Origin of the sequence: Azospirillum tabaci (assembly GCF_014596085.1) — a bacterium.
GTDB lineage: Bacteria > Pseudomonadota > Alphaproteobacteria > Azospirillales > Azospirillaceae > Azospirillum > Azospirillum tabaci.
Window position 1 is genome coordinate 1 of record NZ_JACCJY010000029.1, and the last position, 83,306, is coordinate 83,306.

Annotated in this window: 85 protein-coding genes, 1 tRNA gene and 1 pseudogene; 59 read left to right on the forward strand and 28 right to left on the reverse strand. The window is 67.2% G+C overall.

All coding sequences use genetic code 11. The features are described 5' to 3' along the window. A pseudogene (locus H0B54_RS22635) lies at positions 1–261 on the forward strand (hypothetical protein); the annotation flags it as partial. A 17-nt stretch (positions 262–278) separates the two neighbouring features. Here the strand turns inward: H0B54_RS22635 and H0B54_RS22640 are convergent. Both H0B54_RS22640 and H0B54_RS22645 read right to left on the reverse strand, forming a co-directional pair. Next, positions 279–776 (reverse strand): hypothetical protein, encoded by a 498-nt coding sequence (locus H0B54_RS22640; RefSeq protein WP_188262196.1) that lies wholly within the window; start codon positions 774–776, stop codon positions 279–281. Between the two features lies 1 nt (position 777). Next, positions 778–1,281: a hypothetical protein gene (locus tag H0B54_RS22645; RefSeq protein ID WP_188262197.1), complete on the reverse strand. Its 504-nt coding sequence runs from the start codon at positions 1,279–1,281 to the stop codon at positions 778–780. 189 nt (positions 1,282–1,470) lie between these two features. Here H0B54_RS22645 and H0B54_RS22650 point away from each other — a divergent pair, with 189 nt between their 5' ends. After that, complete coding sequence (locus H0B54_RS22650; protein ID WP_188262198.1) at positions 1,471–1,734, forward strand: helix-turn-helix domain-containing protein; 264 nt, start codon at positions 1,471–1,473, stop codon at positions 1,732–1,734. 159 nt (positions 1,735–1,893) lie between these two features. Here the strand turns inward: H0B54_RS22650 and H0B54_RS22655 are convergent, their stop codons facing one another. The 3 genes from H0B54_RS22655 to H0B54_RS22665 form a co-directional block, all read right to left on the reverse strand. Next, positions 1,894–2,328 carry a hypothetical protein gene (locus tag H0B54_RS22655; protein WP_188262199.1) on the reverse strand — a complete coding sequence of 145 codons (435 nt, stop codon included), beginning with the start codon at positions 2,326–2,328 and terminating at the stop codon, positions 1,894–1,896. 11 nt (positions 2,329–2,339) lie between these two features. Then, on the reverse strand, positions 2,340–3,353 hold the full coding sequence (locus tag H0B54_RS22660) for a helix-turn-helix transcriptional regulator (RefSeq protein WP_188262200.1): 1,014 nt from the start codon (positions 3,351–3,353) through the stop codon (positions 2,340–2,342). A 296-nt stretch (positions 3,354–3,649) separates the two neighbouring features. Then, positions 3,650–5,656, reverse strand: coding sequence for a DUF3560 domain-containing protein (locus H0B54_RS22665; protein WP_211109503.1), 2,007 nt, complete (start codon positions 5,654–5,656; stop codon positions 3,650–3,652). Positions 5,657–5,725: 69 nt separating this feature from the next. Between H0B54_RS22665 and H0B54_RS22670 the strand changes: the two genes are divergently transcribed. Together H0B54_RS22670 and H0B54_RS22675 are read left to right on the forward strand one after the other, a co-directional pair. After that, positions 5,726–6,220, forward strand: coding sequence for a helix-turn-helix transcriptional regulator (locus tag H0B54_RS22670; RefSeq protein WP_188262201.1), 495 nt, complete (start codon positions 5,726–5,728; stop codon positions 6,218–6,220). Positions 6,221–6,427: 207 nt separating this feature from the next. Continuing rightward, positions 6,428–6,937 (forward strand): hypothetical protein, encoded by a 510-nt coding sequence (locus H0B54_RS22675; protein ID WP_188262202.1) that lies wholly within the window; start codon positions 6,428–6,430, stop codon positions 6,935–6,937. 16 nt (positions 6,938–6,953) lie between these two features. Here H0B54_RS22675 and H0B54_RS22680 read toward each other — a convergent pair whose 3' ends face one another. Beyond that, positions 6,954–8,240: a tyrosine-type recombinase/integrase gene (locus H0B54_RS22680; protein ID WP_188262203.1), complete on the reverse strand. Its 1,287-nt coding sequence runs from the start codon at positions 8,238–8,240 to the stop codon at positions 6,954–6,956. A gap of 385 nt (positions 8,241–8,625) precedes the next feature. Between H0B54_RS22680 and H0B54_RS22685 the strand changes: the two genes are divergently transcribed. The 27 genes from H0B54_RS22685 to H0B54_RS22815 all read left to right on the forward strand — a co-directional run bounded on the left by H0B54_RS22685 (position 8,626) and on the right by H0B54_RS22815 (position 34,323). Next, positions 8,626–8,702: transfer RNA gene (locus H0B54_RS22685), tRNA-Asp, on the forward strand. A 344-nt stretch (positions 8,703–9,046) separates the two neighbouring features. After that, positions 9,047–9,415: an NADH-quinone oxidoreductase subunit A gene (locus tag H0B54_RS22690; RefSeq protein ID WP_014240120.1), complete on the forward strand. Its 369-nt coding sequence runs from the start codon at positions 9,047–9,049 to the stop codon at positions 9,413–9,415. Further along, on the forward strand, positions 9,406–9,948 hold the full coding sequence (locus tag H0B54_RS22695; protein WP_014240121.1) for a NuoB/complex I 20 kDa subunit family protein: 543 nt from the start codon (positions 9,406–9,408) through the stop codon (positions 9,946–9,948). Before H0B54_RS22690 ends, H0B54_RS22695 begins: the two co-directional genes overlap by 10 nt. A 24-nt stretch (positions 9,949–9,972) precedes the next feature. Continuing rightward, a complete protein-coding gene (locus tag H0B54_RS22700; RefSeq protein ID WP_094306024.1) occupies positions 9,973–10,602 on the forward strand; it encodes an NADH-quinone oxidoreductase subunit C in 630 nt (209 codons plus the stop codon). Positions 10,603–10,670: 68 nt separating this feature from the next. Continuing rightward, positions 10,671–11,819 carry an NADH-quinone oxidoreductase subunit D gene (locus H0B54_RS22705; RefSeq protein WP_211109505.1) on the forward strand — a complete coding sequence of 383 codons (1,149 nt, stop codon included), beginning with the start codon at positions 10,671–10,673 and terminating at the stop codon, positions 11,817–11,819. Then, positions 11,816–12,433 (forward strand): NADH-quinone oxidoreductase subunit NuoE, encoded by a 618-nt coding sequence (nuoE, locus tag H0B54_RS22710; RefSeq protein WP_094306023.1) that lies wholly within the window; start codon positions 11,816–11,818, stop codon positions 12,431–12,433. Before H0B54_RS22705 ends, nuoE begins: the two co-directional genes overlap by 4 nt. Positions 12,434–12,443: 10 nt before the next feature. Further along, a complete protein-coding gene (gene nuoF, locus H0B54_RS22715) occupies positions 12,444–13,736 on the forward strand; it encodes an NADH-quinone oxidoreductase subunit NuoF (protein WP_014240125.1) in 1,293 nt (430 codons plus the stop codon). Positions 13,737–13,751: 15 nt separating this feature from the next. Next, positions 13,752–15,824 carry an NADH-quinone oxidoreductase subunit NuoG gene (nuoG, locus tag H0B54_RS22720; protein WP_188262204.1) on the forward strand — a complete coding sequence of 691 codons (2,073 nt, stop codon included), beginning with the start codon at positions 13,752–13,754 and terminating at the stop codon, positions 15,822–15,824. Then, the gene (gene nuoH, locus H0B54_RS22725; protein WP_014240127.1) at positions 15,817–16,827 is read left to right on the forward strand and encodes an NADH-quinone oxidoreductase subunit NuoH; all 1,011 of its coding nucleotides are present in this window, start codon (positions 15,817–15,819) and stop codon (positions 16,825–16,827) included. Before nuoG ends, nuoH begins: the two co-directional genes overlap by 8 nt. A 94-nt stretch (positions 16,828–16,921) precedes the next feature. Then, on the forward strand, positions 16,922–17,410 hold the full coding sequence (gene nuoI / locus H0B54_RS22730) for an NADH-quinone oxidoreductase subunit NuoI (protein WP_014240128.1): 489 nt from the start codon (positions 16,922–16,924) through the stop codon (positions 17,408–17,410). A 36-nt stretch (positions 17,411–17,446) separates the two neighbouring features. Beyond that, complete coding sequence (locus H0B54_RS22735; RefSeq protein WP_094306020.1) at positions 17,447–18,061, forward strand: NADH-quinone oxidoreductase subunit J; 615 nt, start codon at positions 17,447–17,449, stop codon at positions 18,059–18,061. Positions 18,062–18,063: 2 nt separating this feature from the next. After that, positions 18,064–18,372 (forward strand): NADH-quinone oxidoreductase subunit NuoK, encoded by a 309-nt coding sequence (gene nuoK, locus H0B54_RS22740; RefSeq protein WP_014240130.1) that lies wholly within the window; start codon positions 18,064–18,066, stop codon positions 18,370–18,372. A 9-nt stretch (positions 18,373–18,381) separates the two neighbouring features. Next, positions 18,382–20,463, forward strand: a complete 2,082-nt coding sequence (gene nuoL / locus H0B54_RS22745) for an NADH-quinone oxidoreductase subunit L (protein WP_188262205.1) — start codon at positions 18,382–18,384, stop codon at positions 20,461–20,463. Between the two features lie 24 nt (positions 20,464–20,487). After that, positions 20,488–22,014: an NADH-quinone oxidoreductase subunit M gene (locus H0B54_RS22750; RefSeq protein WP_174437589.1), complete on the forward strand. Its 1,527-nt coding sequence runs from the start codon at positions 20,488–20,490 to the stop codon at positions 22,012–22,014. A 10-nt stretch (positions 22,015–22,024) separates the two neighbouring features. After that, positions 22,025–23,473, forward strand: coding sequence for an NADH-quinone oxidoreductase subunit NuoN (gene nuoN, locus H0B54_RS22755; RefSeq protein ID WP_094306017.1), 1,449 nt, complete (start codon positions 22,025–22,027; stop codon positions 23,471–23,473). Next, on the forward strand, positions 23,470–24,264 hold the full coding sequence (locus H0B54_RS22760; protein ID WP_188262206.1) for a biotin--[acetyl-CoA-carboxylase] ligase: 795 nt from the start codon (positions 23,470–23,472) through the stop codon (positions 24,262–24,264). The genes nuoN and H0B54_RS22760 overlap by 4 nt, the downstream gene beginning before the upstream one ends. Positions 24,265–24,267: 3 nt before the next feature. Then, the gene (locus H0B54_RS22765) at positions 24,268–25,041 is read left to right on the forward strand and encodes a type III pantothenate kinase (protein WP_188262207.1); all 774 of its coding nucleotides are present in this window, start codon (positions 24,268–24,270) and stop codon (positions 25,039–25,041) included. Further along, positions 25,038–26,756: a ribonuclease J gene (locus H0B54_RS22770; protein ID WP_188262208.1), complete on the forward strand. Its 1,719-nt coding sequence runs from the start codon at positions 25,038–25,040 to the stop codon at positions 26,754–26,756. Before H0B54_RS22765 ends, H0B54_RS22770 begins: the two co-directional genes overlap by 4 nt. A 33-nt stretch (positions 26,757–26,789) precedes the next feature. Then, positions 26,790–27,194 (forward strand): methylmalonyl-CoA epimerase, encoded by a 405-nt coding sequence (gene mce / locus H0B54_RS22775; protein ID WP_094306013.1) that lies wholly within the window; start codon positions 26,790–26,792, stop codon positions 27,192–27,194. A gap of 30 nt (positions 27,195–27,224) precedes the next feature. Further along, complete coding sequence (locus tag H0B54_RS22780) at positions 27,225–27,473, forward strand: DUF1467 family protein (RefSeq protein ID WP_149166412.1); 249 nt, start codon at positions 27,225–27,227, stop codon at positions 27,471–27,473. Between the two features lie 22 nt (positions 27,474–27,495). After that, positions 27,496–28,095, forward strand: coding sequence for a DNA-3-methyladenine glycosylase I (locus H0B54_RS22785; RefSeq protein WP_188262209.1), 600 nt, complete (start codon positions 27,496–27,498; stop codon positions 28,093–28,095). Positions 28,096–28,508: 413 nt separating this feature from the next. Continuing rightward, positions 28,509–29,393 carry a hypothetical protein gene (locus H0B54_RS22790; RefSeq protein WP_188262210.1) on the forward strand — a complete coding sequence of 295 codons (885 nt, stop codon included), beginning with the start codon at positions 28,509–28,511 and terminating at the stop codon, positions 29,391–29,393. Between the two features lie 8 nt (positions 29,394–29,401). Continuing rightward, positions 29,402–29,803, forward strand: coding sequence for a hypothetical protein (locus H0B54_RS22795; protein WP_188262211.1), 402 nt, complete (start codon positions 29,402–29,404; stop codon positions 29,801–29,803). A gap of 124 nt (positions 29,804–29,927) precedes the next feature. Next, positions 29,928–31,241, forward strand: a complete 1,314-nt coding sequence (gene proS, locus H0B54_RS22800) for a proline--tRNA ligase (protein ID WP_188262212.1) — start codon at positions 29,928–29,930, stop codon at positions 31,239–31,241. A gap of 151 nt (positions 31,242–31,392) precedes the next feature. Further along, positions 31,393–32,640 (forward strand): lipoprotein-releasing ABC transporter permease subunit, encoded by a 1,248-nt coding sequence (locus H0B54_RS22805; RefSeq protein ID WP_188262213.1) that lies wholly within the window; start codon positions 31,393–31,395, stop codon positions 32,638–32,640. Next, complete coding sequence (locus H0B54_RS22810) at positions 32,633–33,322, forward strand: ABC transporter ATP-binding protein (RefSeq protein ID WP_188262214.1); 690 nt, start codon at positions 32,633–32,635, stop codon at positions 33,320–33,322. The genes H0B54_RS22805 and H0B54_RS22810 overlap by 8 nt, the downstream gene beginning before the upstream one ends. A 143-nt stretch (positions 33,323–33,465) precedes the next feature. Continuing rightward, positions 33,466–34,323, forward strand: a complete 858-nt coding sequence (locus H0B54_RS22815; RefSeq protein ID WP_188262215.1) for a dienelactone hydrolase family protein — start codon at positions 33,466–33,468, stop codon at positions 34,321–34,323. A gap of 4 nt (positions 34,324–34,327) precedes the next feature. Here H0B54_RS22815 and H0B54_RS22820 read toward each other — a convergent pair whose 3' ends face one another. Next, the gene (locus tag H0B54_RS22820; protein WP_188262216.1) at positions 34,328–35,215 is read right to left on the reverse strand and encodes an EamA family transporter; all 888 of its coding nucleotides are present in this window, start codon (positions 35,213–35,215) and stop codon (positions 34,328–34,330) included. A gap of 82 nt (positions 35,216–35,297) precedes the next feature. Further along, on the reverse strand, positions 35,298–35,900 hold the full coding sequence (locus tag H0B54_RS22825; protein WP_188262217.1) for a hypothetical protein: 603 nt from the start codon (positions 35,898–35,900) through the stop codon (positions 35,298–35,300). Positions 35,901–36,090: 190 nt separating this feature from the next. Between H0B54_RS22825 and dnaE the strand changes: the two genes are divergently transcribed. The 16 genes from dnaE (at position 36,091) to gloA (ending at position 53,845) form a co-directional block, all read left to right on the forward strand. After that, positions 36,091–39,573, forward strand: coding sequence for a DNA polymerase III subunit alpha (dnaE, locus tag H0B54_RS22830; RefSeq protein ID WP_188262253.1), 3,483 nt, complete (start codon positions 36,091–36,093; stop codon positions 39,571–39,573). Positions 39,574–39,795: 222 nt separating this feature from the next. Further along, positions 39,796–40,581: a 30S ribosomal protein S2 gene (gene rpsB / locus H0B54_RS22835; protein WP_094306003.1), complete on the forward strand. Its 786-nt coding sequence runs from the start codon at positions 39,796–39,798 to the stop codon at positions 40,579–40,581. A gap of 115 nt (positions 40,582–40,696) precedes the next feature. Continuing rightward, complete coding sequence (tsf, locus tag H0B54_RS22840; protein WP_188262218.1) at positions 40,697–41,626, forward strand: translation elongation factor Ts; 930 nt, start codon at positions 40,697–40,699, stop codon at positions 41,624–41,626. Between the two features lie 54 nt (positions 41,627–41,680). Further along, positions 41,681–42,436 (forward strand): UMP kinase, encoded by a 756-nt coding sequence (pyrH, locus tag H0B54_RS22845; protein WP_094306001.1) that lies wholly within the window; start codon positions 41,681–41,683, stop codon positions 42,434–42,436. Positions 42,437–42,440: 4 nt separating this feature from the next. Beyond that, positions 42,441–42,998, forward strand: a complete 558-nt coding sequence (gene frr / locus H0B54_RS22850) for a ribosome recycling factor (RefSeq protein WP_094306000.1) — start codon at positions 42,441–42,443, stop codon at positions 42,996–42,998. Positions 42,999–43,002: 4 nt separating this feature from the next. Next, positions 43,003–43,740, forward strand: coding sequence for an isoprenyl transferase (locus tag H0B54_RS22855; RefSeq protein WP_188262219.1), 738 nt, complete (start codon positions 43,003–43,005; stop codon positions 43,738–43,740). Further along, positions 43,685–44,533: a phosphatidate cytidylyltransferase gene (locus H0B54_RS22860; protein WP_188262220.1), complete on the forward strand. Its 849-nt coding sequence runs from the start codon at positions 43,685–43,687 to the stop codon at positions 44,531–44,533. The genes H0B54_RS22855 and H0B54_RS22860 overlap by 56 nt, the downstream gene beginning before the upstream one ends. Before the next feature lie 7 nt (positions 44,534–44,540). Next, positions 44,541–45,731 (forward strand): 1-deoxy-D-xylulose-5-phosphate reductoisomerase, encoded by a 1,191-nt coding sequence (locus H0B54_RS22865; protein WP_094305997.1) that lies wholly within the window; start codon positions 44,541–44,543, stop codon positions 45,729–45,731. A 54-nt stretch (positions 45,732–45,785) separates the two neighbouring features. After that, on the forward strand, positions 45,786–46,919 hold the full coding sequence (gene rseP, locus H0B54_RS22870) for an RIP metalloprotease RseP (protein ID WP_188262254.1): 1,134 nt from the start codon (positions 45,786–45,788) through the stop codon (positions 46,917–46,919). Between the two features lie 29 nt (positions 46,920–46,948). Then, entirely contained in the window at positions 46,949–49,318 is a 2,370-nt protein-coding gene (gene bamA, locus H0B54_RS22875) for an outer membrane protein assembly factor BamA (RefSeq protein ID WP_188262221.1), read from the forward strand. Between the two features lies 1 nt (position 49,319). After that, positions 49,320–49,898, forward strand: a complete 579-nt coding sequence (locus H0B54_RS22880; RefSeq protein WP_094305994.1) for an OmpH/Skp family outer membrane protein — start codon at positions 49,320–49,322, stop codon at positions 49,896–49,898. A gap of 203 nt (positions 49,899–50,101) precedes the next feature. Then, on the forward strand, positions 50,102–50,572 hold the full coding sequence (gene fabZ / locus H0B54_RS22885; protein ID WP_035673111.1) for a 3-hydroxyacyl-ACP dehydratase FabZ: 471 nt from the start codon (positions 50,102–50,104) through the stop codon (positions 50,570–50,572). Then, positions 50,569–51,357, forward strand: a complete 789-nt coding sequence (lpxA, locus tag H0B54_RS22890) for an acyl-ACP--UDP-N-acetylglucosamine O-acyltransferase (protein ID WP_188262222.1) — start codon at positions 50,569–50,571, stop codon at positions 51,355–51,357. Before fabZ ends, lpxA begins: the two co-directional genes overlap by 4 nt. A 51-nt stretch (positions 51,358–51,408) precedes the next feature. After that, positions 51,409–52,251: an LpxI family protein gene (locus H0B54_RS22895; protein ID WP_188262223.1), complete on the forward strand. Its 843-nt coding sequence runs from the start codon at positions 51,409–51,411 to the stop codon at positions 52,249–52,251. Next, entirely contained in the window at positions 52,248–53,453 is a 1,206-nt protein-coding gene (gene lpxB / locus H0B54_RS22900) for a lipid-A-disaccharide synthase (protein ID WP_188262224.1), read from the forward strand. The genes H0B54_RS22895 and lpxB overlap by 4 nt, the downstream gene beginning before the upstream one ends. Then, positions 53,450–53,845 carry a lactoylglutathione lyase gene (gene gloA, locus H0B54_RS22905; RefSeq protein WP_188262225.1) on the forward strand — a complete coding sequence of 132 codons (396 nt, stop codon included), beginning with the start codon at positions 53,450–53,452 and terminating at the stop codon, positions 53,843–53,845. The genes lpxB and gloA overlap by 4 nt, the downstream gene beginning before the upstream one ends. A 6-nt stretch (positions 53,846–53,851) precedes the next feature. On the opposite strand, the gene H0B54_RS22910 is transcribed toward gloA, so the two are convergent. Next, positions 53,852–54,373, reverse strand: coding sequence for a GNAT family N-acetyltransferase (locus tag H0B54_RS22910; RefSeq protein ID WP_188262226.1), 522 nt, complete (start codon positions 54,371–54,373; stop codon positions 53,852–53,854). 127 nt (positions 54,374–54,500) lie between these two features. Here H0B54_RS22910 and H0B54_RS22915 point away from each other — a divergent pair, with 127 nt between their 5' ends. Beyond that, positions 54,501–55,421, forward strand: coding sequence for a LysR substrate-binding domain-containing protein (locus tag H0B54_RS22915; protein ID WP_188262227.1), 921 nt, complete (start codon positions 54,501–54,503; stop codon positions 55,419–55,421). Between the two features lie 56 nt (positions 55,422–55,477). Further along, entirely contained in the window at positions 55,478–56,086 is a 609-nt protein-coding gene (locus H0B54_RS22920) for a glutathione S-transferase family protein (protein ID WP_188262228.1), read from the forward strand. Between the two features lie 4 nt (positions 56,087–56,090). On the opposite strand, the gene H0B54_RS22925 is transcribed toward H0B54_RS22920, so the two are convergent. From H0B54_RS22925 to gltX, 3 genes are all read right to left on the reverse strand, one after another. After that, positions 56,091–56,297 carry a hypothetical protein gene (locus H0B54_RS22925; RefSeq protein WP_188262229.1) on the reverse strand — a complete coding sequence of 69 codons (207 nt, stop codon included), beginning with the start codon at positions 56,295–56,297 and terminating at the stop codon, positions 56,091–56,093. After that, on the reverse strand, positions 56,290–57,603 hold the full coding sequence (gene gltA / locus H0B54_RS22930) for a citrate synthase (RefSeq protein ID WP_188262230.1): 1,314 nt from the start codon (positions 57,601–57,603) through the stop codon (positions 56,290–56,292). Before gltA ends, H0B54_RS22925 begins: the two co-directional genes overlap by 8 nt. Before the next feature lie 94 nt (positions 57,604–57,697). Continuing rightward, complete coding sequence (gene gltX / locus H0B54_RS22935) at positions 57,698–59,110, reverse strand: glutamate--tRNA ligase (RefSeq protein ID WP_188262231.1); 1,413 nt, start codon at positions 59,108–59,110, stop codon at positions 57,698–57,700. Positions 59,111–59,250: 140 nt separating this feature from the next. Between gltX and H0B54_RS22940 the strand changes: the two genes are divergently transcribed. Further along, on the forward strand, positions 59,251–61,452 hold the full coding sequence (locus tag H0B54_RS22940) for a ComEC/Rec2 family competence protein (protein ID WP_188262232.1): 2,202 nt from the start codon (positions 59,251–59,253) through the stop codon (positions 61,450–61,452). A 25-nt stretch (positions 61,453–61,477) separates the two neighbouring features. On the opposite strand, the gene lexA is transcribed toward H0B54_RS22940, so the two are convergent. From lexA to H0B54_RS22980, 8 genes are all read right to left on the reverse strand, one after another. Next, a complete protein-coding gene (gene lexA, locus H0B54_RS22945; protein WP_188262233.1) occupies positions 61,478–62,176 on the reverse strand; it encodes a transcriptional repressor LexA in 699 nt (232 codons plus the stop codon). Positions 62,177–62,368: 192 nt separating this feature from the next. Next, positions 62,369–63,586 (reverse strand): molybdopterin molybdotransferase MoeA, encoded by a 1,218-nt coding sequence (locus H0B54_RS22950; RefSeq protein ID WP_188262234.1) that lies wholly within the window; start codon positions 63,584–63,586, stop codon positions 62,369–62,371. Further along, positions 63,586–64,080: a cyclic pyranopterin monophosphate synthase MoaC gene (moaC, locus tag H0B54_RS22955; RefSeq protein ID WP_188262235.1), complete on the reverse strand. Its 495-nt coding sequence runs from the start codon at positions 64,078–64,080 to the stop codon at positions 63,586–63,588. Before moaC ends, H0B54_RS22950 begins: the two co-directional genes overlap by 1 nt. Beyond that, positions 64,077–64,538: a GNAT family N-acetyltransferase gene (locus tag H0B54_RS22960; protein WP_188262236.1), complete on the reverse strand. Its 462-nt coding sequence runs from the start codon at positions 64,536–64,538 to the stop codon at positions 64,077–64,079. The genes moaC and H0B54_RS22960 overlap by 4 nt, the downstream gene beginning before the upstream one ends. Positions 64,539–64,574: 36 nt before the next feature. Next, a complete protein-coding gene (trpC, locus tag H0B54_RS22965) occupies positions 64,575–65,363 on the reverse strand; it encodes an indole-3-glycerol phosphate synthase TrpC (RefSeq protein ID WP_188262237.1) in 789 nt (262 codons plus the stop codon). Then, positions 65,360–66,433, reverse strand: a complete 1,074-nt coding sequence (gene trpD / locus H0B54_RS22970) for an anthranilate phosphoribosyltransferase (protein WP_188262238.1) — start codon at positions 66,431–66,433, stop codon at positions 65,360–65,362. Before trpD ends, trpC begins: the two co-directional genes overlap by 4 nt. Continuing rightward, the gene (locus H0B54_RS22975; protein WP_188262239.1) at positions 66,430–67,020 is read right to left on the reverse strand and encodes an anthranilate synthase component II; all 591 of its coding nucleotides are present in this window, start codon (positions 67,018–67,020) and stop codon (positions 66,430–66,432) included. Before H0B54_RS22975 ends, trpD begins: the two co-directional genes overlap by 4 nt. Positions 67,021–67,174: 154 nt before the next feature. Then, positions 67,175–67,639, reverse strand: a complete 465-nt coding sequence (locus tag H0B54_RS22980; protein ID WP_188262240.1) for an STY0301 family protein — start codon at positions 67,637–67,639, stop codon at positions 67,175–67,177. A gap of 119 nt (positions 67,640–67,758) precedes the next feature. On the opposite strand from H0B54_RS22980, the gene H0B54_RS22985 reads away from it, so the two are divergent. Together H0B54_RS22985 and H0B54_RS22990 are read left to right on the forward strand one after the other, a co-directional pair. After that, positions 67,759–68,973, forward strand: coding sequence for a divergent polysaccharide deacetylase family protein (locus tag H0B54_RS22985; protein WP_246472698.1), 1,215 nt, complete (start codon positions 67,759–67,761; stop codon positions 68,971–68,973). Positions 68,974–69,000: 27 nt separating this feature from the next. Then, positions 69,001–69,204 (forward strand): heavy-metal-associated domain-containing protein, encoded by a 204-nt coding sequence (locus H0B54_RS22990; RefSeq protein WP_188262241.1) that lies wholly within the window; start codon positions 69,001–69,003, stop codon positions 69,202–69,204. A gap of 25 nt (positions 69,205–69,229) precedes the next feature. Here the strand turns inward: H0B54_RS22990 and H0B54_RS22995 are convergent, their stop codons facing one another. Genes H0B54_RS22995 through H0B54_RS23005 form a run of 3 tightly spaced genes read right to left on the reverse strand, consistent with a single transcriptional unit; the run spans position 69,230 to position 73,463 of the window. Next, entirely contained in the window at positions 69,230–70,033 is an 804-nt protein-coding gene (locus H0B54_RS22995) for a hypothetical protein (protein WP_188262242.1), read from the reverse strand. Between the two features lie 7 nt (positions 70,034–70,040). After that, complete coding sequence (gene trpE, locus H0B54_RS23000) at positions 70,041–71,552, reverse strand: anthranilate synthase component I (RefSeq protein WP_188262243.1); 1,512 nt, start codon at positions 71,550–71,552, stop codon at positions 70,041–70,043. A 24-nt stretch (positions 71,553–71,576) separates the two neighbouring features. After that, complete coding sequence (locus H0B54_RS23005; protein WP_188262244.1) at positions 71,577–73,463, reverse strand: SurA N-terminal domain-containing protein; 1,887 nt, start codon at positions 73,461–73,463, stop codon at positions 71,577–71,579. Positions 73,464–73,679: 216 nt separating this feature from the next. Here H0B54_RS23005 and tpiA point away from each other — a divergent pair, with 216 nt between their 5' ends. From tpiA to H0B54_RS23035, 6 genes are all read left to right on the forward strand, one after another. Next, positions 73,680–74,435 carry a triose-phosphate isomerase gene (tpiA, locus tag H0B54_RS23010; RefSeq protein ID WP_109138483.1) on the forward strand — a complete coding sequence of 252 codons (756 nt, stop codon included), beginning with the start codon at positions 73,680–73,682 and terminating at the stop codon, positions 74,433–74,435. 128 nt (positions 74,436–74,563) lie between these two features. Beyond that, entirely contained in the window at positions 74,564–74,896 is a 333-nt protein-coding gene (secG, locus tag H0B54_RS23015; protein WP_094305973.1) for a preprotein translocase subunit SecG, read from the forward strand. A 160-nt stretch (positions 74,897–75,056) separates the two neighbouring features. Continuing rightward, complete coding sequence (gene pyrG, locus H0B54_RS23020; protein WP_094305972.1) at positions 75,057–76,685, forward strand: CTP synthase; 1,629 nt, start codon at positions 75,057–75,059, stop codon at positions 76,683–76,685. A 159-nt stretch (positions 76,686–76,844) separates the two neighbouring features. Next, positions 76,845–77,543 (forward strand): dienelactone hydrolase family protein, encoded by a 699-nt coding sequence (locus H0B54_RS23025; protein WP_188262245.1) that lies wholly within the window; start codon positions 76,845–76,847, stop codon positions 77,541–77,543. Between the two features lie 103 nt (positions 77,544–77,646). Next, positions 77,647–78,474, forward strand: a complete 828-nt coding sequence (gene kdsA / locus H0B54_RS23030; RefSeq protein WP_188262246.1) for a 3-deoxy-8-phosphooctulonate synthase — start codon at positions 77,647–77,649, stop codon at positions 78,472–78,474. A 106-nt stretch (positions 78,475–78,580) separates the two neighbouring features. Then, positions 78,581–79,015, forward strand: coding sequence for a ComEA family DNA-binding protein (locus H0B54_RS23035; protein ID WP_188262247.1), 435 nt, complete (start codon positions 78,581–78,583; stop codon positions 79,013–79,015). A gap of 199 nt (positions 79,016–79,214) precedes the next feature. Here H0B54_RS23035 and pqqE read toward each other — a convergent pair whose 3' ends face one another. From pqqE to pqqA, 5 genes are read right to left on the reverse strand one after another with little or no spacing between them, the layout of a single operon-like run. Continuing rightward, positions 79,215–80,324, reverse strand: a complete 1,110-nt coding sequence (pqqE, locus tag H0B54_RS23040; RefSeq protein WP_188262248.1) for a pyrroloquinoline quinone biosynthesis protein PqqE — start codon at positions 80,322–80,324, stop codon at positions 79,215–79,217. Then, positions 80,321–80,623, reverse strand: coding sequence for a PqqD family peptide modification chaperone (locus tag H0B54_RS23045; RefSeq protein ID WP_188262249.1), 303 nt, complete (start codon positions 80,621–80,623; stop codon positions 80,321–80,323). The genes pqqE and H0B54_RS23045 overlap by 4 nt, the downstream gene beginning before the upstream one ends. Continuing rightward, entirely contained in the window at positions 80,620–81,396 is a 777-nt protein-coding gene (pqqC, locus tag H0B54_RS23050; protein ID WP_188262250.1) for a pyrroloquinoline-quinone synthase PqqC, read from the reverse strand. Before pqqC ends, H0B54_RS23045 begins: the two co-directional genes overlap by 4 nt. Then, a complete protein-coding gene (gene pqqB / locus H0B54_RS23055) occupies positions 81,393–82,322 on the reverse strand; it encodes a pyrroloquinoline quinone biosynthesis protein PqqB (protein WP_188262251.1) in 930 nt (309 codons plus the stop codon). The genes pqqC and pqqB overlap by 4 nt, the downstream gene beginning before the upstream one ends. A gap of 54 nt (positions 82,323–82,376) precedes the next feature. Beyond that, a complete protein-coding gene (gene pqqA, locus H0B54_RS30550; RefSeq protein WP_014240199.1) occupies positions 82,377–82,457 on the reverse strand; it encodes a pyrroloquinoline quinone precursor peptide PqqA in 81 nt (26 codons plus the stop codon). Between the two features lie 307 nt (positions 82,458–82,764). On the opposite strand from pqqA, the gene H0B54_RS23065 reads away from it, so the two are divergent. Further along, positions 82,765–83,306: phosphopyruvate hydratase family protein (locus H0B54_RS23065; RefSeq protein ID WP_484463096.1), on the forward strand; the 542-nt coding region annotated here is incomplete at its 3' end.

Genomic DNA, 83,306 nt, shown 5'->3' on the forward strand with positions numbered 1-83,306 from the left:
GCCGGGCTGTTCCATCGGCTCGGCGAGCTGGTGCGGCTGGTCGCCCTGGCCCGCTGGAACCCGAAATGGGTAGTGGGGCTGGTCGATCCGGAGACGGTCCCGGTTTGGAGCGGGCGGGGCGGCGGCCGGCGGCGGCTGGAAGAGCGACCCGGCATCCTCTATCACCAGAGCGGTGTCGGGCGGCTCCCGCTGCACCTCATGCGGTGGGGGCGCCACGCCGTGTATATGGATCTCGGTATCTGCGGCAGCCCGTCCTGGTGAACGAGGCCGCCGTCAGGTCAATGAAGCGTCTGGACGTCGACGGCGGACAGAACCGCACGGCGCCCGCCCTCCGCCCAGCCGTACAGGGCGTGGGTGTAGACCAGCGGCTTTCCCATACCGGTGACGCTGATCCGGTTGAACAGAGCTTCCCCGGCCCCGATGCTTTCCGCGTACTGCGCGCCCACGGAATGGGCGAACTCGGCATGCGGATCGACAGCCTCGCTCCGGCCGAGCATGGACCGTCCCCAACCACGTCCGAGGACGCGGAGCGTTGGGTCCCCGATGTAGAGGAAGCGTAGCTCTTCGCTGCCCACATCGGAGGCCAGAAACGTGCAGCGGTCGAGGAGGCGGTTGTCCTTCAGGAACGCGAACACGCTGGGCGTCAGCAGCCGTTGGCGACGGCACTCCTCAGCAATGGCCTTTTGCCAGTCGGTCGCATCGGCCAAGGTCAGGCGGGTGATGGACGTCACGACGGCGGACCGGGGTGCGGTGCTGGGAAAGCTCACGATGGACATGTCAGGCGGCCTCTAAGAGGAAAGCCGCCACAGCGGCCCGATAGCCGGCCCGGAACCGCTCCGGATCAACTCCGGCCTGTTCCGCGGCGGCGACCATGCAATCCGTCGGCTCCGCCGGCAGCTTGACGCGTCCGGCCTCGGCGAAGAGGGCGGCTGTCTCATTGAAGGTGGCGGCCGTGTCGGTGATGGTCTCGTTCGCGGCCATGGCCCGCAAGCCGGCCTCCAGGCTGCGCGCGGCAGTGAGGTGCAACTTGTCCTGCCCGATCTCCAGGCCGATTTCGGGATTCGTCAGGAGGCTGACGACGGCGATAGCATCGGCCGGGGTGACGGGGACGGTAGCTGCGATGGTCTGCGCAATTTCCCGGCGGATACCATAGGCGTCGCGGTCTCCCGCGGCGTTGAGGTCGGCGAGGGACGCGGCAAGCCGGGCGGAGAGGGCCGGCAGCGCGGCACTTTCTCCGGGCACAGCTCGGCCGTGGGTGATATGGTCAGAACCGATCAGCATGGGCTTGGAAGGCTCCTTCATGTTGGTCTGGGCCTTAGCTGTTGCTGCAGCTTGGGCAGTGGGCGCCCGGTCGTTGCTGCGACCGGGCGTTTTCTTTTGCCCGCGCCGGGCAGGAATGATCCTTGCGCAAATTTCTACCCATAACGTATAGTCTTGCCGATTTGGCGTCAACACACTTTGGGTAGAAATATGCATAATGTAACTTTATCACCTGAGCAGTGCAGGGCCGCGCGAGGCTTGCGTGGGTTGACCATTGAGCAGCTGGCGGAAGCTACCAAGCTGACGCGAAAGACGCTTTCGGATTTCGAGAATGGAAAGACCACGCCCCAGCCCCGCACCATCCGGGACATCGTGGTAGCGCTTGAGCAGTTCGGCGTGGAATTCATTGCCGCTGGCGAGCTTTCGCCCGGCGGCGGGGTTGGTGTGCGCCTTCGCTTGTCGACGAAGGAGTAGTCGCTCCGCAATTTTGACGCGCGCATCCCCTTGCGCTTCCTTCGCGGGAGGGGCACATTCTGTCGCATCACTCGCTCCAGAGGTGAGTGCTCGGGCCGGTGTGCGGGTGCTATGGTTGGCGCCAGACCCCGCACACCGGCTTCGTTTTTTGCCGACTAATTACGCGGCGAGCGGCTGAATGAGCAGCCAGCAACCATCATTCGCCGAGAGCAGGCCTTCCGCGATGGCCTCTTTGTGGTCGGGCAGATGATGGCCGGCGGCGGCGAAGGCCATGCGGGTGTTCTCCCACGCCGCCTCCGCTTCCGGGCCGCTGGTGGCCGGGAACGGGTCATGGATGATCGCATTGCCGGCGCCGTAGAGGTCGGCGCCGATCTTCAGCGCTCCGCGGGTGTCGAGAAGGATGGCATGTAGCGCCGCGTCGGCCAGCTTCGGAACGGCATACCTGCGGCCATGCTCATGGGTCTGGGCGTCGCTCAGGATGGCCTTGACCTGCAGGAACGCCTCGTCGCGGTCCGTCTCGGTGTGACCGAAGCGGCTCACCATCGCGGACTCATAACGGCTGAGGTCGATCTCGGTGACGTTCGTGTGACCCATTCTTTCAATCCTCATGATTTGCGCGTGATTGCGCGGGACATCGCTGCGATTTTCCCGACCAGCTTAGAAATTGCTGAGAGGTCATCAGCAGCGAATTCTTTCTGGCGTAGACGGGCTTTCATCCCGTCTTTACCGTTGATTTGATTGTAGACGGTCCTTGGAGAGCTTCCCCGAAGTGCGCCTATGGATTCCGGCGACAGGCCGGCACCTATCAGGGCGGCTACGTGCGCTTGGGCATCCGGTAAGCCGAAGGCTGCCCGGAGGCTCGCCGCGACCGATTCGGCGTCATCACCAAACCGGGCAACCACCAGGATCACCGTGCGCTCGAGCGCGCCAGGAGCAATCGCCATTAGCAATGGGTCGCCTTTGTGCCGCCGCAGGAAGATGGTCTGTGGTTGCCGGTTCGCCACGACCGCGGCCACCACCGTGCGCAGCTCCGGGCCGGCTTCCCGCATGACTGCCGTGACGTGCCCGGCCTCGTCCAGGCACACCCCATCTCCTACGACAACCGCCTCGTTGAAGCTGGCGTTGCCGTGGATCAGGACGCCGTCATCACGGCAAAGGGCGACGGCGAGATCGAGTGCATCAAGAGCCGAACTGAGCCCGACCAGGGCTCGACGTAGCTTAGCGATCTCGAACAGATCCTCGCCGCCGTCAGCCGTGGGCAGGTATTGCTCTACAGACAGGGATGGAAGACCGACGCGAACCTGGACGCATGTGCCATCGGGCAGGCAGAGATTGGAGACCGCCATGTGGCCGTGCTGGTAGGCTCCGACCCACTGCAAGCGCTCTTTGACTCTGCGCTCAATCGTCTTCCGAGCGAGGTACGAAACGGGATCCCGATTGATCTCCGCGCTAACCATCGCTCCAGAATTCAGCACGTTCCAGAATAGCGATGCGTAGGTTTCTTTCAGGTAATCAGAGCATGGAAAAGCCATTACTTGGGCATGATTCACCCATGAAACGGCGTCATCCGGTGAGTAGATCAATACAGCCCCGTCGAATTCTTCGGCGGTACTAATCATCGCCATAGCGGAAGGCGGAAGGCTGGGTGGAGGCGCGTCTCGCATTGCGGAGTGGTCTTTTGGCCGTCTGGTGCGACCGACGGTAGGCCTCATAAGCCGAAGGTGCATGGTCAAAATTACACATATTGGAGAGGGTCAATGCGATTATTTAGAGAAAAACCCTCAGTCCAATATATACCTGAGCATGCACCTGAGCGGCTCAGACCAACTTGGCGCCGTTCAGTGGAGGCTGATGTGTTCTATATTGGTTCCATCATGTGGGCGTCCTGCCCACATGATGGAACTTCCAACCTTAGTCACCGCCGCTTCCCGTCCATCCAAACCCGAATCGCCACCGTGCGGACCTGTGTGCCAGCAAAGGTCCCAGCTGGAAGGTCGCTCCACTCCGCCTTGAGCGCTTCCATCCGGTCGCGGAACGTCCTTGCCCTTGCCGAAGTATGGAACTTCACCCCAGCCGACATGATTGCGACCAAACAGCCGTCAGGCTTGAGGAAGTTCAGGGCTTGCACAACATGGTCCACATCGATTCCGTGATCGAAAGGCGGGTTCATGACGATCCGGTCATAGAGCGGTTCGGCGCCTAGCGTCAGGAAGTCGGCGGCAATCACCCGCCGGTAACGGCCAGCCGCTTCGAGTTGGGCGGAAAGGGCGGCGTTCACCTCGACGCAATCCACGGTGGCCCCGCGGTCGGCGGCGCGGCTGGCGAGCGCTCCGGTGCCGGCTTGTGGCTCCAGCACGAGGTGGCCGGGTCGAATCATGGCGTCGCCGATCACCTCATCGGCCAGCCAATCAGGAGTTACGAACAGGTGCGGAACGGCGACCACGTGAATACCAGCCTTCAATACGTCGCGCAGGTCGTCCGCCTCGGTGCGGGGCGGCGGTAGCTGGACCGCGCGAGACTTCACCACTGCGAGAGCAGCGAAGGCGATATCTGTTCCGCTGGACTTCGTTGGCGGTGCCGGCGGGCGCTTGGTCGGCATGTCGGTGATGTAGACCTGCACAGCCTTCCACCCTCCGGCCGGCATCTGCCGAACCCGGTGGGTGCCCGCCGTATCGGTCGCCTTGAGCGTGTGCACATAGGTGAAGTCAGACCACTGGTTCCGAGCACTCCAATCCGCCTTGGTCATCTCACGGAAGCCCTCACCTGGGTAATTGCAGAGCGGTGGGAGCTTGTTCGTTTCCTTCACCTTGTCCGAGTCGGCCTTGGTTGGGGCCGCATAGTCCTTGATCTTCTCGATGCCGTGCTTCCACTGGCTGGTCCAGGTGACGCCCCGCGGCGGGGTGGTGGTGACGCTGGACGCCGTTTCGCCAGTCTTGTTCACCCGCAGGATCACCAGCCATTCGCCTGCGATCAGCGCTCGGCCGCCGGGCTCCAGATCCCAGCGGGACGCCATGGCGTTTTCGGTTGCCTCGTCCAGGCCCAGCGCTGCGGCGAGCATGGCGCGCTCATAGGCCAGACGGTGATTGCAGTGGGCAATCCAGCGTTCGGCGCGGGCGATTGCGGCCGGGTAGGCGCGCTGCGCAACCTCCACCACTGCCTCGACGGTCCACCGTGGCGGGTCGTCGCGCAGGACATCGTAAGCCGTGGTCCCGTAGGGCTTGCCCGCCTCGCGCTCCACCGTCAGCCAGCATCGGCCGGCGATGGCGCGTGCTTGGTCAAGCGTCAGTTCGGCTGCACTCCAGAGCTTCAGCCAGCCGGCGGCCTCTTCCTTCTCCCGCTCGGCCCGACGCTGATCCGCCTCAATGGTCTTGATCCGGCGATGCCGCACGGCCGGCATTTCCTTGTATTTGGCAGCCCGAATCGCCCCGTCCGCGCGTCGCGTCCAGTAATCGGCGGTGTCCCACAGCTTAACCGCCCGGCGCATGCCGCCCTCGATCCGCTCGGCGTCCTTCCGTGCCCGGCGCTCGCTGTGGTGACCGACCAGGATCGGCTGGCCGAGCGGGATGTGCTCCATGATCGAGTCCACCGCGGCCTTGGCCTGCCGCGCCTCGCTGGCCCGGCGGTCGCTATAGCCCTCGAACCGGTCGGCCCGCTGCTCCGCCCGCTCGGTAAGGGTGGTGTCTTCGTCGCCGATGTCGCCGCACAGCTCCAGCAACAGATCCTCGCGCGCTGGGGTCCAGGCCGGCGCCACGATGCATCCCTGCTTCGGGGCGGAAACGAATCCCGCAGCACGCAGCCGGTCGTAGGTTTCGCGGTCCAACCGAAATGCCGTGTAGAGCCGGAGCTTATTGTCCTCGGGGGAGTAGGTGGCAGTGTGCGGCGTCACCACGTCCTCATCCGCCAGTAAGCCTTGATCGCACATTCATGTTGCCTTTCTGGTAGAACTACTGAAAAAGTGTAGCTATCAGAAAGCGACGCGGCGACATTAAAAATGAAGAATGACATAAAATCGGAACTTACGCCGCTGCTGTGTCGCCTTGGGCGCACGGCTGCCGAGCTGACGCAGGACCAGTTGGCTGCCGAGATCCGCGTGTCAACCAAGACAATCGCGCAGTTCGAGGCCGGCAACACGAACCCTCAGCGCCGGACGCGGGAGGACATTGCGGCAGCGTTGGCGCAGCGCGTGGTGTTCATTCCAGAAGGGCCAGACGGCGGGCCGGGTGTTCGCCTGCGCAAAGCGGGTCAACAGGTGCCCGCGTCGACCGCACCCCGGAGCCTGCCCGACATCATCGGCACGCTGCCGGAGCCAAGGCCCGACGAGCTGTCGGACGGTGCCGATCAGTCAGCGCGAGGCCGAGTGACCTACCTATTGGGCGGTATGCTTCCAAAGGTGCGCGAGATGGTTGACCTTCTGCGTGACCGTCACCCGACCCAGGCCGAGGAAGTCGCCGCCATCTTCGGTATTTCCTCAGACCCCGTGCCTTGAGTGACTTGACCAACCGAGGCATGTCTATGATGCCAACAACGTTGGCCCGCTGCTTAAGTGTCTGGGGCTTCGTGTGGGTGATGCTGAGGCGCTGAGAGATGATCGGCCGGGAACCCGAGGCGCTAGACGCGCAAAAATTGCTTCGCCATAAATGACACTGTCGCGCTGGGCACCTCTGCGCGCAAATCCACAAACTCAGGCTGTGACATGAAATCGATGAGGGGGCTGTGGGCCTCGCTGATCCTCACTTGCTCTTCAGCGTTGCCTTTGGCGAGCGAGGCTCTATCCGCCCAAGCCTTGATTGTTGGAACTACAAATGTCGGACAGTCTACGGTGTGCGGTGTTCCTATAAAAGTCGAGGCTGTCGAACATAAAGACCTAATGGCTCTGAAGTCGTCTTACTTTGTACGGGTCACGCCGCTTGACGGGAAGATCGGTGATGAGATTGACCTCAATGATGCCGATGTGAACATCATCAACACAGCAATTACGAATGCGCCGAAATTCGGCAAGGTTGACTACAAAACGGATTCCGGGGTCATGACGGTTGAACGCGCTGGCTTGTGGGTCGTGGCGCGATCTGGGCAAGCAAGCGAAACGCTCGTCCAGATATTCTACAAAGGACGGATCTCGAAGAATTGCGATGCCGGATCGCTGCAAGAGCTTCGACGCCTCCTGTTAGACGCCCTGTCTGCGGTCATATCGATGAGGAAGTAACGGGCGTCGGGGGGCATCATCCGGCGGATCGCTCCGGGTGAAGCTGGACAACGTTGCCAGCGGGCGGATTGACGATGCTGTTTACCCTGGCGGCCCAGCGCTCCAGGGCGTCACGCTTTTCGTCCAGGTAGGCGAATCGGTCGTAGACACCCCGCACCCCGCCGATGACGTGTCCAATGACTCGCTCGGCGATGTCGGAGCCGACCTTCAGTTCAGACATGCCGGTGCGCAGCGTTCGCCGAAGGTCATGCAGGGTCCAGCCGTCGATGTCGGGAAGTTCGGCCTTGATCCGCTGTGCTGCCACCTGGGCGTCGAGCCGCGCCTTGCACTTGCTGTATCCGCTGAAGTGGCTGTCCTTGTTGGTGGCGAATACGAAGTCGTCGGACAGCTTCGATACGCCGTTGATGATGTCCTTCACCGCCTGGGTGAGCGGCACGACGTGGACGATCCCCGTCTTGTAACGGCCGGCTGGGATCGTCCAGAGGCCAGCTTCCAAGTCGAGTTCGGCCCAGCGCATCGCGCCAACCTCTTCGCGGCGCTGTCCGGTCAGAAGCAGCACCTTCACGATGGCAGGGAAAGGGCCGGATAGCGCCTCGCACCCTGCCCACACAGCGGCCAGATCCTCCGCGGATAGAACACGGTCGCGTTTCTCACGCCGGAGAACCCCGCTTCGCTTCCGCCCGCGGCTCGGACTGACCAGCAGGTTCGCCTCAAGGTCGCCGCGGTCCACGGCCCAGTTGACGATCCTGACCACGATCTCGCGGACCTTGTGCGCCTTCTGGACGTGGCCGGCGGCGATCATCGGATCGAGGAGGGAGGTCAGGTCACGGCGGCGTAGGTCGGCAGCTGGTCGATCCTTCCAGGCCGGTTGCACCTCCCGTTTGATGATGCGTTCCAGCTCGGAGCCACGCCGCAGGCTGGGGCACTCTTGCTCTATATATATAGATGCCATCGCGCCGAAGCTGTCCGGGAGGAACCCGGTCGCTGTCTTGTGATCCTGGGCGGCGGCGGCGGCGGCTTTCGCAGAAGCCTTTTCCGCAGCAGGGTCTTCCCCCCGCTCGACCATCTGTAGGGCTTTCCCGGCTGCCTCGCGGGCTTGCCCTAACTGCATAGTAGGGAAGTGGCCCAGGGTGTGCCGCCTCTGTTTCCCACCGTGCCGGTAGATGATGAACCATGTCTTCCGGCGTTCCCCGACGCGGAGGCCGAAGGCAGGCATGCTTGCATCGAATAGGTCGGTCTGAATGCCCGGCACAGGTGTCTTGGCGTTCTCAACGGTCTTGGTGGTGAGCTTGACCTTAGGCATGGGCCGGGCGTCCTGGGCGGGTTGGTTGGGCGACTAGGTAACAGATTAGGTAACGGGAGGTGTGTCAACTTGGGTGAGGTTGTGTTACCTAGGATTACATCGCTCGCCAAAAAAATCAAGGATTACAACGTCATCAGGTGCTGTTGGGTTCGCTCGGGTTATCTTGGTGCCCTTCGTTTACACCGAGAGGGTCGGGGGTTCGAAACCCTCATCGCCCACCATCGCGCCCGATCCTTCCAGTCAGCGCTTTTCAAATTCGTGATTGACAGGCCATGCATCGGGCGGCTAGAAACCGCCCATCGGCGACGGGGCTTGGCCCCGGAAACTGCGCTGCGATCCTATGACACGGACGCTTGTTTGTGCGCGTTTCACTTCGCCGCGTTGCGCGGGTGTAGCTCAGTTGGTTAGAGCGCCGGCCTGTCACGCCGGAGGCCGCGGGTTCAAGTCCCGTCACTCGCGCCATCCTCTTCCTCCCCATTCTCCTTTTCGCTATGAAAACGAAGCCTTCGCGGCTTTACCGGCAGGCCCGTGATCCCTATATCCGATAAGCTCGACCCGCATATCCGATAAGCCGGATAGAGAACAGGGTCATTTAAAAAGTTTGGTAATACCAAGGACATCCGCTCATTTCCGCAGAGTGGATTCATTGGCTGAAAGCGATTCAAAGCGCTTTCCTTGATCACGCTCTCGTCATATATTCCGCCCCGTCTGATGGGCTAATCCAAGGCATTCCAGCCACGACACCGCGCGTCGGCCGATTACGGGCCGTACCGGCGATCGTGGCGTGGGCTTATGGGAGGACCGCGGTGACCAACCCGCTGATCATTGAGTACCTTCCGATCCTGGTGTTCCTGTTGATCGGTATCGCGCTGGCCGTGGTGATGGTTGGCGCGTCTTACGTCATCAGCCCGAAGAATCCGGATTCGGAGAAGCTCTCCCCCTACGAGTGCGGCTTCGAGCCGTTCGAGGACGCCCGCACGAAGTTCGATGTGCGGTTTTACCTGGTCTCCATCCTGTTCATCATCTTCGACCTCGAGGTCGCCTTCCTGTTCCCGTGGGCCGTGGCGCTCGGGGACATCGGCCTCTTCGGCTTCTGGTCGATGATCGTGTTCCTCGGGATTCTGACCATCGGCTTCATCTATGAGTGGAAGAAAGGAGCTCTGGAATGGGAGTAGAGGCTGCCAAGCTGGCGCCGATTCCGCCCGGACCGGAACAGGACGCCTATCTCCGCGCGGTCACCGAGGAAATCCAGGAAAAGGGTTTCATCACGGCGAAGTACGAGGATGTGCTCGCCTGGGCCCGCACCGGATCGCTGTGGCCGATGACCTTCGGCCTGGCCTGCTGTGCGGTGGAGATGATCCACGCCTACATGAGCCGGTACGACCTCGACCGTTTCGGCGTCATTCCGCGCCCCAGCCCGCGCCAGTCCGACTGCATGATCGTGGCCGGCACGCTGACCAACAAGATGGCCCCCGCGCTGCGCAAGGTCTATGACCAGATGCCGGAACCGCGCTGGGTGATCTCGATGGGCTCCTGCGCCAACGGCGGCGGCTACTATCACTATTCCTACTCGGTGGTGCGCGGCTGCGACCGGATCGTTCCGGTCGATATTTACGTGCCGGGCTGTCCTCCGACCGCGGAAGCGCTGGTTTACGGCATTCTGCAACTCCAGAAGAAGATCCGGCGCGGCAACCGCATCGCTCGCTGAATAAGAAAAAGGCAGGTCCTGGCCATGTCCGAACAGGCGTTGAAGGAACTTGGGGACCATATCGCCGCGACGCTCGGCGATGATGTCCTGAAGGTCGAGCTGAAGCTTGGCGAGCTGATGGTGACCGTCCGCCGGCCCTCGCTCATCAAGTCGCTCACCTTCCTGCGTGACGATCCGACCTGCTCGTTCGAGCAGCTGCTGGACGTCACCGCTGTGGATTGGCCGGAGCGGGAGGAACGCTTCGAAGTCGTCTACATCCTTTTGAGCTACAAGCACAATCGGCGCCTCCGCGTGAAGGTCACGACCGACGAGGACACGCCCGTGGCCTCCGCCGTGCCGGTGTACAGCGCGGCCGGCTGGTTCGAGCGTGAAACCTGGGACATGTACGGGGTCTTCTTCTCCGACCATCCGGACCTGCGCCGCATCCTGACCGACTATGGTTTCGAAGGTCATCCGTTGCGCAAAGACTTCCCGATGACGGGCTACGTCGAGTGCCGCTACGACGAGGACCAGAAACGAGTCGTCTACGAGCCCGTCCGCCTGACGCAGGATTTCCGCAGCTTCGACTTCCTGTCGCCCTGGGAAGGCATGACGAACGTGATGCTGCCCGGCGACGAGAAGGCCCAGGCCCCTGATACCGGGAGCAAGCCGTGACCATCGCCACGTCCGCACACCCCTCCGCCGGGCAATCCGGTGGCAAGACCCAGATCAAGCCCTACACCATGAACTTCGGGCCGCAGCACCCTGCGGCCCACGGCGTGTTGCGTCTGGTGATGGAGCTGAACGGCGAAGTCGTCGAGCGCTGCGACCCGCACATCGGCCTGCTGCACCGCGGCACCGAGAAGCTGATCGAGTACAAGACCTATCTGCAGGCCGTTCCGTACTTCGACCGCCTGGACTACGTCAGCCCGATGTGCATGGAGCACGCCTATGTGCTCGGCATCGAGAACCTGCTCCAGATCAAGGCACCGCTGCGCGCCCAGTACATCCGCGTTCTCTTCTCCGAGATCACGCGCATCCTGAACCACATCCTGTCGATCACCACCGGCGCGCTCGACGTCGGCGCGATCACGCCCGCGCTGTGGGGCTTCGAGGAACGCGAGATCCTCATGGAGTTCTACGAGCGTGCTTCGGGCGCGCGCCTGCATGCGAACTACTTCCGTCCGGGGGGCGTGGCCTGGGATCTGCCCGCGGGCCTGACCGACGACATCTGGGAGTTCACGGAGCGCTTCCCGAAGTTTGTTGACGATATCGACAATCTGCTGACGAACAATCGCATTTTCAAGCAGCGGACCGTCGACATCGGCATCGTTTCCAAGGAAGAGGCGTTCGATTGGGGCTTCACCGGCCCGATGCTGCGCGGTTCCGGCGTCGCCTGGGATCTGCGCAAGTCGCAGCCCTACGAAGTCTACGACCGCATGGATTTCGACGTTCCGGTCGGCCTGACGGGCGACTGCTGGGCGCGCTACCTCGTCCGCATGGAGGAGATGCGCCAGTCGAACCGCATGATCCGCCAATGCCTGAAGGAACTTCCCGACGGCCCGGTGCGCGTGGAGGACCGCAAGGTCGCGCCGCCGCCGCGCGGCGAGATGAAGCGGTCGATGGAAGCGCTGATCCATCACTTCAAGCTCTTCACCGAGGGCTTCCACGTCCCGGCGGGCGAAACCTACACCGCGATCGAGGCGCCGAAGGGCGAGTTCGGCGTGTATCTGGTGTCGGACGGCACGAACAAGCCGTACCGCTGCAAGATCCGCGCGCCGGGCTTCGCCCACCTGCAGGGCCTCGACTTCATGTCGAAGGGCCACATGCTGGCCGACGCGGTGGCCAACATCGCGTCCATGGACATCGTGTTCGGAGAAATTGACCGATGAGCGCCCCGGCTCACGACCCGGCCAAGGAGCCGGCCTCCTTCGCCTTCACTCCGGAAAATCTGGAACGGGCGAAGGCCATCATCGCGAAGTACCCGGCGGGCAAGCAGGCCAGCGCCTGCATGCCGCTGCTCGATCTGGCCCAGCGCCAGAGCGACGGCTGGCTGCCGCGCGTTGCCATGGACGCCGTCGCCGACCTGCTCGGCATGCCGCGCATCCGCGTGTACGAGGTCGCGACCTTCTACACGATGTACAACAAGACCCCGGTCGGTAAGCACGTCATCCAGGTCTGCACGACCACGCCGTGCTGGCTGCGCGGGTCCGACGACATCGTCCACACCTGCGAGCGCAAGCTGGGCATCGGCGTCGGCGAGACGACCGCGGACGGCCAGTTCACGCTGCGCGAGGTCGAGTGCTCGGGCGCCTGCGTCAACGCGCCGGTGGTCCAGATCGGCGACGACTACTATGAAGACGTCAGCCCGGAACACATGGAAAAGATCATCGACGCCCTGAAGGGCGGCGAGATCCCCAAGCATGGCTCGCAGATCGGCCGGCAGTCCTCCGAACCGGTGGGCGGCCCGACGACTCTGAAGGCCTTCACCACCACGGCCGATTGAGGGGGATGCGATGCTTCGCGACGAGGACCGCATTTTCACCAACCTGTACGGCTACCAGAGCTTCGGCCTGGACGCCGCCCGGAAGCGTGGTGACTGGGACAACACCAAGGCCCTGATCGCCCAGGGCAAGGAATGGATCATCGAGCAGGTCAAGGAATCCGGCCTGCGCGGGCGCGGCGGCGCCGGCTTCTCCACCGGCATGAAGTGGTCCTTCATGCCGAAGAACGTGACGGACAAGCCGGTCTACCTCGTCATCAACGCCGACGAGGGCGAGCCGGGCACCTGCAAGGACCGCGACATCCTGCGCCACGATCCGCACAAGCTGATCGAGGGCTGCCTGATCGCCGGTTTCGCCATCGGCGCCTCGGCCTGCTACATCTACATCCGCGGCGAATTCTACAACGAGGGCTCCAACGTCCAGCGCGCCATCGACGAGGCGTACGAGGCGGGGCTGATCGGCAAGAACGCCTGCGGCACCGGCTACGACTACGACATCTACATCCACCGCGGCGCCGGCGCGTACATCTGCGGCGAGGAAACCGCGCTCATCGAGTCCATCGAGGGCAAGAAGGGCCAGCCGCGCAACAAGCCGCCGTTCCCCGCCCAGGCCGGTCTCTATTCCTGCCCGACCACGGTGAACAACGTCGAATCCATCGCGGTGGTTCCGACCATCCTGCGCCGTGGCGCGGCGTGGTTCGCCGGTCTCGGCCGGCCGAAGAACACCGGCACCAAGCTCTTCTGCATCTCCGGGCACGTCAACAAGCCGTGCAACGTGGAAGAGGAGATGGGCATCCCGCTGAAGGAGCTGATCGAGAAGCACGCCGGCGGCGTGCGCGGCGGGTGGGACAACCTGCTGGCGATCATCCCCGGCGGCTCGTCGGTGCCGCTGCTGCCGAAGTCGATCTGCGACACGGTGCTGATGGACTTCGACAGCCTGCGCGACGTGCGGTCGGGTCTGGGCACCGCGGCGGTGATCGTGATGGACAAGTCCACCGACGTGGTGAAGGCCATCGCCCGCCTGTCCCAGTTCTATGCCCATGAAAGCTGCGGCCAGTGCACGCCGTGCCGCGAGGGCACCGGCTGGATGAACCGCATCATGCAGCGCATGGTGACCGGCAACGCGCGCGTCGAGGAAATCGACATGCTGCTGGAGGTCACCAAGCAGATCGAGGGGCACACCATCTGCGCGCTCGGCGATGCCGCGGCCTGGCCGATCCAGGGCCTGTTCCGGCATTTCCGGCCGGAGGTCGAGCGCCGCATCCTCGACTACCGCAACGCCGCCAAGTCCTTGGCGGCCGAGTAAGGAGCCCGGTTTCCAATGCCGAAACTCACCATCGACGGGATCGAGATCGAAGTCGAGCCGGGCACCTCGATCCTGCAGGCCTGCGAACAGCTGGGCATCGAGATCCCGCGCTTCTGCTACCATGAGCGGCTGAGCGTGCCGGCGAACTGCCGCATGTGCCTCGTGGAGATGGAGCGTGCGCCGAAGCCGGTGGCCGCCTGCGCCATGCCCTGCGGCGACGGGATGGTCGTCAAGACCAACACCGACCTCGTGCACAAGGCCCGCAAGGGCGTCATGGAATTCCTGCTGATCAACCACCCGCTGGACTGTCCGATCTGTGACCAGGGCGGCGAGTGCGATCTCCAGGACCAGGCGATGGCCTACGGCTTCGACCGTGGCCGCTACGGCGAGAACAAGCGCGCCGTCCAGGACAAGTACATGGGGCCGCTGATCCGGACCGAGATGACGCGCTGCATCCACTGCACGCGCTGCATCCGCTTCGTGAACGAGATCGCCGGCGTTCCCGACCTCGGCGCGGTGAACCGCGGCGAGCACATGGAGATCACCACCTTCGTCGAGAAGGCCATCGGGTCGGAGCTGTCGGGCAACCTCGCCGACGTCTGTCCGGTGGGCGCTCTGCTCTCCAAGCCCTACGCCTTCACGGCCCGTCCGTGGGAGCTGCGCAAGACCGAGACGGTCGACGTGCTGGACGCGGTCGGCTCGAACATCCGCGTCGACACCCGCGGCCCCGAGGTGATGCGCGTCCTGCCGCGCGTCAACGAGGACGTCAACGAGGAGTGGATCGCCGACAAGACCCGCTTCGCCTATGACGGGCTGAAGCGGCAGCGTCTCGACCGCCCCTACGTCCGCAAGGACGGCAAGCTCCAGCCGGCGACCTGGGCCGAGGCCTTCCAGGCCATTGCCGCCAAGGTCAAGGGTGTCCCGGGCAACCGCATCGCCGCCATCGCGGGCGATCTGGCCGACACCGAGTCCATGCTGGCGCTCAAGGAGCTGATGGCCGGCCTCGGCTCGGCCAACATCGACTGCCGCCAGGACGGCGCCCTGTTCGACACGTCGTCCCGCGCGGGCTACCTGTTCAACAGCGGCATCGCCGGGATCGAGCGGGCGGACGTCATCCTGCTGGTCGGCACCAACCCGCGCTGGGAAGCCACCATCGTCAACGCCCGCATCCGCAAGCGTTACCTGATGGGCGGCCTGAAGGTTGCGGTGATCGGCGAGGCCCGCGAGCTGACCTACCCGTACAGCCATCTCGGCACGGGAGCCGGCGCCCTGCAGCAACTCCTCGACGGCACGCACGCCTTTGCGGACGTGCTGCGCGGCGCCAAGAACCCGATGGTCATTCTCGGCGCCGGTGCCTTCCGCCGCAAGGACGGTGCCGCCGTCCAGGCTGCGGTGCGCAAGCTGGCCGAGACCTTCAACGTGGTTCAGGACGGCTGGAACGGCTTCAACGTGCTGCACACGGCGGCATCCCGCGTCGGCGGCCTCGACATCGGCTTCCTGCCGGGCGAGGGCGGTCGCGGCACCGCCGGCATCGTCGAGGGGGCAGGCAAGGGCGAGATCGACGTGGTGTACCTGCTGGGCGCCGACGAGATCGACACCGCCGCGCTCGGCAACGCCTTTGTGGTCTACCAGGGCCACCACGGCGACAAGGGCGCGCACCGCGCCGACGTCATCCTGCCGGGTGCCGCCTACACCGAGAAGAACGCCCTCTACGTCAACACCGAGGGCCGCCCGCAGCAGGCGCGTCTCGCCACCTTCCCGCCCGGCGAGGCGCGGGAGGACTGGAAGATCCTGCGCGCCCTGTCGGAACAGCTCGGCCACAAGCTGCCCTACGACAGCCTGACGCAGATCCGTCGCCGTCTGGCCGAGGTCAACCCGGTCTTCGCGGCGGTCGGCATGCTCACGCCGGCTCCCTGGGGGCCGTTCGGGGCGGAGGGGCTGGTTGACAACTCTCCGTTCTTCTCGCCGGTCGCGAACTACTACATGACCGACCCGATCAGCCGCGCCTCGGTGACCATGGCTCGTTGCGCCGAGACGTTCGTGAAGCCCGCCGAGAGCGCTCAGGAGAGGACCGGTACCCATGGCTGAGTTCTGGAGCGGCTTCCTGCTGCCGCTGATCATCATCGTCCTCAAGATCCTGGCGATCGTCGTGCCGCTCCTGGTGGCCGTGGCCTTCATGACCTACGCCGAGCGTAAGATCATGGGCGCCATGCAGCTCCGCCAGGGTCCGAACATCGTCGGCCCGTTCGGGCTTCTGCAGCCTTTCGCGGACGGGCTGAAGCTGTTCGCGAAGGAGCAGATCCTGCCGGTCGGCGCGAACCGCTTCGTGTTCTATCTGGCGCCGATGCTGACCTTCTTCCTGGCGCTGGTCGCCTGGGCGGTCATTCCCTTCGACTACGGCATGGTGCTGGCCGACATCAACGTCGGCATCCTGTACCTGTTCGCGATCTCGTCGCTGGGCGTGTACGGCATCGTGATGGCCGGCTGGGCGTCGAACTCCCGCTACGCCTTCCTCGGCGCGCTGCGCTCGGCGGCGCAGATGGTGTCCTACGAGGTCTCGATGGGCCTCGTCATCATCTCGGTGCTGCTCTGCGTCGGGTCGCTGAACCTGACGAAGATCGTCGAGGCGCAGGAGACGATCTGGTTCGCCATCCCGCTGCTGCCGATGTTCGTCATCTTCTTCATCTCGGCGCTTGCGGAAACCAACCGGTCTCCCTTCGACCTGCCGGAAGGCGAGTCGGAGCTGGTGGCCGGCTTCATGGTGGAATACAGCTCGGCCCCCTTCGCGCTCTTCTTCCTCGGCGAATACGCCAACATGATCCTGATGAGCGCGATGACCAGCATCCTGTTCCTGGGAGGCTGGCTGCCGCCGCTGCCGTTCGCGCCCTTCACCTGGATCCCCGGCCCGATCTGGTTCGCCCTGAAGATCGCCTTCTGCCTGTTCGTCTACGTGTGGGTTCGCGCGACCATGCCGCGCTACCGCTACGACCAGCTGATGCGTCTGGGGTGGAAGGTGTTCCTGCCCTTCTCGCTGCTGTGGGTCGTGCTGACGGCCGGCGTGCTGGTGACGTTCGGCTGGCTGCCGAAGTAACCGGCGCCTGAACGGACCACCGGATCGAGTTTCAAAGAGAAAGCGCGGGCGTCACCCGGAATGGGGCGCCCGCTAGGAAGGAGACGAAGAGGCCATGGCGTTCCTCGATCGTGCGGCGCGCAGCCTGTTCCTGACCGAACTGTTGGGCGGCCTCGGGCTCACCCTGCGCTACATGTTCAAGCCCAAGGTGACCCTGAACTACCCGTTCGAAAAGGGCCCCATCAGCCCCCGCTTCCGCGGCGAGCACGTCCTGCGCCGGTACCCCGGCGGCGAGGAACGCTGCATCGCCTGCAAGCTGTGCGAGGCGGTGTGTCCGGCCCTGGCCATCACCATCGAGGCCGAACCGCGTGAGGACGGCAGCCGCCGCACCACGCGCTACGACATCGACATGACGAAGTGTATCTACTGCGGCTATTGCCAGGAGGCTTGCCCGGTGGACGCCATCGTGATGGGTCCGAACTTCGAGTTCTCCACAGAGAACCGTGAAGAGCTTTTCTACAACAAGCAGAAGCTGCTGGCGAACGGCGACCGCTGGGAAGCGGAGATCGCCCAGAACCTCGCGGCCGAGGCGCCGTACCGGTAAGTCGTTGCAGTGCGGTAAGCGGAAACGGGGATAACGATGATTGTTCAAGGCATCGCCTTCTACGTCTTTGCCGCGCTGCTGGTGGCCTCCGGTGTGATGGTCATCTCGGCGCGGAATCCGGTTCATTCGGTCCTTTATCTGGTCCTGGCCTTTTTCCAGGCCGCCGGCCTGTGCGTGCTGCTCGGGGCCGAGTTCATCGCGATGATCCTGGTGATCGTCTATGTGGGCGCGGTCGCGGTGCTGTTCCTGTTCGTGGTGATGATGCTCGACATCAACTTCCGCGAGCTGCGGGCGGGCGCCTTGCAGTATCTGCCGATCGGCGGACTGATCGGCCTCATTCTGCTGGCGGAACTCGCCGCCGTTCTCGGCGGCTGGATCATCGCCCCGGCGGCTGAGAAGGCCGCCTCGGCGCCGGTCGCGGCGATGAGCGGGGCGACCAACACCGAGCAGCTCGGCCAGCTGATCTACACCCACTACGTCTATCTGTTCCAGGCGTCGGGCCTCGTGCTGCTGATCGCCATGATCGGCGCCATCGTCCTGACCCTGCGTCAGCGCGAGGGTGTCCGGAAGCAGAACATCGGCTCCCAGCTCGCCCGTCGGCGCGAGGACGTGGTCGCCATCCGCAAGGTGCCGACCGGGGAGGGCGTGTGATCATGGAAATCGGTCTCGGGCATTATCTGACGGTCTCGGCCATCATCTTCACGCTCGGTGTCCTCGGCATCTTCCTCAACCGGAAGAACGTCATCATCATCCTGATGTCGATCGAGATGATGCTGCTCGCCGTGAACCTGAATCTGGTGTCGTTCTCGGTCTTCCTGAACGATCTGGTCGGGCAGGTCTTCTCCATGATCATCCTGACCGTCGCCGCCGCCGAGGCGGCCATCGGTCTCGCCATCCTGGTGGTGTACTTCCGCAACCGCGGCTCCATCCGGGTCGAAGACATCAATCTGATGAGGGGCTAAGGCAGCGCCATGGAAGTCCTTGTCGTATTCCTCCCGCTCCTGGCATTCCTCGTCGCGGGTTCCATCGCTCTGTTCGGCGGACCGAAGGCGGAACCGGCGCATGCCGGTGGCCACGGTCACCACGACCATCATGGCCACGACCACGGTCATGGCCACGACGCCCACGCGCACGACGAGCACCACGATGACGGCCACGACGACCATCATGTCGTCGCCGGGCCGCCCACGGTGGGCGACCGTGCCGCGCAGTTCGTCACCACCGGTGCCGTTCTGCTCTCGGCGGTCCTGTCCTGGGTGCTGTTCTTCGACGTCGCCGTCGGCGGCCATCCCCGCACGATCGAGCTGATGAGCTGGATGCGCAGCGGCGGCCTGGACGTGTCCTGGGCGCTGCGCGTCGACCAGCTCACCGCGGTCATGCTGGTGGTGGTCAACACCGTCTCGTCGATGGTGCATCTGTATTCCATCGGCTACATGGCCGAGGACCCGCAGAAGCCGCGCTTCATGGGCTATCTGTCGCTGTTCACCTTCGCCATGCTGATGCTGGTGACGGCCGACAACCTCGTGCAGCTCTTCTTCGGCTGGGAAGGCGTCGGTCTCGCCTCCTACCTGCTCATCAACTTCTGGTACGAGAAGCCCTCGGCCAACAACGCGGCGATCAAGGCGTTCCTGGTCAACCGCGTCGGCGACTTCGGCTTCGTGCTCGGCATCTTCGCGATCTTCGTGCTGACGGGCTCCGTCCAGTTCGACGCGATCTTCGCCAAGGCGCCGGAACTGGTCGGCCAGAAGCTGCATTTCCTGAGCTGGAATGTCGATGCGCTGACCGTCACCTGCCTGCTGCTCTTCATCGGCGCCATGGGCAAGTCGGCCCAGCTCGGCCTGCACACCTGGCTGCCGGACGCCATGGAAGGCCCGACCCCCGTGTCGGCGCTCATCCACGCGGCGACCATGGTGACCGCCGGCGTGTTCATGGTCTGCCGTCTGTCCCCGGTCTTCGAGTACGCGCCGACGGCGCTGGAGATCGTGGCCGTGGTCGGCGCCCTGACGGCCTTCGTCGCGGCCACCATCGGTTTCACCCAGTTCGACATCAAGCGCGTCATCGCCTATTCGACCATGAGCCAGCTCGGCTACATGTTCTTCGCCGCGGGCGTGTCCGCCTACGGCGCGGCGATGTTCCACCTGTTCACGCACGCCTTCTTCAAGGCCCTGCTGTTCCTCGGCGCCGGTTCGGTGATCCATGCCCTGCACCATGAGCAGGACATGCGCAACATGGGCGGCGTCTGGCGGAAGATCCCCTTCACCTACGCGGTGATGTGGATCGGCAACCTCGCGCTGGCCGGTCTGCCCTTCTTCGCCGGCTACTACTCCAAGGACATGATCCTGGAGGCGGCCTTTGCCTCGGCCAGTCCGGTCGGCAAGTTCGCCTTCGCGCTCGGCATCGCCGCGGCCCTGCTGACCGCCTTCTACTCCTGGCGCCTGCTGTTCATGACCTTCCACGGCAAGCCGCGGATGGAGAAGTCGGTCTTCGACCACGCCCATGAATCGCCGATCGTCATGCTGATCCCGCTGGCCGTCCTGGCGGTGGGCGCGCTGTTCGCCGGCTTCGGCTTCCACGAGCTGTTCATCGGCCACAGCATGGAGCATTTCTGGGGCAAGACCATCCTGGTGCTGGCGGACAACAACAGCATTGAGGCGGCCCACCACCACACCCCGGGCTGGGTCAAGCTGGCTCCGCTGGTCGTCGGCCTGATCGGCATCGCGCTCGCCTACATCATGTACATGGCGATCCCGGGCCTGCCGGAGAAGGTCGCCACCACGTTCCGTGGCGTGCACCAGTTCCTGTACAACAAGTGGTACTTCGACGAGCTGTACGACCGTCTGTTCGTGCGCACGGCCAAGTATCTGGGCTACGGCCTGTGGAAATCCGGCGACGGCGCCGTGATCGACGGTGTCGGTCCGGACGGTATCGCCGCCGTCACCCGCGATGTCGCGGCGCGCGCCAGCCGCCTCCAGTCCGGCTACGTCTATCACTACGCCTTCGCGATGGTGATCGGTGTGGTGCTGCTGGTCGCCTGGCTCTCGGTGTTCGGTTGAGCGGTTTGAAGGGGAACAAGAACAATGGCTAGCTGGCCGCTCCTGTCGTTCACGACCTTCCTGCCGCTGGCCGGTGTGGCGCTGATCCTGCTCTTCTGCAGGGGCAACACGCCGGATGTGGTTCGGAACGTCCGTTACGTCGCGCTCTGGACGACGGTCATCACCTTCGTCCTGTCGCTGTTCATCTGGTTCAACTTCGACCCGCGCAACCCGGGCTACCAGCTCGTGGAGAAGGCGGAGTGGATTCCCGAATTCGGGATCTCCTACCACATGGGGGTGGACGGCATTTCGATGCTGTTCGTCATCCTCTCCACCTTCCTGATGCCGCTCTGCATCCTCTCTTCCTGGGAGGCGGTGCAGACCCGGGTGAAGGAATACATGATCGCCTTCCTCGTGCTGGAAACCCTCATGGTGGGGATGTTCTGCGCGCTGGATTTCGTCCTCTTCTACATGTTCTTCGAGGGCGTGCTGATCCCGATGTTCCTGATCATCGGTGTCTGGGGCGGCGCCCGGCGCGTCTACGCGGCGTTCAAGTTCTTCCTCTACACGCTGCTCGGTTCGGTCCTGATGCTGCTGGCCATCCTGGCCATGTACTTCGCGGCCGGCACGACGGACATCCCGACGATCACGGCGACCCATTTCCCGCGCAACATGCAGCTCTGGCTGTGGCTGGCCTTCTTCGCGTCCTTCGCGGTGAAGGTGCCGATGTGGCCGGTGCACACCTGGCTTCCCGACGCCCACGTCGAGGCGCCGACCGCCGGTTCGGTCATTCTGGCCGGCGTGCTGCTGAAGATGGGCGGCTACGGCTTCCTGCGCTTCAACATCCCGATGCTGCCGGAGGCGACCGAGTATTTCGCTCCGATGGTCTACGCACTGTCGATCGTCGCGGTGATCTACACCTCCCTCGTCGCCCTGGCGCAGGAGGACATGAAGAAGCTGATCGCCTACTCGTCCGTCGCCCACATGGGCTTCGTCACCATCGGCATGTTCGCGCTCAACCAGCAGGGCATCGAGGGTTCGATCTTCACGATGCTGTCGCACGGCATCGTCTCGGGCGCGCTCTTCCTCTGCGTCGGCGTCGTCTATGACCGGCTGCACACCCGCGAGATCGCCCGCTACGGCGGTCTGGTGAAGAACATGCCGAAGTACGCGGTTGTGTTCCTGTTCATGACCATGGCCTCGGTCGGCCTGCCGGGCACCTCCGGCTTCGTCGGCGAGTTCCTGGTCCTGCTCGGCGCCTTCCGCGACAACACCTGGGTCGCCTTCCTGGCCGCCACCGGCCTGATCCTGGGCCCGGCTTACGCGCTGTGGCTGTTCCGCCGCGTCGTGTACGGCAAGCTGGTCAAGGCGGACGTCCGCGCGATGTTCGACCTGAACACCCGCGAGGTTGCCATCTTCCTGCCGCTGATCGTCGTGGTGCTGTGGATGGGCGTCTATCCGAACAGCTTCCTGAACGTCACCTCGGCGTCGGTCGGGCAGCTGATCCAGACCTACCAGACCAAGCTGGCCGCCGCTCAGGGCGGGGCCGACGTCTCCGTCGCCGCGCGCTAGAGGTTCCGACATGACCGCTGTGTTTCCCGACATCTGGCCGGCCCTGCCGGAAATCTTCCTCGCCTGCGCCGGCATGGCCCTGCTGCTGATCGGCGTGTTCCGCGGCGACGGCTTCACGCGCCCCATCGGCTACATGACGATGGTGGCGCTGCTGCTGGCCGCCATCCTGACCATGGGCTACGGCACCGGCCGGGTCGTCACCTTCAATGGCCTCTTCGTGATGGACGCGTTCGGCGTCTTCATGAAGGTGCTGATCCTCGTCGCCGCCTCGCTGTCGGTCCTCCTCGCGCTCGGTTTCAACGAGCGCGAGAAAATGGCTCGGTTCGAGTTCCCGGTGCTGATGCTCTTCGCCACGCTCGGCATGTTGATGATGGTGTCGGCCAACGACCTCATCTCGCTCTATGTCGGGCTGGAGACGCAGAGCCTCGCGCTCTACGTCATCGCCGCCTTCCGCCGCGACAGCGCCAAGTCGTCGGAAGCGGGCCTGAAGTACTTCGTGCTCGGCTCGCTCTCCTCGGGCATGCTGCTGTACGGCGCCTCGATGGTCTACGGCTTCGCCGGCACGACCTCCTTCGACAAGATCGCCGCCCTGTTCGCCGGCGGCGCGCATCCGTCGGTGGGCGTCATCATCGGCCTGGTCTTCGTGGCCGCCGGCCTGGCCTTCAAGATTTCCGCCGTTCCGTTCCACATGTGGACGCCGGACGTCTACGAGGGCGCGCCGACCCCGGTCACGGCCTTCTTCGCCGCCGCCCCGAAGGTCGCCGCCATCGCGCTGTTCACCCGCCTGCTGATCGAACCGTTCGGTCATCTGGCCCACCAGTGGCAGCAGATCATCATCGTCAGCTCGATCCTCTCGATGTCGCTCGGCGCTTTTGCCGCGATCACTCAGAGCAACATCAAGCGGCTGATGGCCTACAGCTCCATCGGCCACGTTGGCTACGCCCTGGTCGGACTCGCCTCCGGCACCCAGGAAGGCGTGCGCGGCGTGCTGATCTACATGGCGGTCTACATCGTCATGAACATCGGCACCTTCGCGGTCATCCTGTGCATGAAGCAGCAGGGCCGCATGGTCGAGGAGATCAAGGACCTCGCCGGCCTGTCGCGCACCAACCCGCTGCTGGCGGGCGCGATGGCGGTGTTCATGTTCTCCATGGCGGGCATCCCGCCGATGGCCGGCTTCTTCAGCAAGCTCTACGTCTTCCTCGCCGCCATCGAGGCGCAGCTCTACACGCTGGCGGTGATCGGCGTGCTGACCAGCGTCGTGGGCGCCTACTACTACCTGCGCATCATCAAGATCATGTATTTCGATGAGCCGGTGGAGGCGTTCGACAAGATCGGCGACGACGGGATGACTGGCATCCTGATCGCCACCGGCCTGTTCACGCTGCTGTTCTTCGTGGTTCCGGCCCCGATCCTGAACTACGCGGCGGCGGCGGCGGCCTCGCTGTTCGCCGGATGACGGCAGGCAACGAAGCGGAGGCGGCGCGTTTGCGCCTGCCTCCGGGCTTCCGGGTGATGGCCTTCGACTCCGTCGGCAGCACGAACGACGAGGCGAAGGCCTTCGCGCGTTCGGGGGCTGCCGAAGGGACCATCGTCTGGGCGAAGCGGCAGGAGTCGGGCCGCGGCCGCCGCGGACGGGCCTGGACCTCGCCGGAGGGCAATCTCTACAGTTCGACCATTCTGCGCCCCTCGCGCCCGCCGGCCGAGGCGGCGCAGATTTCGTTCGTGGCGGCGCTCGCCATCGCCGACAGCGCCGCCGCCGTCCTTCCCGATCCCGACGGCGTGCGCTGCAAGTGGCCGAACGACGTGCTGGTGCATGGCCGCAAACTGTCCGGCATCCTGCTCGAGTCGGAGGCCGCGGCCGGGGGAGGGATCTCTTGGCTGGTGCTCGGCGTCGGCATCAACCTGCGGCATTTTCCCGAGGGCACGGACTACGCGGCCACGTCGCTGGCGGCGGAGGGCGCCCCGGCGCTCCAGCCCGCGGCGCTGCTGGAAATCTACGCGGAGCAGTTGGCGCGCTGGTACGGCGTCTGGGCGGAGCATGGCTTCGGCCCCGTACGCGACGCTTGGCTGAAGCGGGCGCGGGGTCTGGGCGAGCCCATCGTCGTCCGTCTGCCGGACCGCACGCTGACCGGTACGTTCGCCGATCTGGACAGCGACGGCGTTCTGTTGCTTGATCGGGATGACGGGGCGGGGCGCCAGCGCATCGCCGCCGGAGACGTGTTTTTCCCACCCGCGGTGGAGACCTGAGAGATGCTGCTCGCCATCGACGCCGGAAACACCAACGTGGTGTTCGCGATCTATGAGGGCGACCAACAGCGCGGCCTGTGGCGCACGGCGACCGACAAGAAGCGCACCGCCGATGAGTACATGGTGTGGCTGACCCACCTGATGGCGCTGAAGGGCCTGCGCCCGGCGGACATCGACAGCACCATCATCGCCAGCGTGGTGCCCGGCGCCACTTTCAACCTGAAACGTCTGTGCAAGGATCATTTCGGCTGCGAGCCGCTGGTGGTCGGCCAGCCGGACGTCGATCTCGGCACCCGCGCGCTGGTGGACCGGCCCGACGAGGTCGGCGCCGACCGGCTGGTCAACACGGTGGCGGCGGCGACCACCTACAGCACGCCGCTGATCGTCATCGACTTCGGCACCGCGACGACCTTCGACGTGGTCGACAGCGATGGCAACTACCGCGGCGGCGTCATCGCGCCCGGTCTGAACCTGTCGCTGGAAGCGCTGCAAATGGCGGCAAGCAAGCTGCCCCGCGTCGAGATCCAGCAACCGGGCCACGTAATCGGAACCAACACCGTCGAGTGTATGCAGTCCGGCGTCTTTTGGGGCTATGTCGGCCTGATCGAAGGGCTGGTCAACCGCATCCGGGCGGAGTACGGCGAGCCGATGACGGTCGTCGCGACCGGAGGGCTGGGTGTGCTTTTCGCCAAGGCAACCCATGTAATCGAACACACCGACGGCGAACTCACGCTGCGCGGCCTCCTCCTGATCCACAAGCGCAACACGGCCCAATGACCCAACCCGACTCCGCTCCCTCCGTCCACCCGGTCGAGGGAGACGGCGACCTGTTCGCTCCCGAGGACGATGCGCTCTACTTCCTGCCGCTGGGCGGTTCGGGCGAGATCGGCATGAACCTCAACCTCTACCGCCATCGCGGCAAGTGGTTGATGGTGGATCTCGGCATCTCCTTCGCGGACGACACGATGCCGGGGCTGGACGTCATCATGCCGGATCCCGCCTTCATCGCGGAGCGCCGGAACGACCTCGTGGGCATCGTGGTGACGCACGCGCATGAGGATCACCTTGGGGCCATCCAGTATCTGTGGCCGCAGCTCCGCGTGCCCGTCTACTGCACGCCCTTCACCGCCGCCGTCCTGCGCGCCAAGCTGCACGAGCGCGGGTTGGCCGGGGTGGTGCCGGTGCACGAGGTGGCGCTGGGCAGCACCATCGAGGTTGGCCCCTTCTCCGTCGAGTATGTGACGGTCACCCATTCTATCCCCGAGCCGAACGCCCTGGCGATCCGTACCGCCGCCGGCACGGTGCTGCACACCGGCGACTGGAAGCTCGACCCCGAGCCGCTGGTGGGACGGGCCACCGACGAGGAGCGGCTGCGCGCCATCGGCGAGGAAGGCGTGCTCGCCCTGGTCGGCGACAGCACCAACGCTCTGGTGCCCGGCAGTTCAGGGTCGGAAGGGGAGGTGCGCAAGGCGCTGACCGAGCTGATCGGGCAGTTTCCCGACGTCCGCGTCGCGGTGAGCTGCTTCGCCACCAACGTCGCGCGACTGGAGAGCATCGCCCACGCCGCGGCGGCGCACGGGCGCCACGTCGCCCTGGTCGGGCGGTCGATGTGGCGGATCAACGAGGCCGCGCGTTCCAACGGCTACCTTGCCAACGTGCCGACCTTTCTGACCGAGCACGACGCCAATTACGTACCGCGCGACAAGCTGGTGCTGGTCTGCACGGGCAGCCAGGGGGAGCCGCGCTCCGCGCTCGCCCGCATCGCGTCGGACGATCATCCCCAGGTGTCGCTGCAGCGCGGTGACGTGGTGATCTTTTCCTCCCGCGAGATTCCGGGCAACGAGCGGGACATCGGCCGCATGCAGAACCTGCTGGTCGGGCAGGGCATCCGCATTGTCACCGCCGACGAGGCACCGGTCCATGTGTCCGGCCACCCGGCGCAGGACGAGTTGCTCCGCATGTACCAGTGGGTGCGTCCGCGCATCGCCGTGCCGGTTCATGGAGAGCAGCGCCACCAGCTGGAGCACGCCAAGCTGGCCCGCGCCTGTCAAGTGCCGGAAGCTCTGGTTCCCGCCAACGGCGACCTGATCCGGCTGGCGTTCGACGCTCCGCCGCGGGTGGTGGCCCAGGTTCGGGCCGGCCGCATGGCACTGGACGGCAAGCGGCTGATCCAGCTCGACACCGGGCTGATGCGGGCGCGCCACCGGATGGTTCACAACGGCGCCGCCGTGGTCACGCTGGTGATGAACGGCAAGGGCGAGCTGGTGACCGCGCCGCAGATCGCGGTGATGGGGTTGCTGGACGACTCGGCGGATCGCGACATGCTGCTCGACGTGGTTGACGCTGTGCGCGAGGCCGTTGCCGAGATGCCGAAGTCGGCGCGCGCCGACGACGAACAGGTGCGCGCCGCCGCGCGGATCGCCGTCCGCCGCTGCTTCAACGCGACCCACGGCAAGAAGCCGGTGACGGACGTGCACCTGGTCCGTGTATAAGCGTTTCCGACTTTACGCCTTTCGGGAGGACCCATGATCGGGAAGCTGAACCACGTCGCCATCGTTGTGCCGGATCTGACGGCGGCGACGGCGCTCTACCGCGACACGCTGGGCGCCGCGGTGTCGCAGCCGGTGGACCTGCCGCCGCACGGAGTCACCGTCGTCTTCGTCACGCTGCCCAACACGAAGATCGAACTGCTGCATCCCTTCGGCGAGAAGTCGCCGATCGCCGGCTTTCTGGAGAAGAACCCGTCCGGCGGCATCCACCACATCTGCTACGAGGTGGACGACATCCTGGCCGCCCGCGACCGGATGAAGGCGCAGGGCGCCCGCGTGCTGGGCGACGGAGAGCCGAAGATCGGCGCCCATGACAAGCCGGTGCTGTTCCTGCACCCCAAGGACTTCTGCGGGACCTTGGTCGAGCTGGAGCAGGCCTGAGTCGCAAAAGGCTAGGACCGGAGGCATGCGATGGGTTGGGTGACGGGCATCAGCGTCTATGTGGTCGTCTGGTGGGTGGTGCTGTTCGCGGTGCTGCCCTGGGGCGTGCGCACTCCGGCCCAGCCCGAGCCGGGCATGGCGAGCAGCGCCCCGGAACGCCCGCGCATCCTCCTGAAATTCGCCGCCACGACGCTGGTCGCGGCGGTGGTGTGGCTGGTCATCTTCGCCATCGTGCAGTCGGACCTGATCTCCTTCCGCGAGATGGCCAAGCCGCACTGATGCCCCTGGACGGAGCTTTCGCGTGAGCCTGACCTACTGCGACGCGGCGCCCGGCCACGCGCATCACGGCCCCTACCACGACACCGAGTACGGGTTTCCCAGCGCCGACGACCGGGTGCTGTTCGAGAGGCTGGTGCTGGAGATCAACCAGGCGGGCCTCTCCTGGCTGACCATCCTGAAGAAGCGCGAGGCCTTTCGCGCCGCCTTCGAGGGCTTCGACATCGACCGCGTCGCGGCCTATGGCGAGGCGGAGCGGGAACGGCTGCTCGCCGACCCCGGAATCATCCGCAACCGGCTCAAAATCGACGCCGTCATCGAGAACGCGCGGCGGATCGTGGCCTTGCGCGACGCGTACGGGTCCTTCGAGGGCTGGCTGCGCGCCCATCACCCGTTGAGCAAGGCGGACTGGGTCCGGCTGTTCAAGCGCAGCTTCCGCTTCACCGGTGGCGAGATCACCGGTGAATTTCTGATGAGTCTCGGCTACCTGCCGGGCGCGCATCAAGCCCGTTGCCCGGTCTGGTCCGAAGTTGCCGCGCTCGATCCGCCCTGGATGGCCGCCGTTCGGCAGGGCTTTGCAGGATACGACGCCCATAAATCGGGCATAGTTCAGCCTATGACGTAATCAACCGCCTATGTCTTGGGCGAGAACAAAGAATTATTCGATGACGACTTGGTTTAGTCCAAATTCTGCCTTGTCATCGGGTGGGCTCGGGTTCAATGTACTTTGTGTGACGAGAGGGGTTCTTCCCTCTTTTCCGACGCCTGGTGGCGATTCCTCCCTAAACCTCGGGCCGCGCCGCGATCGCCGCGCGGTCCTTTTTTCGCCTCCGTCCGGTCACGATGCCCGCGCCGGCGTTTGTCCGTAGGCAGACGGAGCGTTGTGCTTCGGTACAGAATGAATTAACCCTTTATCGGCTATAGCTGATCCACTGTGCAGGAAGCGGGCAAGCGTCCGTTCCGACTTTGGATTCAAGCGCGTCGGCATTCGCAGCCGGGATTGCGACCGTCAGCGGGGAGAACGATGTCGAGGCGCCGATGACCGCGGGTGATAATGAGAAATTCGAGCAGTTCGCGGCCATCCTGACCACCGAACTGCTCGACCGTACCCGCAAAAGTCTTGAACTGCTGACCCCCGAAGAGCAGCCGGCGGCCAAGCTCCCCTTTGCCTTGACCCCATCCTTTCAGGAAATCTACGCCGAGCTGGTGCGGGTCGGAATCTTCCCGGTGCTGCTCAGCCGCCGGCCGGTGCGGGCGATCGTTGGCGACGTGGATTGGCCGCGGGACGGGCGCGACTATTTGCTGACCGTCCTCGACGACCGCTCCAACGCCGTCTTCACCGCCTGGGATTACGCCTGGGATGCGTTGTGGGACGAGCGGAAGGTGGGTGCCGACAGCGGCTCCTCGGCGCCGGCCAAGAAGAAGGGGTTCTTCGCCTCGCTGTTCGGGCGGAAGGCGGACAAGCCGGAAAGGAAGACCAGCGAGCAGGGCGCGGAGGGCGACGTCATGGCCGGTCTCTACACCATGCTGAACGAGCAGGCGGAGCGGCGGGGATACCTGCCGTTGTTCCATGACGACATCAAGGTGCTGAAGGGGCTGATCCGCGTCAAGCCGGCGCGCATCTTCCAGGCATGGAAGGAGATCAACCAGTACCATCACCAGGAATTCTACCTGTCGGGCCAGGACCAGGCCAAGCCGGGGGTGACGTCGGACTGCCTGCAGAAATGGCATTACAACCTGCCGGACCGGATCGGCGAATTCCTGGTGCTGAAGGCGGCCGTGGATATGGAGTTCGTCAACAAGCCCTTTCTAGGCAAGTACATCCGGCAGTCTGCCCGCACCCAGGAAGAGGCCGAGAAGGGCATGCCCTATCTCGCCACCTACTGGAAGTCCATGAAGCAATCCGCCGCCGCCCAAGGCTGAGGTCGTCCATGATCCACCGCTCCATCCTGCTCCTCGCCGCCCCCCTGCTGGCGCTGTCCGGTGGGGCGGCGGCGCAGCCGATCGACCTGTCCGCCTGCCGGTTCCTGACGGCCCACCGTCCAGCGGCCGGGGTTGAGTACACGCCGGGCGTGGACGTGAACGGCAAGGCGGTGGCCCCCGCCGACCTGCCGGGCTCGGCGGGGGCCGCGCCGCCGCTGGAGCGGTTCGACATCCCGGTGACCGTGGGTTTCGCCCGCCGCATGGGCTTTCCGGTGCCGCAGGGTGCTGCGGCGCTGGGTGTCGAGGTCGGCTATCTGACCTGGTACGCCAACCGGCTCTACTTCAACGGCCAGCCCATCGGCGCGCCGAGCGAGGCCGAGGTCTACGCCTATTGCCGCACCGTCCGATAGGCCGATCCGTCCCTCGCGGCACGCCGTGACGATGGACAAGCGCGCGGTGGCTTCCTAAAGTCGCTCTCCCTGTTGCGGCCCGGCGCACCGCCGGACGAATCCCCTCGAAACCGAGAGCAGAGCCATGCGGCTGTCCACCTTCTTCCTGCCGACCCTCAAGGAGACCCCGACCGAGGCGCAGATCGTCTCGCACCGCCTGATGCTGCGGGCCGGGATGATCCGCCAGACCAGCGCCGGCATCTACGCCTGGCTGCCGCTGGGCCACCGGGTCCTGAAGAAGATCGAGCAGATCGTCCGCGAGGAGCAGGACGCCGCCGGCGCCCAGGAACTGCTGATGCCGACCATCCAGTCGGCGGAGCTGTGGAAGGAAAGCGGCCGCTACGACGATTACGGCAAGGAGATGCTGCGCATCACCGACCGTCACGACCGTGAGATGCTGTTCGGTCCCACGAACGAGGAGATGATCACCGACATCTTCCGCGCCTTCGTGAAGAGCTACCGCCAGCTTCCGCTGAACCTCTACCACATCCAGTGGAAGTTCCGGGACGAGATCCGCCCCCGCTTCGGCGTGATGCGCGGCCGCGAGTTCCTGATGAAGGACGCCTACAGCTTCGACATCGATGCGGCCAGCGCCCGGCGCTCCTACCAGAAGATGTTCCTGGCCTATCTGCGCACCTTCGCCCGCATGGGGCTGAAGGCCATCCCGATGCGCGCCGACACCGGCCCCATCGGCGGCGATCTGAGCCACGAATTCATCATCCTGGCCGAGACCGGCGAGAGCGGCGTCTTCTGCCACAAGGACTGGCTGACCCTGGACGTGCTGCAGAACGCGCCGGGCTTCGACGAGGACCTGCAGCCCTTCTTCGACACCTACACCTCGATCTACGCCGCGACCGACGAAAAGCACGAGCCCGGCAACTGCCCGGTTCCGGAGTCGGATCTGGTCTCGGCCCGCGGCATCGAGGTCGGCCACATCTTCAACTTCGGCACCAAGTATTCGAAGCCGATGAACGCCGTCGTCGCCGGTCCGGGCGGCGAGCCGGTTCCGGTGGAGATGGGGTCCTACGGCATCGGCGTGTCGCGCCTGATGGGCGCCATCATCGAGGCCAGCCACGACGACAACGGCATCATCTGGCCGGATTCCGTGGCGCCCTTCAACGTCGGGCTCGTCAACCTCAAGGTCGGCGACGCCGAGACCGACCGCGTCTGCCAGGAGCTGTACTACAAGCTCCGCGCCAACGGGCTGGACGTGCTGTACGACGACCGCGACGAGCGTCCGGGCGTGAAGTTCGCCGACATGGACCTGATCGGCCTGCCGTGGCAGCTCGTCGTCGGGCCGCGCGGCCTGAAGAACGGCGTGGTCGAACTGAAGCGCCGCGCCACCGGCGAGAAGCAGGAGCTGTCGGTGGACAGCGCGCTGGAGAAGCTCTCGGCGTAACACCGTGGGGCAGGGGAGCGGGAGCCTTGGAAGGTCGCCCTTTTCCTGCCACGGTTAAGCACTTATGTTGCGGGGCGGCGGACTGGTTGCGGTCCGCCGCCTTTGCTTTTGCCGGGCCTCTATCGCCCGCCCTTCGCTCATCGGGAGCCGCATGATCTTCTCCGCCTTCGAACGCATGGTCGCGATGCGCTATCTGCGGGCGCGCCGCCAGGAAGGGTTCATTTCGGTCATCGCGGGATTCTCGCTGCTGGGCATCGCGCTCGGCGTGGCGACGCTGATCATCGTGATGTCGGTGATGAACGGCTTCCGGGCGGAGCTTCTGGGCCGCGTGCTCGGCCTGAACGGCCATCTCAACGTCTACAGCGTCCGCGGTGGCCCCTTGCCCGACTACGACCCGCTGGTGCAGCGGCTCCAGGGCGTGCCCGGCGTGGTCGGGGTGACGCCGACGGTCGAGGGGCAGGCGCTGGTCTCGGTGCGCGGGGTCGCCTCCGGCGCGGTGGTGCGCGGGGTGCGGCCGGAGGATTTCCGGGTGCGGCCGACGCTGTCGCGCAACATCGTGCGCGGCACGGCGGAGGCGTTCGGTGACGACAACATCGCCATCGGCCTCCGCATGGCGCAGCGGCTGGGTCTGGCGGTCGGCGACCAGCTCACCCTGATCGCGCCGCAGGGCAACGTCACCGCCTTCGGCACCGTGCCGCGGATGCGCAGCTTCACCATCGGCGCGGTGTTCGACGTCGGCATGTTCGAATACGACAACAGCTTCATCTTCCTGCCCCTGCCGGAGGCCCAGGCTTTCTTCCGCACGGGCGAGGCGGTGACCTCGCTGGAGGTCTTCGTCAGCGACCCGACCCAGATCCGGGCGGCGCGCGACGCCATCCAGTCGGCGGTGGCCGGGATTGGGCGGGTGGTCGACTGGCAGCAGTCCAACGCCAGCTTCTTCACGGCGCTCCAGGTCGAGCGCAACGTGATGTTCCTGATCCTGTCGCTGATCATCACGGTGGCCGCCTTCAACATCATCTCCAGCCTGATCATGCTGGTGAAGGACAAGGGGCGGGACATCGCCATCCTGCGCACCATGGGCGCCACCCGCGGCATGATCATGCGCATCTTCTTCCTGTCCGGCGCCTCGGTGGGGGTGGCGGGAACGCTGGTGGGCGTGGCCCTGGGCGTGTCCTTCGCCCTGAACATCGAGACGATCCGCCAGGGCATCCAGGCGCTGACCGGAACCAACCTGTTCAACGCCGAGATCTATTTCCTGTCGCAACTGCCGGCGAAGATCGACTGGTCGGAGGTGGTCCAGGTCACCCTGATGGCGCTGGGCCTGTCCTTCGCCGCCACCGTCTACCCGTCCTGGCGGGCGGCCCGTCTCGATCCGGTGGAGGCGCTTCGCTATGAGTGAGCCGATGCTGGAACTGTCGGGGATCGTCCGCACCTTCGAGCAGGCGGGGACGGAGCTTCAGGTGCTGCGCGGGGCGGAGCTGACCGTCCATGCCGGCGAGTTGGTCGCTCTGGTCGGTCCGTCGGGCGCCGGCAAATCGACCCTTCTGCACATCGCCGGCCTGCTGGAGCGGCCGACGGCGGGAACCGTGCGGATCGCCGGGACCGACGTGTCCGCCCTGGACGACGGGAAGCGGACGGAGGTGCGCCGCCGCTCGGTCGGCTTCGTCTACCAGTTCCATCACCTGCTGCCGGAATTCTCCGCTCTGGAGAACATCGTGCTGCCGCAGATGATCAACGGCGTGCCGAAGCGCACCGCCCGCGAGCGCGCCCTGGAACTGCTGCGCATGGTCGGTCTGGAACCGCGCGCTGGCCACCGTCCGGCCCGCCTGTCGGGCGGCGAGCAGCAGCGGGTCGCCATCGCCCGCGCGCTGGCCAACGGGCCGGGCCTGCTGATCGCCGACGAACCGACGGGCAACCTCGACCCGCACACGGCGGAGGGGGTCTTCGCCATGCTGACTTCCATCGTCCGACAGGCCCGCGTCGGCGCACTGATCGCCACCCACAACCTGGAGCTTGCGAACCGCATGGACCGGGTGTTGGAAATGAGCGAAGGGGTCCTTGTGGAGCATGCGAGGGTCTGATCGGCCTCATGGCACGGCCGCGCAACCGGCCGAACCGCGCAACCGGCCGAACCGCGTAAGAGTGGCATCGCCGTTCGGCGGATTGGTGATCGGAGCGTCCTGGGGCAGACTTCGCGCAACCCAACAAGGAGGGACCGGAGTCCATGGATCAGAAGATCATCGATTTGTACGACGAGTACACCCATCGGCCGCTGCCGCGCCGCGTCTTTCTGGAGCGGCTGGCGGTGCTGGCGGGCAGCGCGGCGGCCATTCCGGCGATCCTCTCCCAGATCGAGCCGAATTACGCCCTGGCCGCCGAGGTTCCGCAGGATGACAGCCGAATCGCCACGGACCGCGTCACCTTCCAGGGCGCGACCGGCGACGTTCATGCCTATCGCGCGCGCCCGAAGCTGGCCGAGCAGGCGCCGTCGGTGGTGGTGGTCCACGAGAACCGCGGCCTGAACCCCTACATCGAGGACGTGACGCGGCGGCTGGCGGTGGCCGGCTTCGTCGCGATGGCCCCGGATCTGTTGTCCCCGCTCGGCGGCACGCCGCAGGACCCCGACCGTGCCCGCGAGATGATCGGTCAGCTCGACCCCGACAAGGCGGTGAACAACCTGATCGCGTCGATGAGCGATCTCATGGCCTACCGCTACTCCAACGCCAAGGTGGGGGCCATCGGCTTCTGCTGGGGCGGCGGCATGACCAACCGGTTGGCCATCAAGACGCCGGACCTCAAAGCGGGCGTCGTCTTCTACGGTCCGTCGCCCGACCCGGCGCTGGTCACCACCATTAAGGCGCCGCTTCTGCTCCATTACGCCGGGTTGGACAACAACGTGAACGCCAAGGTCCCGGCCTATGAGGAGGCCCTGAAGCAGGGTGGCAAGTCCTACGAACTCTTCATGTACGAGAACGTGAACCACGCCTTCCACAACAATACCTCGGCGGAGCGTTTCAACAAGGAAGCGGCGGACCTCGCCTGGGGCCGGTCCGTGGAGTTCCTGAAGAAGAACCTGACCTGACCGGTCACGAGCGGTGAGTGGCGGGCCGTGCGGAGGGCAGCTTCAGCACGGCCACCGCCAGCCCGGCGAGGACGAGAAGCGCGCCAGCCATCTTCAGCGGGGTGAAGCTCTCCCCCAGGACCAGCGCGCTGGAACTCATGCCGAAGACCGGCACCAGCAGCGAGAAGGGAGCCACCAAGCTCGCCGGGTAATGGCGCAGCAGGAAGCCCCAGGCGGCGAAGCCGAACAGCGTCGCGCCGAAAGCGATGTAGGCCACCGCCCCGATGCCCAGCGGAGTCAGATGGGTCAGGGCCTGCCACGCCCGCTCCGGCCCCTCCATCCCCAGTGACAGCAGCAGCAGCGGGATGGGCGGCACCACGCTGACCCACAGCATCATGCGGAACAGGTCCGGCGCCTTGGCCTGCTTCATCAGCAGGTTCGATACGCCCCAAGCTGCGGCGGCGGCCATGACCAGCCCCAGCCCGAGCAGCGAATCGCCCGCCGGCATCTCCATGGCGATCACGCCGATCCCGGAGAAGGCCACTGCCATGCCAAGTACTTGCTTCGGACCGGGCCGCTCCCCCAGAATCAACGCGGCGAACAGGGCGGTGAAAAAAGCCTGGGATTGCAGCACCAGCGATGACAGCCCCGCCGGCATGCCGATGTCCATCCCGACGAACAGCAGCGAGAACTTCACCACCCCCAGCACCAGACCGATGCCCAGGATGAAGCGCCACGGCACCGGCGGGCCGCCGCGAACCCCCAGCACCAGAAGCGGCAACGCCGCCAGCGCGAAGCGCAGGGCGCAGAACAGGATCGGCGGGAAGTCCGCCAGCCCGACCTTGATGGCGACGAAATTGAAGCCCCAGATCGCCGCGACGGCGACGGCGAGGCCGATGTGAGCGGTGCGCATGGGAGTGGAGGCTAGAGGCGCGCAACCCGCCGGTCAATGCGGTGCCCAATGCACCCATTGCGGGTCAGATCCCCGAAACCCTTCACTTATCCGTATGTAGGATTCGACACTCGTCCAGGGCGGCCAGCGCCCAGGAGGACCCGCCCAGATTGACGTCGCCGATCTCCGTCCCGCCGCCGTCCCGCTGCAGCGTCACCGCGCGCGACCGCATGAAGGGTTCGAAGAGATCCTCGTACTTCGGCAGTTCGACCGGAACCACCACGCCGCCGTCGGGCAGGGGGCTGGCCTCCAGCGCCATGGTCTCGCCGTCGGGGAAGATGGCGGTCAGGCGGCTTTCCGTGTCCTTGTTGGCCTGGGCGTGCTGGTCGGCGTTGACCAGCATGGCCGCCCCCTTCGCCGTCGCGCGGAAGGAGAGGGGGGAGGAGTCGTCCGCTCGCGTGGCGTAGCAATAGGCCGATCCGGTCTTGGTCGCCGGGTGCGCCCGCACGACCCAGCCCTTGTTCTGCGCGACGACGCGCCCCGGAGCGTCGGACAGGGGGGAGGCGGGCGTATTGGTCGGCGGCGGCCGGTGGGTCTGCTCCGCGGACGGTGCGGGGGCGCCGGTGGTCTGGCAAGCCGTGAGGAGCGTGGCCGCCAGCACCGCCAGGACGGCGCTGGAGCGGATGCGGCGCATGGAACGGGTCATTCTTGGATCGTGGCTCTGCCTCTTTCGATAGCACGAACACGCATGACCGGGGAATCTTCCCTTACCTTTGATCGGTCCGACGCATCGCCGCATGGCCGGGCCCGCGCTTGGTCCCTTGCAGTGCGGGGCGGGATGCGCGACGACTAGGGGAGACGTCCCCCCTTCGCTGGAACCGGTGCCCATCTCCACCATGCCCCACGCCGACTTCATCCACCTGCGCGTCCACTCCGCCTATTCCCTGTCCGAGGGCGCCATCAAGGTGAAGGAGCTGGTCAAGCTCTGCCAGAAGAAGGAAATGCCGGCGGTCGCCGTGACCGACACCGGCAACCTGTTCGGCGCGCTGGAGTTCGCTCTGGCCGCCGCGGATTCGGGCGTGCAGCCGATCATCGGCACGGTCCTGGGCATCACCCGAGTCGGTCCCGCCAACGGCAAGCCCGGCCTGCCGGGCAAGGCGGCGTCGGTCCCCGACCAGCTCGTCCTGCTCTGCCAGACCGACGAGGGCTACCGGAACCTGATGAAGCTGGTTTCCAAGGCCTTCCTGGAATCGGACCCGATGGCCGGGCCGCAGATCCCGCTGGACGCGCTGGAAGGTCATTCCGCCGGGCTGATCGCGCTGACCGGCGGCCCTGCCGGCTCGGTCGGTCGGCTGCTGGGCGAGGGGCAGAAGGATCTGGCGCTCGACGTGCTGGAGCGCCTGAAGCGGCTGTTCCCCGGCCGGCTCTACGTCGAGCTTCAGCGCCACCGCGACCATTTCGCGGTGATCGAGGACGCCATCGAGCCGGCGCTGATCGACCTCGCCTACGCCCACGACCTGCCGCTGGTCGCCACCAACGACTGCTATTTCGCGACCGAGGACATGTACGAGGCGCACGACGCGCTGCTCTGCATCGCCGAGGGCGCCTACATCAGCCAGACCGAGCGCCGCCGTCTCACCCCCGACCACCGCTTCAAGTCGGCCGACGAGATGCGGGAGCTGTTCAAGGACCTGCCGGAGGCGGTGGACAACACGGTCGCCATCGCCCGGCGCTGCTCCTTCCTGCTGAAGCCGATCAAGCCGATCCTGCCGCCTTTCCCCTGCGAGGGCGGTCGCGACGAGGGGGAGGAACTGCGCGCCCAGTCCCGAGAAGGCCTGGAGATGCGGCTGAACAGCGTCGTCTACACCCCGGACATGACGCCGGAGCAGCGCGCGGAGACCCGCAAGACCTACTTCGAGCGGTTGGAGTTCGAGCTGGACGTCATCGTGTCGATGAAGTTCCCCGGTTACTTCCTGATCGTGTCGGACTTCATCAAATGGGCCAAGTCGCACGACATCCCGGTGGGGCCGGGCCGTGGTTCGGGCGCCGGCTCGGTCGTCGCCTGGGCGTTGACCATCACCGACCTGGACCCGCTGCGCTTCGGCCTGCTGTTTGAGCGATTCCTGAATCCCGAACGCGTGTCGATGCCCGACTTCGACGTGGACTTCTGCCAGGACCGCCGCGAAGAGGTGATCCGCTACGTCCAGGACAAGTACGGCTACGACCGCGTCGCCCAGATCATCACCTTCGGTAAGCTGCAGGCCCGCGCCGTGCTGCGCGACGTCGGGCGTGTGCTCCAGATGCCCTACGGGCAGGTGGACAAGATCTGCAAGCTGGTGCCGAACAACCCGGCCAACCCGGTGACGCTCCAGCAGGCGCTCGACAGCGAGGAGATGCTGCGCCAGGCCCGCGACGGGGACGAGACGGTGGCGCGCCTCGTCAACATCGCGCTGAAGCTGGAGGGGCTGTACCGCCACGCCTCGACCCACGCGGCGGGCGTGGTGATCGGCGACCGGCCGCTGCACGATCTGGTGCCGCTGTACCGCGATCCGCGCTCCGACATGCCGGTCACCCAGTTCAACATGAAGTTCGTTGAGCAGGCCGGGCTGGTGAAGTTCGACTTCCTCGGCCTGAAGACGCTGACCGTGCTGAAGACGGCGGTGGACCTGATCCCCGAGAAGCCGGACCTGACCACCGTCACGCTGGACGACGTGAAGAGCTACGAGCTTCTGGGCCGTGCCGAATCGACCGGCGTGTTCCAGCTGGAAAGCTCGGGCATGCGCGACGTGCTGCGCCGGCTGAAGCCGAACCGGCTGGAGGACATCATCGCGCTGGTGTCGCTCTACCGCCCCGGCCCGATGGACAACATTCCCAAATACATCAAGGTGAAGAACGGCGAGGAACCCGCCGACTACATGAACCCGGCCCTGGAGCCGATCCTGAAGGAGACCTTCGGGATCATGATCTACCAGGAGCAGGTCATGCAGATCGCCCAGGTGCTGTCCGGCTATTCGCTGGGCGGCGCCGATCTTCTGCGCCGCGCCATGGGCAAGAAGATCAAGGAGGAGATGGACGCCCAGCGGAAGATCTTCTGCGACGGCGCCGCCGGCCGCGGGGTGGACCCCGATCAGGCCAGCATGATCTTCGATCAGGTCATGAAGTTCGCCGGCTATGGCTTCAACAAGAGCCACGCGGCGGCCTACGCGCTGGTCGCCTACCACACCGCCTATCTGAAGGCGAACCACCCGGTGGAGTTCATGGCGGCGTCGATGACGCTCGACCTCGGCAACACCGACAAGCTGAACGTCTTCCGGCAGGAGCTGGTGCGGCTGAAGATCAAGCTGCTGACACCGGACATCAACAAATCCGACAGCATCTTCGGGGTGGAGGCGCTGCCCGACGGCGGCAAGGCGGTGCGCTACGCGCTGGCCGCGGTGAAGGGTGTCGGCCTGCCGGCCATGAAGGCGGTGGTGGAGGAGCGCCGGAAGAACGGTCCCTACAAGAGCCTGTTCGACTTCGCCCGCCGCCTCGACCTGAAGACCATCAACAAGCGCCAACTCGAAAACCTGACCTGCGCCGGCGCCTTCGACGGCATCAACCCGAACCGCGCCCAGGTCCACGCGGCGCTGGAAACGCTGATCCGCTACGCCCAGGCGGAGGCGGCGGAGCGCGACAGCGGCATCGGCAACCTGTTCGGCGGCGCCGGGGGCGGGCTGAAGGAGCCGGACCTGCCCAAGGTGAAGGAGTGGGAGCCGCTGGAGAAGCTGAAGCACGAGTTCGGCGCCATCGGCTTCTACCTGTCCGCCCACCCGCTGGACGCCTTCGCCGGCCCGCTGGCCCGCATGAGGGTGGTGCGGTCGGCGGACCTCGCCACGGCGGTGACCGGCGGCGGCTCGACCCGGCGCAGCGTCGCCGGCATCGTGGTCAGCCGCAAGGAAAAGACCGCGAAGTCGGGCAACCGCTTCGCCTTCGTGGAACTGTCCGACTCCAGCGGCGGCTACGAGGTGACGGTCTTCTCGGAGGTGCTGGCGACCAACCGCGACCTGCTGGAGGCCGGGCGCCCGGTGCTGATGACCGTGGACGTCCAGATGAACGGCGAGGACATCCGCCTGACCTGCCAGGAGGTGAAGCCGCTGGAGGACGCCGTCGCCCAGGTCTCGGACGGCTTGAAGGTGGTGGTGCGCGACGGCGGGCCGGTGGAGAGCATCCGCGGCATGCTGGAGCGGCTGGCCCGCGGCAAGGGCAAGATCCACCTGCTGGTCGAGATCGACCCGTTGAAGGAGGTGGAGATCCAGCTCCCCGGCTCTTTCAACATCACCAACCAGAGCCGCGCCGCGCTGAAGGCGGTGCCGGGGGTGGTCGAGGTGGTGGAGCTGTAGAGAATGCGCTTCCCATGACGAAGCGGTGCGCGATGCACCGCATTCGTCGCCAACCAATTGGCAAACCGGTGTTGCCAAAGCGGTTGCGGCGGGCTATGTAAGCGCCGTCGTCAAAACCTCACGCGGGCTGGCGGTCCCTCGGCTTTACCCCGATGGCCCGATCCGGTGTCCTGTCAAACGGACAGTGCCCGCGGCGGAGCAACCGGAAAAGGACTTTTCCAAATGGCTATTCCGTCTTTCACCATGCGCCAGCTGCTCGAAGCCGGCGTCCACTTCGGTCACCACACCCGCCGCTGGAACCCGAAGATGGGTCCGTACATCTTCGGCGTGCGCAACGGTGTGCACATCATCGACCTGGAGCAGACCGTCCCGGCGCTGCACCGCGCCCTGCAGGCCGTCCGTGACGTCGTCGCCGGCGGCGGCCGCGTCCTGTTCGTCGGCACCAAGCGCCAGGCTCAGGAGAAGGTGGCCGAGGCCGCGTCGAAGTGCGGCCAGTACTACGTCAACCACCGCTGGCTCGGCGGCATGCTGACCAACTGGAAGACCATCTCCCAGTCGATCAAGCGCCTGCGCGAGATGGAAGAGCGTCTGGCCGGCGACACCTCGGGCCTCACCAAGCGCGAAATCCTGGAGCTGACCCGCGAGCGCGACAAGCTGGAGCGCGCGCTGGGCGGCATCAAGGAGATGGGCGGCCTGCCGGACGTCCTCTTCATCATCGACACCAACAAGGAGTCGATCGCCGTCAAGGAAGCCAACAAGCTCGGCATTCCGGTCATCGCGGTGATCGACAGCAACTCCGATCCGGACGGCGTGGCCTTCCCGATCCCCGGCAACGACGACGCCCTGCGCGCCATCGACCTGTACTGCGAGCTGGTGAACGGCGCCGTGCTCGACGGTCTGCAGGCTGAGATGAGCGCCGCCGGCATCGACGTCGGCTCCTCCGAGGAGGCTCCGGCCGAGCAGCTGCCGGAAGAGGAAGGGGTCGAGGCCGAACAGGCCCAGGCCTGATCCCGGTGATACGGGGCAGCCGGGCCTTATGACCTATGGCCCGGCTGCCTTTTTTATGAGTTGTTTGGATCAACCCGATCCGCTTGGATCTGTTCGGAAGGAAGAGGGCGATACCATGGCCGAGATTACCGCCGCGCTCGTCAAGGAACTGCGCGAGAAGACCGGCGCGGGCATGATGGACTGCAAGAAGGCGCTGGCCGAGACCCAGGGCGACCTCGAGGGCGCCGTTGACTGGCTGCGCAAGAAGGGCCTCGCCGCCGCCGCCAAGAAGTCGGGCCGCGTCGCCGCCGAGGGTCTGGTCGCCGTCGCCACCGCCGGCACCGCGGGCGCCGTCGTCGAGGTGAACGCCGAGACCGACTTCGTCGCGCGCAACGACAAGTTCCAGGCGTTCTCCTTGAAGGCCGCCGAGCTGACCCTGTCCGGTTCGGGCGACGTCGAGGGCCTGAAGGCCACCGCCTATCCGGACGCCGGCCGCACGGTCCAGGAAGAGCTGACCAACCTGATCGCCACCATCGGCGAGAACATGAACATCCGCCGCTCGGCCAAGCTGTCGGTTCCGGCGGGCGTCGTCGTGTCCTACGTCCACTCGGCCATCGCGCCGGGCCTGGGCAAGATCGGCGTTCTGGTCGCCCTGGAGTCGACCGGCGACACCGCCAAGCTGAACGATCTGGGCAAGCAGATCGCCATGCACATCGCCGCCGCCCGTCCGGACGCCCTGGACATCGCCGACGTCGACACCTCCGCGCTGGAGCGTGAGCGCAACGTGCTCGCCGAGCAGGCCCGCGCCTCGGGCAAGCCGGAGAACATCGTCGAGAAGATGCTCGAAGGCCGCATCCGCAAGTACTACGAGGAAGTGGTGCTGCTGGAGCAGACCTACGTGATCGACGGCGAGACCAAGGTCCGCAAGGTGGTGGAGAACGCCGCTAAGGACATCGGCGCCCCGGTCAAGGTGACGGGCTTCGTCCGTTTCGCGCTGGGCGAGGGCATCGAGAAGGCGGAGAGCGATTTCGCCGCCGAGGTCGCCGCCGCCGCCGGCCAGAAGTAAGGAACCGGCGACCCGCCGCACGCACTCTTCACACCAACCGGGAGAAAGCCCCCCATGGCCCAGACCACCGGGACCACCGAGCCGGCTGACGGCATCCGCTTCAAACGAGTCCTGCTGAAGGTGTCGGGCGAGGCGTTGATGGGTCAGCGCGACTACGGCCTCGACCCGGAGGTGGTCAACCGCGTCGCCAACGAGGTGAAGGCGGTGATCCAGCTGGGCGTCCAGGTGAGCCTGGTCATCGGCGGGGGCAACATCTTCCGCGGCGTGAAGGGTGCGGCGAGCGGCATGGAGCGCGCCTCGGCCGACTATATCGGGATGCTCGCCACCGTGATGAACGCCCTGTCGATGCAGAGCGCTCTGGAGCGGATGGGGGTCGCGACCCGCGTGCAGTCGGCCATTCCCATGTCGTCGGTGTGCGAGCCCTACATCCGGCGCCGCGCCATCCGGCACATGGAGAAGGGCCGCGTGGTGATCTTCGCCGCTGGCACCGGCAACCCCTTCTTCACCACCGACACCGCCGCCGCGCTCCGCGCGTCGGAGATGGGCTGCGATGCCCTGCTGAAGGGCACGCAGGTGGACGGCGTCTACACCGCCGACCCGAAGAAGGTGAAGGACGCGGAGCGTTACGAGCGCCTGGGCTACCTGGAGGTCCTGGCGAAGGACCTGCAGGTGATGGACGCTTCCGCGATCTCCTTGGCGCGCGAGAGCCACATCCCCATACTCGTGTTCTCGATCCACACCCCCGGCGCCTTCGCCGAGGTGATGCAGGGCCGGGGCAAGTTTACGATCATCAACGAAGAAACGGAGTGAGCCCGTGGCTGCGCCCGACGCATCGGATCTCAAGCGCCGCATGGAAGGAGCGCTTGAGGCGTTTCGCAAGGAGTTGAGCGGTCTGCGCACCGGCCGCGCCTCCGCCAGCCTGCTTGAGCCCGTGACCGTCGAGGCCTACGGCGCCAGGATGCACCTCAAGGAGGTGGGCACCGTCAGCGTGCCGGAGCCGCGCCTGATCGTCGTGCAGGTGTGGGACCGCGGCATGGTCAAGGCCGTGGAGAAGGGCATCCGCGATTCGGGCCTCGGCCTGAACCCTCAGACGGAAGGCCAGTCGATCCGCGTTCCGTTGCCCGACCTGACGCAGGAGCGCCGCAAGGAACTCGCCAAGGTCGCTCATAAGTACGCCGAGCAGGCCCGCGTCGCCGTGCGCAACGTGCGCCGCGACGGCATGGACGGGCTGAAGAAGGCGGAGAAGGCCGGCGACATCTCGCAGGACGAGCACAAGGGGCTCGGCGAGAAGGTCCAGGCGCTGACCGACCAGTACATCAAGCTGGTCGACGATGCGCTTGCGGCGAAAGAAAAGGACATTATGCAGGTCTGACGGCATGCGCGACGCGGAAGACAGCCGCCCCCTGCGCTCGCCCGCGCACGTGGCCGTGATCATGGACGGCAACGGGCGTTGGGCGAAGTCCAGAGGGCTGCCCCGCACCGCCGGCCATAAAAAGGGCGTGGACGCCGTCCGCCGGACGGTCGAAGCCGCGGGCGAGCTGGGGATCGGCTATCTGACGATCTTCAGCTTCTCGTCCGAGAACTGGCGTCGGCCGGAGGAGGAGGTGTCCGACCTCATGCAGCTCCTGCGCTTTTACCTGCGCAGCGAGATTGCCGACCTCCACCGGAACGGCGTGCGCCTGCGCGTCATCGGCGACCGGGCCCGCCTGTCCAAGGACATCGTCGGCCTGATCGAGAACGCGGAGACCCTGACCCGCGACAACCGCAAGCTGACCCTTGTGGTGGCGTTGAGCTACGGTTCCCGCCAGGAAATCACGCTGGCGGCGCGGCGTCTGGCCGAGGAGGTCAAGGCGGGGACGCTCGACCCCGCCGACATCACCGAGGATCGGCTGTCCGAACGCCTGTTCACCGCCGACATCCCGGACCCGGACCTGATCGTCCGCACCAGCGGCGAGAAGCGCATCAGCAATTTCCTGCTGTGGCAGGCGGCGTACGCCGAGCTGGTCTTCGTGGACACGCTCTGGCCTGATTTTTCCAAGCGTGACCTGGAGGCGGCGATTGAAGAGTTCCACCGACGGGAACGTCGCTTCGGCGCAACCACCGGCATCCGCTAAATCCGGCGATCTGAAGACGCGCGCCATCTCGGCGCTCGTGCTGGCACCGCTCGTCCTGGCCGCGGTCTGGGCCGGCGGCTGGATCTTCCACGGCCTGATCGCGCTCGGCGCCGTGGCCTCCGCCGTGGAGTGGAGCAACCTCGTTCCCTGCCGCCGCAAGGGCGCGGCCATCGCGTTATCGGTGGCCGGCGTCCTGCTGGCGCTGGCCGCGCAGATCGCCGCCGGGCCATGGGCGGCCGTCGTCGTCGCCGTCCTGGCCACGGCCGGCGTGGCTTTGGCGTCGGGCGGGCCGGACCGCGGTCTGGCCGGGGCCGGCGTCCTCTACGTCGTGGCGGGTCTGGCCGGGCTGATGTGGCTGCGCGACGATCCGGAGTCCGGTCTCGCGCTTTTCCTCTTCACCATGCTGGGTGTCTGGGCGACCGACATCGGCGCCTACGCCGCCGGGCGAACCATCGGCGGGCCGAAACTGGCCCCTCGGATCAGCCCGAAGAAGACCTGGGCCGGCCTGATCGGCGGCATGGCCTCCTCGGCCCTGGTGGGGTGGGGGGTGGCTCTGGCCGCGGGGGCGCAACGGCCGCTTCTGGCTCTTGCGGTGGGCGCCGTCCTGGCCGTGGTGGCGCAAGCGGGCGACCTCTTCGAATCCGCGGTCAAACGCCGTTACAACGTGAAGGACAGCGGCCATCTCATTCCTGGTCACGGGGGAATCCTGGACCGCATCGACGGGCTACTCTCTGCCGCCCCGGTGCTGGCCCTGTTCCACGCGACCCTCGGCATGGCAATCGCATGGTGGTGACGGGGTTATGGTTGTGAAGGCTGAAGGGGCGGGGGACACGCCGCGGCGCGTGACGATCTTCGGTTCGACCGGGTCGGTCGGCACGCAGACGGTGGACCTCGTCGCACGCGATCCGGAGCGCTTCGTGGTGGAGGCGCTGACCGCCAACCGCAACGTCGCCCTTCTGGCCGAGCAGGCGCGGCAGCTCCGTCCGAAGCTGGCCGTGGTCGCCGACCCGGCGGCCTACGCCGACCTCAAGGAGGCCCTGGCCGGAACCGGCGTGGAGGCCGCCGCCGGGCCGCAGGCCGTGGCCGAGGCCGCGGAGCGCCCCGCCGACTGGGTGATGGCCGCCATCGTCGGCGCCGCCGGGCTGGAGCCCACCCTGGCCGCGGTGCGCCGCGGCGCCTGCGTCGCCTTCGCCAACAAGGAGGTGCTGGTCTGCGCCGGCGCCCTGATGATGGAGGAGGTGCGCCGCCACGGCGCCAACCTGCTGCCGGTCGACAGCGAGCATTCGGCGATCTACCAGGTCTTCGACTTCGACCGGCTGGACAGCGTCCAGCGCCTGATCCTGACGGCGTCCGGCGGCCCCTTCCGGACGAAGGACCGCGCCTTCATGGCCGCGGCGACGCGCGAGCAGGCGGTCGCCCATCCGACTTGGGACATGGGCGCCAAGATCTCCATCGACAGCGCCACCATGATGAACAAGGGGCTGGAGATCATCGAGGCGCATTTCCTCTTCGGCGTCCCCGAAGAGAAGATCGACGTGCTGGTCCACCCCCAATCGGTCGTGCATTCGCTCGTCGAGTATGTGGACGGTTCGGTCCTGGCGCAGCTCGGCACGCCGGACATGCGGACGCCGATCGCCTACGCGCTCGGCTGGCCCGCGCGCATCTCGACTCCCGCCGAACGGCTGGACCTCGTCAAGGCGGCAACCCTGACCTTCGAGGCGCCGGACCCCGAGCGCTTCCCGGCCCTGCGGCTCGCCCGGGCCGCCTTGCAAAGCGGTGGGGGCGCTCCTACTATTCTCAGTGCCGCCAACGAGGTGGCCGTGCAGGCGTTTCTCGACCGTCGGATCGGCTTTCTCGACATCGAACGGATCGTCGAGGGGGTGTTGGGCACGCTGCCGCACCGGCCGCTCCGCGACCTGGGCGCGGTGCGCGACACCGACGCCGAGGCGCGCCGCGTGGCGGTGGACCGGGTCGCGGCCCTGGCACGCTGAGTCTTTTTCCGGGCGCGGACCACGAAGGAGCCGCTCCGGGATGCAAAGGATGTGATGGACGTCATGGGCGGCTTCGGGACCACGCTTCTGTCTTTTCTGCTGGTCCTCACCGTGCTCGTGTTTGTGCACGAACTCGGTCACTACCTCGTCGCGCGCCGCAACGGCGTGCGGATCGAGGTCTTCTCCATCGGCTTCGGCCCGGAGCTGTTCGGCTGGACCGACCGCTCCGGAACGCGTTGGAAGTTCAGCGCCATCCCGCTTGGCGGCTATGTGAAGATGTTCGGCGACGCCGACCCGGCGAGCACGCCCGGCGCCCACACGCAGAGCATGAGCGCCGAGGAGCAGGCGGTGTCCTTTCACCACAAGCGGCTCGGCCAGCGGGCGGCCATCGTGGCGGCGGGACCCATCGCGAATTTTCTGTTCGCCATCGTCGCCCTGACCATCCTCTTCGCCACCGCCGGCCAGTCCTTCACCCCGCCGGACGTCGGCGGGGTGCAGCCGGGCAGCGCCGCGGAGCGTGCCGGGCTCCAGCCGGGCGATCTGATCGTCTCGATCAACGGCAGCGACATCCAGCGATTCGAGGAAATCCGGCAGATCGTCTCGATGCAGCCGGGGGCGCCGCTGGAGATGGTGGTGCAGCGGGACGGGCGCTCGGTCAATCTGACGGCGACTCCGGACGTGCGCGAGGTCACCGACCGACTCGGCAACACCCACCGCATCGGCCAGCTCGGGATCATGCGCGGCGGGGCCGAGACGAAGCGCCATGACCCGCTGACCGCCCTGTGGCAGGCGGGCCGGGAGGTCGTCGGCATGGTGTCCGGCACCTTCGTGGCGCTCGGCCAGATGATCGAAGGGTCGCGCGGCACCGAGGAGCTGGGCGGGCCGCTGCGCATCGCCCAGATGTCCGGCGAGGTCGCCCAGTCCGGCTGGTACCCGCTGATCTGGTTCATGACCTTCCTGTCGGTCAACCTCGGCATGATCAATTTGTTTCCGGTTCCGCTGCTTGACGGCGGCCATCTGATGTTTTACGCCCTTGAAGGACTCCGTGGGCGTCCTCTCGGACCTAAAGCGCAAGAATACGGTTTCCGCATCGGCCTTGCTTTGGTATTAACGCTCATGGTTTTCGCCACGTGGAACGATCTGGTTCAGCTTCGCGTGGTGGATTTCTTTAGGGGGCTCATTTCCTGAGGGATGCCCCCAAAGCCAGGGAGCGAGCTTTGCGGGTGTCGAGCAGGGTTCTGGCGTTCGGCCTGATGGCCGGTTGCGCCATGACGACGGTTTCTCTTGCCCTTTCCCACGCAGCCTGGGCCCAGGCGGGCGCGCCCAAGCCGGGTGCGGCGAAATCCGCCGCGTTCGGCGACGGGACGCTGGTCGCCCAGATGTTCTCGGGCGGCACCATCCGGGACATTCGGGTGGAAGGCGTCCAGCGCATCGAGCCGACGACCGTCCGCTCCTACCTCGCGGTGGCGCCCGGCGATCCCTTCGATCCCGACCGCATCGACCAGTCGCTGAAGGCCCTGTTCAACACGGGTCTGTTCGCCGATGTGGTGCTGAAGCGCGACGGCGACGCGCTGGTGGTGCAGGTGGCGGAGAACCCGATCATCAACCGCATCGCCTTCGAGGGGAACCGGCGCATCGAGAAGGAGAATCTGGAGAAGGAAATCCAGCTCCGTCCCCGCGTCGTCTACACCCGCACCCGCGTTCAGAGCGACGTGCAACGCATCCTGGACATCTACCGCCGCCAGGGGCGCTTCGCCGCGACCGTCGAGCCGAAGATCATCCAGCTCGACCAGAACCGCGTCGATCTGGTGTTCGAGATCAACGAGGGTGTGCGCACCGGCGTGCGCAGCATCACCTTCATCGGCAACGAGAAATTCTCCGACGGGACGCTGCGCGAGGCGATCCAGACGCGGGAAAGCGCCTGGTGGCGCTTCATGACGTCGGACGACAACTACGATCCGGACCGCCTAAACTACGACCGCGACCTGCTGCGCCGCTATTACCTCAAGGAAGGCTACGCCGACTTCCGCGTGGTGTCCGCCGTGGCGGAGTTGACGCCGGACCGCGAGGACTTCGTCATCACCTTCACGGTGGACGAGGGTGAGCGCTACAAGTTCGGCAAGATGGACATCAGCACCTCCCTGAAGGCGTTGGACCCGGAGCAACTGCGCAGCGTGCTGACCACGCGCGAGGGCGACTGGTACAACGCGCAGGAGGTGGAGAACACCATCACCAAGCTGTCCAACGCCGTCGGCGACCTGCAATACGCCTTCGTGGACGTCCGCCCGCGGATTTCGCGCAACCGCGAAAACCAGACCATCGACATCGTTTACGACATCGTTGAGGGGCCGCGCGTCTTCGTGGAGCGCATCGACGTGACCGGCAACGTCCGCACGCTGGACAAGGTGGTCCGGCGCGAGATGCTGCTGTCCGAAGGCGACCCGTTCAGCACGACCAAGCTGCGCCGCTCCGAGCAGCGCATCAAGGATCTGGGCTATTTCGAGCGCGTGAACATCACCACCGCGGAGGGCTCGGCGCCCGACCGCACCGTGATGAACGTCGAGGTGACCGAGCAGTCCACCGGTGAAATCTCCATCGGCGCCGGCTACTCGACCTCGGACGGTCCGCTGGCCGACTTCTCGATTCGCGAGCGCAACCTGCTGGGCCGCGGCCAGGATCTCCGCTTCGGCGCCACCGTGTCGGGAAGCCGCCAGGAATATGACGTCTCCTTCACCGAGCCGTATTTCCTGGACCGCGACCTGTCCGCCGGTTTCGACCTGTTCCGCATCACCCGCGACTATCAGGACGAAAGCTCCTTCGACGAGAAGAGCACCGGCATGGCCCTGCGCATGGGGTATCCGCTGACGGAGAACCTGCGCCAGCGCGTCTACTACCAGCTCCAGAACACCGACATCACCAGCGTTCCCAGCTCGGCGTCCCGCTACATTCAAGAGCAGAAGGGCGCCCGCTTGACCTCGCTGATCGGCCAGGAACTCACCTACGATCGCCGCAACAGCCGCCTGACCCCGACGGAAGGCTATTACATTCGCCTGACGAATGATCTCGCGGGTCTGGGCGGCGACGCCCGCTTCCTGCGCAACCGTCTCGGCGCCGGCTATTACCTGCCGCTGTTCGACGAGAGCTGGGTCGTCAGCGCCACCGGCGAGGTCGGCTACATTGTCGGCATCGGTGACGACGGCATCGCCCTGTCCGATCGCTTCTTCATCGGCGGTGACACGCTGCGTGGTTTCAACACCGCCGGCATCGGCCCGCGCGACCTGCGCACCGGCGACGCCCTGGGCGGCACCCGCTATTACCGCGGGTCGGTCGAGATGACCTTCCCGGTCGGCCTGCCCGAGGAATTCGGGCTGAAGGGCCATGCCTTCACCGACGTCGGTACGCTGGGCAAGGTCGACATCAACGACCCGCTCGTCCCCGACGACGAATCGATCCGCCTGTCGGTCGGCACCGGCTTGTCTTGGCGCTCGCCCTTCGGGCCGATCCGCCTTGACTTTGCGGTCCCGATTCTCAAGGAAGATTACGACAAGAAAGAGATCTTCCGCTTCAGCTTTGGAACCAGGTTCTAACATGCAGTTCAGCAAGCTCAGGGCGCTGGTCGCCGCCGGTGCGGTGATGGCGGGCGTCGCGATGGCGACGCCGTCCTTCGCCCAGGACAAGCCGACCGACAACCTCAAGGCGCCAGTCATCGCCGTGGTCGACGTCCAGAAGATCATGCAGGAGTCGAACGCCTCCAAGGGCGTGTCGAAGTCCTTCGAATCGCTGCGCGAAACCTACCAGAAGGAAATCGCCTCGCTGGAGGACAAGCTGCGCAAGTCCGAGGAGGAATTGCGCAAGCAGCAGACCGTGCTGGCTCCGGACGCCCTGGCCAACAAACGCCGCGACTTCGAGAAGCAGGTCGGCGAGGTTCAGAAGACGGTGCAGAGCCGCAAGCGCGCCCTGGAAAACGCGCTGAACGAGGCGATGGCCGTCGTCCACAAGAACATGGTGGAGATCGTCGCCGACGTGGCGCGCGAGCGCGGCGCCAACCTGGTCCTCGCCCGCCAGCAGTTCGTCCTGGTCGACACCCAGCTCGACGTCACCGACGTGGTGCTGGAGCGGGTGAACAAGAAGCTGCCCCAGGTCGCGCTGACCGTTCCCAAGCAGTAAGGTTCGGCTGGATGGGCCGCCACGCTTCCGCAGGGGAGCGTGGCGGCCTTTTTCATAGGCGCTGGACGCACAGGACCCCGGAAGCCCGTCGGCGTCGGGATTGCCAAATCCCTGGAAATGGGGCACAAGGGGGCTTCGTCCCGTGCCGCCACAGGCGCGGCGCGGGGCGTTTTCGTGGATTTTGAAAGGCGGGCGGCCGGACCATGGATGTGACGGCGGACAACAAGAAGATAGCCGACCTCGACATCATGCGGATCATGGAAATGATCCCGCATCGCTATCCGATTCTGATGATCGACCGGGTGATCGACATCACGCTGGGCGAGAGCGCCACCGGCGTGAAGAACGTCACCATCAACGAGCCGTTCTTCCAGGGGCACTTCCCGTCGCGACCGGTGATGCCGGGCGTGATGATCATCGAGGCGATGGCCCAGACTTCCGCCGTGCTGGTGGTCGCCACGCTGGGCAAGGAGTCCGAGGGCAAGCTGGTCTATTTCATGACCGTGGACGAGGCGCGCTTCCGCCGCCCGGTCACCCCCGGCGACACCATCCACATCCACGTGACCAAGCAGCGCCAGCGCGCCAATGTGTGGAAGTTCAAGGGCGAGGCCAAGGTCAACGGCGTCCTGGTCGCCGAAGCCGTCTATTCCGCCATGATCCTGGACGAGAAATGAGCGTTTCCATTCACCCGACGGCGGTCGTCGATCCGGCCGCCAAGCTGGGCGAAGACGTTTCCATCGGTCCCTTCTGCGTGGTCGGGCCGGACGTTCAACTGGGCGACCGCGTGCGGCTGACCTCCCACGTGGTGGTCGAGGGCCGCACGCGCATCGGTGACGACTCGGTCATCTTCCCCTTCGCGTCCATCGGCCACCGCCCGCAGGACCTCAAGTTCAAGGGCGAGCCGTCCGAGCTGATCATCGGGCGCAACAACCAGATCCGCGAACACGTCACCATGAGCCCCGGCACCGAGGGCGGCGGCATGGTCACGCGGGTCGGCGACAACGGCCTGTTCATGGTCGGCGTCCACATCGCCCACGATTGCGTCGTCGGCAACAACGCGGTTCTGGCGAACAACGCCACGCTGGCGGGCCACGTGGAACTCGGCGATTTCGTGACCATCGGCGGGCTGTCCGCGGTCCGCCAGTTCGTCCGCATCGGGTCGCACGCCATGATTGGCGGCATGTCCGGCGTGGAGAAGGACGTGATCCCCTACGGCCTCGTCATGGGTGACCGGGCGCGTCTGGCCGGTCTGAACCTCGTCGGGCTGGAGCGCCGCGGCTTCCAGAAGGACGAGATCCACGCTCTCCGTGCCGCCTACCGCCTGCTGTTCGGCAACGAGGGCACCTTCGCCGAGCGCATGGAGGAGGTCGGGCGCGACATGGGGCAGCAGACGCTGGTCGCCGACGTGCTGACCTTCGCGCGGGCCTCCCGGTCGCTCTGCCAGCCGCGCGAGGGCTGAGGGCCGTACGCGCCCTGTTTCTTTGTTCTGTTTCCTGGGAGAGTCCCGGCCATGTCGCAGCCTCTTCCCAAGCTCGGCATTCTGGCGGGCGGCGGCACCTTGCCGGCCCGCATCGCCGCCGCGGTGCGCGGCCAGGGGCGCGAGGTCTTCGTCGTCGCCTTCGACGGCCACACCGACCCTGCCACCGTCGATGGCCTTCCTCATCTGTGGAGCCGCTTCGGCGCCGCCGGCAGCATCATCGAACGGCTGAAGAAGGAAAAGGTCGGGGAGCTGGTCTTTGCCGGACCGGTGCGCCGGCCGTCCTTCACCGAGCTGCTTCCCGATTGGTACACCACCAAGTTCCTTGCCAAGGTCGGCACCCGCGCGCTCGGCGACGACGGGCTGCTGCGCTCCGTCGCGCGGGAACTTGAAGGGGAGGGGTTTCGCGTGGTCGGTCTGCACGAACTCCTCGGTGAGCTTCTGACCCCGGCGGGGCCGGTGGGTCGGCTGCGTCCGGACGCCGAGGCGGAGCGCGACATTGCCCGCGCTGTCGAGGTCGCCCGCGCGCTCGGCGCTCTGGATGTCGGGCAGGGGGCCGTGGTGCAGCAGGGGATCGTGCTCGCCGTCGAGGCCATCGAAGGCACCGACGCCATGCTCGCCCGCTGCGCCTCGCTGGCGCGGCCCGGTCCGGGCGGCGTGCTGGTCAAGGTGAAGAAACCGCAGCAGGACCGCCGCCTCGACCTGCCCACCATGGGGGTGACGACCGTGGAGAACGCCGCCCGCGCCGGCCTGCGCGGCATCGCGGTGGAGGCCGGCGGAAGCCTGCTGGTGGACCGCGCCGCAGTGGCCGAGGCCGCCGACCGGCTGGGCCTCTTCGTGGTCGGCATCACCGTTGCGTCGGAGACCCGGGCGTGAGCGATCCGCTGATTTTCCTGATCGCCGGAGAGCCCTCCGGCGACGCGCTGGGCGCGCGGCTGATGGCCGCCTGCAAGCGGCTGACCGGCGGGCGGGTGCGCTTTGCCGGCATCGGCGGCGAGAAGATGGTGGCCGAAGGGCTGGACAGCCTGTTCCCGATGGGCGAGCTGACGCTGTTCGGCGTGTTCGAACTGCTGCCCCATCTGCCGAACCTGCTGCGCCGCATCGACCAGACGGTCGCGGAGATCCTGCGGCTGCGGCCCGACGCGGTGGTGGGCATCGATTCGCCGGGCTTCACGGTGCGGGTGTCCAAGCGCGTCAAGGCGCAGGCGCCGGACATCCCGCTGATCCATTATGTGGCGCCGACCGTGTGGGCGTGGAAGCCGAAGCGCGCCGCCAAGTACGCGGCGATCTACGACCATCTGCTGGCGATCCTCCCCTTCGAGCCACCCTATTTCGAGAAGGAAGGGCTTCCCTGCACCTTCGTCGGCCATTCGGTGGTGGAGAGCGGCGCCGGGCATGGCGATGCGCAACGCTTCCGGGAGGCCCATGGGCTGGGCCCGGATGCGCGGATCGTCGCCGTCCTGCCGGGCAGCCGGAAGGGCGAGGTGTCCCGCCTGCTCCCCGACTTCCGCGCCACGCTCGAACGCTTGCTGCCGACCCATCCGGGGCTGGTCGCCGTGGTGCCGACCGTCGCGACGGTGCGCGACCGCGTGGCGGCGGAGGTGGCGGGCTGGCCGGTGCCCACCATCCTTGTCGAAGGCGACGGCCCGAAATACGACGCCTTCGCTGCGGCGGAGGCCGCGCTGGCGGCGTCTGGGACGGTGGCGCTGGAACTGGCTCTGGCGCGCCTGCCGACGGTGATCGCCTACCGCCTCAACCCGGTGACGGTGGCCTTGTACCGGCGGCTGATCCGGGTCAAATACGTCAATCTGGTCAATCTGATGCTCGACCGCATGCTGGTGCCGGAACTGCTCCAGGAGGACTGCCGCCCCGACCGGCTGGCCTTGGAACTGGGCCGCCTGCTCGACGATCCCGCCGCCCGCGCGACGCAGATCGACGGGGTGGCGGAGGTGGCGCGCTGGCTGGGGCAGGGTGGAACGCCACCCAGCGAACGCGCTGCCCGCGTGGTCCTGGAGGTCGCCGCCGGTCGGCCGGAAACGACGACAGTGCAAGAACCCGCTTGGGAGAAGAGACCATGAGCCAATTCCGCCTGCTGCACACGATGCTCCGGGTCTATGATCTGGAGAAGTCGCTGGACTTCTACACCCGTCTGCTCGGCATGAAGCTGCTGCGCCGCAATGACTATGAGGGTGGCCGCTTCACGCTGGCCTTCGTCGGCTACGGTGACGAGAAGGACACCGCCGTCCTGGAACTGACCCACAACTGGGACCAGGCGGAGCCTTACGCCATCGGCACCGCCTATGGCCACATCGCGCTGGGGGTGCCGGACATCTACGCCACCTGCGAGCAGCTCGCCAAGGAAGGCGTCAAGATTCCGCGTCCGCCCGGCCCGATGAAGCACGGTAGCACCGTGATCGCGTTCATCGAGGATCCGGACGGCTACAAGGTCGAGCTGATCGAAACGAAGTAAACGCCGTCACAGCGTCTTGTAGAAGAGGACGGTGTCGTGAAAGGCGCCGTCCGCTTCCACCGTGTAGCCGGGGATCCGCCCGGCCCTCCGCCAGCCTGTCGCCTCGTAGAAGGGTTCGCCGCTGTGGCCCTTCAATGTGTCGAGCACCAGTAAGGACCGGCCCAGCCCGCGGGCGGTTTCCTCCACCGCCGCCATCAGACTCCGCGCGACGCCGTTCCGGCGATGGCGGGTGAAGACGAGCAGCTTCTGCACTTCGGCGCGGTGCGCTCCGTTCGGCTTGGTGCACAGCGCCAACTGCACGCTTCCCAGCAAGTCTCCCCCCGAGCCGCGGGCGATCAGCAGACGGTGCGCGCCGCTGGACAGCAGCCCGCCCACGCCGTCCCAGAAGGCTCGTTTCCAGTGAGATTCCAGCGGGGCGTGATAGCCAACCGAGGCGCCGCCGTTTACCGCATCCTCCAGGAGGGCTTCCAACTCGGTGCGCAGGCGCCCGTCATCAAGAGCGGGAATGTCGGTGATTGATAACGTCATCGTCATGGTTCGTGCCGGGATGGTTCTGTTCGTGCTCTAAGCCTGCCCGGTACCCCCGCAGTCCACAATTGACTTCGCGGGGCATGGGTGTGAGAAATCCTCACAGTGAAAACCGCCAGCGCCTGCGATGCCGCGTCTCCCCTTCACCGCCCTGGCCGCTTTCGAAGCGGCGTCCCGACACGGCAGCATGACCCGCGCCGCCGACGAACTTGGGCTGACCCACGGGGCGGTCAGCCGTCAGGTGGGGGATCTGGAGAAGCGGCTGAAGGTCCGCCTGTTCGACCGTACCCCGCAGGGGCTTCACCCGACCGACGCCGGACGCGACCTCGCGCAGGCCTGCACCGCCGGACTTGGGCGCGTTCAGGAAAGTTGGGACCGCATCGCCGGCAGCGGGCCGGAACGCCTGCGCATCGCCGCGCCTCGGACCTGGGCGGCCCTGTGGCTGGTGCCGCGTCTGGGGCGCTTCCTGGAGGGCTGGCCGGATCTGCGCCTGGACATCGAGGGGGGCAACACCGACCGCGCGTCGGAGGCCGAGGCGGGCTGGGCGGTGATCCGCTATGCGCGCGGGGGCGATCCCGATCCCGCGGGGGCGCTTCTGTCGGAAGAGCCGCTGTTTCCGGTCTGTGCACCGTCGCTGGCCGAACGGCTGTCCGGCCCGGCCGACCTGTCCCGCCAGACGCTGCTGCATTATCAGGCGTCCCCGGATTGGAGCCTGTGGCGCGCCGGCTGCGGGTTGGACCTGGACGGAGGGCGCAGCCTGAGCTTTTCGGAATCGGTCATGGTGATCCAGGCGGCCATGGCCGGGCAGGGGATCGCGCTGGGGCGCCCGTCGCTGGTGCTGGAGGCGCTGGAGGCTGGACGGCTTGTCTGCCCCTTCGGACCGGCGGTGCCCTGCGGCGACCGCTACGTGTTGACGGCCCCGGCCGAAGGGCGTGGGCGCGGCGTGCTCCGCGCCTTCCGGCACTGGCTGTTGGAGGAGGCCGCTGCCGATCAGGCGCGGCTGGAACGGCTCGGCGTGCCGCTTCCGAACGGTCGTGCTGGCGCCTGACTCCGTTTCGTGGTTGTATCCGCCATCGGATGGATTTGGAGCGGAGACACGCCCCCATGCTGCGCCTTTACGACAACCTGTCTTCCGGAAACGGCTACAAGTGTCGGCTGCTGCTGCACAAGCTCGGCACCCCTTATGAGCGGATCGAACTGGACATCGACCGGGCGGAAACCCGCACACCGGAGTTTCTGGCAAGAAACCCGAACGGGCGCATTCCGACGCTGCAACTGGAGGACGGCAGCCATCTGCCGGAATCCAACGCGATCCTCTGGTATCTGGCGGAGGGCACGCCCTATCTGCCCGACGATCGGGAGGGACGCGCGCGGGTTCTGCAATGGATGTTCTTCGAGCAGTACAGCCACGAACCGAACATCGCGACCGTGCGCTTCTGGATCACGCACCATGTGGAGATGACGGAGGAACGCAAGCTGGGGCTGGTGACCAAGCGCCGGCTCGGCTACGACGCGCTGGGCGTCATGGAAGGCCATCTGGCGGAGCGTCGCTTCTTCGTGGGCGACCAATTCAGCATCGCCGACATCGCGCTCTACGCCTACACGCATGTGGCGGAGGAGGGTGGCTTCGACCTGTCCGGCTATCCGGCGGTGCGCGCATGGATGGAGCGTGTGGCGGCGGAAGGGCCGCACATCCCCATCACCCAAGGCTGACAGATCAGATCAGCACCACCGCGGCGATCATCGCCACAATCACCGCATAGAAGACGATGCGGCGCAGCCGCCGCGACAGCGGCGGCTTGTTGTCGTTCGCGGCCGGCAGGCCCAGACGGGCGCGCCGTGCCGGAACGATGGACGCGGCCGGGCTTCGGGCGGCTCCGTCGGAGCCGCCCGTCCCGATGTGCGCTGTTGGCCGGTTAGCCACGCTCGGCCAGCGGGATGAAGTCCCGCTTGGTCTCGCCGGTGTAGAGCTGACGCGGACGGCCGATCTTCTGCACCGGGTCCTCGATCATCTCCTTCCACTGGGAAATCCAGCCGACGGTGCGCGCCACGGCGAACAGAACGGTGAACATGCTGGTCGGGAAGCCCATCGCCTTCAGGATGATGCCCGAGTAGAAGTCGACGTTCGGGTACAGCTTCTTCTCGACGAAGTAGGGATCCTCAAGGGCGATCTTCTCAAGCTCCATCGCGATGTCGAGGAGCGGCTCGTCCTTGATGCCCAGCTCGGCCAGCACCTCATGGCAGGTCTTGCGCATGACCTGGGCGCGCGGGTCGTAGTTCTTGTAGACCCGGTGACCGAAGCCCATCAGGCGGAAGTTGTCGTTCTTGTCCTTGGCGCGGCGGACGATCTCCGGGATGCGATCGACCGAGCCGATCTCCTCCAGCATCTTCAGCACGGCCTCGTTGGCGCCGCCATGGGCCGGACCCCACAGCGAGGCGATGCCGGCGGCGATGCAGGCGAACGGGTTGGCGCCCGACGAGCCGGCCAGACGGACGGTCGAGGTCGAGGCGTTCTGCTCGTGGTCGGCGTGCAGGATGAAGATCTTGTCCATGGCCTTGGACAGGACCGGGTTGACCTTGTACGGCTCGCACGGCGTGCCGAAGGTCATGTAGAGGAAGTTCTCGGCATACGACAGGTCGTTGCGCGGGTACATGAACGGCTGGCCGACCGAGTACTTGTAGGCCATCGCGGCGATCGCCGGGATCTTGGCGATCAGGCGGTGCGCGGCGATCTTGCGCTGCACCGGGTCCTCGATGTCGGTCGAGTCGTGGTAGAAGGCCGAGAGGGCGCCGGTCACGCCGCAGAGGACCGCCATCGGGTGGGCGTCGCGGCGGAAGCCGCTGTAGAAGCGGGTCAACTGCTCGTGCACCATCGAGTGGCTGCGCAGAATGCCCTCGAACTCTTCCTTCTCGGCGGCGTTCGGCAGGTGGTTGTTGAGGAGGAGGAAGCAGACCTCCGGGAAGGTCGCGTGCTCGGCAAGGTCGTCGATGGCGTAACCGCGGTGCAGCAGAACACCCTCATCACCGTCGATGTAGGTGATCTTGGACTCGCAGCTGCCCGTCGAAGTGAAACCCGGATCGTAGGTGAAACAACCGGTCTCGGCGTAGAGCTTGCGGATGTCGATCACGTCCGGACCCGTGCTTCCCTTCATCACGGGCAGGCTGACCTGCTTTCCAGTCCGGTTGTCAATCAGGGTGAAGGTGTCGGCCTTGTCCGCGGTTTGGGTCATCTCGGCACGTCCTTATCTTTAGGGTTGGGGCTTAACGCCCTTTTCGAATGCGCGCAGCATAGTTCTATGCCGGGCGGATATCAACGCACGGAAGTTATCCCCGTGCTGCAGTTGCGGCATCCTTCATCCGGGCCAGCGTTTCCGCGCGGCCGAGGATCTCGGCCACCTCGAAGATGGGCGGCGACACGGTGGAACCGGTGAGCGCGGCGCGCAGCGGTTGGGCGATCTTGCCCAGCTTCTCACCCCGCTCCTCGGCGAAGGCGCGCACCAGCCCTTCCAGGGCGGCGGCGGTGAAGTCCGCCTCGGCCTCGAAGCGGGCGGCGAGGTCGGTCAGGACGCCGCGGCCCTTCTCGTCCAACAGAGCGGCGGCCTTCTCATCCATCGCCAGCGGACGGGCGGCGAGGTAGAAGCGGGCGCTCTGGGCGAGGTCGACCACGGTGCGGGCGCGCTGCTTCAGCCCGTTCATGGCGCGGGTCAGCAGATCGCGCTCCGACTCGGTCAGCGCGCGGCCAAGCTCGGCCTCCAGGCGCGGAGCGGCCAGACCCACGAGGCGGGCGTCGTCGGCCTGCCGCATGTAGTGGGCGTTCAGATTCTCCAGCTTGGCGAAGTCGAAGCGCGAGGGGGAGCGCCCGATGCCCTCCAGGTTGAACCACTCCACGGCCTGTTCGGTCGAGATGATCTCGTCGTCGCCATGCGCCCAGCCGAGCCGCAGCAGGTAGTTGCGGATCGCCTCCGGCAGGTAGCCCATGTCGCGGTAGGCGTCGACGCCCAGCGCGCCGTGACGCTTCGACAGCTTGGCGCCGTCCGGACCGTGGATCAGCGGGATGTGGCCGAACTCCGGCAGGTCCCAGCCCATGGCGTTGTAGATCTGGATCTGGCGGAAGGTGTTGGTCAGATGATCGTCGCCGCGGATGACGTGGGTCACGCCCATGTCATGGTCGTCCACCACCACCGCCAGCAGATAGGTCGGGGTGCCGTCGGCGCGCAGCAGGATCAGGTCGTCGAGCTGGGCGTTCTGAACCGTCACCTCGCCCTGGACGCGGTCCTTTAGGACCGTCTCGCCCTCCTGCGGCGCCTTCAGGCGGATCACCGGCTTCACGCCGGCGGGCGCCTCCGACGGATCGCGGTCGCGCCAGCGCCCGTCGTAGCGCACCGGCTGGCCCGCGGCCTTCTGGGCGGCGCGCATCTCCTCCAGCTCCTCGGGGCTCGCGTAGCAGTAATAGGCGCGGCCTGCGGCCAGCATCTGCTGCGCCACCTCGGCGTGGCGATCCTTGCGGGCAAACTGGCTGACCGCGTCGCCGTCCCAGTCGAGGCCGAGCCAGGATAGGCCGTCGAGGATGGCGTCCACCGCGGCGTCCGTCGAGCGCTGGCGGTCGGTGTCCTCGATGCGCAACAGGTACGTGCCGCCGTTGCGTCGGGCGTACAGCCAGTTGAACAGCGCGGTGCGGGCACCGCCGATGTGGAGAAAGCCGGTGGGCGACGGGGCAAAACGGGTGACGACGGTCATGGGTGGCTCAATTCCGGGTTCAGCGCTGCTACAGTGCTGCGGCGGCCGTGCTGCGGCGGCTGCGGTGCGACTGCGGTGGTGCGGTGGTGTAACACATTAACGGCGCCGGAGGCATTTGCCTTGCGCGCATAGGCGACAGTATGGCCCACGGGGTTGAAGAGGGCTTGGCCGGAGGTTTGGCGGCGGAGGAGGGCGATGCCGGTCCTGTCCGTCGCGGCGTCGCCGCGCGCCTTTCCGCGGCGGCGGTGGAGTGCCTCGCTGCGGAGCGGGACCGCTGGGCGCTGTGGCTTCCGGTGGGGACCGGGGCGGGCGTGACGCTGTATTTCGGCCTGCCGACCGAGCCGCCGCTCTGGCTGGGGCCGGGTGTTGCGGTCGGTTGCCTGCCTTTGCTGTGGCTGGCGCGGCGGCGTCTGGCGCCGCTCGTCCTGCTGCTGGGGGTGCTGAGCGTCGCTCTGGGTTTCGCCGCGGCGCAACTCCACAGCGTGGCGGCGATGGCACCGATGCTGACGCGGGAACTCGGACCGGTGCACCTGACCGGGCGGGTGCTGGCGGTCGAGCGGCAACCCACCGGCACGCGGCTGATGATCGGGGAACCGACGGTGGACCGGCTGGCCCCGGAGGCGACGCCGGCGCGGGTCCGATTGCATCTGCCGACCAAGGTGACTCCGCCGGAGGCCGGGACGGTGGTCCGGTTGCGCGCCATGCTCCACCCGCCGGCCGCTCCGGCGGAGCCGGGGGCGTTCGACCTGCAGCGGCGCGCCTATTTCGAAGGCTTCGGCGCGGTCGGCTTCGTCATCGGCGTTCCCGTGGCGCAGGAAGCACCACCGCCCGACGGCTGGCGCCGGGTGACGGTGGCGTTCGAGCAGGCCCGCGCCGCCATCGCCGAGCGGGTCCGCGCCGTCGTGGCCGACTCCGCGGAGGCCAGCGTCACCGCCGCCTTGCTGAACGGCGATGCGGCGGCGATTCCCGAACCTATGATGGACGCCTTCCGCGACAGCGGCCTGGCGCATCTTCTGTCGATTTCCGGCCTGCATGTGGGCATCGCCGCGGGGATCGTCTTCTGGGTCGTGCGGGCGCTGCTGGCGCTGCTTCCCTGGGTGGCGCTGCGCTGGCCTATCAAGAAGATCGCGGCGCTCGCCGGCATCCTGTCGGCCATCCTCTACACGCTGCTGGTGGGAGCGCCATTGCCGACGCTGCGGTCGGTGCTGATGACCGGCCTCGTCATGGGGGCGGTCATCGCCGACCGGTCTCCGATCAGCATGCGGCTGGTCGCCTTCGCCGGCCTCGTCACCGTCCTCTACGACCCGGAGGGGATGCTGGGGCCGAGCTTCCAGATGTCCTTCGCGGCGGTCGTCGCCCTGATCGCCGCCTTCGAACGGTTCACGCCCTGGGCGGTGCGCCGGCGGCGGGAGATGGGCTGGCTCGGCAAGGGAGCGATGACGCTGGGCGGCATCGCCTTTTCCAGCGTGGTAGCGACGGTCGCGACGACGCCCTACGGGCTCTACCATTTCCAGCAGGTCGCCTTTTACGGGGTGCTGTCCAACATGGTGGCGATCCCCATCACGACGGTGTGGATCATGCCCTTCAGCCTGCTGTCCTACCTGCTGCTGCCCTTCGGGCTGGAAGGGCCGGCGGTGACGGCGATGAGCTGGGGCGTCCGGCTGGTCATCGAGACGGCGGAGCGGACCGCGGCGCTGCCCGGAGCGACGGCGTTCCTGCCGGTCATGCCGGACGCCGCCATCGCGGCGGTCACGCTGGGCGGGCTGTGGCTGGTCATCTGGACAAGGCGCTGGCGCTGGCTGGGGCTGGTGGCCTTGGCCGGCGGGCTGGTCGCCCCGGCCGTCGCGCCGCGGCCCGACATTCTGGTGTCGGAGGACGGGAAACTGATGGCCGTGCGCGGCGCGGAGGGGATTCTCAGCCTGTCCGCCGCCAGCGACGGGCGGGTGGCCGACAGTTGGCGGCGGCGCGACGGCATGGAGAAGCCGGGGGACAAGGCCGGTCAGGATGTCTGGCCGCTCGCCGGGGTCAGCCTGGACGGACGGCTGCGCTGCGACGCCCTGGGATGCGTTTACCGCGCGCAGGGGAAGACGGTGGCGCTGCTGCGCCAACCGGATGCCTTGCCGGAGGATTGCGCGGTGGCCGATGCGGTGGTGATCGCGGTCCCGTCGCGCGGGTGCCGGGCGCCGCTGGTCATCGACCGTTGGGAACTGCGGCGGGAGGGCGCGCAGGCGCTTTACCTGTCGGACAAGGGCATCCGGGTGGAAAGCGTGCGCGGTCGGCGCGGCGACCGCCCGTGGACGATGGGAGGAAAGGTATCCGATGGAAAGCCCGGGGCGCGCTGAGCCGCCGCCCCGGAGCATCCTACCGTCAGTACTTCCGCACCAGACCGACGAGGCGGCCCTGCACCCGAACGCGGTCGGCGCCGAAGATGCGGGTCTCGTAGGCGGCGTTGGCCGGTTCGAGCGCGACGGTGTTGCCCTTGCGGCGCAGGCGCTTCAGCGTGACCTCGGCGTCGTCGACCAGGGCGACGACGATGGAGCCGTTCTCCGCACTGTCGCAGCGCTGGATGACCACCGTGTCGTGGTCGAGGATGCCGGCCTCCACCATGGAATCGCCGGCGACCTCAAGCGCGTAATGGTCACCCATGCCGAGCATGGCGGCGGGAATGTCCACGAAGGCGGAACCGTCGCGCAGCGCCTCGATGGGCGTGCCCGCGGCGATCCGGCCGTAGAGCGGAAGCTGGACCGATTCCGACGCCGGGTTCGCCTCCCGCCCCGCGAAGTTGAAGTCGCCCTTGATGACGTTGGGCTGGAACTTGGCGCGCGGCGGCCGGGCGCGGGCGGTTTCCAGCCCCTCCGGCAGGCGCAGCACCTCCAGCGCGCGGGCGCGGTGGGGCAGGCGGCGGATGAAGCCGCGCTCTTCCAGCCCCGTGATGAGGCGGTGGATGCCCGACTTGGACTTCAGGTTGAGAGCGTCCTTCATTTCGTCGAAGGAAGGGGACACACCGCCCTGCCCAAGCCGCTCGTTGATGAAAAGCAGCAATTCATGCTGCTTGCGCGTGAGCATTTGTGCCTCCCGACCGGTTCCGCACTAGATATGGAACAAAAGCAAAACGTTCCCTTATGTTCTAGTTTGGTTCTTAACCCCCGTCAAGCCCTACGGATGAAATCATTCGCAAATCGACGGACAGGACTCCCAAAGGGATCGCCAAAGGGATCGCCAAAGGGATCGCCAAAGGGATCGGTGGTGCGGAAGGGATTAAAGCGACAGCACACCGCCGCTCAGCGGGATCACCGTCACGCGGTCGCCCGCAATGGCGGCAGGGTCCTGCGGCTCGCGGACGATCAGGGCGTCGGCCTGGGCCAGCCGGGACATCATCGCGCTGTCCTGGCGCGGGAAGGGGGTGGCGACCGGCTCCCCGTCTGGTCCGGGAGACAGCGTGGCGCGCAAAAAATCCGTGCGGTCGTCGTTGGCCTTCAGCGGCGCGCCGAGCCGGACCGTGAGCGTGGTGTTCTCGGCGGGCAGCCCCTGGAGACGGCGAAGTACAGGCACCAGGAACAGCACGGCGGCCACCCCGGTGGACACCGGATTGCCGGGCAGTCCGAGCAGCGGCACGCCGTTCGCCGTCCCGAAAATCAACGGCTTACCGGGCTTCATGGCGACGCGGTAGAAGTCCAGCGACAGCCCGCCCAGCACGTCGCGCACATGGTCGTGCTCGCCTTGCGAGGCCCCGCCCGTGGTCACCAGCAGGTCGCAGCCGGCCGCTCCGGCGGCCATGGCGGCGAGATGCTCCGGATCGTCCTTGGCGACGCCGAGATTATGGGCGACGCCGCCCTGGCTGGCGATCAGCGCGCAAAGGCCGAGCGCGTTGGAACTGACGATCTGGCTGGGCCCCAGCGGATCGCCGGGCAGGGCGATCTCGTCCCCGGTGGCGAGCACGGCGACCCGCGGGCGGCGGTGGACGCGCAGCCAGGGCAGGTTGGCCGCTGCGGCCAGGGCGACGTCGCGGGCGGTGAGCAACCGTCCCTTGGGAAGCAGATCCTCTCCCGCGGTGAAGTCCAGACCGGCGGGGCGGATGAAGCGGCCCGTGGGCACGGCGCGCCCGACGCGCACGCGGTCCCCGGCGTCCTCGCAATCCTCCTGCATCACCACGGCGTCGGCCCCGGCGGGCAGGGGGGCGCCGGTGAAGATGCGCACGGCCTCACCCGCTCCGACCGATCCGGCGAAGGCGTGGCCGGCCGCCGACTCGCCGATCCGGCGCAGGGTGATGGGCGCAACCTCCGACGCCTGGACGATGTCGGCGGCGCGGACGGCCCAGCCGTCCATGGCGGCGGCCGCGAAGGGCGGCTGGGTCAGCCGGGCGACGGCGGGCTCCGCCAGGACGTGCCCCAGCGCGTCGGGCAGCGGCACCGTCTCCGCCGGCAGAGCGGTGAAGGCGGCGAGGATGCGGGCGCGGGCTTCACCGACCTGCAGCATCAGACCGCGCTCCCCCAGTCGCCGCTCTTGCCGCCGGCCTTGTGCAGCAGTTTGACCTCGGTGATGGTCATGCCGCGGTCCACCGCCTTGCACATGTCGTAGACGGTCAGCGCCGCGACCGACACGGCGGTCAGCGCCTCCATCTCCACACCGGTCTGGCCCTTCAGCTTGCAGGTGGCGGTGATGTCCACGGCGTTGCGCTCGGGGTCGCAGGTCAGGTCCACCTTGACCGAGGACAGCATCAGCGGGTGGCACAGCGGGATAAGGTCCGGCGTGCGCTTGGCCCCCATGATGCCGGCGAGGCGGGCCACCGACAGCACGTCGCCCTTCTTGACGCCGCCCTGCAGGATGAGCGCCAGCGTTTCCGGCTGCATCAGGACGGAGCCGCGGGCGGTCGCCGTGCGTTCCGTGTCGGCCTTGTCGGACACGTCCACCATCACCGCGCGGCCTTCGGCGTCGAAATGGGTGAAGCCGCTTGCGGGTTGGTCGGTCATAGGGGTTTCTCCATGAACAGGCTCAGCGGGTCCGGTCCGTAGGGGCCGAAGGGGCCGCGGTCGGCAAAGCCCTGCTTGCGGTAGAGCGTGATGGCCTCGTCCTGATAGACGCCGGTTTCCAGCCGCAGCAGAGACAGGCCAGCGGTACGGGCCTCGTCCTCAATGCGCTCCAGCAGGCGGCGCCCGATCTGGCCACCGCGCGCGTTCGGCTGGACAAACATCCGTTTGACCTCGCCGTAGCCGCCCTCGGTGTCGATGCGCACGGCGCCGCAGCCGACCACGGTTCCCGACCGCCGGGCGACCAGGAAGCGGATGTCCGGCTTCGCCAGCGATTGCAGGTCGAGCAGGTGGTTGCTCTCGGCTGGGTACAAGTCGCCCAGATAACGGTCCAACTCCTCGATGAGCTGAATCACCTCGTCCTGGAGCGGGCTTTCACGGGCAATGGTCACGTTCGGCACGGCGTCGCTCCTCCCCATTGCTTTTTTTATTTGGTGTCAGGCGAGCAGGGCGCGGGTGGCCGCGGCCACATCCTCCTGCCGCATCAGCGATTCACCGACCAGGAAGCAGCGCGCGCCCACAGCCGCCATGCGGGACAGGTCCGCCGGGCTGTAGAGACCGCTTTCGGCAACCAGCATCCGGTCGTCAGGGACATGGGCGGCCAGCTCCTCGGTCGTGGCGATGTCCACCGCCAGCGTCTTCAGGTTCCGGTTGTTGACGCCCAGCAGCGGGGTCTTGAGCGCCAGCGCGCGGTCCAGCTCCTCGCGGTTGTGCACCTCGACCAGCACGTCCAGGCCCCACGCTATGGCGGCGTCCTCGATCTCCGCGGCCTGGGCATCGCTCAGCGCCGCCATGATGATCAAGATGCAGTCGGCGCCCAGCGCGCGTGATTCGGCGATCTGGTAGGGATCGACCATGAAGTCCTTGCGCAGCACCGGCAGGTCCACCGCGGCGCGGGCGGCCAGCAGATAGTCGTCGCAGCCCTGGAAGTAGGGTTCGTCCGTCAGCACCGACAGGCAGGTGGCGCCGCCCTCGCGGTAGGCGCGGGCCAGCGACGGCGGGTCGAAGTCCGGACGGATCAGGCCCTTCGACGGGCTGGCCTTCTTGATCTCGGCGATCAGGCCGTAGCGGCCCCCGTCCACCGTGCGGCGCAGGGCGCGGATGAAGCCGCGCGCCGGGTCGGCGGCGCGGGCGTCCTCTTCCACCACGGACAGCGGGCGGGCGGACTTGCGGGCTTGGACCAGCGCGCGCTTGTCGTCGCAGATGCGGGTCAGGACGTCGCTCATGGCGCGGCAACCGGTTCGTTGGTGGCAGACGAGTTGGTGATGGATACGAGGTGCTGGAGCACGGCGCGGGCGGCGCCGCTGTCGATGGCGTGACGGGCCTGCTCGACGCCCTCCTTCAGGTCGCCCGCCTTGCCCGCCACATGCAGCGCGGCGGCGGCGTTCAGCAGCACAATGTCGCGGTAGGCGCCCTGGGCGCCGTCGAACAGCGCGCGGATGGCCTCCGCGTTCACATGGGCGTCGCCGCCCTTCAGATGCTCCGGCCGGGCGCGGAAGATGCCCGCCTGCTCCGGCTCGATCTCGAAGACCGTGACCTCGCCGTCCTTGAGTTGGGCGACGGTGGTCGGGCCGGTCGTGGTGATCTCGTCCAGCCCGTCGGAGCCATGGACGATCCAGGCGGCCTCCGACCCGAGGCGTTGCAGCACATGGGCCAGCGGCTCCACCCACTGCCTGGCGTAGACGCCGAGAAGCTGGCGCTTGGCGCTGGCCGGGTTGGACAGCGGACCCAGCAGGTTGAAGATGGTGCGGGTGCCCAGCTCCACGCGGGTCGGGCCGACGTTGCGCATGGCGAGGTGGTGGCGCGGCGCCATCAGGAAGCCGATGCGGGCGTCCCACAGGGCCTTGCGCACCAGACCCATGTCGCAGTCGAGGTTGACGCCCAGGGCACCCAGCACGTCGGCGGCGCCCGACTTGGAGGACATGGCGCGGTTGCCGTGCTTGGCCACCGGCACGCCGCAGGCGGCGATGACGACCGCGGCGGCGGTCGAGATGTTGTAGGTGCCCGAGCCGTCGCCGCCGGTTCCGCAGGTGTCGATGGTGCCGTCGGGAGCCTCCACCGGGATCGCCTTGGCGCGCATGACGCGGGCGGCCCCGGTGATCTCGTCCACCGTCTCGCCGCGCACGCGCAGCGCCATCAGGAATCCGCCCATCTGCGACGGGGTGGCGTTGCCCGACATGATGATGTCGAAGGCCAGCGAGGCCTCCGGCTCGCTCAGGGCGTTGCCGGCGGCGACCTTGGCGAGGATGGCCTTCATGTCGGTCAGGTCGCCGTGCGGCGCGGACGGCGTGCTCATGCGGCGGTCTCCAGCCGGCGGGTCGTGTTCAGGAAATTCTCCAGGATCTTGTGCCCGTGCTCGCTCTCGATGCTTTCCGGGTGGAACTGCACGCCGTGGATCGGCAGCTCGCGGTGGGACAGCGCCATGATCAGCCCGTCCTCCGTCTCGCCGGTCACTTCCAGACAGGCGGGCAGGGTGGCGCGCTCGACGATCAGCGAATGGTAGCGGGTGGCCCGGAAGGGCGAGGGCAGGTCCTTCAGGACGCCGCGCCCCTGGTGGAACATGCGGTCGACCTTGCCGTGCATCGGCACCGGCGCGCGCAGCACCGTGCCGCCAAAGGCCTGTCCGATCGCCTGATGGCCCAGGCACACGCCCATCAGCGGAACGCCGACCTTGGCGGCGGCGTCGATCAGCGGCAGGCAGATGCCCGCCTTGTCCGGGTCGCAGGGGCCGGGCGACAGCACGATCCCTTCGGGGCGGAGCGCCATGGCCTCCTCCACCGTCAGGCTGTCGTTGCGGCGGACGTCGAGTTCGGCGCCCAGTTCGCCCAGGTAATGGACGAGGTTGTAGGTGAAGCTGTCGTAATTATCGATGAGCAGCAGCATGGGGCGCCCCGGCATCCTTCCGGCCTATCGTTTCCGGTCCGTCGGTCTCGGCCCGATCGTCCCGGAATACCGTTCCGGCCTTGTTCCAAGGCGGGTACCCTAGCGGCTGAAGCAATGGATTTCCAGCCCGTCCGAACCTGGAAACGGCGGAGACTCAGCGGCAGAGGAACTGTGGTGCGGCCGCGGGCTTGTCCAGAACGATGCCCCGCGCGTCGGTCTCCTCGGTGATCTGGCAGCGCCGCACCGTGCGCGGCAGGTCGATGGCCAGCGTGGCCTGCGTCCCGCTGTAGCGGCAGATCAGGAAGACGTTGGTGCGCCGCGCGGCGGGGAAGTCCCATTGCCGGGTTTCCGAGCGGCCCCGCCGGAGGCTGCGGTCCGGTTCCAGCGCCGCCGGGGCGGGGGGCGGGGTGGGAGACGTCATCTGCGCCGCGCGGTCGCCCTCCACCAGAGCGACGCCCGCGAAGGCGTGCTGGTCCTTCGCCGGGTAGGGCGACCAGCCTCCGGGCGCCTCCGGCTGGGCCTGCACGGTCAGACTGGCCGGGCAGCGGACCTCGTTGGCGAGGGTGGGGCCGGCGGTGACGGCGGCGAGGATCGGCAGTGCGGCGAGGGTACGGACCATGGTGGGTCACAGCATAGTCCCAGCCGGCGGTCGCCTCCACCCCGCTCCGCTGTTGCAGCGACGGGGCGAGGGTGCCACCTTGCGCACAAACCGGAAACCAGGGTTCGAGATTCCTTTCCATGGCCAGACAATCGCCGCGCAAGCCCCAGAAGGCGGCGGCACGGAAGCCATCGCCGAAAACGCCGGCCGCCGCATCCGGACGGGCGACGCCGGGGCGCGCCGTCTCCCCGATCCTGCTGGCGCTGGCCGGGGTGATCGCGGTCTTCGTGGTGGCGTTCGGCGCGCGCTTCCTCATCGGGCGCGACGCGCCGGAGACGGACATGGCCGTCGTGGAGCGGGAGGCGCCGGTCATCGCCCCGGCCGTTCCATCCGCCATCGCCCCGGTCAAGCCGCCCCCGCCCAAGGTCGCGGAGACACCGCCTTCGCCGGAGCCGCCGGCCCAACGCGAGCCTGAACCCACGCCCGCGCCGCCGTCTCCCCAGGTGACCGAGGCCCCGGCCGCCGTTGCGGTTCCCGCACCGCCCCCTCCGCCGGCCCTGACGCCGAAGCCGGTGGTGGCGATGCTGCCGCCTCCCGTGGCTCCGGCGGAGCCGCCCAAGGCGGCGCCTGGATCACCGCTGTGGAAGAAGAACGCGCTGCCCTTCCGCGCCCCGCCGGGCAAGCCGGCCATCGCCATCGTCATCGACGACATGGGCGTGGACCGCAAGCGCTCGAATCGCACGGTGTCGCTGCCGGCGCCGCTGACGCTCGCCTGGCTGCCCTATGCCCACGAACTGCCGGTCCAGGCCCGCGCCGCCCGCGCCGCCGGGCATGAGTTGATGCTGCATCTTCCCATGGAGCCCAGCGGCTCCGCCGATCCGGGGCCGCAGGCGTTGCGCGTGTCGCTGGACAAGGGGGAGATCCTGCGCCGGACCAAGGCGGCGCTGGACAGCTTCGACGGCTACGTCGGGGTGAACAACCACATGGGCAGCCGCTTCACCGCCGATCACGCGGCGATGGCGCCCGTGCTGGGGGAGATCGCGCGGCGCGGCCTGTTGTGGCTGGACAGCCGGACCACCGCGAAGAGCGCCGGCCTGACCATTGCACGGGAGCTTCAGATGCCCTTCGCCGGGCGCGACATCTTCCTCGACAACGAGATGACCGTGCCGGCGGTGCGCAGCCAACTCGCCAAGACGGAGCAGGTGGCGCGCAGCCAGGGCTACGCCATCGCCATCGGCCACCCGCACGATGCGACAATCGACGCACTGGCCTCCTGGATGCCGGAGGTGCAGAAACGCGGCTTCGTCCTGGTTCCGGTCAGCGCCGTCGTGCGCGCCCATCACACCGGCGGGTGACCGCCGGTCCCGCTTGAGGAGAGTTCCATGGCTGACACCTACAAGGTCGGCGGCATGACCTGCGGCGGTTGCGCCCGCTCCGTCACCAACGCCATCGGCAAGCTGGCGCCGGGCGCCGCCGTGACGGTGGACCTCGACGCCGGCACCGTGGCCGTGGAGGGCGGCGTTACCCCCGAGACGGTGAAGAAGGCCGTGGAAGGCGCCGGCTTCGACTTCGGCGGTCGAGCCTGAGACGGGCTTCAGGCTTGAGAAAGACTTAGGCCGCCTGAGGACGGCGCAGCCGCCACACCAGCAGGCCGCCGGCCCAGGACAGCGATACCGCCAGCGCGACGCCGAGCGCCACGAACCGTCCGGCGGGCTCGGCCAGCAGATGGGCGGTGGTCAGCGCCAAAGCGAGGCCGGGGTTGGTCAGCAGCGCGCTGCGCATCGCCGCGGCGACCACGCCGCCGCCCATGCGGCCGTGCAGGATCACCGTCAGGCTGGTCAGGGCGATGGGGAAGACGGCGGCGATGCCTGTGGCCGCCGGCCCGATGCTGTGGCTGAGCGTCGTCACCGTGGCGACCAGCAGGCCGACGAGACCGGCGCGGGCCGGGATGTCGTACCAGCGCGACCGCGCCACCCGGACGGTCTTGTCCTGCGGGATCGGCGCCGACACCGCCCAGGCGGCGATCCCGTAGCAGACCAGAGTCAGCAGCAGGGCCAGCGGCAGCGTCCAGGCGACGGCGGAGCGCAGGGTGGACGCCACGGCGATCCAGAAGATGGAGCTGGTGACGACCGTTGCCGGCATGCTCCAGCGCGGCGCGATCCGCACCAGAAGCGCCAGATAGAGGACGATCGTCGCGTTCCCCACCATTCCCGACAGGGCGGCGTCCGCGACGAAGTGGTCGCCATGCTCCATCGCGAGCATCACGAAGGCCGGGCCGGTCGAGACGGGCAGGGCAGTGATCATGCCGCCATAGAAGGGACCGGCCTTCTCCGCCGCCAGCGAGGCGGCGACGACGACCAGGGCCGCCGCCGCGATCTTGACGATCAGCGGCAGCAGCAGCGCATCGAGGGGCATTCGGTCCCTACCGGGCGGAGGTCTCGCGGACGGTTTCCTCCGCGGCGCGGATCAGGGCCATCGACTTGTTGACGGTCTCCTGATACTCGGCCTCCGGATCGCTGTCGGCGACCACGCCGCCGCCGGCCTGCACGTACATCATGCCGTCCTTCAGAACGGCGGTGCGCAGCGCGATGCAGGTGTCCATGGCGCCCGACGCGCCGAAATAGCCGACGCAGCCGGCGTAGACGCCACGGCGGGCCTTCTCCAGCTCGTCGATGATCTGCATGGCGCGGACCTTCGGCGCACCCGACACGGTGCCGGCCGGGAAGCCGGCGATCAGCGCGTCCAGCGCGTCGTGCTTCGGGTCGAGGTCGCCCTCGACGTTGGAGACGATGTGCATGACGTGGCTGTACAGCTCCACGATCATCTTCTGCGTCACCTTGACGGTGCCGGTCCGCGCGACGCGGCCCACGTCGTTGCGCCCGAGGTCGAGCAGCATCAGATGCTCGGCCAGCTCCTTCGGATCGCTCAGCAGATCCTCGGCCAGCGCCTGATCCTCCGCCGCCGTGGTGCCGCGCTTGCGGGTGCCGGCGATGGGGCGGACGGTCACCTTGCCGTCGCGCACGCGCACCAGGATCTCCGGGCTGGAGCCGACGACCGACAGCTCGCCGAAGTCGCAGTGGAACAGGAAGGGCGACGGGTTCAGGCGGCGCAGCGTGCGGTACAGCGCCAGCGGCGACGGCTTGAAGGGGAATCGGATGCGCTGGGACGGCACGACCTGGAAGATGTCGCCGGCCCGGATGTACTCCTTCGCCCGCTCCACGATCGCGTGATACTCCTCGCGCGTCGTGTTGGAGGTCCAGGCGAGCGGCAGCCCGTCCTTGGTCCGCGGCTCCCGCCGGTAGGGCAGGGGGCGCTCCAGGTCGGCCACCGCGTCCATCAGCCGCTCGCGGGCGTCGCCGTAGGCGGCGGTTCCGTCGATTCCCGGCTTCGGCCAGACGGGGGTGACCAGCGTCACCGAATCGGTGTGGCTGTCGAAGATGGCGACGATGCTCGGCCGCGAGAGGATGGCGTCGGGAATGCCCAGCTCGTCCGGGTTGTCGTCCGGTAGCCGCTCCATCAGCCGGACCATGTCGTAGGTCAGGTAGCCGAACAGGCCGGCGGCCATTGGCGGCAGGGCGTCCGGCAGGTCGATGCGGCTCGCGTTGATGAGGGCGCGCAGCGACTCCAGCGGGGCGGCGTCGATGGGCTCGTAGGCGTCGCGGTCGTGCAGGGCGTTGCGGTTCACCTCCGCCCGGTCGCGGCGGCAGCGCCACACCAGATCGGGCTTGAAGCCGATCACCGAGTAGCGGTCGCGCCTCGATCCCGCCCCGCGCTCCGCCGATTCGAAGAGGAAGCCGAAGGGCCGCCCGTCGGCCAGCTTCATGTAGGCGGAGACGGGGGTCTCCAGATCGCTGACCAGTGTGGTCCACACCACCTGCGGCTTGCCGGCCTCATAAGCGGTGTGGAAGGCGGCGAATTCCGGCTGAACCTTCACGGGACTGGCCTCGATTGAGTGTGGTTAGTTGCCGCTGGCAAAGAACTGGTCGATGCGGTTGCTGTGAACCTCGACCGGGTAGCTGTTGCGCAGCGCGTTGCCGAACTGGGCCATGATGTCGCTTTCCAGCCCCTGGGCGACGGTGCTCTCCACGGTCGCCAGCATGGCGTCGCTGGCCGCCGGGTCCGCCGGGATGATCTCCTTCAGGCGGGCGACGATCTGGCTGTCGGCGGTGGCGCCGGTCACCGTCTCGCCGGGCTTCACCTCGAACAGCTTGCGCACCAGCTCACCCGACAGCCCCTCGACCGAGCGGGCGTCGCGAGTGAAGGGCGTGGTCATGGCGAAGCTGGCGCCGGACTGGCTGGCGACGTCCTGCGCCGCGGCTTCCGAGCCCTGCTTCAGCTTGGCGGCGATGTCCTGGGCCTTCTCAGCGGCCAGCTTGGCGCGCTTGTCGTCCTGCCAGCCGGCGACGGCCTGATCGCGCACCTCGGCCAGCGGCTTGGGGGCGGCGGGGGTCACGCCGTCGACGCGCACGGCGTAGAAGACGTTGTTGGGGGCTTCGGTCAGGTTCGAGGTGGCGCCGGAGGCGAGCTGGAAGGCGGTCTGCACCATGGCGGCGAAGTTCGCGCGGCCCGGAGCGGCGTCCTGGCCGTCCGGCGCCTTGGCGCTGCTGTCCACCGCGGCGATCTTGGCGATGACCAGCCCTTGGGCCTGGGCGACCTCCTCCAGCGGGGCGCCGCTGGCGAGCTGGTCCTCGACCCGGTTGGCGATGGAGTAGAGCGAATCCATCGCCTTCTCCTTGCGAAGCTCGCCCAAGAGCTGGTCGCGGGCCTCCTCGAAGCTCTTGGTGGCGCCCGGCTGGACGGCGGTGACCGTCAGGACGTGCCAGCCCAACCCGCTGCGCACCGCGTCGCTGACCGCGCCCTGGGCCAGCGCGAAGGCGGCGTCGCCGATCTCCGGCAGCTCGTTGCGGGTGACGTTGTCGAGCGTGATGACGTCGGTCCCGGCGTCCTTGGCGGCGGCGGTCAGTCCCTTGGTCTTGGCGGCCTCGGCGATCTGCTTGGCCTTCGCCTCGTCGTCGGCCAGCACCATCTCCACCGTGCGGCGCTCCGGTGTGCCGAGTTCGTCGGCGCGCTCGTCGTAGGCGGCGCGCAGCTCGGCGTCGGGAATCTGGATGTCCTTGGCGATCTCGTCGGCGGAGAGCTGCGCGATGCTCAGCGCGCGGTATTCCGGCGCGGTGAAACGGACCTGATGGTCCTCGTAATAGCGGGTCAGCTCCGCCTCGTCGGGCACGCCGACGTCGCCGATGGCGGCGTTGGGCAGGGTGACCACCTCGGCCACGCGGCGCTCCCCGCGGAAGCGGTAGAGGTCCTGGACCAGCGGCTTCGGCGGGGTCACCCCGGCGCCGACCGCTCCGGCCACCAGCTCGCGCGCGGTCTCGCGGCGCAGCAGGGCGACGTAGCCGTCCTCGGTGAGCTGGTTGTTGCGCAGCACGCTGCGGAACTGGTTCGGGTCGAACTGGTTCTGCGCGTTGCGGAAGGCCGGCTCCTCGGCGATGCGCTGGCGCACCACGTCCGGGCCGACCGAGATCCCGGCGTCGCGCGCCGCCTGATCGTAGAGCGCGCGCTGCACCAGCGCCGACAGCGACTGGTCGAGCAGGCCAAACTGGCGCGCCTGCTCCGTCGTCAGGTTGCCGCCCACCATCGGGCGCAGCCGCTCCATCTGGCGGCGGAACTCCTGGTCCAGCTCCGCCCGGTCGATGTCCACCTTGCCGACGGACGCGACGGTGCTGGAGATCCCGCCTGTGCGGATCATGTCGCCGATGCCCCAGGCAGCGAAGCTGACGATGAGGAGCACGAACAGGATCTTGACGACCCACGAACCGGCGTAAGTGCGGATGAACTGAAGCATGGGACCCGAAGTGAGTGCGCAAAGGGCGGCCCTGCGGCCGGGGCGGCATCATAGGCACCCCGCGAAAGCCCGGCAACACCCCATTTCCCCCGCGATTCCCCATCGGAAAGAACCCGTTGGGCGGGTGGAAATGCCCGGCGCTCCTTGCTAGACAGGGGGCGCACTTTGAAAACGAACACCCGCACCAACAAACGAGAGCCGGAGGACGAAAACGCCATGGCCGCACGCCGCAAACTGATTGCCGGGAACTGGAAGATGAACGGGCTGAAGGCCGACGGGCTGGATCTGGCCTCGGATCTCGCCGGACGCCTGACGGGGGCCGGGACGGTCGCCTTCGACATGCTGGTGTGCCCGCCCTTCCCGCTGCTGTTCCCGGTGGGCGACGCCATTTCCGGCAGCCCGCTGGCGCTCGGCGCACAGGACTGCCACGCCAAGACCTCCGGCGCACACACCGGCGACGTCAGCCCGGCCATGCTGACCGACGCCGGTTGCCGCTACGTCATCCTCGGCCATTCGGAGCGCCGCGCCGACCACGCCGAATCCGACGCGCAGGTCGCCGCCAAGGCCGCCGCCGCCCACAAGGCGGGCCTGATCGCCATCATCTGCGTCGGCGAGACGGAGGCCCAGCGCGACGCCGGGCAGGCGAACAGCGTCGTCGCCAGCCAGCTCAAGGGCTCGATCCCGGAGGGTGCCACGGCGGCGAACACCGTCATCGCCTACGAGCCGGTCTGGGCCATCGGCACCGGCAAGACCGCCACGCCCGACGACGTCAAGGCGATGCACGCCCACATCCGGGCGGAGCTGGCCGGCAAGACCGCCGATCCCGACGCGGTGCGCGTCCTTTACGGCGGCTCGGTGAAGCCGGGCAACGCGGCGGAACTGATGGCGGTGGAGAACGTGGACGGCGCGCTGGTCGGCGGGGCCGCGCTGAAGGCGGACGATTTCTGGGCGATCGCCACCAGTTGCCGCTAGCATATCGCGCAGGACCGCGTTAAAAACAGTGGGCGCGCGCCACGGGCCCTTGCCAAGGTCCGTGGCGCGCTGTTGGTTTGGGCGGTCCCTGCGGATCGCTCCGGGAAGGGATCAAGGGAACGGGTTGCATGGAATCGGTGCTTCTGGTCATTCACCTGCTGATCGCCCTGGCGCTCGTCGGGGTCATCCTGATTCAGCGGTCGGAAGGCGGCGGTCTCGGCATCGGCGGCGGCAACATGGGGGGCATGATGTCCACCCGCGGCACCGCCAATCTGCTGACGCGGACCACCGGCATCCTGGCGGGCTGCTTCATGGCGACCAGCCTGGTCCTGGCGATCCTGGCGGGCGCGCACAAGGCGCCGACCTCGATCATCGACACGATGCCGGCCCAGCCCGTCGCCCCGGCGGCCCCCGCCCAGCCGGCGACGCCGGCGCAGCCCGCTCCGCCGGTCGCCCAGTAAACGCGGCCCGGCAAAACGCGACGCGGCTCCGGCCGGGTCCGACGCGAGGCGGCCTCCCCCGAAGCCGCCTCTTTCTTTTGAGGATCGTCGATCTGGGCAGCGCCCGGGGGACGGTCCGAATTCGGGGAACGGATCAGGCTCTGAAGGTCTTCGGACGGACATGACTCGCTACATCTTCATCACCGGTGGCGTCGTTTCCTCGCTGGGCAAAGGTCTGGCGTCGGCGGCGCTTGGGGCGCTTCTCCAGGCGCGCGGCTACAAGGTGCGGCTTCGCAAGCTGGACCCGTACCTGAACGTGGACCCCGGCACGATGAGCCCGTACCAGCACGGCGAGGTCTATGTGACCGACGACGGTGCTGAGACCGACCTCGACCTCGGCCATTACGAGCGCTTCACCGGCGTGGCCGCGCGCCGTGGCGACAACATCACCACGGGCCGTATCTATTCGACGGTGATCGCCAAGGAGCGCCGGGGCGACTATCTGGGCGCCACCGTGCAGGTGATTCCGCACGTCACCGACCAGATCAAGGACTTCATCCGCGCCGACACGACCGACGAGGACTTCATCCTCTGCGAGATCGGTGGCACGGTGGGCGACATCGAGTCGACCCCCTTCCTGGAGGCCATCCGCCAGTTCGGCAACGAAGTCGGTCCGGAGAACGCCCTGTTCATCCACCTGACCCTGCTGCCCTACATCCCGACGGCGGGCGAGCTGAAGACCAAGCCGACCCAGCATTCCGTGAAGGAGCTGCTGGGCATGGGCATCCAGGCCAACATCCTGCTCTGCCGCGCCGATCGCCCGATCCCGGACAACGAGCGCCGCAAGATCGCGCTGTTCTGCAACATCCGTCCGGAGCGCGTGATCGCCGCCCTGGACGTCGATTCGATCTATCAGGTGCCGGTCAGCTACCACGAGGAAGGCTTCGACACCCAGGTGCTGGCCTATTTCGGCCTGCCGACCGAGGGCAAGCCGGACCTGTCGCGCTGGACCAGCATCGTCGAGCGCGTGCGCAAGCCGCAGGGCGAGGTGACCATCGCCGTCGTCGGCAAGTACACCAGCCTGCTCGACAGCTACAAGTCTCTGGCCGAGGCGCTGACCCACGGTGGCATCGCCAACAACGTGAAGGTCAAGCTCGACTGGATCGACTCGGAGATCTTCGAGGACGACAGCGCGGTGCAGCGGCTGGAGAACGTCCACGGCATCCTGGTGCCGGGCGGCTTCGGCTCGCGCGGCACGGAGGGCAAGATCCGCGCCGCCCAGTTCGCCCGCGAGCGCAAGGTGCCGTATTTCGGCATCTGCTTCGGCATGCAGATGGCGGTGATCGAATCGGCGCGCAACATGGCGGGGATCGTCGACGCCGGCTCGACCGAGCTGGGCAAGCCCGGCAACCCAGTGGTCGGCCTGATGACCGAGTGGATGCGCGGCAACAGCCTGGAGAAGCGCACGGAGGGCACCGATCTCGGCGGCACCATGCGGTTGGGCACCTATCCGGCGAAGCTGGTCCCCGGCAGCAAGGTCGCGGAGGTCTACGGCGCCACCGACATCACCGAGCGGCACCGCCACCGCTACGAGGTGAACGTCTATTACAAGGAGCGTCTGGAGAAGGTCGGACTGCTGTTCTCCGGCCTGTCGCCGGACGGCGAGCTCCCCGAGATCGTCGAGATCCCGGACCATCCCTGGTTCATCGGCGTGCAGTTCCACCCGGAGCTGAAGTCCAAGCCCTTCGACCCGCACCCGCTCTTCACCTCCTTCATCAAGGCGGCGATCGAGCAGAGCCGGCTGGTGTGATGTGACCAAACGGGGGAGGCGCATCCTCCCCCGCGCGTTCCGGTTCCGGGTTTCCGGTGGGTATAGTGAAAGCGGCGGCCGAGCCAACGGCCGCCGCTTTTGCGTTACGGGCCGGGGAACAACCAAGAGGCCCCGAAAAACCAAGAGGCTGGAGACACCATGACCGACATCAGCATTCCCGCCGGCGACGGCGGCAGCTTTTCCGCCTATGTGGCCAAGCCGGCGGGCGGCGGGCCGGCGCCGGGACTCGTCGTCATCCAAGAGATCTTCGGGGTCAATCAGGTCATGCGCGACCTGTGCGACGGCTTCGCCGCCCAGGGCTGGCTCGCCGTCTGCCCGGACCTGTTCTGGCGGCAGGAGCCGGGAATTCAACTGACCGACAAGACGCAGGAGGAGTGGAACCGCGCCTTCGCGCTGATGAACGGTCTGGACCAGGGCAAGGCGGTGGAGGACCTCAAGGCCACTCTGGCGTGGCTGCGTCAGAACCCGGATTGCACCGGCAAGGCAGGGTCGGTGGGCTACTGCCTGGGCGGACGGCTCGCCTTCATGATGGCGGCGCGCTCCGATTCCGACGCCAACGTCAGCTACTACGGCGTCGGCCTCGACGGTCTGGTCGGCGAGGCGGCGAACATCTCCAAGCCGCTGCTGATGCACATCGCGGAGAAGGATCAGTTCGTCCCGGCGGAGGCGCGGGAGAAGATCCTGGCCGCGGTGAAGGGCAACCCGAACGTGACCGCCCATGTCTATCCCGGCATGGACCACGCCTTCGCCCGCGAGGGCGGCGCCCATTTCGACGCCAAGGCGGCCGAGCTTGCCAACGGACGCACGGCAGCCTTCTTCAAGCAGCATCTGGGTTGACGCCATTCCGGTTGACCGGGATCGCCAATATCTGGGAAGGAATGGGCAGCGCGAGGGGGCCTTCGGCATGCGTCCCCTCGCATTGCTTTTTGGAGAGCACGGGATGACCACCGCCAAGACCGTCCAGATCGGCAACCTGACCATCGCCAACGACCGGCCCTTCACCCTGATCGCCGGCCCGTGCCAGATGGAAAGCCGCGACCACGCGCTGGAGACGGCGGCGGCTCTGGTGGAGATGACCGGCGCGCTGGGCATCGGGCTGATCTACAAGTCCTCCTTCGACAAGGCCAACCGCACCTCCATCAGCACGGCGCGCGGCCTCGGCATGGACAAGGCGTTGCCGATCTTCGCGGAGATCAAGGAGCGGTTCGGCTGCCCGGTGATCACCGACGTGCATGAGGCCGACCAGTGCGCCGCGGTGGCCGAGGTGATGGACGTCCTCCAGATCCCAGCCTTCCTGTGCCGCCAGACCGATCTGCTGATCGCCGCGGCCAAGACGGGCCGGGCGGTCAACGTCAAGAAGGGCCAGTTCCTCGCCCCCTGGGACATGAAGAACGTCGCGGCGAAGCTGGTGGCGTCGGGCAACGACAAGGTGCTGCTGTGCGAGCGCGGCGCCAGCTTCGGCTACAACACGCTGGTGTCGGACATGCGGTCCCTGCCGATCATGGCGGAGACCGGCTTCCCGGTGGTCTTCGACGCCACCCATTCCGTGCAGCAGCCGGGCGGGCAGGGCACCACCTCCGGCGGCCAGCGCGAGTTCGTTCCGGTGCTGGCCCGCGCGGCCATCGCCGTGGGCGTCGCCGCCGTCTTCATGGAGACCCATGAGAATCCGGACTGCGCCCCCAGCGACGGCCCGAACATGGTTCCGCTGAAGGAAATGCCGGCCCTGCTGGCGCGCCTCCAGGCCTTCGACCGTCTCGCGAAGAGCTGACGAAAGGACAGGTTCGGGAACGGCTTGCCGGTCCCGGCGTTGCCCAGGCACCGCGGGCGCCGCGCTTATGGTGGAGCGCCCGCGGACAAAGCCATGGAGCAACGCCATGAAGCCGATCCGCCTGTGCGCCATCGCCGCTTTCGCCAGTGTCGGCGCGATGATCGCCGTTCCCGCTTTCGCGCAATCGACCGCGCCGTCTTCGTCCACGCCTTCGACCGCGCCGATGCCGCAGGCCAAGCCGGCCATGCCGCCGGGAACCAGCGGCTCCACCACGGCCCCACCGATGGGCAGCGGGTCTTCGACGGCGAAGGCCAAGGTCATCGACCTCAACACCGCAGGTAAGGATGAGCTTCAGACCTTGCCGGGAATCGGCGAGGCGCGGTCCGAGGCCATCGTGAAGAACCGCCCCTACCGTTCCAAGGACGAGCTGGTCAGCAAGAAGATCGTGCCGCAGAACGTCTACGACGACATCAAGGGCCGGATCGCCGCGGTCGGCGGTTCGAAAACCAGCGCGTCGGCGGCAACCGTCCCGAAGAAATGAGCCAATTCCCTCTCCCCCTGGGGAGAGGGCTAGGGTGAGAGGGATGTGCGTGTCGGTACGTTCGGCACAAGCGCACCCCCCCACCGGCTCTCAGCGGATGCCATAGGCATCCGCCTGCCGCCGTCAGGGCGGGCCTTCCGCCAGCGCGAGGGGCCCTTCGGGGCCCCCCCTCCCCCCGGGGGGGGGGGCTACGGCAGGGTCACAGGAGGCTGAAGCTCCGGTAGGTGATCGGCGCCTCGGCCGTGCCGCCGTCCTCTGCGGCTATGTCGGCGAGCAGCACATGGTGCTCCGACAGGTCGCACACCGGGTCGGTGTTGTCGGCGCTCCCGGTCAGCGCCAGCGCTTGGCAGCGGCAGCCGCCCCAGTCGATCTCCTTCTGGTCGCAGCTCCGGCAGGGCTGCGGCATCCAGTCGGTCCCGCGGTAGCGCTGGAAGGCGGCGGAGTTGGCCCAGATGTCGGCCAGCGGGCGCTCCGTTACCCGGTCGAAACTCATGCCGGGGATCGTTTCGGCGGCGTGGCAGGGCAGGACCGAGCCACTGGGGGTGACGTTCAGGAACTTGCGGCCCCAGCCGCCCATGCAGGCCTTGGGGCGCTTGGCGTAATAGTCGGGCACCACGTAATCGACGACCAGCCGGCCCTTCAGCTCCGGCAGGCGGGAACGCACCCGCTCGTCCATGCGGACCAACTGCTCGCGGGTCGGCATCAGGGCGGCCCGGTTCTTCAGCGCCCAGCCGTAATACTGGACGTTGGCGATCTCGATCCGGCCGGCCTTCAGCTCCAGCGCCATGTCGATGAAATCATCCACCCGGTCGATGTTGTGGCGCTGCACGATGGCGTTGACGGTCAGCGCCATGCCGACGTCGGTGACCGCGCGCGCCACCTCCAGCTTCTTCGGCTGGCCGCCGGGGAAGCCGCTGATCAGTTCGGCCTTGGCGGGCTGCGTGTCCTGGAATCCGATCTGCACATGCTGGAGCCCGGCGTCGCGCAGCCGCTCCAGCCGCGTCCGGTCGAGCAGCACCGCCGAGGTGATGAGGTTGGCGTACAGCCCGACTTCGGTGGCATGGGCGATCAGCGCCTCCAGGTCCTTGCGCGCCGTCGGTTCGCCGCCGGAGAAATGCACCTGGAGGATGCCGAGGTCCGCCGCCTCGTCGAGGACGCGGCACCAGGCGGCGGTGTCCAGCTCCCGGCTGGCCGGGTCGAGCGCCAGCGGGTTGGAACAGTAGGCGCAGCGCAGCGGGCAGCGGTGCGTCAGTTCCGCCAGCAGGGCCAGCGGCGGTTCGAGTCCGGTCGTGGCGCCACAGAAGGTCATCGGGTCAGGAACCCCTTCGTGATCATGTCGCCCAACACTTCCAACACATCCGCGGCGATCTCCTCCCGCGGGGCGTCGAATTGCGCGGCCAGCGCCGCGATGGCCGCGCCCACCGTCACCGGAGGTTGGGCCCCCGGAGGCTGTGTAATGACGGCGCGCACCACCTCCAGCGCCACCTCGTCCAGGATCAGCACGCGCTCCGGCCCCAGAAGCTGCCAGTGGCCGCGCACCCGGTCCTGGCGGAGCATGACGCCTGGGGCCAGCCGAACCCGGTCCTCCTCGCGCACGCCGTCCGTCATCGCGTGTAGACCGTCGGTTCCATATCGTCCGGCACGAAGGCGCCGGGCGGGATCAGGCCGGGCGACACATAGGCGTGGTGCAGCGCGTCCAGCTGCGCCCAGAGAAGCTCCGCCTTGTGGCGCAGCGCGCCGATCACCTGCTGCTGCTGCTCCGGGGTGCGGGCGTTGTCCAACACATACTGGAGCCCGAATTCGACGTCGCGCGGCGCCTCGTCCAGACGCTTGCGGAAGTAGGACAGGGTGGCGTCGTTGGCGAATGCGTAATAGGCCTCGAACCCGGCGATGCGCTCGCGGTGAATGGCCGGGGCGAACAGCTCGGTCAGAGACGAGGCGACGGCCTCCAGCGTCGACTTGCTCGACACGAAGTTGACGTAGGAATCCACGGCGTAGCGGGTCGCCGGCAGGATGCCCTTCAGCGAGGTGACGTAATCGCGGTCCAGCCCCAGCCCGTCGGTCAGGCGCAGCCAGCGCTCGATCCCGCCGACCTTGCCTTCCTCGCGCTGGCCGCTTCCGCCGAAGCCGTCATGATCGAGCACGCGCTGAATCCAGATGCGGCGCAGCGCCGGGTCGTCCATCCGCGCCATCAGGGCCAGATCCTTTTTGGGGATGCAGACCTGATAGTAGAAGCGATTCAGCGCCCAGGCCTGGACCTGCCCGCGCTTCAGCTTCCCGCCATGCAGCAGTTTGTGGAAGGGGTGGAGGTCGTGGTACTGGCGCTCGCCGATGGCGCGCAGCTCGCGTTCCAGGTCCTCGCGCGACAGCGCTGACGTCATAGGGTGAACTCCATCCCGTCGTGGGCGATCTCCCAACCTTCGGCGGTGGCGGCGGCCCGTTCGGGCGAGTCGTCCAGCAGAGCCGGGTTGGTGTTGTTGATGTGGACGAAGACCTTCCGCCGCACGCCCAGGTCCTCGAAGGCGGCGATGGAGCCGTTCGGGCCGGACATCGCCATGTGGCCCATGCGCTGGCCGGTCTTGCTGCCGGTGCCGGCGCGGATCATCTCGTCGTCGGTCCAGGTGGTGCCGTCGAACAGCACCAGCGGCGCTCCGCGCAGCCGGTCGGCCAGCCAGCCCGGCATGGCCGCGCAGCCGGGGATGTAGAAGAACTCCCCGTCGCCGTTGCGGTCGCGGACGCGCAGCGCCACCGTGTCCTCCGCCACCGACCCGAAGCCGGCGGCGGACGGATCCTCCAGATAGAGCGCGACCTTGCCGGGAACGGCAAAGGCTTCGATCTCGAAGGGGAAGGGGGTGCCGGCGGCGTCGGCGGGAACCCAGGGACGGTCCAGCGCCATGGCGCGGCGCGGCGCAAGCTCCGGGTTGACCACGCGGAAGACCGCGTTCCCCTCCAGCACACGGTGCACCCGGTCGGTGGCGTAGACGGCCAGAGGCTGGGATTCGCGCAGGGTCAGCAGGCCCGCCACATGGTCGATGTCGGCGTTGGTCAGCACCGCCGCGGCGATGGGGCTGTGGCGAAGGCCGGTCTGCGGGTGCAGCGCCGGGTTGGCGAGGATCTGCTGGCCGATGTCCGGCGAGGCGTTCAGCAGCAGCCATCGCCCGTCGCCGCCGCTGACGGCGAGCGACGACTGGGTGCGCGGGCGGGCCGCCGGGTCGCCGGAGCGGGCGCGGCGGCAGCCCGCGCAGTTGCAGTTCCATTGCGGAAAACCGCCGCCCGCGGCGGAGCCAAGGACGAGGATCGTCAGCATGGGATGCCCTTCCGGTTCAGGCGGCGGTCGTCACGCATGGAAACTGGCCGGCGCTCAGAGGCGGGCGCAGGCGTAGGCGTTGATTTCGGTGCCGACGGCGATTTCGACGATCTGGGGCTTGCGCCAAGTCTTCATGGTTGGGTCCTCCGCGCTTGGATTGGCCTTGGGATGACTCCCAGGGGGGTGTTGCCGCCCGCCGCGGGCGGCCCCGCTAGCGAACGTTAGAACGCTACGAGTGCGGGACAAGATGGTCTATGCGACTTTGGAAGCAGGTGCGCTGCACAACCGGATAGGGTGCTTCGCCGACTGGGCGTTCTTCCGTGAGCGTTTGCATCCCAGCGGCCTTGCATCCCCCCGCACGCAAGGCTATCAAGCCCGCGCGCTTCTTTTTCGCCTGGAAAGATCATCCGGTGGACGCGCGCAACGCGGAGGAAGGACAAACATGAGCGCCATTACCGAAATCCACGCCCGCGAGATCCTCGACAGCCGCGGGAACCCGACCGTCGAGGTGGACGTCCTGCTCGAATCCGGCGCCTTCGGCCGCGCCGCCGTCCCGTCGGGCGCCTCGACCGGCGCGCACGAGGCGGTGGAGCTGCGCGACGGCGACAAGGCCCGCTACGGCGGCAAGGGCGTGCTGAAGGCCGTGGAGTCGGTCAACGGCGAGATCTTCGACGCCATCGCCGGCCTCGACGGCTCCAACCAGCGCGCCCTCGACCTCGCCATGATCGAGCTGGACGGCACCCCCAACAAGGGCCGCCTCGGCGCCAACGCCATCCTCGGCGTCTCGCTCGCCGTCGCCAAGGCGTCCGCGGAAGAAGCCGCGCTGCCGCTGTTCCGTTACGTCGGCGGCGCGTTTGCCAACCTGCTGCCGGTGCCGATGATGAACATCATCAACGGCGGCGCCCACGCCGATAACCCGATCGACATCCAGGAGTTCATGGTCATGCCGGTCGGCGCCGAGAACGGCGCCGAGGCGATCCGCAT

Excerpts from the sequence above, each read along its gene's own strand:
- H0B54_RS22680 (WP_188262203.1), bottom strand. The coding sequence starts at position 8,240 with ATGCCTAAGGTCAAGCTCACCACCAAGACCGTTGAGAACGCCAAGACA.
- H0B54_RS22880 (WP_094305994.1), top strand. The coding sequence starts at position 49,320 with ATGCAGTTCAGCAAGCTCAGGGCGCTGGTCGCCGCCGGTGCGGTGATG.
- mce (WP_094306013.1), top strand. The coding sequence starts at position 26,790 with ATGATCGGGAAGCTGAACCACGTCGCCATCGTTGTGCCGGATCTGACG.
- H0B54_RS22940 (WP_188262232.1), top strand. The coding sequence starts at position 59,251 with ATGGCCCACGGGGTTGAAGAGGGCTTGGCCGGAGGTTTGGCGGCGGAG.
- H0B54_RS22985 (WP_246472698.1), top strand. The coding sequence starts at position 67,759 with ATGGCCAGACAATCGCCGCGCAAGCCCCAGAAGGCGGCGGCACGGAAG.
- H0B54_RS22640 (WP_188262196.1), bottom strand. The coding sequence starts at position 776 with ATGTCCATCGTGAGCTTTCCCAGCACCGCACCCCGGTCCGCCGTCGTG.
- H0B54_RS22910 (WP_188262226.1), bottom strand. The coding sequence starts at position 54,373 with ATGACGTTATCAATCACCGACATTCCCGCTCTTGATGACGGGCGCCTG.
- pqqE (WP_188262248.1), bottom strand. The coding sequence starts at position 80,324 with ATGACCTTCTGTGGCGCCACGACCGGACTCGAACCGCCGCTGGCCCTG.
- nuoE (WP_094306023.1), top strand. The coding sequence starts at position 11,816 with ATGAGCGCCCCGGCTCACGACCCGGCCAAGGAGCCGGCCTCCTTCGCC.
- nuoF (WP_014240125.1), top strand. The coding sequence starts at position 12,444 with ATGCTTCGCGACGAGGACCGCATTTTCACCAACCTGTACGGCTACCAG.
- H0B54_RS23005 (WP_188262244.1), bottom strand. The coding sequence starts at position 73,463 with ATGCTTCAGTTCATCCGCACTTACGCCGGTTCGTGGGTCGTCAAGATC.
- pyrG (WP_094305972.1), top strand. The coding sequence starts at position 75,057 with ATGACTCGCTACATCTTCATCACCGGTGGCGTCGTTTCCTCGCTGGGC.
- H0B54_RS22915 (WP_188262227.1), top strand. The coding sequence starts at position 54,501 with ATGCCGCGTCTCCCCTTCACCGCCCTGGCCGCTTTCGAAGCGGCGTCC.
- H0B54_RS23045 (WP_188262249.1), bottom strand. The coding sequence starts at position 80,623 with ATGACGGACGGCGTGCGCGAGGAGGACCGGGTTCGGCTGGCCCCAGGC.
- trpC (WP_188262237.1), bottom strand. The coding sequence starts at position 65,363 with ATGAGCGACGTCCTGACCCGCATCTGCGACGACAAGCGCGCGCTGGTC.
- rpsB (WP_094306003.1), top strand. The coding sequence starts at position 39,796 with ATGGCTATTCCGTCTTTCACCATGCGCCAGCTGCTCGAAGCCGGCGTC.
- H0B54_RS22670 (WP_188262201.1), top strand. The coding sequence starts at position 5,726 with ATGAAGAATGACATAAAATCGGAACTTACGCCGCTGCTGTGTCGCCTT.
- fabZ (WP_035673111.1), top strand. The coding sequence starts at position 50,102 with ATGGATGTGACGGCGGACAACAAGAAGATAGCCGACCTCGACATCATG.
- pyrH (WP_094306001.1), top strand. The coding sequence starts at position 41,681 with ATGGCCCAGACCACCGGGACCACCGAGCCGGCTGACGGCATCCGCTTC.
- H0B54_RS22645 (WP_188262197.1), bottom strand. The coding sequence starts at position 1,281 with ATGCTGATCGGTTCTGACCATATCACCCACGGCCGAGCTGTGCCCGGA.
- H0B54_RS23035 (WP_188262247.1), top strand. The coding sequence starts at position 78,581 with ATGAAGCCGATCCGCCTGTGCGCCATCGCCGCTTTCGCCAGTGTCGGC.
- H0B54_RS22865 (WP_094305997.1), top strand. The coding sequence starts at position 44,541 with ATGGTTGTGAAGGCTGAAGGGGCGGGGGACACGCCGCGGCGCGTGACG.
- H0B54_RS22815 (WP_188262215.1), top strand. The coding sequence starts at position 33,466 with ATGGATCAGAAGATCATCGATTTGTACGACGAGTACACCCATCGGCCG.
- trpD (WP_188262238.1), bottom strand. The coding sequence starts at position 66,433 with ATGAGCACGCCGTCCGCGCCGCACGGCGACCTGACCGACATGAAGGCC.
- kdsA (WP_188262246.1), top strand. The coding sequence starts at position 77,647 with ATGACCACCGCCAAGACCGTCCAGATCGGCAACCTGACCATCGCCAAC.
- lexA (WP_188262233.1), bottom strand. The coding sequence starts at position 62,176 with ATGCTCACGCGCAAGCAGCATGAATTGCTGCTTTTCATCAACGAGCGG.
- H0B54_RS22705 (WP_211109505.1), top strand. The coding sequence starts at position 10,671 with ATGAACTTCGGGCCGCAGCACCCTGCGGCCCACGGCGTGTTGCGTCTG.
- nuoN (WP_094306017.1), top strand. The coding sequence starts at position 22,025 with ATGACCGCTGTGTTTCCCGACATCTGGCCGGCCCTGCCGGAAATCTTC.
- H0B54_RS22975 (WP_188262239.1), bottom strand. The coding sequence starts at position 67,020 with ATGCTGCTGCTCATCGATAATTACGACAGCTTCACCTACAACCTCGTC.
- H0B54_RS22700 (WP_094306024.1), top strand. The coding sequence starts at position 9,973 with ATGTCCGAACAGGCGTTGAAGGAACTTGGGGACCATATCGCCGCGACG.
- H0B54_RS23025 (WP_188262245.1), top strand. The coding sequence starts at position 76,845 with ATGACCGACATCAGCATTCCCGCCGGCGACGGCGGCAGCTTTTCCGCC.
- nuoK (WP_014240130.1), top strand. The coding sequence starts at position 18,064 with ATGGAAATCGGTCTCGGGCATTATCTGACGGTCTCGGCCATCATCTTC.
- H0B54_RS22695 (WP_014240121.1), top strand. The coding sequence starts at position 9,406 with ATGGGAGTAGAGGCTGCCAAGCTGGCGCCGATTCCGCCCGGACCGGAA.
- H0B54_RS22995 (WP_188262242.1), bottom strand. The coding sequence starts at position 70,033 with ATGCCCCTCGATGCGCTGCTGCTGCCGCTGATCGTCAAGATCGCGGCG.
- rseP (WP_188262254.1), top strand. The coding sequence starts at position 45,786 with ATGGACGTCATGGGCGGCTTCGGGACCACGCTTCTGTCTTTTCTGCTG.
- nuoH (WP_014240127.1), top strand. The coding sequence starts at position 15,817 with ATGGCTGAGTTCTGGAGCGGCTTCCTGCTGCCGCTGATCATCATCGTC.
- gltA (WP_188262230.1), bottom strand. The coding sequence starts at position 57,603 with ATGACCCAAACCGCGGACAAGGCCGACACCTTCACCCTGATTGACAAC.
- H0B54_RS22655 (WP_188262199.1), bottom strand. The coding sequence starts at position 2,328 with ATGGGTCACACGAACGTCACCGAGATCGACCTCAGCCGTTATGAGTCC.
- H0B54_RS22855 (WP_188262219.1), top strand. The coding sequence starts at position 43,003 with ATGCGCGACGCGGAAGACAGCCGCCCCCTGCGCTCGCCCGCGCACGTG.
- H0B54_RS22780 (WP_149166412.1), top strand. The coding sequence starts at position 27,225 with ATGGGTTGGGTGACGGGCATCAGCGTCTATGTGGTCGTCTGGTGGGTG.
- H0B54_RS22660 (WP_188262200.1), bottom strand. The coding sequence starts at position 3,353 with ATGATTAGTACCGCCGAAGAATTCGACGGGGCTGTATTGATCTACTCA.
- H0B54_RS22820 (WP_188262216.1), bottom strand. The coding sequence starts at position 35,215 with ATGCGCACCGCTCACATCGGCCTCGCCGTCGCCGTCGCGGCGATCTGG.
- nuoI (WP_014240128.1), top strand. The coding sequence starts at position 16,922 with ATGGCGTTCCTCGATCGTGCGGCGCGCAGCCTGTTCCTGACCGAACTG.
- gloA (WP_188262225.1), top strand. The coding sequence starts at position 53,450 with ATGAGCCAATTCCGCCTGCTGCACACGATGCTCCGGGTCTATGATCTG.
- H0B54_RS22760 (WP_188262206.1), top strand. The coding sequence starts at position 23,470 with ATGACGGCAGGCAACGAAGCGGAGGCGGCGCGTTTGCGCCTGCCTCCG.
- H0B54_RS22895 (WP_188262223.1), top strand. The coding sequence starts at position 51,409 with ATGTCGCAGCCTCTTCCCAAGCTCGGCATTCTGGCGGGCGGCGGCACC.
- H0B54_RS22980 (WP_188262240.1), bottom strand. The coding sequence starts at position 67,639 with ATGGTCCGTACCCTCGCCGCACTGCCGATCCTCGCCGCCGTCACCGCC.
- H0B54_RS22675 (WP_188262202.1), top strand. The coding sequence starts at position 6,428 with ATGAAATCGATGAGGGGGCTGTGGGCCTCGCTGATCCTCACTTGCTCT.
- proS (WP_188262212.1), top strand. The coding sequence starts at position 29,928 with ATGCGGCTGTCCACCTTCTTCCTGCCGACCCTCAAGGAGACCCCGACC.
- dnaE (WP_188262253.1), top strand. The coding sequence starts at position 36,091 with ATGCCCCACGCCGACTTCATCCACCTGCGCGTCCACTCCGCCTATTCC.
- H0B54_RS22795 (WP_188262211.1), top strand. The coding sequence starts at position 29,402 with ATGATCCACCGCTCCATCCTGCTCCTCGCCGCCCCCCTGCTGGCGCTG.
- tsf (WP_188262218.1), top strand. The coding sequence starts at position 40,697 with ATGGCCGAGATTACCGCCGCGCTCGTCAAGGAACTGCGCGAGAAGACC.
- H0B54_RS22790 (WP_188262210.1), top strand. The coding sequence starts at position 28,509 with ATGACCGCGGGTGATAATGAGAAATTCGAGCAGTTCGCGGCCATCCTG.
- lpxA (WP_188262222.1), top strand. The coding sequence starts at position 50,569 with ATGAGCGTTTCCATTCACCCGACGGCGGTCGTCGATCCGGCCGCCAAG.
- pqqC (WP_188262250.1), bottom strand. The coding sequence starts at position 81,396 with ATGACGTCAGCGCTGTCGCGCGAGGACCTGGAACGCGAGCTGCGCGCC.
- H0B54_RS22805 (WP_188262213.1), top strand. The coding sequence starts at position 31,393 with ATGATCTTCTCCGCCTTCGAACGCATGGTCGCGATGCGCTATCTGCGG.
- nuoG (WP_188262204.1), top strand. The coding sequence starts at position 13,752 with ATGCCGAAACTCACCATCGACGGGATCGAGATCGAAGTCGAGCCGGGC.
- H0B54_RS22765 (WP_188262207.1), top strand. The coding sequence starts at position 24,268 with ATGCTGCTCGCCATCGACGCCGGAAACACCAACGTGGTGTTCGCGATC.
- H0B54_RS22950 (WP_188262234.1), bottom strand. The coding sequence starts at position 63,586 with ATGCTGCAGGTCGGTGAAGCCCGCGCCCGCATCCTCGCCGCCTTCACC.
- H0B54_RS22810 (WP_188262214.1), top strand. The coding sequence starts at position 32,633 with ATGAGTGAGCCGATGCTGGAACTGTCGGGGATCGTCCGCACCTTCGAG.
- H0B54_RS22735 (WP_094306020.1), top strand. The coding sequence starts at position 17,447 with ATGATTGTTCAAGGCATCGCCTTCTACGTCTTTGCCGCGCTGCTGGTG.
- gltX (WP_188262231.1), bottom strand. The coding sequence starts at position 59,110 with ATGACCGTCGTCACCCGTTTTGCCCCGTCGCCCACCGGCTTTCTCCAC.
- tpiA (WP_109138483.1), top strand. The coding sequence starts at position 73,680 with ATGGCCGCACGCCGCAAACTGATTGCCGGGAACTGGAAGATGAACGGG.
- H0B54_RS22770 (WP_188262208.1), top strand. The coding sequence starts at position 25,038 with ATGACCCAACCCGACTCCGCTCCCTCCGTCCACCCGGTCGAGGGAGAC.
- pqqB (WP_188262251.1), bottom strand. The coding sequence starts at position 82,322 with ATGCTGACGATCCTCGTCCTTGGCTCCGCCGCGGGCGGCGGTTTTCCG.
- moaC (WP_188262235.1), bottom strand. The coding sequence starts at position 64,080 with ATGACCGACCAACCCGCAAGCGGCTTCACCCATTTCGACGCCGAAGGC.
- pqqA (WP_014240199.1), bottom strand. The coding sequence starts at position 82,457 with ATGAAGACTTGGCGCAAGCCCCAGATCGTCGAAATCGCCGTCGGCACC.
- secG (WP_094305973.1), top strand. The coding sequence starts at position 74,564 with ATGGAATCGGTGCTTCTGGTCATTCACCTGCTGATCGCCCTGGCGCTC.
- H0B54_RS22750 (WP_174437589.1), top strand. The coding sequence starts at position 20,488 with ATGGCTAGCTGGCCGCTCCTGTCGTTCACGACCTTCCTGCCGCTGGCC.
- H0B54_RS22990 (WP_188262241.1), top strand. The coding sequence starts at position 69,001 with ATGGCTGACACCTACAAGGTCGGCGGCATGACCTGCGGCGGTTGCGCC.
- H0B54_RS22665 (WP_211109503.1), bottom strand. The coding sequence starts at position 5,656 with ATGTGCGATCAAGGCTTACTGGCGGATGAGGACGTGGTGACGCCGCAC.
- H0B54_RS22825 (WP_188262217.1), bottom strand. The coding sequence starts at position 35,900 with ATGACCCGTTCCATGCGCCGCATCCGCTCCAGCGCCGTCCTGGCGGTG.
- H0B54_RS22920 (WP_188262228.1), top strand. The coding sequence starts at position 55,478 with ATGCTGCGCCTTTACGACAACCTGTCTTCCGGAAACGGCTACAAGTGT.
- H0B54_RS22650 (WP_188262198.1), top strand. The coding sequence starts at position 1,471 with ATGCATAATGTAACTTTATCACCTGAGCAGTGCAGGGCCGCGCGAGGC.
- nuoL (WP_188262205.1), top strand. The coding sequence starts at position 18,382 with ATGGAAGTCCTTGTCGTATTCCTCCCGCTCCTGGCATTCCTCGTCGCG.